The sequence below is a fragment of the Streptomyces sulphureus DSM 40104 genome (assembly GCF_000381025.1).
Classification (GTDB): domain Bacteria; phylum Actinomycetota; class Actinomycetes; order Streptomycetales; family Streptomycetaceae; genus Streptomyces; species Streptomyces sulphureus.
In genome coordinates this window covers 51,988-164,226 of sequence record NZ_KB905822.1, presented here as the reverse complement: position 1 = coordinate 164,226, position 112,239 = coordinate 51,988, and the positions used below count along the sequence as shown (strand labels likewise).

Genomic DNA, 112,239 nt, shown 5'->3' with positions numbered 1-112,239 from the left:
TCCCCGACCTCTTCCCCACCGCGCAGCGAGACGGAACCGGACGGCGCCCCGGTCCGCCTCCGCCCCGACCCCGCGGCGGCCGTCCCCGCCCCCGAGACGCCGACGGACCGCTTCGACCAGCTCTACACCCGTCACGCGGCCTTCCTCACACGCCAGGCGTACCTGCTCTGCGGGCACCGCAGAGTCGCCGAACGCGCCGTCTTCCACGCCTTCCACCGCGCGTGGGAGGAGTGGCCCGCCACGGCGAGCGATCCCGACCCGGCCGTCGTCGTCCGTGTCCACACCTACAAGTACGCGCTCTCCCCGTGGCACCGGCTCCTCCCCGGCCACCGGCTGCCCGAGGCGCACCCGGGTCCTCCCGCCGACCGGGACATCCTGGAGGCGCTGCTCAGCCTCCCCGGCGCGTACCGTGCCGCGCTGCTGCTCCATGACGGCATCGGGGTCGGACTGCGCGCAGCCGCGGAGGAGTTGGAGGCGAGCACCCCGGCGACAGCGGGACGCATCATGCACGCGCGGCAGGCGCTCGCGCAGCACTGGCCGGAGCTGCGGACCGCCTCGCAGAACCGGCGCAGCACCCTGATCGCCGCGCGGCTCGCGGAGTTGGCGGCCGCCCAGCCCGTTCACAGCCCGACGCCCGAGGCCGTACGCGCCGGCAGTGAGCGCACCACCCGGGGCTGGACACACGCGGCCTACGGCCTCACCGCCGCCGTCGCCGTCGCCATCGTGCTGGGTCTCGTCACGGCGAGCGACGGCGAAACGCCGCAGCGCTCGGACGAGCAGGTGACGGCGTCCCCCAAGTCATCGCGCGCGGACCCGGGTTCGGGGGACGCCGATCCGAAGCCCGCCGAGGGGCTGCCAGGGCCCGGGGACCCGGACGGGGCGCTCGGGGGCGAGCCCGTCCCCCAACCCTCGCCCCACGACGGCGTACCGCGCGGCCCGGGGAACACGCTGCCCGAGGTGGGGCCGACCGGAGAGGCGTACGTGCCCCAGCTCCGCTCCACCAACAGGCGGGTGCGGCTCGAGGAGTTCGCACCGTCGGAAGAGCCGTCCTCCCGTGCGGCAGGACGCAAGGCGTCGGACGCCCCGCGCCCCGATTCCACGCGGCAGGAGGACCGTTCGCGAGGGTGGACGCCGGGTCCGCCCCGGGACTGAACGGCCGCGCTCCCGGACAGCAGTCGGGCCCGCTCCCTCGCGGGGAGCGGGCCCGACTGCTGTGGACCGGTGTGCCGGACTCAGCCGCCGAGCACCTCGCGGGCGAGGCGGGCGGTCTCGGACGGGGTCTTGCCGACCTTGACACCGGCGGCCTCGAGGGCCTCCTTCTTCGCCTGGGCCGTACCGGAGGAGCCGGAGACGATCGCGCCTGCGTGGCCCATCGTCTTGCCCTCCGGCGCGGTGAAGCCCGCGACGTAGCCGACGACCGGCTTGCTGACGTTCTCCTTGATGAAGTCGGCAGCGCGCTCCTCGGCGTCGCCGCCGATCTCGCCGATCATCACGATGAGGTCGGTCTCCGGGTCCGCCTCGAACGCCTTGAGCGCGTCGATGTGCGTGGTGCCGATGACCGGGTCACCGCCGATGCCGACCGCGGTGGAGAAGCCGATGTCCCGCAGCTCGTACATCATCTGGTACGTCAGCGTGCCGGACTTGGAGACGAGACCGATGCGGCCGGGCTGGGTGATGTCGCCGGGGATGATGCCCACGTTCGACTGGCCCGGGGTGATGATGCCCGGGCAGTTGGGGCCGATGATCCGGGTCTTGTTGCCCTTCTCGCCGGCGTACGCCCAGAAGTAGGCGGAGTCGTGGACGGCGATGCCCTCGGTGATCACCACGGCGAGCGGGATCTCGGCGTCGATCGCCTCGACCACGGCGTCCTTGGTGAACTTCTCCGGGACGAAGATGACGGACACGTTGGCGCCCGTCTCCGCCATCGCCTCCTTGACGGAGCCGAAGACCGGGACCTCCGCGCCGTCGAAGTCGACCTGGGTGCCTGCCTTGCGCGGGTTGACACCGCCGACGATGTTGGTGCCGTCGCCGAGCATGAGCTTGGTGTGCTTCATGCCGGTCGCGCCGGTCATCCCCTGGACGATGACCTTGCTGTCCTTGTCGAGGAAGATAGCCATGGGTTGTCGGTTCCTCTTCCCTTACTTCGCAGCCAGCTCGGCGGCCTTGTCGGCTGCGCCGTCCATCGTGTCCACGCGCTGCACCAGCGGGTGGTTGGCGTCGCTGAGGATCTTCCGGCCCAGCTCCGCGTTGTTGCCGTCGAGACGCACCACGAGCGGCTTGTCGACGTCCTCGCCCTTGGACTTCAGCAACTCGAGGGCCTGCACGATGCCGTTGGCGACCTCGTCGCAGGCGGTGATGCCGCCGAAGACGTTGACGAAGACCGACTTGACGTCGGGGTCGCCGAGGATGATCTCCAGGCCGTTCGCCATGATCTCGGCCGAGGCGCCGCCGCCGATGTCGAGGAAGTTCGCCGGCTTGACGTTCTTGTGCGCCTCGCCCGCGTAGGCGACGACGTCGAGGGTGGACATGACCAGACCCGCGCCGTTGCCGATGATGCCGACCTCGCCGTCGAGCTTGACGTAGTTGAGGTCCTTCGCCTTGGCTGCCGCCTCCAGCGGGTTGGCGGCGGCCTTGTCCTCGAGCGCCGCGTGGTCGGGCTGGCGGAACTCGGCGTTGGCGTCGAGGGAGACCTTGCCGTCGAGCGCGATGATCTTGCCCTCGGCGGTCTTCACCAGCGGGTTTACCTCGACGAGGAGGGCGTCCTCCTTGACGAAGACGTCCCAGAGCTTCACCAGCGCCGCGGCAATCTGGTCGACAAGCTCGGCGGGGAACTTGGCAGCCTCGGCGATCTCGCGGGCCTTCTCCGGGGTGACGCCCTCGATGGCGCTCACCGGGATCTTGGCGAGGGCCTCGGGCTTGGTCGCCGCGACCTCCTCGATCTCCATGCCGCCCTCGACCGAAGCCATCGCCAGGAAAGTCCGGTTGGTGCGGTCGAGGAGGAAGGAGACGTAGTACTCGTCCTGAATGTCTGCGGTCTGGGCGAGCATCACCTTGTGGACCGTGTGGCCCTTGATGTCCATGCCCAGAATCTGGCCGGCCTTCTCGACGGCGTCCGCGGTGTCGGTGGCGAGCTTGACGCCACCGGCCTTGCCTCGACCGCCGGTCTTGACCTGCGCCTTGACGACCGCGCGGCCACCCAGGCGCTCGGTCACCTCGCGCGCCGCCTCAGGCGTGTCGATGACTTCACCGGCCAGCACCGGTACGTCATGCTTGGCGAAGAGATCCCTCGCCTGGTACTCGAACAGGTCCACGCGCGTCCGTCCCCTTAATCAGTGGTATCGCGGTCGTTGTCAGCGTGGGCGTGCCGCTGAGGGCAGCGTGACAGGCGTGACACCACCGTCACTGCGGTTCGGGAAGCGCACACGGTCCGTCTCGGCCGACCCTGTTACGCGGCATGTCCGCCTTGCAGGTTAGCTCCGAGGTTGAGCGCTTCATAAATCCCAGCTCACACCGGCGCGGTGACAACCATCACAACCGGCCATGAACTGGGGCTTTTACGGGACGCGAGCGCCGCGGCACAGAGGGTGCGGACTGCGAACCCCTGCACGACGGCGAACCGTTCGGCTACTCTTCGCGCTCCTCACTCCGGGACGGGGAGCGGACGCCGCTCCAGCGCCGCGGCCATCACCTCGGGAAAGAGGTCGGGGGTGCAGGCGAAGGCCGGGACGCCGAGCTCGGCCAGGGCCGCCGCGTGCTCCCTGTCGTAGGCGGGCGCGCCCTCGTCGGAGAGCGCGAGCAGGACGAGCACCTGGACGCCCTGCGCGAGCAACCGCGCGACGCGGGCGAGGAGTTCGCCCTTGATACCGCCTTCGTAGAGGTCGCTGACGAGGACGACGACCGTCTCCGAGGGGCGGGAGATCCGCGACTCGCAGTAGGCCATGGCGCGGTTGATGTCGGTGCCGCCGCCCAACTGGATGCCGAAGAGGACGTCGACGGGTTCTTCGAGCTCCTCGGTGAGGTCGACGACCTGCGTGTCGAAGGCGACGAGGCGCGTCGTGAGGCTTCGGAGGGAGGAGAGGACGGCGCCGAAGACCGACGCGTAGACGATCGACTCGGCCATCGAGCCGGACTGGTCGAGGCAGAGCAACACCTCCTTCTGCAGGCCCCGTTGGGCACGGGCGTACCCGACGAGGCGCTCGGGCACGAGCGTGCGGTGCTCCGGGAGGTAGTGGGCGAGGTTGGCGCGGATCGTGCGGTTCCAGTCGATGTCGGCGTGGCGGGGGCGGCGGGAGCGTGCAAAGCGGTCCAGAGCGCCCTTCAGCGTGGAGCGGGTGCGCTGTGCCAGTCGGCGCTCCAACTCGGCGACCACCGTGCGGACTACGGCGCGGGCCGCCTCGCGGCTCTGCTCGGGGAGCGCCTCGCGGAGGGACAGCAGAGTGCCGACCAGGTGCACGTCCGGCTCCACCGCCTCCAGCATCTCCGGCTCGGTGAGCAGCGCACCGAGGCCGAGTCGGCCTATCGCATCGCGCTGCATCAACTGCACCACGGAAGACGGAAAGTACCGGCGGACGTCGCCGAGCCAGCGGGCCACATCGGGCGCGGAGGCTCCGAGCCCGGCGGAGCGGCGGGAGCCTCGGCCGGTCGAGGCCCCCGCGCCGCTGCCGTACAGGGCCTCCAACGCGCCGTCGATCGCGGTGTCTTCACCACGGAGCGCCCAGCCTTCGGACGCCGCGTGAGCGCCGTCGTCGCCGAGAACGAGCCGCCAGCGCCGGAGGCGCTCCTGGTCTGCGAGGGCGTGCGGCGTCGCGGGGGTGGCGTTCAACTGCTGTCCCTTCGGTGGTGCGGCGTACGGTGCCGATGTCCCTTCCGCGGTGCGGGAATGGGCCGGCGGATCGGGGGGCGCGTAGTGGTAGTTGAGGGGTCGGGCACTTGGAGGATGAGCCTTCGGGTGACTGCCGTACTTCGGGCTCCGCGTCTGTCCCCTTGCTTGGTGGGGGTCTCGTCGAGGACGCGGGTACGGCGGCTCACCGGACGGCCCCTGGCCGAGGCCGCGCGACAGCGGTGCCCTCGGCGGCCGGGTCGGGTGCTCGCGAACCTTTGGGCGTGTTCAGCACGTCGGCGCTCCACCTGCCCACACCCAACTGGCGCCCATCGCCCCGGAAACGAGGGACGGCGGCCCAGCGGGCAGCCCCGGCCGCGTCCCCAGGAGCAGAACGGCTGCGTCTTCGGCGGCCGCCTCGGAGACTCGTGCACCCCCGGGCGTCTCCAACACGTCGGCGCCCCACACCCGCCCACGCCCAACTGGCACCCATTGCCCCGGAAATGAGGGACGCCAACTCGCCGGGCAGCCCTCTTGTCGCGGTCCCTGGGTGCGCAGAGGCAGCGCCTTCGATGGCCGCCTGCCGACCAGGCCGCCGGCGCCAGCAATGACGGCACCGCTCGGCGGGCGCCCGTCCTCAAAGCCGGACTCCTCGCCCTCCGCGGGCGGTAGGTGTGCGCCGTGTCCGCTCCCGATACAGGTGCGTACGGAAGGCATTGCGGTTTCGACGGGTCCTCTCCGTCGAAGCCGACGCGGCTCGCCGGTCCTCGGTCGGTGATCCGCAACCGGGCGCCGTACTGCGGCTGCCGACTCCCTGCCTCTCCTCCGACTTGCCCGTACGCAGCGTTCGTCGGCCCGTGGCTCATCGGTTCGCCTCCTCCGCCGGGACCGGCGCTGCGAGGAGGAGGCGGAGGGTGCCCAGCGCGGCATCGGCGCGCGTGGTGTCGAGGGTGTCCGCGAAGCCGGGGAGACCGTCTGAGGTGGTCGACTCCGGAGAGGAGGTGCCCGGGCCCCGGCGCACCAACTCGCCGAGGGTGCGCCGGACTCCCGGGTCGAACTCCGCGAAGGCGCGACGGAGCACGGGGAGTACGGCCGTGAACGCGTCGGGGCCGAGGGTCGTGAGCCAGTCGTCGAAGAGGGCGAGGAGGCGTTCGTCGTGGGCGAGCAGGAGGCCGCCGCCCGAGAGGAAGCCCTCGGCCCATGCCGCCGCCTCGGTCGGCTCCTCCGTCGGGGAGAGCCCGAGGCTCAGGTGCCGGGCCGCCCCCGCCGACGACAACTCGCCGTCGTCGAGGAGGAGTCGGGAGCAGCGGCCGCGCAGCAGACCCGGCACGGAGGGACGTTCGCTGAGCAGACGCAGCATCGATCGCCAGCGTGCCAGCAGCTCCCCGGCAGGGGTCTGCGGCTCGGCGGCCGGAGCCTGCGGCCGCTCGGCGCCGTGCCGGAGGGCGGTCGGTGGGGTCGGTGGGGTCGGTTCCGCGGAGGGCTGGTCCAGCAGGTGCACGGCCCGGTGCGCGGCGTCGAGATGGGTGCGGAGCTGGGCGGCACCCTCCGCGTCCAGGCCGGAGCAGGCGGAGGGGAGGCCCGTGCGGACGCGGTCGGCCACGGCGTACGCCACCGCGGCGAGGGAGGCGGGGTCGCTCCCGCGGACGTCGCCGTAGCGGACGGCTCGCACGAGCGCGGGCAGGGCGCTCGCCAGCCGTCCGACCTCCGACTCGAGCGCGGCGCGATCGGCGAGCGCGCGCGTGACCCGTGGGAGCGCCTCGGGAAGCGCGGCGCGGAGCACGCGCTCGGCCAGCTCCGTCAGTTCGGCGAGGTCGTCCGCCTCGGCGGCGCGTGCGGAGGCCCTGGCCTCCGCGGCCTCGCGCACGGTGGTGCCCCACATGCCCGCCTCCGCCGTCCGTACGGAGAGTTCGGGCTCCCACCGCAGCACCCAACTCTCGCGGAAGGTGCCCGTACCGGCGCGCGGGGTGCGCGGAGTGCCCCACTCGATGCCGAGGAGGCCCAGCCTGTGGAGCAGGCGGCTGCGTTCGGTGTCGATCTCACGGCGCAGGTCGAACTCGTGCTCCCGGCTCTCTGGGGACGGCTTGAGGCGCAGGGTGCGCTGACTGCGCTCCAGGTCTCGTTGGAGGGGGACGGCCGGTGCGTCCTGCGGGACCTCGCCCAGGACGTCGCCGACGGTGAGGCGGTCATGGACGAGTGCGAGCGGGACGTCGGAGCCGCCGCACAGCACCGAGCGGACCGCCTCCGTCGTCTCGTCGAGGCCGGCGAGCGGGCGGCCCCGCAGGGCGGCGAGTGCCTGCGCGAGCCGGACGGCCTCGATCACGTGCGCAGGGGAGACGGCTCCCACGTCCTCCTCGCGCAACAGGTCGGCGACCCGCGTGAGCCACCGCTCGACCGGGCGGTCGGGGACGGCATGGAGGTGCGCGTACCAACCGGGGGAGGAGATACCGGCGCCGTAGCCGCTGCGGCGGGTGAGGCGGCGGTGTGTCCAGGGCACCCAGGTGACCTCTGCCTTCACCTTGGGGAGCCCTTTGAGCAGGGAGCGGTCTGCGGTGGCCGTGGCGTGCTCGCGGAGCGCCGGGACGTGCCAGGCACCGCAGACGACCGCCGTCCTCTCCGGTGCGAACTCCCGGCAGGCTTCGCGGATTCTCAGCCGCATGTGCGCCTCGCGCAGCGCGTCCCGCCGCGCGACGCCTCCGGCGTCCGCTCTCAGGGCAGCCATCGCCTCTTCCAACTCGGCGAAGAGGCGCAGGGGTTGGTCGGTGTCCGGCCCGCCGAGGTGCTCGACGGCGTCCTCCCACCAGCGTTCCGCGTCCTCGTGGCCGGCGGCTTCGGCGAGGGCCGCCAAGGGGTCGGAGGTGAACTCCTCCGGCTCCGCCGCCGGCGAGGCTCCGGACGCCTGCTCGGCCGCCAGGGCGAGGGAGTGGGCGGCGGGCAGGTCGATGAAGCGGACGGGTACCCCTCGCGCGAGCGCCCAGCGGATCGCCACCCACTCAGGCGAGAACCCGGCCAGGGGCCAGAAGGCGGCGAGGCTCCGCTCCCCTCCGCTTCCCCGGCCTCCGGACCCTCCCGCGTGTGCGAGGAGCGCCACCGGCGGGCGCATCTCCTCGTGGGCCGCCAACCCCACGACCGCGTCCGCCTCCGGCGGGCCCTCCACGAGCAGCACTTGGGGCTCGGCTGCCTCCAGAGCACCCCGAACCGCGCGGGCCGAGCCCGGGCCGTGGTGTCGGACGCCGAGGAGCAGCGGCCCGGTCACTCGGTCTCCCTGCACGCACGGTAGAAGTCCTTCCAGCCGTCCCGCTCGCGCACGACGGACTCCAGGTACTCCCGCCAGACCTGCGCATCCGCCGACGGGTCCTTCACGACCGCGCCCCTGATGCCGGCGGCGACGTCGCCGGCGCGGAGGACGCCGTCGGAGAAGTGGGCGCACAGGGCCAGGCCACCGGTGACGACGGAGATCGCCTCGGCTGTGGAGAGCGTCGCCGAGGGGGACTTGAGCTTGGTGGAACCGTCGGCCGTGACGCCCTGGCGCAGCTCCCGGAAGACGCGGACGACGCGGTGGATCTCCTCCGCGCCCTTCGGTGCCGGCAGCCCGAGAGAGGAGCCGAGCTGCTGCACGCGCCTGCTGACGATCTCGACCTCGGCCTCTTCCGTCTCCGGGAGCGGGAGCACCACGGTGTTGAACCGCCGGCGGAGGGCGCTGGAGAGCTCGTTGACCCCGCGGTCCCTGTCGTTGGCGGTCGCGATGAGGTTGAAGCCGGGAGACGCCTGCACCTCCTCGCCCAACTCCGGTATCGGAAGGGCCTTTTCGGAGAGGACGGTGATCAGAGTGTCCTGGACGTCGGCAGGTATGCGGGTGAGCTCCTCGACGCGGGCGGTCATCCCCTCGCCCATCGCGCGCATCACCGGGCTCGGCACCATCGCGGCGCGGCTGGGGCCCTCGGACAGGAGTCTGGCGTAGTTCCAGCCGTACCTCATCGCCTCCTCCGCTGTGCCCGCCGTTCCCTGGACGAGGAGAGTGGAGTCCCCGCTGACGGCGGCGGCGAGGTGCTCGGAGAGCCAGGTCTTGGCGGTGCCGGGGACGCCCAGGAGGAGGAGCGCGCGGTCGGTCGCCAGGGTGGCGATCGCCACCTCGACGACGCGGCGCGGGCCCACGTACTTCGGTGTGATCACCCGTCGTGTGCCCGGCACTTCGCCACCGAGCAGGTAGGTGCTGACCGCCCTCGGCGAGAGGCGCCACCCGGTGGGGCGGGGGTGGTCGTCGGCCGCTGCGAGGGCTTCCAGCTCCTCGGCGAAGGCGTCCTCCGCGTGCGAGCGCAGAACGGGGTGCGCGGATGCAGCGGCATCCGGACGCTCGGTGTCGGTCACGGCTCTCCTCGGGGACGCGGGGGTCGAACGTCCACCACGATGGACCCCGCCACTGACAATCGCCCCTGACCTGCGCTTACTTGGGCGGGAGTGGCGAGCGGGGCCGATTGTCAGTGGTGCCGCATACCGTCTTGCACATGGATGGGAAGCAGGTCGCCGAAGCGGTCGACCGGGGCGAGGAGCGGGTCCGCGCACTCGCCCCCGACGCCGCGTCGTACACCGCAGCCGACCGGCTCGCGCAGCAGCCGACGTGGTCGGAGGAGGACGCGGGGCGGGACGCCGTGTGGGGTGCGTGCAAGGGCAGCGGGAGCCGCCCCTACCGCATCGTCGTCGACCTCCCCTCCGGCGCGGCCCACTGCACGTGCCCGAGCCGCAAGGTGCCGTGCAAGCACGCGCTCGCCCTTCTCCTGCGGCGCGTGCGCGAGCCCCTCGAGGGGGCCGAGCCGCCGGAGTGGGCGGGCACATGGCTCGCGGAGCGGCGCGAGCGCGCACGAGGAGCGGGCGGGGAGGCGGAGCGGCCGTCGCAGGGGAGCGGCCGCTCGGCCACCGCGCGCCGCGCACGCCGGGAGGCACGTATCGCCGCGGGGGCCGAGGAGTTGGAGCAACGGCTCGCGGATCTCGTCGGCGAAGGGCTCTCTTCGTCGGAACGGGGCGGTGCCTCCTGGGAGGAGACGGCGGCACGGATGGTCGACGCTCAGGCTCCCGGACTCGCCTCCCGCGTCCGTGAGGTGACGTCGATCCCCGGCTCGGGAGAGCGCTGGCCGGAACGGCTCCTCTCCGAGTGCGCCCTGCTCCACCTCCTCGACCGCGCCTTCCTCTCGGTGCACGCGGGCTCGGCAGCGATACCGCCCCCGCTCGCCGAGACGGTCCGCAGCAGAGTGGGTCTGACGGTGGAGACGGCACGGCTCCTCTCCGAAGGCACGGACCGACTGCACGACCGCTGGCTGGTCCTTGCCCAACGGGAAGCCGAGGAGGAGCGGTTGACGGCGCGGCGCACGTGGCTGCGGGGCTGCGCATCGGGGCGCACGGCGCTCCTGCTCTCCTACCGAGCGCCGGGGCGTCCGCCGGAGCCCCGCCTGCCGTGCGGCTGGCTCCTGGAGGAGGAGCTCGTCTTCCATCCGGGCGCGGCGCCGCTCCGTGCGGCACGGGGTGAGGGCTCCGCGCCACCGCGGCCCGCTGCAAGTGGAGCGGGGCCGCCTGGAACGTCGCCCCTCGGCGCTCTGCGTGCGTACGGCGAGGCGGTCCGCGCGGACCCGTGGCTGGAGCAGTGGCCCGTTGTTCTGGAGTCCGTGGTACCGGTGCCGCCGAGCCCCGGAAGCAGCGAGCGGTGGCAACTGGCGGCGGAGGCAGGCGAGTCGGCGCTCCCGGTCGCCTCCCGGACCGGCGGCCCGGAGCTCTGGCGGCTGGCCGCCGTCTCGGGCGGGCGACCGGTGAAGGTCTTCGGGGAGTGCGGCCACCAGGGCTTCGTGCCGTACACGGTATGGAGCGGCGGGGAGGTGGTCGCTCTCTAGCGCACGGATGCGGGCGCGCACGCCGCCGCGTTCCTGCGCGGTCGGGATGCGCTTGTTTCAACCCTCAGTATGCGTCGGTCCCCTCCCGGGCCGGCGGAACGCACAGCGCCGCGCACGCGGCAGGAGGACGCGCATGTCCGAGTCGACGACCACCAGCGGTCCGCGCTCCGCTCCGCACGCAGCGGCCGGACCGTCACCAGCCGACACACGCCCGTCGGCCGGTCCCGAACTCCCGCCGTGGCAGGAGCTGCTGGGTGCGGCTCTGCTCGGTGCCGCCCGACGCCGTCCCCCGGGCGGCAGCACCACCGCGCTCCTCGACGCGGCAGCCGCACAGACGGTACGTCAGCGCGCGGGCGCGCAACCGGCCAGCGCGCGCCCCGCACCGGCGCCGGCGCCGGAGGACCCGCGCCCCGAGATGCCCGAGGCCGCCGCCCGGCGGCTCGCCTGGCTCCTCGCCGGGCGCCACCGCCCCGGCGGCGGCGCGGAGCGCCGTACCGCAAGCCCCGACCTGGCCGAACTCCTGCCCCAGTGGTTGGCGGCAGCCGACGAGGCCGGGTACGCCGCCCCTGCCGAGCAGGTCCCGACGCTGCTGGAGGCCGCGCGCGGGCGCACCGACCTCCGCCGCCACGCCCTCTCACTCGCGGGCCCGCGCGGGCGCTGGCTCGCCGGGCTCAACCCGGAGTGGCGGTTCGTGCTCCGCAGCGCACCGCCGTCCACCGTCCGCAGGGCCGGCAGCACCACCGCGGCCGGTGCGGCACCGACGGGCGCGGAGCAACTCCTCTGGAATGAGGGCCTCTTCGCGGAACGGGTCGCGGTCCTCACGGAGGTACGCGCGCGCAACCCCCGGGCGGGGTTGGAGCTGCTGGCAGCCGAGTGGGGCTCCGAGCGCGCGGAGGACCGGTTGATCTTCCTCGACACCCTGCGCCACGGACTCTCCACGGCCGACGAGGGGTTCATCGAACAGGCCCTCGCCGACAGGAGCAAGAACGTACGCGCCACTGCCGCCGAACTCCTCGCCATGCTCCCCGAGTCGGCGTACGCCGCACGGATGGCGGAGCGTGCCCGCGCACACGTCGGCCTCGACCGATGCGGAGGTACGGCGCGGATCACGGTGGAGGCCCCGCACGAGGTCGACGCGGCGATGAGACGGGACGGCGTCGCCACCGCGCCGCCCCAGGGCCAGGGCCAACGCGCCTGGTGGCTTTCGCAGTTGGTCGATTCGGCTCCGCTCGGCGGCTGGCGCGACCGGCTGGGCGGACGCTCCCCCGCGGAGATCGTCGCACTGCCCGTCGCAGACGGCTGGGAGCGCGAACTCCACGCCGCCTGGTGCCGTGCGGCCGTACGCCAGCAGGCTCCGGAGTGGGCGCGGGCGCTCATCGGCCCGCCCACGGCACCCCTCGCCCACGGCCCCGGCGATCCGGCGAAGCTCCTCACCGTGCTCCCCGACGAGGAACGCGCGGACTGGGCGGCGAGGTTCATCGCCGTGCACGGTCTTTCGGAAGCGTTCCGCATACTCGGCGTCTGCGCGCTCCCCTGGTCGCCGAAGATCGGCACAGCCGTCATCGACGCACTGGAAATCGCCCGCGATCAGGGCAGTTACCCGTGGAGCTTCAGCGGTGTCCTGGGGCTCGCCGAACGCTGCCTGCGCCCCTCGGCGGCCGAGCGCCTCACCCCGCTCACAGCCGTTCCCGACGAGTCGGGGGACGGCGCGCCGGGCGCGGGCGCGTACTGGGCCGAGGCGTTCCAGCGCCTCGTGACGACCCTCCGCGTGCGCGCCGAGATGTACGCAGAGCTGGAGGTGGAACAGTGACGGGCGCACCGCCACGCCGCAACCCGCCCTGCCCGTGCGCACGTACCGCGGAGGCGGCGTGCACCTGCGCACACCGGGTCCTCGTCGGGCGGGCTCGACGTGGGACGACTCGTGCCCGCACGCCCGGCTCAGCCGCTCGACACACCAACCCGGCACCCTGCCGGGCGAGTTCGCGTCCCGCTCTGCTAGGGGCAGAGTTCGAGCCCCCGCTCGACGGCGTCGCGGACGTCGGCCTGTCTGACGCAGTCCGCGGATCTGCGCAACGGGTCGACCCTCGGGTACTCGACCTCGGCCGACGGGTTCACCGCGTACTCCGTCCGATCAGCCGTGAAGGTCACCTTCCCGCCCTCGTGGCAGCGGAGCGTTCCACTGGTGACGGTGAACGGCCATGGATGGAGATCGGACTCCGTCACGTCCATCCTGGCCTCGTCCGCGCTCGCAAAGGTAGCGGTTCCCCCAAAAACCCCGATCAGCACCAGCCCCGCCAGCGCGACGGGAACCAGCATGCGCCGCAAAGCGCCCTCCTCACGTGCTCCCCACAGAACCCCCACAGTACCGTCCTCACCTGCACGTCTTCCCACCCGGATGCGTTTTGCGAACGCGGCTGCGTTCCAGGGGGTTGACGGCGGACGGATCGGCGTCGCTCACCTCGGCAGCGGCAGGGACCGCCGGCGCCGCGCATACGTTGAGCCCAGCCCTCCTGGGGCAAGGGCCGAAAGACCCTTTTGCAGGGCGGGTTCGGCCGAGCCGCTTCCGATTGCGTCCGGTAAGAGGGCTTGGGCACCTGGCGTTACGGAAGGTGCCTCGCCGGAGGGCCCACCCGGTCGCGTACGTCGCGCTGGCTCCTTGTCCGGCCGGAGGACGGGCGCCGGTGGACAGGAGCGCAGCCTGGTGCAGCCGAACGCGGAGTCGTACGGGCGCCCTGCCTACCTACCTACCTACCTACCTACCTACCGGACAACCGAACTGCGGACATAGGCGTGACGGAGCTTCATGCGTTCCAGTCGGGACGCCGGGCTGCCGCTCAACAGCCCCCGGCTCAACGGGGCTTGACGGTCTCCGCCTGGCACCCCCGAAGGGACGGACTCGGCGCTCGGGTCAGCCGCCGATCGCTCAGTTCGGCCCTGCCGGCGAAGCCTGTGACGGGGAGGGGCGACGGTCGCCAGGCGGGGGCTCTGCCGAACCGCGGGCGCTTCTCGTGCGCCGTCGTGGGACGCCGATTCCGGTGACGGGGCAGTCGGAACTGTCGAGGGTGAAGTGGTGGGATCGGTCCTGGACCGGGTCCTCGCGGGTGAAGATCGCCTCGTCGGCCTTCGTCACGGGCGTGTTCTGCGTGCAGAGCAGTGCTGCGCCGCCGTCGGGTCACCGGCTCGCGTTCCGACGGACGAGGGGCGGAAGTCGCCGCCCTTCGTCGTCACCACTCTCGTCTGCCGTGCATGCGCCGCCGTCTCGCGCCCGGCCTTCGTCAGGAGCGGCCGGTGTCGATGACGCAGAAGCGGTTTCCCTCGGTGTCGGCGAGTACGACGAAGTCGGCGTCTTCCGGATACCGGTCCCAGTCGACGCGCTGGGCGCCCAGGGACAGCAGCCGCTCGACCTCGGCGGCCTGGTCGGCCGCGTCCCCGGCGTACAGGTCCAGGTGGATTCGCGGGTTCTCTTGGAGCGGTGTCTCACTGAGGCCGAGCGACAACCGCGTTCCGGCCCCTTGCGCTGGGATCAGCACCACCCAATCGTCTTCCGCCTCTTCTCGCGGAACGTATCCCAGCGCCTCCCCCCAGAAGGTGGCCGCGCGCGGCACGTCCGAGACACCCAGCACTACCGATCCGACTCTGAGCATGTGCCGATTCTGGCGGACGGAGGCGAGCGCACGACACCAGCGACTCCAACACCGCGGCCGGCGTTGGCTGTTGCGCACCAGCCGACCGCACCGGAAGCCCGACCTCCCGGCGTCCGACCGACCCGGCGCGCGGGCAACCCGACGTACGAGCTCCCGGCCACACACCGCGGAGCCCCGTGCCCGCCCCGACGCGGTACCCCGTTACCGGCCCCGCGTGCTCAGGCAGCGACGGGACCCACGTGCGTCCTGATCCACTCCACGACCTCGTTGGTCGTGGCCCCGGGCGTGAAGATCTCCGCAACGCCCTGGCTTTTGAGCGGGGCGATGTCCCCTTCGGGGATGATCCCCCCGCCGAACACCTTGATGTCGGCCGCGTCCCGCTCCTTGAGGAGTTCGATCACGCGCGCGAAGAGGGTGTTGTGCGCCCCCGAGAGCACCGAGAGGCCGACGGCGTCGGCGTCCTCCTGGATCGCCGTGTCGACGATCTGCTCCGGTGTCTGGTGCAGCCCGGTGTAGATGACCTCCATGCCGGCATCGCGCAACGCCCGCGCGATGACCTTGGCTCCGCGGTCATGACCGTCGAGCCCGGGCTTGGCGACGACCACGCGGATCGGTCCGGACACACCCATCTCTGCCTCCCTATTGCGACACGCGCCGACCGCGGCCCGGCGGTCCCGGCACCGACCGGTCGGACCTCCCGGCCGCGTCCGATGCTGCTTCCGCTGCTGTCTCCGCCCGGTCCTGGCGCCCTGCACCCGGCCGGTTCCGGCGGTGAACGAACGTTATCCACAGCATCCCCCAGGGGACCGGATCCCGCGCGCAACCGAGGGGGAAATCACATGAGCGACACCGGGCAGCGCCACTGCGGGCGGGCACCCCCTCCGCCCGCCGAGGTGGGCCCGTCACTCACACGCCTCCCGGCAGCACCGGCGATGCCTTGCCGCGGCCCTTGCGGTTTCACGCTGTGTCCCACACCAACTTCCGCCGCCCAGTGAGGGTTTGACGCACGTACGCGCCGGGGGGAAACCGCACGCCACGGGGCTGCGGACCCGGGCAACGCCGCGCGAGAAGCACTCATCTCGCCCGGCGCCTGCTACTTCGCCCGAGCGGCCTCTGCGACGAGCAACCCCCACAACGGCCGTCGCGCCCTGCGACCGCCGCGCCCCCCTGCCGGACAGCGCCCCCGCCGGTCTCCCCCGAACTCACCGACAACAAGCGCTCGTTCGACGTCCCCTCACCAGCGCCGCAACGCCAACTTGCCGACGCACGCACCGTCGCAACACGTCTCTCCGTACGGGCGAAGAGACGAGGCGCCGCAGCTTCGTCGCCCAGCACCCCGCGCCGTGCCCGGACGGCGGCGACGCGGACGCACCCGCGTCACGCGCGGTACGCCGCACCCCGCACCGACATGGCGGCTACCCGCACTCGCCCCGCGAGCACGACCGAACCGACACGACCGGCCGCAGGCGAATACCCGACACAATGAGCCAGTTTTCGAAGCGACTTCGACAAGGCGACGCTTTCCGCAGAGGCGGCACGCCCACCGGATTCGAGCAAAGCACGCCCCCGCAGATCCGGACATCTCTCCTTCCGACGGTCAGCACCGTACTCCGGCGCATCCAACCGGAGTTGGGAGCAGATGGCGCCACGGGCCGCCCTCCCGGAGCGGCCGCCGCGCGGCGCGCTCCGGCGCGCGAGCCGGAGGAATCTGCGACTGCGTCGCGGCGGACTTTCGGGCGGAACAGGCATTTCGCAAGGGCGACCTCCACGGAAAGGCGAGCGATTGCCCGTTTCCTGACCGGCTGAAACGGCCCGAAGATTGTCGGCGTCGCATACCGCCGGGTACAGTCACCGCACCTGCTCCGCCCCTGCTGTCGAGGCGAAAGTGAAGTTGGTGAACGACCGTCACCCGCCGGATCATCCGCACATTCCGGCAGATCCCGCTTCAGACTTCGCTCATGCTCCCTACGGCACGCCGTACGGAGGCGAGCAGTCGCCGTACGGAGTCGCTGCTCACGACCCGTACGCCTACGCGTCGTACGGCCACGCCGAGCAGAGCGGCTACGACGCATACAGCCGTCCCTACGAGCCGTACGCGCAGCAGTACGACCCGTACCAGCAGCCGGCCTACGAGCAGCAGAGCTACGCCTACGGCCACGGTTCCCAACCTCCGTCTCACGAAACCGACTTCGGCTACGGAGCGCCCGCGGGCAACGGCTTCGGCCACGAGTACGACTCGATGCAGTGGGGCCCGGAGACCGGAACCTTCTCGACGACCGGCTGGGACACCGGCACCTGGGACACCGGCACCTGGGGCTACGGCGAGGCCACGGACGGCCACGGCACCGCCTACACCACCGGCGCCTTCGACACCGCCGGCTACCCCGCGCAGCCGTCCCCACCGGACCACGCCCACGACACCGGCGCCTACGGAACCACAGCGGGCTACGGCCACTTCGACACCTGGAACCCCGGCGACACCGGCACCGAATGGCAGACGGCCGGCTGGACGACACAGGCGCACGAGACCGCACACGGCACCTTCGGCCAAGGCGTCGACCCGCTCACCGACACCGGAAGCGACTGGGGGCACGCCACCGACACCTGGTCGACCGCGACGTGGGACACCGGCAATTGGTCCACGGCGAGCTGGGGCACCGCCTCCCAATGGGAGACCGGCACCGAGTGGCCGACCCAGCACTGGGCACCTCCCGAGCAGCAGGCCTCCCCGCACCCCGCCGAGGGCCAGGGGAACGAGCAGGCCGACACCGCCCGGGAGTTCGCCGACGCGCCCACCGACACCGCGCACCTGACGACCGCGGACGTCGCCGCCTACTCCGCCGAGGAACACACGAACGACGCGCACGATCCGTACGCCGCCTCGGCACACGCAGGGGAAGCCCCGCCCGAAGACGAGCACCCCCCGGCCTCCCCGCAGGGCCGCGGGCGCCGCCGCTCCCCGAAGCCCCGGCGTTCGGCACTGCTCACCGTCGCGGTGCCGTCCGTCGCCGTGGTGGGCGTCGCCGGTGCGGCAGCCGCGACCGTCATGGGCGGCGACGACCCCGAGCCGACGACCCAGGCCGCCCCCGACCCGGCCAACGCGCAGGCGCCTACGGCGAACAAGAAGCTCGACACCCAGCTCGCGGACGTCTCGGCCGACGCGGACGCGTTCGCAGGCCGCGCCAGCCGCACCCAGGAGCGGATCGACCTGCGGGAGCGGCAGGAGGCCGAGCGGAAGCGGAAGGAGCGCGAGGCCGCGCGCAAGGAGGCGATGCGGCCGAAGTTCTTCATCCCTGTCGAGGACAACACGCTGAGCGCGTACTACGGGCAGGCCGGCGTCAACTGGATGTCGGTGCACACCGGAATCGACTTCCCCGTCAGCTACGGGACGCCGGTGATGGCGGCGACCGACGGCACGGTGACCACCAAGTACGACCTCTCCTACGGCAACATGGCGATCGTCACGGCCGCCGACGGCACCGAGACCTGGTACTGCCACCTGAGCAGCACCAAGATCCGCTCCGGCGAGGTCAAGGCGGGCGACACGATCGCGTACAGCGGCAGCTCGGGCAACTCCACGGGCCCGCACCTCCACTTCGAGGTCCGCCCCGGCGGCGGCTCGGCCGTCGATCCGCTGGGCTGGCTCCAGGCGAAGGGGCTCAACATCAGCTAATCGGCGCTCGGCCCGCAGTCGCGCTCCCCCGGAACGTCCGCCGATACGCACTCGGCGAGACCTGCAGCGCGGAGCGGAAGTGGACACGCAGCGAGGCGGCCGTCCCGAAGCCGCACTCCTCCGCGATCCGTTCGACGGGCAGGTCGCTCTCCTCCAGCAACCGCCGTGCCCGCTCGACGCGTTCATGCGTCAACCACCGCAGCGGCGTCTCCCCGACCTCCTCGCGGAATCTGCGGTTGAAGGTACGGACGCTCATCGCACCGCACTCGGCGAGCTCGGCGAGCGTGAGGGGCCGATGGAGCCGGTCGAGGGCCCAGCGGCGTACCGCGCCCGTGGAGGAGGTGCCCGGCTGCGGGACGGGCCGACGGACGAACTGCGCCTGACCGCCTTCCCGGTGGGGCGGCACGACCGAACCGCGGGCCACCTCGTTGGCGACGGCGGCGCCGTGGTCGCAGCGGATCATGTGGAGGCAGAGGTCGATCCCGGAGGCGACGCCCGCGGAGGTGAGGACCGTGCCCTCGTCGACGTAGAGGACGTCGGGGTCGACCTCGATCTGCGGGTGGCGGCTGCGGAGTTGGCCGGCCGAGCGCCAGTGCGTGGTCGCGCGGCGCCCGTCGAGGAGCCCGGCGGAGGCGAGGACGAATGCGCCCGAGCAGATGGAGGCGATCCGCCGCACTCCCGGTGGCAGCCCGCGGAGCGCCCCGGCGAGCCGGGCACCCTGCTCGTCGGCGGCGCGTGAGGACGGGTGGTAGTCCTGCCGCGAGGAGGGCACGATCACGGTGCGGGCGTGCGCCAACTCCGCAGTGTCCGACGGGACGTTGAGCGTGAAGTCGGCGTCGGTGCGGACCTCGCCGGGGTCAACGGCGCAGGTGGTGACCGAGTAGAGCGGGGCGCCGTCGGGGGCGCGTGCCTCGCCGAAGAGGCGGTGCACGAGGCCGAGTTCCATCGCCAGCACGCCGTCCCGCACGAGGACGGCGACGCGGTGCGGGCCGGCTGTCTCCGGAGAGCACGCGTCCGACCGTTCCTGAGAAAGTCCGGCATCCTGCGTGCCGACTGCCTGACCGTCCATGGCCAGATCCTTGCACAAGGTGTCACTCGGGCCACTGTCCCGGACTCCGCGCTCGGCCGATGCTCGACGCCATGACGCACCCCGCACGCCACCGGCAGCCGGGAGCCCGCCGCACGCACCGCGCCTGGTGGGTCGCCGCGGTCGGCTGCCTCACCCTGATCACCGCCGGTACCTTCGCCACGCTCCCCGGTCTGCTCACCACTCCGCTCCACGTCGAACTCGGCTTCCCCCGCGGCGCGATCGGCGCCGCCTCGGCCGTCAACATGGCGCTCGCCGGGCTCGCCGGGCCGTTCGCGGCGGCCCTGATGGAACGCTTCGGCATCCAGAAGGTCGCGGCGGCCGCCCTCCTCACCCTCGCCGCGGGCGGCGCCCTGACGGCGACACTCACCGCTCCCTGGCAGTTCGTCCTCTACTGGGGACTGCTCATCGGTACCGGCTCAGGGGCGCTCGCGCTCGCCTTCGCCGCGCTGCTGACGGAGCGGTGGTTCGTCGCCAGGCGCGGGCTCGTCAGCGGCGTCCTCAGTGCGGCGAGCGTCTTCGGGCAGATGGCGTTCCTGCCGGTCCTCGCCACGCTCACCGAAACGCACGGCTGGCGCCCCACCTCCGTCACGCTCGCGCTCGCCGCGTTCGCCGCGACACCGCCGGCGCTGCTGCTTCTCCGCAGCCACCCCGCCGACCTGGGCGAACGCCCCTACGGCGCACGGGCGTTCGTCCCGCGCCCACCGCCCGCTCCCGGCGCCGCCCGGAACGCCGTGCGCACCCTGGCCACGGCCGTCCGCACCCGCGGCTTCCGGCTGCCCGCCGCGGCCTTCGCCGTCTGCGGCGCCTCCACCAACGGCGTGCTGTGGACGCACTTCACGCCGGCCGCGCACGACCACGGCATGCCGGCGACCTCCGCCTCCGCGCTCCTCGCCGCCGTCGGCGTCTGCAACGTCGTCGGCTCGGCCGCCTCCGGCTGGCTCACCGACCGGATCGACCCGCGCCGGCTGCTCGCCGTCTGCTTCGCGCTCCGCGGGCTCCTGCTGCTCGCGCTGCCGTTCCTCCTCGGGCCGGCGGTGCACCCGCCGCTCGCCGCCTTCGCCGTCCTCTTCGGGCTGCTCGACATGGCGACGGTGCCGCCCGTACTCGCCCTGTGCCGCGCCCACTTCGGCGTCCACGCGCCCGTCGTCTTCGCCTGGGCCACCGCCGTGCACCAGATCGGCGCCGCCGTCACCGCAGCGCTCGGCGGCCTCGCGCGCGACGTCCTCGGCTCCTACGACCCGCTGTGGACCGCCGTCGGCGCCCTCTGCGCCGTCCTCGCGCTCTACGCCCTGCTCGACGGGGGCACGCAGGCGGGCACGGCGCCGGACTCCGCGGGCGAGCAACGCGCCGGGGCCGGATGCGCCCCGTGAACGCGCCTTCCGCGTCGCGGCGTTCGGCGCCGGCAACGCCGGGTCACTCCGCCGGTTCCGCGCTCTTCCGCACCCCGAACCCGCGGGTGACGGGCGCGAGGAAGGCCAGCAGCGCGGAGAAGACGAGCCCCGTCCAGCAGAAGACCGCCCACGGCAGGAAGTCGAAGTTCGCCACACCCAGCGTCGACGCGAAGAAGGCGCCGGAGACGGTCCACGGCATCAGGACCTCGGTGATGGTGATCGAGTCCTCCATACTCCGCGACAGGTTGACCGGGTGGAGCCTGCGCTCCTTGTACGCCTTGCCGTAGAGGTCGTTGACGAGGAAGTAGGTGACCAGCGCGTTCGACGTGCTGTTGATGATCGCGAAGCCGGAGAGCAGCGTCGTCAGCACCAGGCTGCCGGTCGAGCGCAGCCTGTCGATCAGCCCGCTGAGCAGGACCCGCAGCACGTTGGAGTTTTCCAACGCCGCCGCGAAGAGGAACGCGCAGAAGACGAAGAACGCCGGCTCGTACATCGAGTGGAGCCCGCCGCGGTCGACCAGTTCGGTGACGGTCGCCGAGACGTCGCCCGGCAGCAGGTCGGTGGTGAAGCCGGAGACGGCGGCCGTGAACGCGTCGCCGACGCTGAACCCCTGCACGAGCACCGCGAGCACGAGGGCGGAGACCGAGGAGAGGAGCAGCACGATCAGCGGCGGCTTGCGCAGGACGGAACCGACGAGGACGACGGCCGGCGGGATCAGCAGCACCGGGTTCAGCGTAAAGAGTCGCTGCACCTCCGCGACGGTCCCGTCGATGACGCCCAGGTCGACGGAGCTCGCGTCGAGGGAGTGCCCCGCGAGCAGGAAGACGACGAGCGCCACGAGCGACGACGGCACGGCCGTGTAGAGCATGTGCCGGATGTGCTCGTAGATGTTGGCGCCGACGGCCAGGGCGCTCATGTTGGTGGTGTCGGAGAGCGGCGAGAGCTTGTCTCCGAAGTAGGCCCCCGAGACGACTGCGCCCGCGGTGATCGCGAGCGAGACGTCCATCGTCGAGGCGACGCCGATCAGCGCGACGCCGATGGTCCCGGCGGCGCCCCACGACGTCCCGGTGAAGGTCGACACGATGGCCGTGACGACGAAGGAGAGGACGTACAGATAGGACGGGTTGATGAGTTCGAGCCCGTAGTCGACCATCAGCGGGATCGTGCCCGCGGCCATCCAGGTACCGATCAGCATCCCGATGCTCAGCAGGATGAGGATGCCGGGGAGGGCACGCTTGATCTTCTCGCCCATGTCCGTGAGGACCTGGTCGAGGCCGACGCCGTAGCAGGCACCGAAGAGCATGAAGACGATGGCCGCGCATATGAGCATGAGCTCGGCGGGGTACTCCAGCACCCCGATGCCGCCCGCGAGGATCGCGACGACGACCACCACCGGGATGAGCGCGACGGCGGGCCTGGGTTCGGGGACCGTGCGTCCCTCGGCCTCCTCGGCGGACGTCGTGTCCTGTCGGAACTTCATCGTTTCCTCTCGGGCAGGAGTGTGGTCAGGAAGCCGTACTGCGGCTGAGTGCCTCGAAGGCCCGGTCGAGGTCGTCGAGTTGGCTCCGCACGTCCTCCAGCCCGACGGAGAGCCGGACGAGGCCGGGACCGGCCGGTTCGTCCCAGGGGCGTACAGGGGAAGTCACGAGGCTCTCGTAACCGCCCCAACTCACGCCGATCCGGAAGACTTCGAGCGCGTCGACGAACCGGGAGATGCGTGCGAAGGTGCCCTCGCGCAGCTCGAAGCTGAGAAGTCCCGAGAGGCCGTTGAACTGGGAGCTGATCACGTCGGCTCCCGGGCCGTGGTCGGCGTGCGGATGGTGGACGGCAGCGACCTCGGGGTGCGCCAGCAGGTGGTCGACGACGGCGAGCGCGTTGCGCTGGTGCTGCTCCATGCGCACCGGCAGGGTGCGCAGTCCGCGGAGCACGAGCGCGGCCTCCATGGCGGACATGGCCGCGCCGAAGAGCTGGTGCCCCCGGTAGAAGATCTCCCGGATCGTCTCCGACGAGCCGACCACCGCACCGCCGACCACGTCGCTGTGGCCGCCGATGTACTTGGTCAGCGAGTGGATGACGAGGTCCACGCCGACCGTCAGGGGCTTCTGGAAGAGCGGCGTGGACCAGGTGTTGTCCATGACCGTGCGGACGCCGCGGCGTCGGGCGACCGCGGTCAGGGCCCGGAGGTCGAGGACCTTCATCAGCATGGTGCCCGGGCTCTCGACGTAGATCAGCGCCGTGTTTTCCCGGATGTGCTCCTCGACGTGCTCCCGGAAGTACCCCTCGACGTCCGCGTCCGGCGCGGTCAGGACCGAGTGCTCGACCCCGAACCGCTCCAGGTGCTCCGCCAGTTCGAGCGTCGGCCCGTAGACGGTGTTGACGAAGAGCACGTGGTCGCCGCTGCGGAGCAGGCCGCCGAGGACGGCGCCGATCGCCCCCATCCCCGAGGCGAAGCACTTCGCGGCCTCGCCGCGCTCCAGCAGCGCGAGGCGCTCCTCGAGGAAGGCGACCGTGGGGTTGGTTCCCCTGCTGTAGACGAAGTTCTCGTGTTCGGCGGCCTGTTGGCGGGCGAACTCCTCGAAGGACGCCTTGGTGAAGAGGCTGGTCTGGTAGATCGGGGGCGCCACGGCACCGGGCCCGGCGCCCGGACCGTCCCACGCGTCCGTACAGATCTGCCGGTCGGTGCTGTTCACCTGGCGCCTTTCCTCGTCCTTGCGTATGTCGGCGGCTGCGGCGTCTTCCTGCGCGCCGCCGGGTGGACGTAGCCTGTAATACAAGCTGGTAAGTGGTCAAGGGTTCTCGGAAAGCGAGGGCATCGGGCCCGTGCCGGACCGCGCGGGGTGCTCAGTAAGCTCGCGCGGGGACGGCCGATTCGACGGAGGGGCGGACGCGTTGGGAGAGACGACGGAGGGGGACTCGTCGGAGCGGCGGGGCACCATGCGCGCCCGGCCGCGGTCGCTCACCGCCCAGGTCGTCGAGTTCATCGAGGAGCTGTGCGTCGGCCCCGACGTCGCGCCGGGGGATCAACTGCCGCCGGAGGGGGAGTTGGCGGCGCGGTTCGGCGTCAGCCGGGTCGTGCTCCGGGAGGCGATGAAGGCCCTTGAGGCGCGCGGGCTCGTCCAGCGCCGGCAGGGCAAGCCGGCCGTCATCGCCTCGCCGAACGCGCTCCCCGTGGAGAATTTCGTCGCCCTCGCGGTGCTGCGGGACAAGCGCGCCCTCATGGAGTTCACCGAGATCCGCAAGGCACTGGAGGTGCACGGCGCCCGACTCGCCGCGCAGCGCATAGCGGGCCCGGAGGAGCCGGAGACCCGCGCGCACATCGCCAGGGCCAGAGAGGCGATCGCCGAACAGCGCGCCGCCCCGCTCGACATGCCCACCCGCATACGCACGGACGTCGCCTTCCACCAGGCACTCGTGGCGGCTGCGGGCAACACGAGCCTGACGCAGATCCTCGACGCCCTGGAGCACTCGCTCGCCGAGAGCCGCGAGGAGAGCCACCGGCGCTACCTCGCCACCGGCGCCGACCCCGCGGGGTCGGCCACCGAGCACGAGGAGCTACTCGACGCCGTCCTCACGGGCGACCCCGCGTGCGCGGTCGCGGCGATGGAGGACCACCTCCAGGTCACGCTCCAGGAGATAGAGACGCGTCCGGAGCAGGGCTGAGCCGCCCGCTCCCAACACCCCTTCGTGTCCAGGGGTTCCAGGAGGGACGCCGCTTCCACGACCGGTGAACCCGGCCCACGGACGCGACACCGCCGCCGGCGGCGTCAGAGCTTCTCCACGGGCGCGTACCGCAGCAGCAGCCGCTTCGGCTTCTCCCCGCCGAAGTCGACGCTCGCCTCCGCCTTGTCACCGCTTCCCTTGACCTCGACGACGGTGCCGAGACCGAAGCTGTCGTGCGTGACCCGGTCCCCCACGGCGAGCGAGACGACGGGGCGGTCCTGCGTCCGCCGCGTCGCGAAGCCGGAGGGGCCGCGCCGGGACGACGCGGCGGCCGAGGAGGAGAGCGAGGCGCCCGCGGCCGAGATCGGCGCCGCCGCACCGGCTGTTGCGCCCGTCCGCTTCCACTCGACGTACTCGTCGGGGATCTCTTCGAGGAAGCGCGAAGGCGGGTTGTAGGAGGGCTGGCCCCACACGCTCCGCAGGGTGGCGCGGGTGAGGTGGAGCCGCTCGCGGGCGCGGGTGATGCCGACGTAGGCGAGACGGCGCTCCTCCTCCAGCTCCTTGGTGTCCCCGAGGGCCCGCATGTGCGGGAAGACGCCGTCCTCCATGCCGGTGAGGAAGACGACGGGGAACTCCAGCCCCTTCGCGGTGTGGAGCGTCATGAGCGTGACCACGCCCTGCTCCGCGCCCTCCTCCTCGTCCGGGATCTGGTCGGAGTCGGCGACGAGCGCGACCTGTTCGAGGAAGTCGGCGAGGGTGCCGGGCTCCTCCTCACCCCGCTCCTGCTCGAACTCGAGGGCGACGGCGGCGAGTTCCTGGAGGTTCTCGACGCGGGTCTCGTCCTGCGGATCGGTGGAGGACTGGAGCTCGGCGAGGTAGCCCGTCTGCTCCAGGACCGCCTCCAGGACGGTCGCGGGGCCCGCCCCCGACTCCACGATGTTCCGCAGCTCCTCCATGAGCGCGTTGAACCGGCGGACGGCGTTCGCCGACCGCGCGGCCATGCCGTACGCCTCGTCGACGCGGACGAGCGCCTGCGGGAAGGTGATCCGCTCGCGCTGCGCGAGCGCGTCGATCATCGCCTCGGCGCGGTCGCCGATGCCGCGCTTGGGGACGTTGAGGATGCGGCGCAGCGGCACCGCGTCCTCCGGGTTGGCGAGGACGCGCAGGTACGCCAGGATGTCGCGGACCTCGCGGCGCTCGTAGAAGCGGACACCGCCGACGACCTTGTACGGGAGGCCCGTGCGGATGAAGACCTCTTCGAAGACGCGGGACTGCGCGTTGGTGCGGTAGAAGACGGCGACGTCGCCCGGCTTCGCCTCGCCGGCGTCGGTGAGGCGGTCGATCTCGTCGGCGACGAACTGCGCCTCGTCGTGCTCGGTGTCGGCGACGTAGCCGGTGATGGACGAGCCCGAACCGGCCTGCGTCCAGAGGTTCTTGGGTCGGCGGCTCTCGTTCCGCTCGATGACGGCGTTGGCCGCGTTGAGGATCGTCTGGGTGGAGCGGTAGTTCTGCTCCAGCAGGATCGTCGTGGCCTGCGGGTAGTCCTCCTCGAACTGGAGGATGTTGCGGATCGTGGCGCCGCGGAAGGCGTAGATCGACTGGTCGGCGTCGCCGACGACGCAGAGTTCGGCCTGCTCCGGGGCGTGCGGATCGGCGGCGAGGCGCTCCTCCGTCCGGCCGGGGCCGACGAGTTCGCGTACGAGGGTGTACTGCGCGTGGTTGGTGTCCTGGTACTCGTCGACGAGGACGTGGCGGAAGCGGCGGCGGTAGTGCTCGGCGACGTCGGGGAAGGCCTGGAGCAGGTGGACCGTCGTCATGATGATGTCGTCGAAGTCGAGCGCGTTCGCCTCGCGCAGGCGCGCCTGGTACATCGTGTACGCCTCGGAGAGGGACTTCTCGAAACCGCCGGCCTCGCCCGAGACCTGGGCCGCGTAGTCCTCCTCGTCGACGAGTTGGTTCTTGAGGTTGGAGACCTTGGCGCTGAAGGACTTCGGGGGGAAGCGCTTCGGGTCGAGTTCGAGGTCCTTGCAGACGAGCGCCATCAGCCGCTTGGAGTCGGCGGCGTCGTAGATGGAGAAGGACGAGGTGAACCCGAGCTTCTTGCTCTCCCTGCGCAGGATGCGCACGCAGGCGCTGTGGAAGGTGGAGACCCACATCGCCCCGGCGCGCGGCCCGACGAGCTCCTCCACGCGCTCCTTCATCTCGCCCGCCGCCTTGTTGGTGAAGGTGATGGCGAGGATCTGCCCCGGGTGCACGCCGCGGGCGCCGAGGAGGTGTGCGATCCGGTGCGTCAGGACGCGGGTCTTGCCCGAGCCGGCCCCCGCGACGATCAGCAGCGGGCCGCCCGAGTGCACGACGGCCGCGCGCTGCTGCTCGTTCATGCCCTCCAGCAGGGCCGCCGGATCGATCGCGGGGCGGGCCGCGCCGTCGCGGTAGTGGGTCTCACGGGCGGGGGCGGCGCCCGCGAAAGAGCCGCTGAAGAGGTCGTCGGGGATCTCCTCTTCGGGGTGCTCGACGCCGTACGCCGGTTCCGGAGGCTCCTCCTCCGGTGCGGGCAGGCCGGCGCGAGCCGGGGAGGTGGCCGGACCCGTCGCGGGCTCGGCGAGGCCGGCGAGGAAGCTGTCGTCGAAGAGGCTGCTCATCGTCGACCGAGTCTAGGACGCTCCGCCGACAACGCAGTACGCGATCACGAGCCGATTACGGAGAGATAGCGGACGAATCGCACACCAGCCTTCACAGGGGCACCACAAGTGGCTACGGTGCCCTGTCAGGCAGCCCGCACCGTCTGCCGACGAAAGCGTCGGCACGGGTCGCCTCCGCCGAGTCCGGTCCCATCGGAACCGGGGACCCGAACGCACCACCAGGGGTGAATCGGAGTCACGCACGCGCCAGTTGGGCATACGGCACGCTCCGTAGGGCGCCTTTCCGGCCCGAACCCGTCAGCTAACCCGGTAGGCGGTTCACGGAAGGAGTCGCCGGAGTTGGCGTCGCACCGCAAGCCGCGCACCCGAATACTCCAGTCTGCCGCCGGCCGGCGCGGGGCCGTCGGTGTCACCACCGCAGCGCTCGCCTCCGTCACGCTGCTCAGCCAGAGCGCGAGCGCGACGCCGTCGGACGACAGCGAGGAGAAGCCCTCGCTCGAAGAGGTCAAGAAGAAGGTCGACGGCCTGTACCAGCAGGCCGGCGCCGAGACGCAGAAGTACAACGCGGCCAAGGAACGCAGCGAGCAGCAGCGCGAGAAGGTCGACGGGCTCCTCGACCGGGTCGCCCAGCGCACCGACAAGCTCAACGACGCGCGCCGCGTCCTCGGCAACTACGCGGCCGCGCAGTACCGCACGGGCGGCATGTCGGAGACGGCCACGCTGCTCCTCACCAAGGACCCGCAGGGCTTCTTCAAGCAGTCGCACCTGATGGACCGGATGACCTCCCAGCAGAAGGACGCGGTCACCGAGTTCCAGCAGCGGCAGAAGTCGGCGAACACCCAGCGGGCCGAGGCCACCGAGCAGCTCAAGTCGCTCAACACCGCGCAGCGCTCGCTCAAGGAGCGCAAGCAGAACGTCCAGTCGAAGCTGAGCGAGGCCCGCGAGCTGCTCTCGAAGCTCACCGCGCAGGAGAAGGCGCGGCTCGCGCAGATCGAGCAGGAGAAGCGGGCCGAGGCGCAGCGCAAGGCGAAGGAGCGCGCCGAGGCGGAGCGCCGCAAGGCCGCACAGGAGCAGCGGGAGCAGCAGCAGAACGAGGGTTCGGGCGGCTCGGGCTCCTCGCAGGGCGACTCGGACTCGCCCTCCGGCGGCTACGCGGCGAAAGCGGAGAAGGTGCTCTCCTACGCCAAGCAGCAGTTGGGCAAGCCGTACGTCTGGGGTGCCACGGGCCCGAACTCCTTCGACTGCTCGGGGCTGACCCAGGAGGCGTGGAAGACCGCCGGCATCTCCCTCCCGCGCACCACCTACGACCAGGTCAAGGTCGGGACGCAGGTCGCGAAGTCGGAGATGCGGCCGGGCGACCTGATCTTCTTCTACGACGACGTCACCCACGTCGGGATCTACGTCGGCGACGGGCAGATGATCCACGCGTCGAAGCCGGGCGACGACGTCAAGTACGAGGCGATCGACTACATGCCGTTCCACTCCGCGGTGCGTCCGGCCTGACGCACACGACTGCGCCCGGCGTACGAAGCTTTGTACGCCGGGCGCCGGTTCGCCGTCCTGCGGGGCCGCGCGCTCGTGGGGTTCACACCCAGAGCACCGCGATGAAGATGTTGGCCATGGTCAGCGCGCCGACCGCGCCCAGCACCTTCGAGGAGACCGCCTCCTCGTCGCGCTTGACGTAGACGAGGCCGAGGATCACCACCAGGATCGCCAACTTCACCGCGATCTTGAGGTTGTTGACGCTTCCGCCGTCCATCTCGCGGAAGCCGACGAGGAGCACGCCGGTCACCAGCATCGTCAGGGCGCCGTGCAGCATGCCGGGCAGCATGCGCGCCGTGCCCTCGCCCATCGCCTTCATCTGGAAGAGGAAGCCGCCGAGCAGCGCGGCGATGCCGATGACGTGCAGGCCGACAAAGATATTGATCAGAACATCCATGCGGTGAGCCTAGCCGCGGGCTTAACACGCCGGGGCCGCGAGGGTGCGCATCTTCTCCACCTTGATCAGCACTTCGCGTATGCCGGACATGCCACCCGCATCACCCGTGTCGTGTGCGCACAGTAAGCGGTCGGTTGCGAAAAGTACCGGTCAACCAGCCCTGGCCGCCCGGACTCCGTCTACCGTCCTTGCTCGTGCGGACCCCGAACGGGTCCGCGACGAACGCCCGGCGGCGGGGAACGTTCCCCGTGCGAACTCGCCGCCGGGTGCCTCCGCTCGACGGACGCACCACGGCGATGGCGGCACGGCTGCCGGGCGGCGAGGGCCCGAAGCAGTACCGTCACATCGCCTTGCACCGATTTGTACGTATGTGTACGCACGACGTAAGGAGTGACGGCCGGCTCATGGCCTCGCATCGCAGACCAGGCAGCACGCTCAACTCCCTCCTCCCGCGCCGCTCTTCCGAAGCCCCGCGCTCCCCCGCACACCGCGCCGCCCCAGGCGCCCTTCCCCGTGGGACGACCGCCGCGACCCTCGCGCTCGCCTCGCTCACCGCGGTCACCGTCCTCCAGGGCACCGGCCACGCCGATCCGCAGCCGAGCACCGCCCAGGTCAAGTCACGCGTCGACGCGCTCCACCGGGAGGCCGAACGCGCCACCCAGGAGTACAACGGAGCCCGCGAGCGCGCCGATTCGGCCGAGCGCCGCCTCGACGACCTGCGCGACCAGGCGGCCCGCAGGACGCAGCAGCTCAACCGCACCAGGGACTCGCTCGGCGCCTTCGCCGCAGCCCAGTACCGGCGGGGTGCCATCGCCCCGGGGTTCCAACTCGCCCTCTCCTCGAAGCCGGACGAGTTCCTCGACCGCGCGGCACTCGCCGAGCGCGCCGGCGCGCAGCAGGCCAGCGCCGTCGACAGGATCGGGCGGCAGCTACGCGGCGTCCGCCAACTGCGTACGGAGGCGGCGCGGACGGCGAAGTCGCTCGACGCGTCGCGCGCCGAGGCGCACCGGCGCAAGCAGTCCGTCCAGCACAAGCTCGACTCGGCCCGCACGCTGCTCGACCGCCTCACCGCCGCGCAGCGCGCCCGCGTCCTCGACGAACAGCCGGACGAGCCGGCGGACTCCCCGTCGGCCGGCGCCGCACCGGCGCATGCCGCCCGCGCCACCGCCCGCGATACGGGCGCGCAGGCGGTACCCGCCGCCGCCTCGGGACCGCGTGCGACGCGCGCCGTCTCGTTCGCACGGGGCGCGCTCGGCAAACCGTACGCCTGGGGCGCGAGCGGCCCGTCCGGGTACGACTGTTCGGGGCTGACACAGGCGGCGTGGAAGTCCGCGGGCGTCTCGCTGCCCCGGACCACCTACGCGCAGATCAAGGCCGGACGCCGGGTGGAGCGCAGCCAACTCGCCCCGGGCGACCTGGTCTTCTTCTACCGGGGCGTCACCCACGTCGGGCTCTACGTCGGCGGCGGCAAGATGATCCACGCCCCGCGTCCCGGGACGTCGGTGAAGGTCGCCTCCATCAGCGAGATGCCGTACGCGGGGGCGGTGCGGCCCGGGTGAGCCGCCTGGCGCCGGGTCCCGGGGCCGGGCCCGTGAGGTGCGACGACGCCGGCGGGCGGCAGGGGCGCGCCGCGCGGGGCGCCCCTGCCGCCCGCGGCGGGCCGCGGATGAGGCACAATCCCCTTCCACTGCCCGGTAGTTGACTGCCGCCCCCGCGCGCCGGAACGCGCGGTGCGGGCGAGCCCCGGGCGTGGATCTTACTGCGAGAGGCGGGGTGGCACAGTGGCCGTCGGAACGGCGCGGGACGACGCGGACGCGGAGGGCGGCGGGAGCGGGGGCCCATGGGCCGAAGCGGAGCCGCGCGCGGCTGCGCAGGCCGGCACGTCGGAAGGTGTGCCGAGCCAGCGCACCACCCTGCTCGACAAGGTGCGCGGGGATGGGGGCGCGACCCCCGAGCACCCCACCGGGTGCCTGTGCGGCGGATGCCCGCACGGGGCGCGCAACGCACGGCAACGCGCCGTGTCCGCCTTCGTGCGCCGTCGTGACCAACTGGCCGCCGGTGAAGGCGTACCCGCGGGGCTCGCGCACTCCTCCAGCGCCTCCCGGCAGTGGATCTCCGACGAACTCACGGGCGCAGCACGGGAGATGGCCGACCGCAGCCGTCGCGAGGGCGACCTGGTGAGGACGCGCCTGTGGCGCCACACCCTCGTCGCGGTCTGGGCCGCCGTCGCCGCTCTCCTCCTCGGGCAGGCGCTCACCGCACTCGGCCCGGGCTGGACCCTCGGCAGGACCGCCGGGCTCGCGGCCGCGCTCGTCGGCGCGGCCGCGCTCTCCGCCGCCGCCTACTTCCACCGGGCGCGCGGCGGCGCCCTCGCCCCGCTCATCGGCGAGGACAACCGTCTCTCCACCTCCCGCGCCGTGGCGGCCGGCTGGCTGCTGCTCGTCTGCTTCGACATCCTCGTCCTCGCCTTCGTACTCGCGGGGACGACGGGCGCCGGCGCTCGTGAAGAGCTCCTCGCAGGACTGGAGTTGGCGCGCGGCGCCGGCATCCTCACCGTGCTCGCGCTCACCTGCGCCATCGCCGTCCTCGTACGCCGCACGGTCAGTGTGCGGACGCGGGCCCAGCGCCTCCAGAAGGTGCCGGCCGACCGTCCCCGCGGCGCCGACCTGCTCACCGACGACTCGGGGCACGGCACCTTCACCGACGTCCAGTACGTGCTCGTCAACACGGTGGCGCTCGTCTTCACCGCCGTGCGCCTCGCACGCCAGCCCGACCAACTCCCCGACCTGCCCTGGGGACTCGCCCTCCTCGTCGTCGTCTCCACCGCCACCTACCTCGCCGGCAAGTACACGGAGGGCGGCCGCCCCGTCGTCCTCTCCGTCGTACGGGCACGGGAGATCGGCGACCTCCACGCGCCGATCCGCACCGGCGACGACCTGGAGATCCGCGGCAGCGGCTTCGTACCGCCCGGCGCCAAGGAGGCCGACAGGCTCGCGCGGATGGTGGTGCGCATCGGCGCCGTCCACGTGCACGTGCCGATGATCCCCGAGGCGGGCGGGTTCCGGAGCCCGACGGACACGGCGCTCACGGTCCCCGTCCCGGTGGAGGTCGAACCGGGGCGCGTCGAGGTGCAGGTGGTCACGGCGGCCGGTGTGGAGACCAACAAGTACCCGATCGACGTGGTGGATTGAGCACGGCGTTGACGCCGCACGCGCACACGCCGGGCGGCCTCGACGCGCTGTCACGGGCCCGGCTTGCCACCGCCCGAGTCCGTGGGGGAAGAATCGCCCACGCACACCGAACTCTCATGCGGAAGGCGGTCAGCCCATGCCCCTGTCGGGACCTCGCGGCGGCGAAGGGGGAGCGTCGCAGTCGTTGAGCGGGTTCGAAGGGCCCGTCGGCGGAGCACCGCACGGCGCGCGCTCGACCGCCGCACGGTACGCGCTGCTGCCGCTGCGCCTCTTCCTCGGGATCACCTTCGTCTACGCCGGTTGCGACAAGCTCTTCGACTCGCACTTCCTCAGCGGCAGCGGACCCGGCTCCCTCGCGCACCTGCTCGACCCGGTGCACAGCAGCGCCGGCGCCCCCTGGCTCGTCTCGCTCGTCGAGCAGAGCCCGTACGGCTTCGGGCTCGCCCTGTGCATCGGCGAGATCGCCGTCGGGCTGGGCACCCTCCTCGGCCTCTGGGCCCGAGTCGCCGCCGCCGGAGGCGCGTTGATCTCGCTCTGCCTCTGGCTCACGGTGAGCTGGGCGGCCACGCCGTACTACTACGGCAACGACCTCGCCTACCTGATGGCCTGGCTTCCCCTCGTCCTGGCGGGCGCCCCGTACCTCTCCGCCGACGCCGCGCTGCACTTCCGACGCAGGCGCCGGGGCCGCATGATCTTCAGCTGACCACGCGCCGCCCAAGTCCGCTGGAGGCAACCGCAGTCGGGACGCCGTCTCACAACGGGGAGCGCTCAGTCCTGGTCGCCGCTCCCCCTCCGCGCACGCACCGCCCGCCGCACCAGCCGGGCGACGCCCCCGAGCACCCCGACCAGGAGCACGCCCGCCGGAACCATCGCGGCGGGCGCCCACGCCGGCACGTCCCAGCCGCCGTGCGCCTGGACGAGCGCCACCACCGCCGCCCCGAGCATCAACAGCCCGAGCAGCAGCCTGGCCGGCTCGAAGGGGTGCCTCATCCCCGCACCTCCGCCCGCTCCTCGCCCGCACCCTCCGGGCGCCCCGCGGGGAGCGCCCGTACCGTGCCGACCACCCGGCTCTCCGTCGCCTCGCTGTCCGAGGCGGCGTCCGTCGTATCACGCACCACCTCGACGTGGCCGAACCGCGCCGAGAGGTCGAGGCGGACGGTGCCGCGCGCGGCGGCGCCGTCGAAGGGATGGAGCGTGAGGCGCCGTTGCTGGTTGACGCCGCCCGAGTTCCCGTAGACGACTTCGCCCGCTTCGTCGGTCGACTCGGGCCAGCGCAGATCGCCGAGCTCCACCCCGAGTTCGGCGCGGACCGTCGCGTTCTCCGGCACGCGGACGCGGATCTCGCCCGCGCCCATCCGCACGCGCGTCGCGACCTTCTCGCTTTTCCGCAGACTCAACTCCCCCAGATCGAGTTGGGCTTGCCCGGTGCCCACGCGGTACTCGCCGCGCACGTGCGAGGCCGCCTGCGGACGCCAGCTCGCCTCCGTCCACTCGGTGGTGATCTCCTTCGGGATCACCGCGGCGCCCGCGAGCAGCGCCGCGGTGAGCAACAGCGCGGCGATCGTCCCGCCGCCGACCCGGCCGAGGAAGGAGCTGACCGCCAACCCGGTTCCGAGCACCGCGAGGGCGCAGCCGAGGCCGACGGCGAGCGCCGTGCCCAGCGGACGCTCCCCCCACTCCGCGAGTGCGCCCGCAACCGCGGCGCACACGGCGAGAAGCTGCACGAGGGCGCCGATCGACCTCGGCCTGCGGTCAACGCTGCGGCTGCTCGCCGGCTTCTGCCGTGGATGGGCGGCGGCCGGTGGCTCCGTGGTCTGCCCGTCGTCGGGACCCCACAGGTAGCCGGTGCCCGACTCGGTCGAGGTGCCCTCGCGCCACCAGGACGGCGTGGACGGCGTGGGCGGCGGCGCCGTCTCGGGCGGCGCCTCGGCGACCGCCTGCGCCAGCGCCGGATCGGCCGGCCGCTGCGCGCCGGCCTCCTGCTCCTCCCTGCGGTTGCGCGACCACAGCGCTGCGCCCACCACCACCCCGATGAGGACGAGCGAGGAGAGCGTCCCGCGGCTCCCGAGGGCGGCGAGGAAGAGGCCGCACCCGACGAGCGCGACGAGGATCGCCGAGAGCGAGGACGCCTCGACCCGTCCGGAGAGCAGCCGCCGCGCCTCGTTCTGCGTCTCGCCCTCCGCGGGGATCACCAGCCAGGCGAAGCCGTAGAAGACCAGCCCCAGCCCGCCGACCACCGAGACCACGGCGAGCGGCGCCCGGAAGACGATCGGGTCGACGTCGAAGTACCGGCCGAGCCCTGCGCAGACGCCGCCGACCACCTTGTGCTTCCGCCCGCGCCGGAGCCGCTCCCGCTGCTGCCCGCCCGGCGGTGCCTCGCCGCCGATCGTCCGCCGCCAGTCGTCGACCCACGGCCCGGGCTGCGTTCCCGTGCGCGGGGCGCGGGGGCCGGGGCCTTCGCTCGGACCGCCGTCGTGCGCCGGCTGCTGCTCCTCGGTCATGCACACATTCTTGGCCCGAGCGGCAGCCGCGACATCGGGGGCCCACCCCGAACCGACCCTGAGATCGCTCCCGCACCCCGAACCGCCGGTCGGCGCGCACACCGGAACGGTGGGGGACGTATCAGGGACCGACCCTGATGTACCACCGGCACATCCGTGTGACCATCTCCTCCATGACCGCCCCCTCCCCGCCCACGCAGGACCCGCCCGCCGGGCCCCGATTCCCCCCGGGGGACGGCGGGCGCGAGGAGCCGCCGCGCAAGCTGTACCGCAGCGCGGAAGGGCGGATGCTCGGCGGCGTCGCGCGGGGCCTCGCCGGGCATCTGGGGTTGCCCGTCTCCTGGGTGCGCATCGTCTTCCTCGCTCTGTGCGCGGCCAACTCGCTCGGCATCCTGCTCTACGCCGCCTACTGGTTCGTCGTCCCGCTCGGCGCGGGCGGGGTCGAGCCGGAGAAGGCGCACATCGAGGGGCGGCGGGGTCTCGGGCGGCTGCTGCGCAAGCCGGACAAGAACTTCCTCCTCACCGCGGTCGCGCTCTGCGTAGCCGTGGGCGTGGCGATCGACAACCTCCAGTTCGGGCGGGCCAACACCTATCTGTGGCCGGTCCTGCTGATCGGCGTCGGCGTCGCGCTGGTGTGGCGGCAGGCGGACGACACCCGGCGCGCCCACTGGGCGGCCGTCACGCGGCGCAAGAGGTTGCTGCCGCTGGCGCGGGGGGCCGTGGGTGTGGTGCTCGTCGCCGTCGGCGTCAGCGCCATCGTTGTGATGCAGGGCTCCGTGCGGCAGTTGGGCTCCGTCCTCCAGGCGGCGCTCGCGGTGCTCGTCGGCGTCGCGCTGATCGCGGGGCCCTATCTGGTGCGGATGGTCCGCGACCTCTCGGAGGAGCGGCTGATGCGCATCCGCGCCCAGGAACGCGCCGAAGTCGCCGCGCACGTCCACGACTCGGTGCTGCACACGCTCACCCTGATCCAGCGGAACGCCGACCGGCCGCGCGAGGTGGCGAGGCTCGCCCGTGCGCAGGAGCGCGAACTGCGGCAGTGGCTCTACAAGCCGCAGGCCGGGGGCGAGGAGGAGAAGGAGGAGCCGGGGACACTCGCGGAGGCGGTCCGCGCGACCGCGGCCGAGGTCGAGGACGCCCACGGGGTGCCGGTCGAGGTGGTGACCGTCGGGGACTGCCCGCTCGACGAGCGGCTGGGCGCGCAGGTCCAGGCGGCACGCGAGGCGATGGTGAACGCGGCCAAGTACGGTGGCGACAGCGGGACCGTGCAGGTCTTCGCCGAGGTCGAGGGACGGACGGTCTTCGTCTCGGTCCGGGACAGGGGGCCCGGCTTCGATCCCGAGGCCGTGCCGGAGGACCGCATGGGCGTCCGCGAGTCGATCGTCGGCCGTATGCGACGCAACGGCGGCACCGCGCGCATCAGGTCGGTGCCGGGCGAGGGGACCGAGGTGGAGCTGGAGATGGAGAGGGCGGCGGAGTCGTGACCGAGGCAGAGGCGCAGCCGGAGGACGGGCGCAGGGCGAGGGTCGTGCTCGTCGACGACCACCGCATGTTCCGCGCGGGCGTGCAGGCGGAGATCGGACGTACCGAGGAGACGGGCGTGGAGGTCGTCGGCGAGGCCGGCGACGTCGATCAGGCCGTCTCCGTGATCGCGGCGACCCGTCCGGGCGTCGTCCTCCTCGACGTGCACCTGCCGGGCGGCGGCGGGGTCGAGGTGCTGCGCAGGTGCGCGGCGCTCATGGGCGAGGCGGAGGAGCCGGTGCGGTTCCTCGCGCTCTCCGTGTCGGACGCGGCCGAGGACGTCATCGGCGTGATCCGCGGAGGCGCGCGCGGGTACGTCACCAAGACGATCACCGGGGCCGACCTCGTCGACGCCATCTTCCAGGTCGCCGAGGGGGACGCGGTCTTCTCGCCCCGCCTCGCCGGCTTCGTCCTCGACGCCTTCGCCTCCACCGACGCACCCCCGGTCGACGAGGACCTCGACCGCCTCACCCAGCGCGAGCGCGAGGTGCTGCGGCTCATAGCGCGGGGGTACGCGTACAAGGAGGTGGCGAAGCAGCTCTTCATCTCGGTGAAGACGGTGGAGTCGCACGTCTCGGCGGTCCTGCGGAAGCTCCAGCTCTCCAACCGGCACGAGCTGACGCGCTGGGCCGCCGCCCGCCGCCTGGTCTGAGGGGCCGCACCAACCACCGTACGTGCGGGTTGCGTCGGATGCGGCAGAGCGCACGGTCCTGTTCCCGCCGGGTCGCTGCTCAACTACCTTGCCGTGCATGGACGTCACGAGCGGGCGCGCGCCCGGCACCATGGAGCTGGTCGCCCTGGGCGACAGCCTCACCGAGGGCGTCGGCGACCCGCACGGCCGTCGACTCCACGGCTGGATACACCACTTGACGCAGCCGCCGGCACCGTGGCGGCTCAGCGCGAACCTCGCGCGTACGGGCGCCCGCGCCGCCCACGTCCGGCGCGAACAGCTCGCCACGGCCGTGGCGCTCGCCCCGGCCGTGGCCACTTGCGTCGTCGGCGTCAACGACGTCCTCGACCGCCGGTTCGACGCGGGACGCTTCGCCGTGGAGTACGAGGCGCTCGTCGGCGGCCTCCGCGAGGCGGCGCACGTCGGCGTGCTCGCCATGACGCTCCACGACCTGTCCGAAGGGCTCCCCCTCACCCGCCGCGCCCGCACCTCCCTGCGGAGCCGAACGGCGGCGGCGAACAAGGTGATCGAGGAGGTCGCCGGCGCCCACGGTGCCTGGCTCCTCGAAGCGCGGGAGGCCGTGGCGTTCCGCGGGGCCGGCATGCTGAGCGTCGACCGCCTCCACCCCAACCGGCGCGGCCACCGCTACCTCGCGGCCTGCGCCGCCGAGGTGCTGCGAGGCGAGGGACGCGTACAGCACACCGCGGGGCCGCCGGCCGCCGACCCGTTGGGGCTCAGGCTCCGGGCCACCGGCGGCCATCTGCGGTGGCTGGCGCGGCACTTGGCAGGATCGCCCCGCTAGCGGGGCGGCTCACGGGTGCATGCGGGCGCCCTTCAGCACCCGGTCGACGTCCCTGCGCGGCCCGTGGAACGCAAGCCCCACGAGGTCGAGCTCGGCCGCCGGCACCGCGCGGACGGCCGCCCTGTTCGCCTCGTCGTCGCCGGTGGCGAAGAGGTCGGAGGTGAAGACGCCGATCGCCAACCCTCGCCGCAGCGCCCGTCCGTGGGTGGCCGTGAGCACTTCCTTGCCGCCCTCCAGGACGAGGACGGGCTGCCCGAAGGTCGGCAGGTAGGCGTTGCCGTCCGCGTCCGCGTACGCCTCCCCCACCAACTCCGGTACCGCGGTACCGACTCCGCCGGCGAGGAAGGCGGTCACGTTCACCCGCTGCCAGCCGAGCAGGTCGTCCCTGAGCAGCACCGCGGTCTTGGTCTCGGCCCTGACGGGCCCGTTTCCGTTCTCCATGCGGACGATGCTCGACCGGGCGCCACCTGCGGGTCTTGTACGATCCGAACATGGCTGCTCGCGCGGACGACCGTCCCCGCATCAGGGCGTGGCGGCCCCGAGTCGGCGGCGTGGCCGAGGTGTTCCACGCCCGCTTCACCGACCACGTCTACCCGATGCACGCCCACGCCTGCTGGGCACTGCTCCTGGTGGACACCGGCGCCGTCAGGTACGAGCTCCACCGCCACGAGCACGGCGCCCTCGACGGCCTCGTCACGCTCCTCCCGCCACAGGTCCCGCACAACGGCCGCGCGGCCACGGGGGACGGCTTCCGCAAGCGCGTCCTCTACCTGGAGCCGGGGCAGCTCGACCCCTCCCTCATCGGCCGGGCCGTCGACCGTCCGGTCTTCCGGGACCCCGGTCTGCGGCGCGGGGTCGACCGCCTGCACACGGCGCTCTCCTCGCCCGGCTCCGAGGACGCTGCCGAGTGCGCCCTCGCGCTCGTCACCGACCGGCTCGAGGGCCACCTGCGCGCCCGGCGCACGCGCCCGCACGATCCCTCCCTCGCGCATCGCCTCCGCGAGCTCCTCGACTCCCGGATCGTCGAGGGCTGCCCGCTCCACGAGGCCGGCGACGTGCTCCATGCGCACCCCGCCCACCTGATCCGCGTCTTCCGGCGGGAGTTCGGGATGCCGCCGCACGAGTACCTCACCTCCCGCCGCGTCGACCTCGCCCGCCGGCTCCTCGTCGCCGGCGCACCGGCTAGCACGGCCGCCGCCTCGGCCGGCTTCCACGACCAGTCCCATCTGCACCGCCACTTCACCCGGCTCCTCGGCACCACACCGGGCCGGTTCGCACGCAGCGGCCTCCGGGCGAACCTCGTCTCCGAAGAGGAGGGGAAGCAACCCTCCGGCGGGCCGAGGCGCTAGCGTGACGCACCATGGCAGTACAGGTGGTCCTCCTCAACGGCGGCTCGAGCTCCGGGAAGTCCCGGATCGTGCGGTGCCTCCAGGACGAACTGCCCACGCCCTGGCTGGCGTTCGGCATCGACTCGCTCATCGAGGCGATGCCCGCTGCGATGCAGCACTCGGAGGCGGGCATCGGTTTCGCGCCGGGCGGCGGGGTGCACGTCGGCGGTGACTTCCGGGCGCTGGAGGCCGCGTGGCAGCAGGGCGTCGGCGAGATGGCCCGGGCGGGCGCCAGGCTCCTCGTCGACGACGTCTTCCTCGGCGGCGGTGAGTCCCAGTTGCGCTGGCGGAGGCCGCTCGACGGGCTCGCCGTGCTCTGGGTCGGCGTCCGGTGCGAGGCCCGGGTCGCCGCCGCTCGCGAGGCCGGGCGGGGCGACCGGCTCCACGGGATGGCCGCCACGCAGGCGTACACGGTGCACGAGGGCGTCGCCTACGACATGGAGGTGGACACGACGCACACCGAGGCCCCGGTGTGCGCCCGCGCGATCGCCGCGCACCTCGACTGAACGCACGGGTCAACGCCCCTGCTTCGATGGCGAGTTGGCCGCGCCACACGCAGCGCATGCGCCCCTGCACCCTCGGCGACCACCCAAAAGGCCGCTCCCGGCAACGCACCCCCGGCCCGCCCGGCGCACGGTGAAGGGCATGCGGCTCTCGAAACTCGCGCTCGCCGCCGCGCTGCCCCCGGTGCTGTTGCTCACCTGTGAGGCATCCGTCCGCAGCGCCACCCCCCAGCCCCCGCAGCGCGCCGTCGAACACCACCGCCCCGTGACCGCGGCGCGGCCGACGATCACGACGAGGCACGCCTGGGGCGCGGACGAGCATGCGGTCCGCGAGCGGCCCACGTACACCCACGCGGTACGGGCCGTCTTCCTCCACCACACCGACCACGACAACGACTACGACTGCGCCGACGTACCCCGCCTGCTGCGCACCCTCCAGGCGTCCCACGTGCAGCAGGGGTGGGACGACGTGGGCTACAACTTCGTGATCGACCGCTGCGGCACCATCTACGAAGGCCGCGCGGGCGGGGTGTCCCGCGCCGTGAAGGGCTCGCACACGGGCGGCTTCAACGACGACACCGCGGGCATCGCCTTCCTCGGCACCTTCGACGAGGGCCAGAAGGTCCCGGACAAGGCGCTCGCCGCCGCAGCCCGCCTCATCGCCTGGAAGCTCAAGCCGGGCTCCGACCCGGAGGGCTGGGCGAAGCTCCGCTCGGAGAGCGACAGCAGCCGCGTCGAGAAGGGCGACGCAGCGAGGTTCCACACCATCGCGGGCCACCGGGACGCGTACGAGACGGACTGCCCCGGCAAGGAGCTCTACGACCGCCTCCCCGAACTCCGCTCCAAGGTCGCCGAGTTGCGCGCCGACGCCGCCCGACGGCAACGGCACTGAACCTCCCTCCCCGTACCGGGATACCGTGCACGCGGCATCGCCGCCCTCGCCCCGCTCCGTCCGGCACACGGGCGCCTACGCGCGGCGCACCGCCCAGGCCGTCGGCGAGAGAAGAGTGGGGCACGCATGAGACTTCAGCGGAAGAGCGCCGTCGTCACCGGCGGCATCGGCCGCGGCATCACGGCGGCGTTCCTCCGCGAGGGCGCCTCTGTCCTCGCCGTCGACCGCGACGAGGAGGCGCTGTGCACCGCCGAGTCGGAGTTGGACGCCGGCGACGCGCTCCGCACCCTGCAATGCGACCTCGCGGCCCGGTCGGCCGCCGAGGAGATCCGCGCGGCCGCCGCCGGCCACTCCGGCGGCATCGACGTCCTGGTGAACAACGCGCACACCTCCCGCCAGGCGCCCTTCGTCGAGCACACTCGGGAGATGTTCGCCCTCTCCCTCGGCACGGACTTCTACGCCACCGCCCGCCTGACGCGGTCCTGCTACCCGCACCTGCGCGAGCGCCGCGGCTCGGTGATCGACTTCGCCTCGGGCGCCGGGCTCGACGGCCAGTCCCACCAGGCGTCGTACGCCGCGGCGAAGGAAGTCGTCGCCAACGAGTGGGCGGCCGACGGGATCAACGTCAACCTCATCTCCCCGCTCGCGCCCACCGCAGGCGTCGACGCGTGGGCGAAGCAGCGCCCCGAGCAGTACGAGCAGGTCGTCCGGAAGCTCCCGCTCGGGCACATGGGCGGCCCGGAGACGGAGATCGCCCCCGTCGCCGTCTTCCTCGCCAGCGAGGACAGCGCCTACATGACAGGCCAGACGCTGCTGGCCGACGGCGGCACCCTCGTGCTCCGCTGACCCACGAGCCGACGCACCGCAGGAGAAGCATGCCCCCGCCGACCGAGTACCGCGCGCCCCCTACCGGCGTCCGCCTCCGCGCCATGCATCCCGACGACGGCCCCGAGGTGCGCGCCCTCCATCAGGCGGGCATCGAGGAGGGCGACGCCACCTTCGAGACAGCGGCGCCGAGTTGGTCCGAGTTCGACGCGGCGAAGCTCGCCGGCCACCGCCACGTCGCCGTCGACGAGGAGTGCGGGCGGCTCCTCGGCTGGGTCGCGGCCGGGCCGGTCTCGCAGCGCGCCGTGTACGCGGGCGTCGTCGAGCACTCGGTCTACGTCCACGACGGAGCCCGGCGCCGCGGCGTCGCGAGCGCGCTGCTGCGCGCGCTCGTCACCTCGACGGAGGCGGCCGGCATCTGGACGGTGCAGTCCGGCATCTTCCCGGAGAACACCGCGAGCCTCGCCTGCCACGAGCGCGCCGGCTTCCGCGTGGTCGGGCGCCGCGAGCGGATGGGCAGGCTCCGCGGGCACTGGCGCGACGTGCTCCTGGTCGAGCGCCGCAGCCCCCTCGTCCGCTGACCCGGCCACCAACGGACAGGGCGGACGGACCGGTTGGAACCGACCGGGCAGCGGCAGGAGAGGAGCACACGCACCGCGGTAACCTGGAGACGCGGCACCGACGTGTGCCGCGCGGCGGTGGGGCCCGCCGCCCCCAACCGCGGCACCGCCGCCAACGGTCCCTGCTTGCAGCAGTCCCCGCCCGCCAGGGCGCCGTGCGAGTAGGAGAGCCCGTGCCGGAACCGCCCCCCGCCGAAGACCCGGACGTCGATCTCCATCTGCCGGCGCACCGCGCGGAGCTGCGCAGCGGCCGCGCCTCCCTGCTCGGCGCCGTCGCGCTGGGCGGAGCGCTCGGCGCGGGCGCGCGGTACGGCGTCACGCTGCTGTGGCCGACCCCGCACGACGGCTTTCCCTGGGCCGTCGCCTGCGTCAATACGGCGGGGTGCGCGCTGATCGGCGTCTTCATGGTGCTCCACGAGGAGTTGGGCTCCCCGCACCGGCTGCTGCGCCCGTTCATCGGGGTCGGCGTTCTCGGCGGGTTCACCACCTTCTCCACCTACGCCGCCGACACCCACACCCTGCTCAGCGCAGGACGCCCCCTCGTCGCGCTGGCGGACCTCGCGGCGGTACCGCTCCTGGCGCTCGCCGCCGTCGCGGTGTCGGCGCGGGCGACGCGGGCGTGCGTCGCGCGTGTACGGAACGCAGAGGGGGCGCGGTGAACTGGCTCCTCGTCCTCGTCGGGGGCGCGCTCGGCGCCCCGCTGCGGTACCTCACCGACCGCGCCGTGCAGTCGCGGCACGAGAGCGCGTTCCCCTGGGGCACGCTCACGGTCAACGTGCTCGGCTGCCTCGGCATCGGCCTTTTCACCGGCGCCGTTCTCGCCGGCGCGGCCCCGTCGGAGCTCCAACTCCTCCTCGGTACCGGCCTGTGCGGCGCCCTCACGACCTACTCGACGTTCTCCTACGAGACGCTCCGTCTCGCCGAGAGCGGCGCCGCCCTCCAGGCCGCCGCCAACGTCGGCGCGAGTGTCCTCGCGGGGTTCGGCGCGGTGCTCCTCGGCGACGCGGCGGCCTCGGCGGCGTGGGGGTGAAGCAGTCGCCGACTCCCCCGGCCCGCGGACGAGTTGACGGCGGCCGCGGTACCGCCCGGCGCCGCGGCGGGCCGCGTGCTAGCTTCTGTATACAGTACGTATGCAGAGGCGTCGGCGGGAGAACTGGCTGTGCAGTCCGGTAGGCAGAAGGCGTACACGTACCTCAAGGAGACGGTGCTCACCGACCCGGCGATGCAGGGCGAGTTCCTCTCCGAGCAGGCGATCGCCGACAGCATCGGCGTTTCGCGGACCCCGATCCGCGAGGCGCTCCTGCTCCTCGCCGCCGAGGAACTCGTCAGCCTCGTCCCCAAGCGCGGCGCCTACATCGCGCCCCTCTCCGGCCGCGAGATCGCAGAACTCATGGAGATGCGCGCCGTGTTGGAGCGGCATGCGGCGCGGTGCACGGTCGAGCGCGACACCGCACCTGTGGAGGGGATGGAGCGCGTCCTGAGCGAGCAGAAGTCGCTGCGGGGCGAGCAGAGCGCCCGCGAGTTCATCGCCGCCGACCACCGCTTCCACGCCACGCTCATCGCCGCCGTGGGCAACGAGCTGATGGCGAAGCAGTACGACGCGCTCCGCAGCCGGCAGATCCGCGCCGGCGTCGACGCGCTCTACCGCTCCGGCGGACGGCAGGACGAGGTCCTCACCGAGCACCGACGCATCGTCGAGGCACTCGGCGAGGGAGACGCGGCGAAGGCGTGCACCGCCATCGACGAGCACATCGCCGCCACCCGCCGCATCCTCACCGACGGCTGAACCGTACGACCGACGCCGCGCGCCGGCCGTACGGCACGGCACTCGTCACAGCCTCCGATTGTCGAGCACCGCGACCGCCCGGCGCACCCGCTCCACCTCGTCGACGTCCACGTCGGCGACGAGCAGTTCGGGTGCCGTCCCCGCTTCCTGCCGCACGCTCCCGTCGGGGGCGACGAGCAGGCTGTGGCCGATGCCCGTCGGCGCCCCGGTGCGCTCCTCGATATCGGCCTCCGGGTCCGGCGGGGCCTGGTCGACGGCGGCGACCCAGACCGTCGCGTCGAGCGCGCGGGCCCTCGCCAGGAGCGACCAGTGGTCGAGCTTCCCGGGACCGGCGCCCCAGGAGGCGGGGACCACGCTGAGTTGGGCGCCCGCGTCGGCGTGTGCGCGGAAAAGCTCGGGGAAGCGCACGTCATAGCAGGTGGCGAGGCCCGTCCGGACGCCTGCGACGTCGAGCGTCACCACTCGCTGACCCGGCGCCACGGTGTCGGACTCCCGGAAGCCGAAGGCGTCGTAGAGGTGGATCTTGTCGTAGAAGACCTCGCCGTCGGGCCCGGTGGCGAGCAGCGTGTTGGCCACCCGGTCGTCCTCGGCGGGCGTGAACATCCCTGCGACGACGGTGAGTCCGTGGCGCCGGGCGAGTTCTCTGAGGCCCTCGGCCCACGGCCCGTCGAGCGGCTCGGCGACGGGGCCGAGCGGAATACCGAAACAGGCCATGGTGGCCTCGGGGAAGACGGCGAGCTGCGCCCCTTCAGCCGCGGCGCGGCCCGCCAACTCGTCCACGGCCCGCAGGTTCTCCTGCGGGTCGCCTCCCGCCGTGAACTGGCACAGCGCGATACGCAACGTGGTCACTGCGACTCCTTTCGCTCGTGCGGCCGGGTTCCTGCCCCGCCCGCGGAGAAGGCCCTACGGCCGGCCGGCGCCCGCGCGGTCCTCGGGTTCGGTGCCCGCTCCCTCGACGAGGCGACGGTAGCTGTCGTCCTCCCCGTGGTCGGGGTCCCTGCCCACGAGCACGCCGACCACCGTCAGCACCGCGGTGACGAGGATGTACCCGGCGAGCGGCAGCCACAGCCCGAACGACCCGAGCAGCGCAGTGAAGACGAGCGGCGCCACGGCGCCGCCGATCACGCCGGCGAGCGTGTAGGCGAGCGAGGACCCGGTGTACCGCAGCCGCGGCGTGAACTGCTCGGCGACGAACGCCGCCTGCGGCCCGTACATCGCGGAGTGGATCACCAGCGCCACGATCACACCGAGCACGAGCAGCCCCCACGAGCCGGTGTCCGCCATCGGGAAGAAGACGAACGGCCAGATGCCCGCGGCCACCGCCGCACCGAGGTAGAGCCGGCGCCGGTTGACGCGGTCGGAGAGCGCACCGGCGAGCGGAATGAGGAAGATCTGGAGCGCGGAGCCGATGAGCACGGCGGCGAGCGCCTTGCTGCGCTCCATCCCCAACTCCTCGGTCGCGTAGGTGAGGACGAAGACGGTGAACATCGCGTAGAGCACGTCGGGCGCGACCCGGGAGAACACGGCGGCGGCGAGCGGACGGCGCTGCGTCGTGAAGACCTCGCGGATCGGCGCCTCGGGACGTTCCCCGACGGCCTCCATCCCCTTGAAGACGGGCGTCTCCTCCAGCCGCAGGCGTATCCACAGTCCGAAGGCGACGAGCACGCCGGAGAGGAGGAAGGCGATCCGCCACCCGAAGGAGAGGAACTGGTCCTCGGTGAGCAGGGCACCGAGCGCTGCGAGCGCACCGTTGGCCATCAGGTTGCCCGCGGGCGGGCCGACTTGCGCCGCCGAGGCCCAGAAGCCCCGTTGCCGCGCGTTCCCGAACTCGCTCGTGAGCAGGACGGCACCGCCCCACTCGCCGCCGACGCCGACGCCCTGCGCGAACCGCAGCAGCACCAGCAGGATCGGTGCGACCGGCCCGGCGACCGCGTGCGTCGGCAGGCAGCCGATGAGGAAGGTCGCGGCACCGACGAGCACGAGCGTCGCGACGAGTACCCGCTTGCGCCCGATGACGTCGCCGAGTCGCCCGAAGACGAAGCCGCCGAGCGGGCGCGAGACGTAGCCGACCGCGTACGTCGAGAAGGCGAGGAGGGTCCCGGTGAGCGGGTCCTCGGACGGGAAGAAGAGCTTGCCGAAGACGAGCGCCGAGGCGGCCGAGTAGACCGCGAAGTCGTACCACTCCAGCGAGGTGCCGGTGAGGCTGGCGGTGAAGGCGCGCACAAGGGTTTTGCGGTCCGGTTCGGCCGGTCCAGGCGAGCCGCCCGCGGCTGCCCGGACTGGCTGGTTCTGCTCCACGGGAAGTTCCCCTAACGGTCACGAACCTGCTGTCGTACGGCAGCATACTTGCTGTATACAGGTCGTATGCGCAACCGGAGGGGCGTGAAATTTACCCCTCCGAAACCCGGCCTGATCTGGAGGAACCCATGCCGAGCCTGACCTTCACGCTCCCCGACGGCAGCCGCCGCACCGCCACGGCGGTCAGGCTCCTCAACGCCGGGTACGCGGGCCGCAGCCAGGAGGACGTCGCGGCCCACGTCGCCGAGCTCGCCGAGATCGGCGTCCCCGCGCCGACGACGACGCCCGCGCTCTACCCCGTCTCCCCCTACCTCGCGCAGCAGACCGGCACCGTGCGCGTCCAGCACGCGCGCACCTCGGGCGAGGCCGAGTGGGCGCTCGTCGTCGACGACACCGGCGACCTCCTCCTCACGGCGGCCTGCGACCACACCGACCGCGAGCTGGAGGCCCACGGGGTGGCCTGGAGCAAGAACGCGGGGCCCGACGTCCTCGCGGAGCGGGCCTGGCGCCTCGCCGACGTCGCCGAACGCATCGACGACCTCCGCCTCAGCGCGTGGGTCACCGACGCCGAAGGCGCCGAGCGGCTGCTCCAGGACGGCACGGCGGGGGAACTCCTCACGCCCGAGTACTGGTCCGAAGTGCTGCGTGACCGGGGCGAGTTGGAGCCCGGGACCGTCCTGATCTCCGGGACGATCCCGATGCTTGCCGACGTCGACCAGTTCGCCGCCGCCTGGCGCGTGCGCCTCTCGGACCCGGCGACGGGCGAGGCCATCGAACTCGCCTACGACGTCGTCACGATGCCCGAGCCCATCGGCTGACACCGGCGCACCACGGCGCGTTCGGCAGGCTTGGCCCGCGGGCGGCTGGGTAACAGCACCTCCTGCACGTGGGCCGCGCCAGGCCGTACGCCACGGAGGGAGCCGAAGTGGAGCTGCTGGGACCGCAGGGGTTCACCGCGTCGACGGGGCGCTCGCGCGGGAGAGCGCTGCGCAGGGCCGCGCGCGGGGCCGAGCGGGCGCTGGGCGACGCGCTGCTGCGCGGGGCCGCGCAGGCACGCGGACTCGGTGCGAACAGGCACGGGAGAGCCCGGCGTTGGACGCTCCCCGAGGTCGACCGGCGGCTCTTCCGCGCCGTCGCCGACCGGGACTGGCCGGGCGCCGAGGGCACGCTGCCGCGTCTCAGCCGCGCCGCCGACCGCAGCAGGCTGTGGCTGGGCGTGGCCGCCGGGATCGCCGCGAGCCGTTCGCCGCGCGGAGCGCGGAGCGCCGTGCGCGGGCTGGCCTCGATCGGGTTCGCCTCAGCCGTCGTCACCCCGCTCGGCAAGCGGTACGTGGGCAGGGCCCGGCCGGTGCTCGAAACCGTGCCGCTCGTGAGGCAGTTGAAGCGGCAGCCGTTCACCAGCTCCTTCCCCTCGGGGCATGCGGCCTCGGCCGCAGCCTTCGCCACCGGAGTGGCCCTGGAGTCTCCGCGGTGGGGCGCCGCAGTCGCGCCGCTCGCGGCGGCCGTCGCCTTCTCGCGCGTGTACACGGGCGTGCACTACCCGAGCGACGTGCTCGCCGGGGCGGCGATCGGCGTCTGCGCGGCGCTCGCCGTCCGGGGCATAGCGCCCACCCGCTCCCAACTCCCCGCGCCGGGGCGGCCGTTGGCGCAGGCCCCGGCGCTGCCCTCGGGGGCGGGGCTGGTGCTCGTGGGCAACGTCGGCTCCGGTGGACGCGCCGGAGGGCAGTCAGGGGAGCCGACCGAGCTCGGGGCCGTGCGGCAGTTGCTGCCCGAGGCGGAGATCGTCGTCTGCGACCCGTCGGAGGAGGACCTCGGCGAGGTGCTGGAGCAGGCGGCGCAACGGGCTGCCGCGCACGGCGGCGCGCTCGGTGTCCACGGCGGGGACGGCACCCTCAACGCCGCGGCCGGTGCCGCGCTGCGTGCCGGCGTTCCGCTCGCCGTCGTGCCCGGCGGTACGCGCAACCACTTCACCCAGGACCTCGGCGTCGAGACGCCGGTCGACACCTGCCGGGCCGTGCAGGCGGGCGAGGCGGTCAGCGTCGACCTCGGGCGCTTCCGGGACCTGGGGGCGGCGGGCGGCGAAGTCCCCGCGCGGGACGGGTACTTCCTCAACACCTTCAGCCTCGGCACCTACCCCGAGCTCGTCAGGGTCAGGGAGCGGTGGGCGCCCCGGCTCGGCGCGTGGCCCGCGGGGGTGCTCGCCGCCGTCCACGTCCTGCGGACCGGCAGCCCCGTCCACGCCGGGCTCGGCGGCGAATACCGCACCCTGTGGCTGCTCTTCGCCGGCAACTGCGCCTACCGCGCCGGCCTCGCACCCGTCCGCCGCCGGGACCTCACCGACGGGCAGCTCGACGTGCGCCTCGTCGACGCGGGGAACTGGCCGCGGCTGCGGCTCCTCGTCGCCGCGCTCACCAGCGCCGTCGACCGCTCCCCCGTCCACACGACGGCGCGGCTGCGGCAGTTGGTGATCAGCGACATACCCGAGGGCTCCCACCTCGCCTACGACGGCGAGGTGGCACCGGCGCCCGCGCGGCTGCTCCTCGACAAGCGCCACGAGGCCCTCACCGTCTACCGCTCGGTGCTCGACTGACGGAGTCGGGTACGGCGAGTTCGGTGCCGGGTTGGAGGCGATCCCGGCGGTCCGCAGGCAGAAGCCCCCACGGTGCGGCACCGCCCGCCCGGCCCCGCGCCGACGGCGGGCCCTCCGAACGAGCGTCCCTCCGCAACGGGCGCCAGAGCACGCGGAGTTCGGGGACGTTCCGGCGACTGGGTAAGTCACTTGCTTGACCGGTGTTGACGGAAGGGCGTTCACTGACCGCGAGCCCCGCGCCGCAACCGGTGCGTACGCCGGGCCGGCTGCGCCGTCGCTCGCCGCCTGCGAGAGAATGCCGACGTCGACTCCGCCCGCCGCGAGCGGCACGGCGGCCCCGCGCCGGAGAGGCGCAGCCCGCACCGGCCGAGCTGCCGCTTGGAACCCGCCGTAACGGAGGAAGAGTTGGAGCCCACCGAGGGACCCGTCGCCCGCGGCCCGCGCGCCGCGCACGAGGGGTGCTGACCGTGCCCGGCAGGACACACGACGCACGCGGAAGCGGCACGAGGGAGACCATCCTCACCGTCGCCGAGCGCCTCTTCGCCGAGCACGGCGTCTACGCCGTCTCCAACCGCCACATCAGCATGGCGGCCGGGCAGGGCAACAACGCAGCCGTCGGCTACCACTTCGGCACCAAGTCCGACCTCGTACGTGCCATCGTCGCCAGACACGCGAAGCCCATCGACAGCCGTCGGGACGCGATGCTCGCCGAGATCGGCGACACCTGCGAGATCCGTGACTGGGTCGCCTGCCTCGTCCGGCCGGGCGTCGACCACCTCGCCTCGCTCGGCTGCCCGACGTGGTACGGACGGTTCGCCGCGCAGGTGATGACCGACCCGCGGCTGCGCGAGATCGTGATCGACGAGACCTTCGGACCGTCCGTCCAGCACACCGTCGACGGCCTCAACCGCTGCCTGCCCGACCTTCCGCTGCCGGTGAGCATGCAGCGCAGCAGCATGGCACGCCTGCTGCTCACCCACTCGCTCGCGGAGCGCGAACGCGAACTCGCCGAGGACAGCCACGCCTCCGGGTCGAGCTGGGACGAGTACGCGACCTGGCTCACCGACGCACTCGTCGGCCTCTGGCTCGCGCCCCACACGCCGGGGGGCTGAGCGGAAAACCGGGCCGCACCGGAGGGCTCCCGCGGATACGCTCCCGTCTCCGCACCGTCGCCGCCGGGAGACCCGACCATGCCCGAACCGTCCTTCGTCCGCCTGCGCGGACGCCGCTTCGCCTACGTCGACCACGGCGGCCCGGGCCCCGTACTCCTCGCGCTCCACGGGCACTTCGGCCGGGCGACGCTCTTCGGCCCGCTCGCCGAGGCGCTACGCGGCCGCTACCGGGTCGTCGCGCTCGACCAGCGGGGGCACGGCCTCTCGGAGAACGGCGGCGACTTCGCGCCCGAGGAGTACGCGGACGACGCCGCTGCCTTCCTGTGCAGTCTGGAGAGCGCCCCGGCCGCGGTCGTCGGCCACTCCATGGGAGGCGCGGTCGCCTACTTCCTCGCAGCCCGCCACCCCGCCCTCGTCTCGGCGCTCGTCGTCGCCGACATGACGACGCGCAACCATGAGCCCGAGACCCGTCCCGTCCTCGACGTCTCAGCCTGGCCGCACCGGACCGGCTCGCGTGCCCAACTCCGCTCGGCGATCGAGGCGGACGTACCGGACGCCTCGTACTTCCTCGACAGCGCGGCCGAGTTCGACGACGGCTGGGGGCTGCTCTTCGACACCGCGGACATGATGGCCTCGCAGCGCGCCCTCGTCGGGGACTTCGGAAAGGTGTGGGCCGCCTCCCGCCAGCCGGCGCTCCTGCTGCGGGCGGGCAAGAGCTTCGTCCTCACCGGGGAGACGGCCCGCCTGATGGCCCGCGCCCGCCCGCACACCGAACTCGTCGAACTCCCCGGCTGCGGGCACTGGCTCTACGCCGACGCACCGCGGACGTTCGCGGACACCGTCGACTCCTTCCTCGATCGGGCTCTCCGCACCGGGGCTCACGAGTAGACCGATCTGCATACTCAAGCGAGCGGGCGGACCGGTCCGCCAGCCGAGAGCAGCCGCCCGAAGGAGACCATCGTGACCGGTCGGCCACGCGGAACGGCTCAGCCGCGAACATCCCCGGCTCCGAACTCGTCGTCGTCCCCGGCGCGGGGCACTTCGTCATGGAGGACGCGCCGCAGCGGGTCGCCCGCGAGATCCTCGACTTCCTGGCCGTCCCGGTGTGCTGCCGGCGCCGACTCGTGTCGACGCGTGGCCGGTTGACGCGCCTCAGAGGGCCTCGGCTGCCGCTCGGGCGACGCTCTGGTCCTGGTCGCCGGAGCCGCCGCTGACACCGACGCCGCCGACGACCGCGCCGTCGCGGTAGAGCGGCACCCCTCCGGCGAACGTCATCACGCGTCCCCGGTTGGAGACGTTGATCCCGTAGAACTGCTCGCCGGGCAGCGCGTTCCCGCCGAGTTCCCAGGTGGAGGTGTCGAAGGCCCGGGCGGTGAACGCCTTGTCGATGGCGATGTCGATGCTGCCGATCCACGCCCCGTCCATCCGCACGTGCGCGACGAGGTTGCCGCCGTGGTCGACCACGGCGATGTTGCTCGGCTGCCCGTTCTCCGACGCCTGCTTCTCGCCCGCGGCGATCACCCTGCGGGCGTCCTCCAGGGAGACGGTCTCGATACTCGTCATGGTTCTCCCTTCTGCGGGTGCCCGACCATCGTCCCCCGCCCCACGCGCTTCGGCCACGCGGAGAGGGGGCGGCCCCGGAGTGCGGCGCGACCACGGAGAAGTACCGGTCGGCTGCGGTGGGTGACACCTCGCCGGCTGTCGACCGTCCCGACGCGGACGCGAGAGCGGCCTGCGCCGGGCGGATTCGACGCGGTGAACTCTCCCGCGTAAACGTGCAGTTGACCCGACAGGCGGCGCCTTGAAAAGTCGAACCGGATTCTCCGCGCATACGAGCTGTACGAGTTCTGCTTGACGTCCGGTAAAGGGAAAGGACGGCGGCGCACTTTCAGGTGATTCCCTCCTGGCGCTCTTGCCCGGGGGACCCGCCCCGCACAATGCTTGTTCGGCACCGCGGGGCCCACGGTTGGCGAAGTGGGTCCCGAGGAGTGCGTGGATTCTCGTTCCACATTCGACTCTAGGGGAACCGTGATCTCACCACCGAAGAATGTCGCGCGCACCATGGCGATGGCGCTCGCGGCAGCGGCCGCTTTCACCATGACGGGGCCGGCCACGACCGCGTCCGCAATCAACAAGGTCACCTGCAACCCCGGCGCAGGGTACTTGAAGATCTGGTCGCACATGAACGGTCGTGACAGCGTGGACTGCTACGCGAACCGAGGAAAGACCAACTTCGGAAACTGGTGGGTCGACAAGATCTCCACCGGAAACAACGATGTGAAGTACTACGACGCCAACGGCGACGTGGTGAAGATCAACCGAGGCAAGACCATCAGCTACCCGAACCGCCCACCGAAGGTCAAGGCGATCGAAATCCTCTAGGGAATTCACGACGGTACGCGAGCGTATTCCGCTCCCCGTACCGCGAGGGATTGCCGACGGCCGCTCACTCGCCTTTCTCGCGGGTGAGCGGCCATCGACGTGCACCCGAGCAACCACCGCGGAGCCGCCCGAAATTGCGGCTCGGAACATGCACGTCGGGCGCAGACGCCGGCAGACCGCTCAGCCCCGTTCGCAACCCGTCACGCCGGTTCGACGGGGACCGGAGAGCGCACATCGCTGGTCACGATGGCTGAACCGGGGCGGCTCGCCCCGCAGTGCGCGGACGATCTCCCGCGCGTCGTCCGGACGTCCTTGGTGGAGGGCGAGTCGAGCCTGCAGGGGCGGCCGGCTCCTGCCGGGTCACCTCGATGCCGACCAGCACGACCGCGGGCTCCGCCTCCGCGAGGCGCGCTCTGCGGCCCCGGGTGACCATCGGAGGGCGTGACCGGAGGGAGAGGGAGGCGGCGGCGAGGCGCAACCGCAGCCACAACAGGAGGGGCGCCGACGAGCCGAGCAGTTCATCGGCGTGTGCGCGCTTCCGGCAGTCGGCCGGTCTCGGCCTCGCCGGAGACGAGGGTGAGCAGCGCCGTGCCGGTTTCGGACGCGGACAGTCCTGTGCCGCGTGCCACCTGGTACGCCTGCCGGGCGACGGTCAGTGCGTCGTCGGGCTCGCCCAACGAGCGCAGACCCCGGGCGAGTTGGGTGCGCACCCGGCAGCGCAGTGTGCCGTCGTTGGCGGAGGCCGGCAGCTACCCACCTGTCGGCCCGTGGCGGCAGACGCGCCCGGTGGCCGAGGGGCGTGACGGCCGATGCCGTTCGGCTTCCCGGTGGCCCGAGCGTCGCGTGTGTCCGAACTCACCGCAGCAGCAAGCGAGTTGCTCGTCGGCGCAGGCGAGAGCCACGCACGCCGTACCCGCGCGCGGCTGCGGTCCTCACGTCTCGATGAGGCTGCGGCGGGGGTGAAGTCCAGCCTTCTAAGCGACGATCGCGGATGGCTGACCCTGACGGGTTCCGAACTCGTCGGCCGAGCGGGCGGCTTCCTGAGAGGCGAGGAAGCAGTCGTCCCCCGACCGGGCTCACCGGCGGCCTGTTTTCGCAGGTCGCAGAGGGAGCCGGTAGGTGCCCGGAGCCGGACTCGAACCGGGTCCCGCTACTGCTCGAAAACCGCCTTCGACCTGCACTGATGCGCTCACCTCAGGGAATGTCGGTTCGCGCGATCCACTTATTAACCCCCGCTAGCTCACTTCGCCCCTTACAGGTCCTCGCATGGTGCGCCCTGGGCGCACCATGCGCCCGCGATGGGCGCGCAGCCGTGAGCGGGGCTGTTGGGGACAGAGACAGCACCGCGTGGCCGACGCTTCATGCGACCGCGGTTCGCTGCCGAGCGGCTGGAACCCGTCGACGCGGAACGGCCACGACGTCGGTGAGCGGGGTGATGAAGCATGCGGAGCAACCTCCCCCGTGTGACGCGCAGTGGGCACGGGCGGGAGGTCGGTCACGCTTAGCGGAGCTTGCAGTACTCGTCGTATCGGACGCTCATCGTGTCGTCGGCCCCTGGAAAGCTGCGTTGAATGAAGGTCAGGCCCGGCACCGAAGATGCCGGGCCTGATCGCGGTCTGTCAGCTTGCGGAGCATGACGACCGGCCCAGCCGGTATGGCCGAACCGTTGTCACTCTACCCATTCCGGCAGATAATCGGAATCAGTCATTCCGGTTCGAGCGTAGCGAGGGCCTCTCTCACTCCACCCCGACGCGTTCCACAAGGTGTTCGAGTCGCTCATTGAGCAGCTTCTCCGCATCCGGCGCAAGGGTAGAGAGAGCCACCATGCTGGTCACGATGACGTCGCACAGTTCCTTCTCCACGTCTGCCCACGTGTGGCTGGAGCCCTTCCTCGGGTTCGCGGCGAGCGCGCCGTGTACGGCCTCTGCGACTTCTCCGTACTCTTCGCCGATCTTGAGGACTCGGAGGAGTCGCCGGTCCTGCTCGGCTGCCGGGGCGGCCTCGTCATCGAGCCACTGGCGGAGCTTGTCGATCAAGATCCAGGTGTTCGCGTCCACGAGTCTCCTTCGGGTGTCGGGTCAGAACAGTGTGGGGGGTCGGCTCGGCCACCTCTGGCTCGGCCGCCTGCGGCTCGGTCACCGGACGTGGCACGGTCGGTGCGACGGTGAAGGTCGTGGTGAGGGCCGAGTGGTCGGTGAGCCGGTCAGAGCCGGAGCGCGGCTCATGGACGTAGGCGCATGCGGTCAGCTCCTCGGCGAGTGCCGCGGAGGCGTGCGCGTGGTCGTACCGGTAGCCGTCCCCGGTGCGACCGACCCACGAGTACTCGATGGAAGCCGGGTTCGTCAGGCGGAATGCGTCCCCGTATCCGGCCTCCGCGAACCAGCGGTAGAAGTCGTACTCGAACGGCTTGAAGAACCGGTACGCCGGAACGTGGTCGGGCTCCAGGATGTTGAAGTCGCCGATGACCAGGCGCAGCCCGTCACGGCCTTCCGGGAGGCGTTCCCGGCACTCTTCGAGGAACTGCGTCTTGCGAGCGGTCTTCTTCGGCCCGGCGTCCCGCGACGGTACGTACAGGCCGATGATCCCCAGAGGGCCACGGTCCGTCTCGACCGTCACGGCGACGGCCCGGTGTGGCAGGTACGAGACGATCGGCCAACTGTCCAACGTGGAGAGGCGGCTGACGATCATCACGCCGCGCTCGCCCCGCCGCTCCGGTCGCGGGAAGGTCACGCTGTACCCGGCTGCGGTGAACCGTTCCTCGAGGAGAGCGCACCCCGCGCTGTCCGCCGTCTCCGTCAGGACGAGGACCGCCTCCGGGCGGGCCGCGAGGTAGGCGAGTTGCCGCTCGGCTCGTTGCTGGCTCGGGTTGTTGAGGTTGAACGTCAGCACGCCGAGCGTGCGCTGGGTGGTCACAAGCTGCCCCTCACCGACGGGTCTCGGATCGCCGCGACGACTGTGCGGGCGATCTCCTCCGGTACGGCGGTGCTCGCGTCGAGCTGGAGGACCCGCACGCCGGCGGCCATGAGGAACCTAGCGGCTTCGCGGAAGTGCGCGCACTCGCGCTCCGTTCCACCGGGATCTCGTTCGTACCGGCTGTGTGCTCCACGGCTGATGAGACGCTTCTCGATCACCTCGGCCCGGGCGTTGACGATGACGGCGAGATCCGGCATGTCAGCGTGGCGGTTCAGCTCCCAAACGACGTCACGCCCGACTCCGTCGAGGACCTGGAGCACAAGGGAAGAGGCGATGTACCGGTCACAGACCACGGTCTTCCCCTGGGCGACTGCGGGCCGGACCTCGTGCTCGACATGCTGGTACCGGTCTGCGGCGATCAGGCAGGCGTACGCCATGCCGCGGTAGTCGTCGGTGCCGTGCCGGGCAAGGGTGCCGAGCTCGGTGCCGCTCGGCTCACAGGTCGCGTGTACCGGGACGCCGGCGGCGTTGAGCTCCGCGACGACGGCCGCGGCGACGGTCGACTTCCCGACACCGCCGGGACCGTCGAGCGTCACGAACATGCCCGTCACGAGACACCGACCACGGGAAGCACACGGGTCTGCTCCGGGACCACAGGGCACTGCTCAGTGTCGACGGCGCCGATCCGCTCTCCGGCGGCGACGACGGCCGCCGGGCAGCCCTTCCCGCACCGGGACGACATCGAGCACCCGCCGCAGGTGTCGTTGGCGCCGAGGTCCCAGCGGTCGCTGAAGCGTCCGTACGCGTCGAGCCGTGCCGCGACGTCGGAGCGCTCCCAGACGTTGCCGACGAGGAAGTCCGTGTCGGGATGCTGGGACACGCGAGTGCGGGCGGCGAAGACGAGGTAGGGGCAGATCGCCACGCCGCCGTCGGTGAACACGTAGATGATGGTCCCGGCCTCACAGCCCGCGAGGGGCTTGTCCTCGTTCGGGAACCTGATCAGGGCGAGGTCCAGGTCCTCGTCCGCGAACGGCATCGTCAGGTCCCGGATGTGGTTCATGTGCTCGTCGGTCTGCCGGAGCTTCTGCGAGCCGCGGGAAGCTCCCCGCCCCATCGAGCCGAGCGGGTTCATCAGCACGTACTTCGCGCCCTGTTCCTTGGCGAAGGCGCAGAGTTCGGCGTATTCCTCGTTCTCCGCCAGGTTGTTGGGCGTGCACAGCAGCCCCTGGAGGATGCCGGCCGTCGCGAACGCCTTCACGGTGTCCACGGTCTCCTGGAAGCCCTCCCGTCGGCCGCGGAAGACGCCGTGCGAGTCCGGCGAGAACCCGTCCAGGCTGACGTTCATGTGGGCGTCGAGTTCGGCAAGCCGCTCGATCTGGTGCGGCGTCGGCATCGTCGCGTTCGTGCACACGCCGACCCCCATCCCGGCTTCCCGGAAGAGGCTGACGATCTGGATCAAGTCGGCGTGCATGAAGGGCTCGCCGCCAGTGAGGGTGACCCGGGTGACGCGGGCCTCGGCGAGCTGCGGGATGAGCCGGTCACGGACCGCGTCGAGCGGCATGTACGCGCCGCGTTTCGTCGCCGAGACGAAGCAGTGCTTGCACGTCTCGTTACACGGCTCGCAGATCTGGATGAGCGCCTTCCTGTACGGGTGGTCCACCGTCGTACGGAAGTAACAGGAGGCGGCCTGTTCCTCGGTGATGATCGGACGTGCGGTCATAGCGACCTCCACGAATCGGGTTGGTCCAGCCGGCCGTTGTCGGGGCGGGGCTCAGTGAGCTGGTGCGGTGTCCTGTGCGGCGAGTTCCTCCTGGACGCGCGCCTCGATGCGTCTGACGCAGGGATCGCAGGCGTAGAACGGGGCGGTCCCGGCATCGGTCTGCACCGGCCCGAGCCACAGCACGGGAACGCCGGCTCGATCGCACCGCCAGCACTCGCCGCCCTCGATCCATTGCCGCTGCATGCGTCCTCCGCTTCGGGGCTCGGTGTCCGCCCGTCCGGGGCGAGCGGTGGTTCTACGCCTTGCCTTCTCTGCGGAGGCGGGCGAGGTGAGCAGCGGCCAACTCAGCGGCAAGCTGCGCCTTCTCATCGGTGGGGTCGTCCTTGGCCGCGGCGGTGGCGCGGCCGAGAGCGCCCACGGTGTCCACGGCCTCGTCGCTGGGGTCGGGTGGCGACTCGTTGCTCATGCGGTCTCCTGTGTGTGCATGGTGGTGGGCTACTGCGGCAGGGTGATGCCGGCGCCGGTGAGCTGGTCGCGGTCCTGCGGCGTCATCGCCTCCGGCACGGCGGCGTACCGGCGGGCTGCCTCCTCGAACTCCCCGCGGGCGATCTCGTGTTGGCCGGCTTCCAGAGCGGTTCGTCCGCGCAGCAGGCGCACCCGGGCCCACCACGCCGTGCTGCCGGCCGCGGTGAACTCCCGCTCGGCATGGTCGTAGAGCTCGGCGGCTTCGCGGAGGCGTCCGCCGCCGCGTGCGGCCGTCGCCGCGGCGAGGTAGGCGAGCGCGCGCCCGTGATCGTGTGTGTCGCCTGCCTCCTCCAGGGCGTCGGCGGCCTCCCGCAGGTACCGCACCGCCGCGGCAGGGTTGCCGAGCGCCTCCTCGACGCGGCCAAGGTTGACGAGGGTCAGCCCCACCTGCCTGCGGAAGGTTCGCACTTCGCCAGCGCCGGCACCCTGGTGCCGCTCGACGTGCGCGCGAGCCTGCTCGACCAGATCGGTACGCAGCGCGAGGGCCTGCTCAAGATGGGGCCGCGCCTCAAGCGGCCTGCCGGAGTCGAGCAGAATGCTGCCGTGTTGGTTGGTTGCCTGCGCCTCCGCACGCGGATCTTCGTCCTTGCGGGCGGACGCCAGCGCCCGCCCGGAGGCGGTAAGGGCCTGCTCGTAGTCGCCCTGGTTGCGCAGGATCACGGCGAGGCTGGTGAGCATCTCCCGTTCCCCGACGCGTGCACCGTCGCGCTGAGCCGCGAGCACGGCGTCCTCGTGCGCCTGGCGGGCGAGGGTGAGGGGGCGGGCGAGGTGCCAGTGCGGCCAGAACGCGTGCGTGGCCTGCCAGACCCAATGCCACCAGCCGCGATGGTCCGCGTGCTCGATGAGGACTTGGAGGTCACCGGTCGAGGCGGCGAGCCACTTTCTCGCCTGGGCCGCGGTATCGAAGTCGGCGGTGTCCGCGGCGGGCCAGTGCTCGATGGTGCGGGCGGTGCGGCGGTGCCACGGGGAGAGCACCTGCTCGGCCGCCGACGCTCGCAGCAGGAAGTGGTCGGCGATGCGCCGGATAACCTCTTCGTGTTGCGCGGCGGGCAGGTCGGTGCTGATGCGTGCGGCCTGGTCGCGGTCGGCGACCTCGACGTACGTGCCGACCTCGTCCACGGCGAGCACGAGGTGTCCCTCGGCGGCAGCTTGGCCGAGTGCACCATGGGTGCGGGCGCGGTCCCAGCCGCCGGCTCCGGCCGCGATGCTCTCCAGCCTCGGACGCGGCATCGGACAGGCGGCGACGGTGCGGTAGACGTGTGCCGCGTCGTCGCCCGGATCGGTATCGGTATCGGACATAGGTCCCCCCTCGTCAGGTGTGGTGTGGTGCTCCGCCGCGTCGATGTCTCCGAGGCCGACGCGGCGGAGCCATCCCGGAAGCGCGGGCTGCCGGGAGTTCAGGGGTGATGGAGCAGCCCCCCGCTGGGCCCCATCGTCCTTACTGCGTCTCTGGGTCCTCCACCGCGCGCAGGCCCGACCTCACCACCCGCTCGGGCGGCTTGACGCGCCGCGTGAGGTCCTCGGTGTCCGCCTGGACGCGCAGGTAGTGGGTGTGTCCGGTCTCCCGGTGGTGACGGTCGCGCCAAGCATCCGCCCGTGCCTTCGAGGGCAGGGCGTTGGCCTCCGCCTCACACTCGCGGCCGCCGGTCCGGGTGGTGCAGACGACGTCCCACAGCGTCCGGGTGATCACCGGGCCTCCCGCCGACGAGGGCGAAGAGCGGTCAGGACCTCGCGGTCTTCAGCACGGCGTACCGATGCCGGAGTGGTGCTCCACGCCGGCCCGGCGCCTTCCGGCAAGGGGCGCAGTCGAATCTCGTGCGGCCGCACCTCCTCCACCACACCGAGACGCCCGGTGAGACCGTCGACCACCGAATCACCCCGCCTCACCGGGCAGCCCTCGTCGTCATCCGGCGTACCAAGTAGGCGACTTCGCGGTGCAGCGCGTCGACGCCCTGCTCGAACGTCGCGCGCTCGGCGCCGGTCGCGGGCCGTAGACGATCGGGACGGGTCGGCCACTCGTAGCCGATCGCCGTGATCAGCGCGTACCGGCCGTCGTCCGCGACGCGCTGCATGCGTCCGACCCACGGCGGCCCGGGCGGCGACACCACCGCCGTGGACCCGTCCACGTGCAGGTCCCCCACGGCCGGGGGCCGCGCGCTCACGAGACCGCTCCGCCCGAGAGGGGCAGGCGCGTACGGACCAGGAGTGCGCCCGTCACCGCATCAACCCCGGCTGCCGCGAAGCCTTGCTCAACCCGAATATGCGCCGCTGTAAATGGAGTTTGCGCGTCCATGCTCCGCAACGTAGATGTGCGCAAACTGCGTCCGCTATGAATGTGCAGACTTGTGCAAAGCATTCGTCCTTACCAGCATCGGGCGATGAGGGGCTCTTGACCACACATCCGAGGCATAGCGAGGGTGATGCAAACACCTGCACACGCAGACCACAGGAGACGACCATGGCCCTACTGTTCATTGGTATCGACCCCGATACCGAGCAGGGCGACAGCCCCACCGTCTGGGCAGACACCGACCGGGGAGAACTACTCATCCAAGGGTGGACAGCAACGCCGGAGGACGAGGAGCGGTGCTACCAGGCCGGCACCGCCCCCGGACACGAGTCCGGCGTCCCCGCCCACGAGACGCTCGTCCGTATCCCCGCCCGTATGTCGACAATCCTCAGGGAGGCATGTGATGCCCTCGAACGTCCCGCCGATCACTGATCTTTTGGACGCTGCGCAGGCCACCGCCGTCCACCTGGAGATGCGGGACGTCTACGCTGTATCGAAAGAGAACCCGCACGTCGCACTTTGGCGGGAAACTGGCGAGCGGCCGAACGATCCGGACTCCGAGTACTGGAAGCCCTGGTCCGAGATCATGCGCCGCACGACTGCGCGCGGAGTCCAGGTGCGTAGGGCTCGGATCGTCTCCCTCCCCGCGAGCCAGTACATCCGGTACGAGCACGCGGGTACACCGGTCAACCTAGCCGTAGGTGAAGACGTTCGGTGGCTGGCGCGTGACACCGCGGACGGGATCGCTCTGCCAGCGAACGACTTCTGGCTCTTCGACGGCCAGTTGGTGCGCTACGGCTACTTCGACGGGGACGGCGAACTCGTCGGGCACAGCCTGTCCGAGGAGCATGAGGAGGCGGAGCTTTGCGCACATGCCTTTGAGAAGGTATGGGAGAGGGCTTCCCCTCACAACGAGTTCGCCATCTCCTGACGACCTGACCTGGCCAGCCCATGCCCATCTCTCGTACGTCCGCCGCTCACGAGGCGCGGATGGCCATCGGCCAGCGGCTCCGAGCTCTCCGGAAGAACGCCGGGCTTACGGTCATTGAGCTGGCCAGGCAGTGCGGATGGCACCACGCCAAGACCTCCCGCATCGAGAACGCCCACACCTCCCCCACCCCCCGGGACATCCGGTCGTGGTGCACGGCGTGCGGCGCCGATGACCAGATCGAAGACTTGATCGAGGCGTCGCACAACGCAGAAACGATGTACACGGAGTGGCGTCGGAAGATGCGCACCGGCCTGCGCCAACTCCAAGTCAGCTACGGACAGCTCTTCCACAACACCGCGCTGTTCCGCGTGTACTCCTCCCGGATCGTCCCCGGCATGCTTCAGACCGAGGGCTACGCGGCGGCCTTGCTCCGCGGAATCGCGGCCTTCCACGGAATCCCGGACGATGCCGACGACGCTGCCGTTGCTCGCGTCAACCGCTCTCGGATCATCCACGAGCCGGGGCGTCGCTTCGTGCTGTTGGTAGAAGAGGCGGCACTGCACTACCGGGTCGGCACCGCCGACGACATGGCAGCCCAGCTCGGCGGCCTGCTCACTGCGGGAGCCCTGCCAGCGGTGTCTCTCGGCGTCATCCCAGCGAATCTCCCCGACCGGGGCATCCGGCCCTTGGAGGCGTTCCACGTCTACGACGACACGCTAGTGGCCGTGGAGCTGCTGACTGCGCGCGTCACCGTCACGCAGCCGTCCGAAGTGGCGCAGTACCTCAAGGCGTTCGAATGGCTGCGGGAGCAAGCGGTGTACGGGGTGGATGCGAGAACGTTGATCGTCAAAGCCATTGAGGCACTTAGGTGATTGGGCTTCCCCTCTCTGGGGGCCGTTGAACAGCAGCATTTGCGCGCCCACCAGGACAGCGGGGCGGAAGGGCGGCCCTCCAGAGGCGGATCAACGCAGCAGAGCGAGCACTCCTGTGACCGCCCCAGCAACTCCGGTGAGAGCACCGACCGTTGGCAGCGGCCACCGCGCCCCTTCTAGCGCTCGTAGCCGCTCCTCGTGATCAGACAGAGTCGCCGCCGCCCCGGCGCCCTGCTCCCGCAGCGAATCGAGCTTCGCGTCGATACGAGCGACGGCTTCGCCCAGGCGGCGCAACTCGGAGTACATCTGCCCCGATGAGATGTAGACGCCACCCTCGTCCTCACCCACCGCTGGCGCCCTCAGCCCACGCGCGCAGCGCAGCGCGGTCGGCGAACAGCCCGAGATTCGTGTCGACGGGGGTGTCGGTGTACTGGTGGAACCGCCATGGCGCCTCAATGTTGGGGCGGCCGGGGGTGATGCCGTACTCCGCGATCCACAGGCCGTCTCCTGCGAACGAGGTGGTGTCCCGGTTCAGCCAGTAGTCCCGGTTGCAGTAGAGCAGCACTCGATGTGCTGGAGCGCGGCCCTGCACGTACGTGATCCACGCGTCCTTCTCCGCATTGGACACCTCAGAGTCTTCCCAGTCGAGGATCAGGATGTCCCCGGCGACGAGGTTGATCTTCGAGAGGAAGTAGTCAGCCTGCCCGTTCATCCGGCCGGGCCGTACGAAGTGGTAGAAGCCGGTGACGAGTCCGGCGCTGCGAGCGGTCTTCCGCTGCCCGACCCACTTCGGATTGGTATATGACACCCCCTCCGTGATCTTAATGAAGCTGAAGTCGAGACCCGTCGTGTCGTACCGTTCCGCCTGATAGGAGGAGACGTCAATTCCTTTCACCGGCACCGGCGTTACTCCCTTACGTCAGGTGTGGATGGCCAACTTGAACTGCGCGTGCACGAGGTTCACTGGTCCTGGGGCATCGTGTGCGACGCGCAGCGCGAGCGGCACCTCCGGATGCACGAAAAGCTCGTGATGCGAGGTGAAGCACTGCATTCCCGGCGACGGCGGTCGGTGCGAAGTCGCGGTCGTGTCAACCGGATTGTCGGTGAAGCCGAGTGGGTCGCGCACGAGCTGATCCCGCAGTTCCCGGTACCCGCCAGCCTCCCAGTGGATCATGGCGGTGAGGACGCCCCACCCGTCGGCAGCGGGCCAGATCAGCCCGGAGCGGTCGTCGAAGTCCCACGCGTCGACGCGCACGCCGTCCGGCTGCGACTGCTGATGCATCGCCTGCCCGTCGTAGGACTCCGCCGCGCCGAACGGAAATCGCACCACGTGGTACTGGCCGTCGCTTGGGACAAGTTGAGGCGCGGAGCGGATGAGGGAGCAAACCGGCAGCGTCATGACGCTGCCTCGTCTTCCGGGTCGCCACGCCACCCGGAGATGCGTCGGGCGGGCCCTTCGGGCAACCCGGCGGCAATCAACGCCTCGTACGCCTCGCGCTGTTCGGTGGTCGCGGCCTCTGCTGCATCTTCCGCTCGTCGGGCCGCGGCTGCGGCGCGACGAGCGGCTTCCTGCGTGTACTCCTCGGCGCTGAGCTCGCTCGCGCCGTCGGGCAGGGGGATCGACACCTTGTCGCCGTGGGACTGTTCGATGGTGCGGGTGCCAAGCGCGCCGTCGGACCGCCTGTAGTAGATCGTCTTCTTCATCATGTTCTTCCTGGTCAGAGCACGAATACGAAGGCGCGCATGAACGACTGGACGCGGTTGTAGGTGGCGCCGCCCGTGCCGCGGCCCATGACGATCTGGAGCGGCTCTTCCAAAGTTTCGCCAGCCGGGATGGTGCGGTTGTAGGTCTTCGTTACCTGCCCGTGTACGTCGTTCGCCGCGCCGCTGCCGGTGTTGGCGAAGTACTGCATCTCGTCGGTGAGGATGCCGCCGGCCGCTCCCGAGCCGGCCGGCAGGTTGAAGTCAATGTCGACTTCGACCTCACACACGACGAACGCCTCCCGGCACGGGTCGGGGTTTTCGATCGTGAGCGTGCGGGTCTCGATCGGCTCGTTGTAGTCCCCTGGGACGTCCACGTCGTCGTACGTGACGTTCTGCGAATCCTGCACGTACGTCGCCAACGACCGTGGCTCACCGCGCAGTTGACCCGTAGCGTCGACGTAGACCTGTCCACCGGCCTCATCGACGGTGCACCCCTCATAGGGCCACGAGGACACGTTCGCCTCGATCGGCGCGCCGTCTCGACCGTCGCCGGTCAGTCCGGCGCCGGTCTCGACTGCGCCCGCATCCTCTCCCGCTGAGATCACATAGGGACTGGACGGGGAGCCGTTGCCCTCCACCGTCACGCGGTCGCCGGCGACGACGGCACATGAGCAGCGGTCACTGCCACCGCATCCGCACCGAGCCATCACTTCTCCCTGCCATGGGGTGATAGCCCGGCCCACAACCAGCGGCGGTCACGAGTCTACCGACCGGTCAGCCATACAGCTGGATGATGACGACCCCGCCGCCGCCCTCATGCCCAGGCTGTGAATCGGCAGCGCTGAACGATCCGCCTGCCCCAGCGCCGAAGCCGCGCGGTGCAGACCCGGGGCCGTCTGTGGTGCGGGGATATCCGCCGTGACCGAGCATCGATTCCCCGCCAGCACCGGATAGTCCCTGGGTAGCCGTCAACCGAATCGAGCCGTGGCCGGCTCCGCCGCCGGAGACGAAGTCGCCTGAGCCCGCGAACGGCGCGGCGACGCCTTGAGCAGTGACCGCTGACGTGCCGGAGGTCTGGTTCGCAGTGCCGCCGGAACCGCCCTCGGCGATCACTAGACCGCCGAAGCTGCTGTTCCCGCCAGCGCCTCCGGGGGCGTTTCCGCCTCCGGGCGAGCCGCCGACGCCGACGACCACGGACTCGACAGTGCCCAGATCAGCGGCGTCGATGACAGATTCGGAGTAGCCGCCGCCGGCCCCGCCGGGTCGGGTGATGCATTCGTTGTTCGCGGCGTTCGCACCTGCGGAACCGCCGCCGCCAGCCTGTACGCGCACGCGAATGCGGGCAAGCCAGGGATAGTCGCCCTTGCGGAACTGGAACGTGCCGGGCTCCTTGAAGTACAGGATCTCGCGCATCCCTTGGACGCCGGGCTTGATCGTGAGTTCGCCGTCGTCGGTGACCTCGAAGTAGTTGCCGTCGGCGCAGACGCTCGCCATGGGTTGGGGTCCTCCACTTGGACAGGGAGCGTTCGGCCCACAACCAGCAACGCGACCGGCTCAGGCTACCGAGTTGGGCATGTGTCAGGCGGGGCTTCGGGTGAAAGCCAGGCGACCAGGTGCACGCCGACGCCTGCCCCGGCCGCCTTCCCGCCAGGCCGCCACACACGAACCGTCACGCGGTCGCTCGCGGCCTCCTCGACCGTGACGATCCGCGGCCCGCCGGCGGCTGGCGTCCCCATGACCACCGGCACGGCCGGGAGCGGAGGGGTCAAGAGCCACGTAGCTCGGCCCGTGTTGTCGGTGACCACCAATCCCACCCTCGGCTTCTCGGCCGCCGACAACGTCGCCGAGGTGCCAGCCGGGCCGGCCGGCCCGGCCGGACCCGCCGGCCCGCGACGCGGCCGGTGCCGCCGGCCCTCCAGCGCCCGCGACCGGCGGTTCAGATCGCGCAGCACCCCCGTCAGGGGGCTCTCGGCACTCCGACGGCCTGGGCTCCCTCGTAGGCTCACACGACCGTCCCCATTCCGCTGCTCGTACTGGTGTCGATGCCGACGGGGGCGAGTTGCACACTGACCCGCTCCCCGCCTCCTTGCTCGCCAGAACTCGCCGACTCCGACACCTTCATCCCCGTGATCTTCAGCGATTGGGAGATGTCGCGGCAGGTCGTGGTCGTGGTGACGTCGACGCACCAGCCCGGCACCAGGCTGGGAACATCCACGGCAGCGTCGGGGGCGAGGGTCGTTTGCTGGCTGGTGTCGATGTATAGCGGTGCCGGTTGCGAGCCGCGAAGTCGGGAGCGTGCCGCCGCCGTCGCCGACCTTTCGTCGAGGATCGACTGCTCGTCCGCCGCCTGCTCGAGGAGACCGTAGTACGGGTGGGTACCGCCGGCGGTGCCGGTGATGCCGGGCTCGTCGTCCTGCGCGTCTTCGTCCTTGCCATGGATGATCCAGCGGGTAGCGAGGGCAGCGCCGTCTTCCGCGATGACCAGACCGTCCGGGAAGTCCTCGTCGGTCAGGGCACCGACGCGTTCGGTGTAGTCCTCGGGCAGGAGGATGATTCGGGAGCCGACGGCCGTGTAGTCGAGGCCGGTCTTGGCCAGATCGTTCAAGTGGTCGCCGGTCTGCCCCACGTCATGCTGGTAAGCGCGGTCGCCGCGGATGCGGGTGTCGCCGAGGATCTGCACCTCGTGGCCGGGGTCGTCCGGAGCGAATGCGTCACGGATCAGTGCGGCAGCGATTTGCGTGAGGTCGACCGTGGTGAACTCCATGTCGCGGTGCGGCACTCGGCGGTCGAGCCAGCCGAGGACGTCGACGGCTTGCACGGTGACCTCGCCGAGCGTCCACTCGACGGTGACGATCGGCCCTTCCCATACCGGCTGGCCGTCGCGGAAGATGAGGAGCTTGTGCCGCCACGACCGGACGTTCCGCAAGGAGGCGCAGCAGTCTGCCTCGGGCTGCACCACGATTGTCGCCTGACTCGTGTCGTCGAGCGCCCGCGCCCACTCCACCGACACCAGGGTGGAGCAGGTGGAGACGAGCGGCCCGTCGCGGTCCACGATCCACGCTTCGTGGCGGCCACACCCAACTGCCATACCACGGCCTCCAGTTCATTTCAGTATTCGCGGCCCGATAGGGCCAGGGTGATCCAGGCGTCGGCGGCCGGTGTCGCGACCGCATCGGCGGTGATCTCCACGCAGTACCGGTCGCAGTCCAACTCGGACCAGCGCGGCGGCATGCCCTCCGCGCCGTACACGTCTGTCGACGTCTCGCACACGCCAGCGCACTCGACGGTGGCGCGGCGCACCTGACCATCAACGGTGACGACACCCTGCGGCGGCACGTAGGCGATCTCGTACACGCTGTGCGGATTGCAGCGCTCCATCTCCGCAACCTGTTCGCACGTGAGGTCTTGGTGCGCAGGGGTGCGCTCGTACAGACGGACCGATACGTGCCGCAGGGCGGTAGCGCCGGCCTCGGCGGTGATGATCGGCACCGCGCCGAACCAGCCGGGCCAGCTCGACAAGTCCACGTCGTAGTACTCGGCTTCGACGGCCAGGGCGTGGCAGAAGCACGTCTCCGGCGGTGGCGGAACCGGCGGTGTGGGTGTGCGGCAGCCGGGGTCCTGGCACACCTCGCGCTCGTCGGGACAGCGGGCGAGGCGGCAGGTGCCGGCGCAAGGCCGCTCGAGGCTCTCGTCATCCGGCCACCGCACACAGTCGTCCGGCGACTCGCCGGATGGCGGCAGTTCCGAGGTGTCGAACTCAACCCGAATTGCACTTGGTTGGCACTCGGCGTCGTCCGTCAGCTCAAGGCACGCGGGAGCGGGTGGGTCGGGTGCGAGCGGGTCGTGTAGGCACCAGGTGATGCACTCCTCGCCGTCGTCGCCCGCGCCGGGTGGGGGCGCAGCGAGTACGGGGACCGCGTCAGTCCACAACCACGGCGTTCCGGCCGTGAGGACGAACTCGACGGTGAGCATGTCGGCGCCGTTCTGGCACGCCCCGGAGCCCGTACAGCCGTTCCCGACCCGGTCAGTGACAGTCGGCCCTCCGGTGAGGGCGACGCGGCGCAGCGTGCGGCGGTGCTTGGCGGCGAACTCCTCCGGCCCCATTCGCTCGTCGGCGCCGGGTGAGGCGTCGCCCGGCGACTCGTCGTCAGCGAGTTCGTCTTCGCTGGGGCAGCAGTTGAACACGTGCAGGCAGTCTCCACCGCAGGCGTTGCCGGTGCAGCCAGCCAGAGCTTCGGCGAGCCACTTCAGGCCGTAGGTGACGCCGCAGCAGGTGGAGCCGAGCAGAACCGCGGTGACGGTGATGGTGCGCGGCTGGACTCGTGCTGGGCCGAGCGCCGCCCCGCCGGTGACTGCCGACGTTGCGGTGCGAGTGACCGGATGGTCGTCCATCCCTGCCACCTTCAGGACCATCAGACCCGCGAAGTCACGGGAAGCTGGCACGTCCGGGTCATACCAGGGCGCGTCGTCCCCTTCAGGGATGGTGTACGGGGCGTCGCCGACGAGGTCCGCGTCGAAGGTCGGGCAGCCACACGGTGAGACGGAATCGAGCGGCGAGCCGACGGTGTCCAGGTATGCCGCAAGACGCGCTGAGTTGGCGATCTCAACGCCGCCAAGGGACAGGTAGTGCTCCAACACGTCAGACTCCAGCGGTCGCTGCGATGCGGGACAGGATGCGGTGTGCAGTCACGTGCGCGTCGCCCACCTCGGTGATGTGGAACGTATTGGTCACGGTGCGGTGGGGCGCCGGTCGCACCGTCGGCCCGCTACTCGACTGGCCGCCCGAATCGGAGCCGAGCAGCCCCATCAGGCCGGACTGTTCAGCGAGTTGACGGGCGCGGGCGGGCTTGCTGAGCGGAATGATCACCTCGGGGCCGGCCTCGCCGACCAGCCCGAGAACTGGACGGTTGACGATGCCGCCCTCGGCGAACGGCAACGCGCTTCGGATCGGTCCAGGCAAGCTGGACTTGACCTTGCCGACGATCGCGGAGCCAATGTTGCCGATCGCCGACAGGATCGCCGACGGCAAGCCCCGGAATACCCCGACTACGCTGGAAACGAGGGAGCGTGCGGCGGAGATCGCCGACCCGATCGCACCCCGGATGGCGCCGCCGATCGCTCCCGCAATGCCGGACAGGACGCTCCTGGCGCGTGCCGGCAACGCCCGCAGTGCCCCGGCAACGGACGAGACGATCGACCGCGCGGCAGAGACAGCGGCCCCGATCGCCCCCCGGATGGCGCCCGCGATGGCACCGACGATGCTGGAGACCGCGGAGCGAGCCATGCCCGGCAGTGCGCGAAGCGAGCCAGCAACCATCGTCACCAACGACCGCGCCGCGCTCACCGCGAGGCTGGCCGCCTGCCGGATGACGCCCATGATCAAACCCGGCAGGGCGGAGAGGGCCGACGCCGCCATGCTTGGCAGCCGCCCCAGCCAGGAGGCCACGGAGGTCACGAAGGACACGACTGCGCCGACGACGGTGGTCAGCACCCCCGCGAGCCTCGTCAAGACCGCCACGAACAACTGGATGACGGGAACGATCCCGTTGATCACAATCCACGAGCCGATCGCCGCCGCGATCTGCACCAGCGGCGCCGCGAGCTGGATCGTCAAAGTCAAGAGCGGCGCCAGGGTGGTGATCAGTTGCGTCACCGGAGGAATCAGCGGCACCAACGCTGCAACCAACTCGCGGAAAGCCTCGATGATCGGCGGGAGGATCGGCGCGAGCGCGGTGAGGACCTCCCCCACCAGCGGAACCAGGGCAGCCACGAGCTCCACCACAGCCTCGCTCACCGCTGACAGCAGTGGGGCGAGCGCGGTCGTCGCCTGCGCCAACTGATCCCCCAGCTGGGTAGCGAACTCGGTGAGTGTCGGGATGAGCGGCTGGAGCGCTTCCAGCATCCCCATGAAGTGCTCGGCAAGCGGTTCCAGCAGCGGCGCGAGGATCTGGAGCGCCTGGGCGAGAACTACGCCGAGGAGTTCGCCGAGCTGGGCGATGACCGGGCCGAGCGCCCCCGAAAGCTGCGCGATGATCGGGCCCAGCATCGTGGCGAGCTGGCCGAGCGCGGGAGCAAGCGCGCTGAGGACCGTGGAGGCGATCTGCCCGACAAGCGGCAGCAACGGGGCGAGCGCGGTGACGACCTGGCCGAGCGCCGTACCTACGGGAGCCAGAGCGGGCTCCAGCGCGCCGAATGCGGCAGCGAGCCCCGCCGCGAGCGGCGTCAGCGCGGCAGCGATCGGCTGGATCGCTGCGCCCAGCGTCGTCACCAGCGACGCCAGCGCCGGCCCGATCGTCTCGAAAACAGGAACGAACGCCGGAGCGATCTGCCCGATCACGCCGAGCAGCCCGGTGAAGATCGGCCCGAGCGCGCTGCCGACGGCGCCGAGCGCCTCGAAGACGCCGACAAGGGCTTGCGAGCCTTCGGCGCTCTTGAGGAAGGTCGCAAGTTGGCCGGTCAGTTGGCCAACGACGCCCAGGACGTCTCCGCCCGCGGACAGCGCGGCGGAGAAGACCGAGGTGAGGATCGAGCCGACGTTCGCGAGGATCGCCCCGAGCTGCCGAAACACGGCCACGGCCTCGCTCACCCACGCGACGGCTTGACCGGAGTCGGCGACCTGCGTCATCCAAGTGCCAAGCCGCGCGCCGGCGTTGCCGATCGCCGCGCCGAGCTTCGGGCCGAAAGCCTCGGCGACGGCGGCCGACATGCGGAAGAACCCCTCGGTGACGGGCCCGACGGCGAGCCGCAGCCGAGAGGTCGCCGCTTCTACCCCCTTGACGATCTCCTGCACCGACTCGACACCGCGGGATGAGGTGACGAACTGCAAAGCAGCCGAGGCCGCCTCACCGAAGTTCGCCGCAATCGCCCGGGTGCTCTTGGCCAGCGATCCAGTCAGGAGCTCCGAGACGTCGGCGATTTGATCGGCGAACTGGGCGAAGAACCGCTGCTGCAAGCTTTCTTGCAGGTCGGAAAGGGGGCTACGGAGCTCCCGTACTGCCTGCGCGGCGGTCTGCGCGGCCGGCGCGAGCCCCTCGATCGCCTCGCCGAACTCCTCGGCGTCGCCGGTCAGCGCAGCGCCGAACGCCTCGCCGACCCCGGAGAGAGCCGCGGCGAGGACACCGACTGCGGCGGCGCTCGTCGTGACGGCGGCAGGGAGGGCAGCAAGGATACCGACCGACGGGGTAAGCGCAGCAGTGAACTGGATCAGCGCGCCAGCGGCGGCGGCTGCCTGTCCGGCCAGCACCGCCAGGCCCAGACCCTTGGTGAGAATGCCGCCCGCGCGTCCGGCAGTACCCGCGAGACCGCCCAGGGACGAGGCGAGCCGCCCGATACTCGCCGTCGCTCGGGAGGTGTCCGCATGCACCGGGACCTGCACCGGCCGCAAGCCACGGGCAGCAGCGGCGACCTGCGCGCGGAAGAACTGGGTGTCGGGCGCGACAGGTACCTGGATCGCGCGGAGGCCGCGTGCCGCGGCAGCGATCTGCTGGTGCAGCCCGGTGGTGTCCGCGGTGACGTCGACGCGGACGTCGATGTCCCGCAACTGCCGTTGCAGGTCGTCTCCGACCCCACGGTTGCTGCGCTCGATCGCCTGCGCGATGCGGCGCCCCAGGACCCGGGCCTCGGCAACCGCTCCACCCTCGTCTAGCTCGATCCGGATGCGGGCGGAGCCTTCCAGGTCGGCCACGGGCACCCCTTATGCGATCGGGTGCCCGGCCCACAACCAGCGGCAATACAGGTGAGTCTATCGACGCCGTCCCCCGGCGCTCCGTCTTGCAGCCGTCGAAGGCGTGACACGGTCGGAGGCGCGTCGAGTACGAGCGGGCTCGTATGCGGCGTCCTCACGCGCCATCCGCGCTGTCAGCGACTCGGCCTGGCCCCGCGTCATCCCGTCGCCTCCAGCGCCCGCCGCAACGCGGCGACGGGCTACACGGTCACGAGCGATTCCGACTGGCGGCGCGTACAGCCGGTTCCGCATCCGCTCGCGCTCGGCATCATCTTCCGCCGATGCGTACATGGCGGCCTCGGCCGCATTGAGCATGGTCCTCAGCGTCCACGCGTGCGCGTCGCACCCTTGGAGCGCGAGGCTCCCCTCCCACTCGTTCCAGCCGGCGGCGATGGACGCGCAGAGTCGTTCGGTGACGTAGGAGGGCGGTTGCCGCCGTAGACCTCCGTCACCCACTGCACGAGCTCTCCGAGCACGCGGTCCGGCAGCTCCATGTCCGCGAACTCCTCGGCGGATTCCTCGAGCATCAGCCGAGTGAGGAACCGGCGCGCGGCAACCCTCGACTCCCGCGCCCCGGCGATCGTCGCTCCGTCAGCAGGGTGGCCGTCGTCGGTGAGCACTCCCGCAGCCCGGTTGGCGTCCTGCATTTCCTCGAATGCGTCGAGGTATTCGTCGCCCATCACTTCCGGGCGGAACCGGAGCTCGGTGTCGCCGACCTCAGCGACATGCGGGTCGGTGTTCAGCGTGAACTGTGCGCGGGCCATGACGGGTCCTCTCGTCCGTGCGGCAGAGATGCGCTCGGCCCACAACCAGCAACGCGATTCCAGAGTAGCGGGGAAGATCGGCTCGGAGGCCCAGAGGTCAGAACGCCTCGTACAGCGCCTCCATCAGGAAGTTGTTGGCCCTGGTGCCGGGGTGGTGGACGACGGCGGCGAACACGGTGCGCGCCCCGTAGGGGAATCGCAGGGCTCGCCTCCGGCGGGGACGGATGGTGTGCGGACGGGTTCCGTGCAGCACGTAGAGAGTTGCTGGGTGCGTGGAGATGATGTCGGCGTGCAATCCGCCAGCGCCGGCGGCGATGTCGTAGTCGATGCGGCGGGCCATGCTGCCCGGCGCCAACTGCCGTGCACGAGCGGCTACGCGGTCGGAACGGGTCCGGAGCAGCCGCTCTCCCAGACCGCCACGTCGATGTAGCTCCTCACGCCAATCTGTCCCGCCGACGTGTGGCGTGACGTGGAGCTTCACTCTCACGGCGAGTCCCCGCCGGGGCAGGGCGCGCACCCGGGCAGGGCCGCGGTCAGCCGCTGCTCAACGCCGACGCAGCCACCCTGGGGGCCGATGGTGCGCTGCTGTCCCATCACGAACCGCCGGCCCCGGCGCCCCGGAGCGGTGCCCGGCAGGCAACAGGTCACGGCGTTCAGCACCGTAACGGCGTCAACGTGGACGATGCGCGCCGCCTCGGCGAGCTGGTCGCAGTCGGGCGGACATCCATCCGCGGTCGGGAGCGGCGCGCACCGCAGCACCGTGACGACGAGCTCGACTGCTGTCGTCGCGGCGGGGACGCAGCCGCGCAGCCCGCGCACCTCGTTGTCGGGTTCGGGGAACCGCGAAGTGGGCCACATGCGGGCGATGTTGACGGTCAACTGCCCGCCGGCCTCACCGGTGCACGGGTCCGCGCACGAGTCCCATGCGGACTCGCCCGGCACGACACATACCCGGCAGGGGCAGCCGGGGTGTCCGGGAACGTCGTCGGGGACGGCGTCGAGCGCGACGCACACGCAGCCGAGAACGGCCTCGGCGAGCTGGTGCGCGGCGAGCGGGGCTAGGGCCATCGTGTCCTCCGCGGCCAACGCCAATCCACCGAGTACGCCCGTGAAGCGCTCCCCAGCCTGCCGGGGTTGACGGCGACGAGCCACTGGTCGACGAGGGGCAGCCCGACACGGCCCTCGGCGTACACCACTGACGGGTCGGCGCGTTCGATCTCCACGCCCTGCCGCTGGATGCGAGTCAGGTTGGGGTTCGGGCGGCATCCGCACGAGCCGCCAGCGGTGCCACAGCCCTTCGCGAGGTGGCAGGCGTACTCCGACACTGCCGCGACAGCGGCCTCATCCAGCGGGAGGCCGGTGCGGTAAGTGACGCAGAACGTGCCCTCGGCGTCGCACGCGGCGGCCATGTCCTGGCAGTCGGGCCAGCAGCCGTCGTCGGTGCGCACCAGCAGCCCCGGCTCGTCGACGCGGTATGCCTCGGGGACGAGTTCGGCACCGTCGATCATCACGGACAGCACGTCGTACACCGGCCCTTGGAGCTGTACCTCGCACAACTCCGTGCAGGAGCAGTCCGAGCGGCAGCCGCAGACCGACGCGTTGCGCCACAGGCCGTCGACGCCGATGTACGGCACCCATGGGCCGACGACGCCGTAGCCGATGCCTGACGGGGTCAGCGACTCGGTGCAGGAGCGGCGGCACGGCCGCACCGTGATCGGGCACGACGGCCCGAAGCGGCGTCCTGACAACGCCCACAGGATGCGAGTTGCGACCATGCGCCACCGTTCCCACTGGGCAGGGTCGATGTCGTCGATCCCGTCACAGCACGCGGTGTCGACGGGCCACGGTTCACACGGCCCATCCGGCGCCGGCGGCGGCGGTGAGCTGGTCATCGTCGGCCCTTCGCCGGGGGTGACGTAGCGCGTTGACGTGTCGACGCCCCCGCCACCTTGGGAGCGCCGACACGCGCGCGGGCGGTGGTCGAGGGCGTGGGCCGTGGCCATCCTGCCGCGAGGGGCCGTCCCCGTCCGGACGGCGCCTCGAACCGTGAACGCTGAGGGAACGCGCCGCGGATGAACGTGCCGACCCTGCCGCGGGTGAACGTGTCCGGCATCGTGGAAAGGAACTGCCCGCCTCCGGGGAATGCCCCGCGGGTCATCACCTTCGGGTCGCGGACCTGCCGACCGCCCAACTGCCAGTAGTTGCCGTACACGGTGCGAGAGTGCGGGTACTTGATGCGGTTGCACACCTCCCATACCTCCACGTACCGGTCGCGGTTGAGAGCGATCGGCACGTGCAGCTCGTAGCACAACGGGCTCTCCACGCCGAGCTCGTCGAGGAGTCCCATGGTTTGCCGCATGCCGAGCAGGTACCGGCCCGGCTTCACCCGGGTCGCGAAGTGCCGGTAGACCTCGCTCAGCGGGCCGCGGTGCAGTGCCGGCATGACTCCGCGCAGCGGCTTCATCACGAAGAAGTCGTCGTTGAACAGTAGGAAGTCGTCGGCGACCTCCTCGTGGTCGACGGCCGCCTTCCAATTACCTCTGCTGTTCTGGTACTTGGTCGCGGCCTGTCGGGTGGGGACGTGGCCGACGTCGCGCACCCACGACGGCATATACCCGGCGATCCACACCTGTCGGTGCGGCACGTTGGCGGCAATCGCCCGCAGTGTGTACCGCAGTTCTTCGTTGCGGTCACGCTCGCGGACGGGGATGACGATGTCTGGCAGCACCGGCTCGACTCCCAACTCGACGATGACAGCAGGGGTTAGGGAGACACCTCGCACAGCTCGCCCTCGACCGGCACATACGTGGTGTCGGGCTCCGGCGGTTCAATCGTCGTGATCATGGTGCGGCGATGGCAGGAACCATCCAGCGGGGCGAGCATCGGCCCGGGAGTGCCGGCGGCATCCTGGGACACGACGTCGTACGGGCCCACTCCCCACCGGCCACCGGCGCGGGTTGCACCAGTCAGTTCCAAGTTGACTGCTTCGTTGGCGAGTTCGAGGTCGCCGATGATGCCGTTGGTGACCCACGGGAGCAGGAAGTACACCCAGGCGCCGTCGCCGGTGTCCTCCTCGGGGCATACATCCTCGCCCAGGACATCGGTCCAGACCTCCAGAGCGAATCCAGCGCGGCAGGAGATCGAGCAGGAGTCGAAGCCGATGGGGTTGCCGTCATAGTCGAACACGACTGGGGACCCGGTCATGATCTCGATCAGCTCGGGTGACGCCTGGAAGAACGTGAACGTCAAGTCGTAGCCGTTCAGCGACGGGCAGCCCTTCTTGAACCCGCACTGCCGTCCGTTCGCCGCCGTGAAGCTGATGTCTTCGCCGTCCTCGATGTTCGCCTCCATCTCCAGGCTGGCGAAGCAGTCGGTGACGAAACCGGATTCGGGCCCGCACACGGGACGGCCGCAGCCATCAACGCGGGTGACGCGGACAGTTGCGGCGTTGGAGATGAGCGGTGCCGGCATCGTGGGCCCCTCCACTACGTGAGTAGATGGCCCGGCCCACAACCAGCAGCGCTCTGCTAAGCCAGTCTAGACGCATACGCACAGGCTGGCGGAAGTCGCTTCAAAGCCGGTCGCAGGTGGCAGAGGGGGTGCCGGTCACGCGCACCGAACACCGGCACCCCCGATCGAGTTGGGGCCGCCCCGCCCTACCAGTTCCGGACGAGAGGGGGACGGAACCAGCAGACGACGAGCACGTCGAACACCCAACCCGAAGGGGCAAGCAGCGCGGACCACCCAACAACTGCCGCTTGCCCCTGGCCTGTTACGTGGCGACGGTGTAAGACACCGGCCCCCCTGCGGTGTGGGCCCGGCGGTGGTGAGTGTCCCGGCCGCGCGCAGTTGCGAAGTCCCGCGAGCAGACCGTGCAGGCGTACGGGCCGCCGCCAGTGTCGCCTTGGCCGCCTTGCTGCTTGATGGCCGGTGTCGGCGCTGGGCCAACTGTGTCCGGGGAAGCAGGGTGCGGCTCGCCCAGCTTGGACGGCGCTGTCCCAGCCCGACTCCCGCCTGAGGCAGTGACGGACTCCGGGAACGCGTCGAGTTCAGTGAGCGTGGGGTCTGTCTGGCGGGGAATCACAGCAGGCTCTTGTCGGTCTTCCTCGGGAGAGAGGTATCGGTGCCCGTCGACGAGCGCGCCGATGAGCACCCGCTCCGGTACCCGTGTGAACAGCGCAGGCGGTACCGAGAAGGTATGGGGGCCGACGGTGCGCACCTTCGGCTTCTGGGTAACTGCCCACATGGCAAACGACTGGCGCTGCTCGACCGCGGGTTGGACGTGGATCACGACAGCCCCTCAGTGGATCTGCACGTTCACGGCGCACACGGTGCACGTCGTGCCGACGACGTACGTCCGCTCGACCAACACCCTGCGGTCGTTGTTCTGGGTGTTGACGGACGCTCCGGGGTGGTCAGGGGTCGTCACAGACGGTCCACGACGGACCACCAGCGGGCCGGTGGCATACAACCAGGCAGTTCCGGGCTCGCCCGGGGCGCCGCCCGGGCCGGTGTTTTCCGCACCGTATCCGGCGCCGATGATCACGCAGTTTCCGGCAAGGGTAGATAGGCCGCCCGTGCTCGGCTGCTGGGCGAGGTCGCAGCAGCCGAGCAGGGCGGCTGCCCCGGCGGGGACGTGGACGACACCGGCGCCGCCGTACGACTCGGCGAGGCAGCCTTCCAGCGCGGCAATGCCCGCAGCGATGCTCAGCGGGCCCTCCGGCGGAGTCAGGTCGACAGCGTCGCGTGCGAGCTTCTGCTGCCAGAAGGCGTTTTCGAGGCCCTGCTGTTCGCCGAGTAGAAGCGTAGCCTCAGCGTGCTCGCGGGCCTCCGCGTACGACCATCCCATCGCCGAGCACTCCGCGCCGGCGTACAGGGTGATCGGCTCGGCGACCTCCGTTTCCGGGCGGCAGAACTCCTTCCCACCTGGTGACGTGTCCCCGGGGGACTCGTCCAGGCACGGGTCGGTCCACGACTGGACAGGGCAGCAGCCGAGTGCGAGCCATTCGACGCCCAGCAACTCGTGCTCGTCAGCTACGTCTCGTACGTCGGTACACGGGGTGCTGAGGATGCCGTGCGGCAACGGGATTCCGTCGATCGCTTCGACGTACTTGCGGAGTCCTGCGGCCATGCTGCTTCACCTCCTTGGTTCGAGGCGGTGGGCCGATACCACCCGAAGCGCCGGCCCACCGTGTTCGCGGGGCGGGTCAGTTCAAATCGCCGGAGACTCGCTGGCGCAGGCCATCTCAAGCTGCGCTCCGGACGCGCCGTCGGGGCAGATGGGCACCGTCACAGCACGCGTGTCCACGCTGCGGTCGACGAGGGCGACGCATTCCTCTGCAAAGAGAGCCGTGTAATCGTTCGTGGAGAACTTCGCACTGTCGTGGATGACTCCGAGGTTGACTTCTTCGCCACGACCGATCTGGAGCTGGCCAGCCGGGTACATGAGGAACGTCAACTCCGAGGGCCATTCGACGGCAGGCGTCTGACCGCCGATGTCGCTGGGGACTGCCGGGCCCAGACCGCGCGCCCACTGGATGCTCACGCCAAGCGGGGTGAACATCTGCTGCACCATTTCGGGATTGACCTGGTCGTTGGAGACGCCGTTGCGGCGCGCAAGGTCGGCGAGGAAGGCGTTCCGCGACCACCATGGGAACACGACCTCGATTGCCGTGGACTCACAGAGGGAGTGCCGCTCGATGAGGTCGGCGGCCTGGAGCGCGACAGCCGCGTATACCGAGGAAAGGGCGGCCATCGTGACGGGCATGGTGACCGGCGTCGCATTGTCCAGGGCCTGCTGGAACAGGACCTGCCTAATCCTGATCTCGTGAGCCACCATGCTGTTGCGGAGGTACCAGGCGACGAGTTCCGGGAAGTGTCGCTGTGTCAGGATGCCGGCTTCGAGGCAGACACCGACCGCGTCACAGCGGACCTCTTCCGGGTCCGGGCACGGGATTTGGAAGCACGGCTTGGTGGCGCCACTGATGTCGTCGGCCTCGGTGTGGACCCACGTCATGGCCGAGACGTCGAGCGACGGCGTTCTGTAGTAGCGCAGGCCCCCGCGGGCGAGCTGGATCTCGGGGGCGTCCCACAGCATGTCCGGGCACGCCACGTCGACCAAGTCGTACACCGTTTCGCTGGGAGCGCACCAGCCGCCGGACGCAATGAGGTCACCCTTCGGCAGGCGCCGCTGATTCGACGCCTGGATAGCCACAGTGGTGCCCTCTGGAGCCGACGAGGAGTCGGTGACGATGAGATCTTGGCTGTACGGGTGCCGGTAGGAGATGACCTGTCCGACGCCGCCCCCGGCCGTCTTCAGCGCGTTCGCTCGGGAGATGATCCCGGCGGTGATGTCGCTGAAGTCGAGCGGGGCGCCCGGGGTATAGCCCGGGACGTCGACGGCCGCGGTGATGGACGTCCCGGGGGCTGGCGCCTCGGGGAGAACGCGCGGCTGACGGCGACGGACACCGGCCAAGTTGAGAGCGGGCCTCTGCACCACGGCCGCGCTCGCAGTCTGCGACTCGGGCTCCTGCTGCGCCTCGGCGGCGGGCTCCGGGTCGGGCTCGACTGCGGCAGCGGTCTGCCTGCCCCCGGCGTCATTGCTCTCGCCAGAAGAGTCGTCGGTGTCAGCTTGAGCTTCGCCGCCGCGGACCTGCGCGGCGAGAGCGTCGATCTCGGCGGCGGCCTGCTGAGCCGCCTCATGGCGCGTGACCTGCTCATTACGGATCGAGTCGACCGCAGTTGCGAGAGACCGCAACGACTCCAGGTCCTTGCTGGTGACGCTGGTCGACTGGGACTTGGCGTCGAACGCCTCGACGGCGCCGGCGAGGGCTTCCGCGAGCTCGTCGTCGGTCAGCGCGCTGATGTCTTCCGGTACTTCGAAATCGGACATGGAAGTCGGGCCTCCGGTGTCGCATATGGAGTGCCCGGCCCAGAACCAGCGGCGCGCGGGACGACTCTGCGGCCGTCCCGCGCGCCAGTCTAGCCGGATTCGTTGGTGTCCCTCGGGACGGTGTCAAGCCACGTCAGGCGCGGTCGATGGTCTTCGCCGAGACGCTGTTGTTCTTGCCGGAGTTATCGCCCGGCTTCGGGCTCCGCCGTACGGTGCTCCCGGTGTAGCGGCCGGACACGGCCTTAGCGGTGGCTTCGGATGCGGAGGTGAAGAGGACCTTCCCCGCCCTGACGACCTCGAACTGTTGCCGCTTCCCCTGGCACGAGCAAGCCATCAGGCATCTCCTTCGGTGGTGGGCCCGGCGGCGATCTCCTCGCGGGCCGGGGCGATGACGGACGCGGCGAGGCGGCGCGCCTCATCGCGTGCTTCGGTGTCGCGCTGTTCTTGGCGACGGTCCATTACGGCGAGGAGCCCGTCGATGAACGGGACGCTGGTGAGGAGCGATGCCGCGACGGAGTCGATGTCGCCGCTCCCCCCGCGCTGTGCCGGTCCGAACGCGCGACGTGCGTTGTTCGAAACCGTGTCCGTGCGGTGCCCGACCTGGTCAAGGTCACCGCGCGCGGCGGTGTCTGACGCACTGCCCGGACCGGTACGGACGGCGGCTGATGCGGCGAGAGCGAGGTTCGACCGCTCGGCAACTGCGGTGGCTCGCAGCGGCGAGCTGTGGCCGGGGACGGGCACGGACAGGACAGCGCGGAGCTGCCAGTCTTCGTTGCTGCCCTGCTTCATGTGGTAGCTCGGCTGGCACGCGGAGAACACGTTCCGGTCCCACTCACTGAGCCAGGGCGCCGCCGCGCCGGAGAACCACATGCCGCGGGAGTTCATGCCGACGGTGACGATCCCGGCGACCGTCCTCGTGTCGTCGAACTGGCAGGCCGCGGACTCGCATTCGGCGCCGTCACGGTGGTGCGGCGCGTTCATCGTGAAGGCGCCCGCCTTCACCATCGACCCGTCGTCGAGCTTGAACTTTGCGCGCAGGAAGTGTGTCAGGTCGATCCGGCCCAGGCTCTCGATCGTCAAGTTCCTCCCCGGGAACCCTGCGTGGGGCTCGCCGACCTGTGCAACCCATCCGTAGATCCGGCCGTCGGCGTAGTGCACGCCGCCGCTGCCGGGCGGAAGTTCGGCCTCCGTGGGCTCGCGGAACCACGCGGCGGGCATGGGGTCGGCCTCACGCATCGCCGTCCACGCGGACGCCTCCAGGTCTCGCCAACCCGCTGCCGCCGCCTCCCCTTCGTCGTCGGTGTCGTCATCGACCCACGGAGGGACGATGCTCGGATCGTCGAAGGCATCCGCGAGGCGCCCGTACAGGGTCTCCACACGGCCCCGGATGGTGTCCGCCTCGTCTTCAGAGATGTCGACGCCGCCGCGCCCGCCTTGCAGAACGGCGGCGATGGTGTAGACGGCGGCAGCGACAATTTCCAACCGGTCGTTGATGACGTCGGCGAAGGGCAACTTATACGCCCCGACGGTGGCAGGGTCAGTGTCCGCGTCGCGGTAGAGGAACGCGGCGCCGAGCTTGTCGGCGTCGACATCGTCGCCGTCGGTGGCCCACTCGAGGATGCGGGAGCGGGCGGCGTCACCGTCCCAAGTCCGATCCCGGTCGTCGTGGACCGGAAGGTCGAGATCTCCTGACGCAGAGGCGGCAAGGTCAGCGCCCTCGGTGGCGGGGCCGACATACAGGCCGGGCGCGAGGCGGACCAGGCGGCCGACCTTCGCCGCGCGGGCGAGGTGACCGCGCACCGAGGTCATCTTCATGCCCAACGCGCGGGCGACTTCGCGAGCGCCGACGGCGACGGGGGCAGCCTTCACGTACCGCACGACGCGCATGTGTGTCTCGGATGGCCCGGAGGCGGCCGTCGTCTCCTCCTCGGCGGCGGGCGGGCCGGCCGGGAGCTCGTCGAGGACGATCCGCGCCCGGTCGTAGGCGGGCATCGCTACGAGGGTGGCGCCGCGCAGCCGGGCGCGGGTGACGCGCATCAGCAGGTCGCCGGCCGACTCGGAGTGCACGACGGTGCCGGTGTCCGTGTCACGGTCGCCGGCCGCCGCAGTGAGCGTGCCGGTCGGGCCGAGCGCAGCCTGTACGGCGGCAGCGGACACGTGCCCGTTCGGCTCGGTGAAGAGCTGGGTGCCGGACGTGGTGCGGGAGAGGGAGCCGCCGGTGGAGGCCGTCCACTCGGTGATGCTGGTGGCGGTGAGCGCCCACGAGCCGTCGTCGAGGCGGAGCAGGGACGCGGACGGCAGCGACGCGACGAGTGCCACCTCGTTCTGGTCGATGGTGCGGTCGACGAACTCGACGGTGACATCGTCCAGGTCGACGGACACGCCTAGCGGTGCGTTTTCTTCGAGGAGCATCACGGCGTCGGCGCCGGCGGGGCGGCCGGGATAGAGCACGCCGGCGGCGGTGATCCGCTCGCCGTCTCGGGCCATCGACTGGATAGACCCGGCCAGCTCGGCTCCCTCGTGGCCCATCAGCATCTCGTCGGCGTACTGGAGCGGCCACGGGCCGGGCCCGGCCCAGTACAGGGACCCCGGCCGGAACACGCGACCGTCGCCGGTCTCCTCATCCTCGAACGCCAGGGCAGTATCGCCCGGTGTGGACCAGGCGCGGGCGGCCAGAGCGGGGCCGTCGGTGTCTTCTCCCACCAGGGGTTGCTCCTCTTCCGGGCCGAGGGGGATGTCGGTGTACTCCCCGGCGAACGCGACCCGGAGTCGGTCGAAGCGGACGGGGCCGAGGCGTTCGGTCATCGCCGCAAGCAGGGCGGGGCTGCGGGAGTAGGCGGCGCAGACGTGACCGGCCCACGGAGTGTGCTGCGCGGGAAGATCTGGCTGCCAGCGCATCGAGGCCAGGGCGTCGATTGCGGTGTTGCGGGCGTTGTCGAGCCGCGGGTTGTCGTCGGGGGCGTCGCGGTCGTCGCCGATGGCCCATACCCAGCATGGTTCGTCGCCGTCGGCGTTCCACTGGTTCGCGCCGAAGGCGCGGCCGTGAACGTGACCTTCCAAGTGCGGGGCGCGACGCTGGAGTTGATCGATGAGTTCTGCGCGGTGGCCCTCGGCCCAGTCGGCGCCGTCGCCGAGGTAGAACAGTGTCAGGTGCAGCTCGTGCGCGGGCTCGCCGCCGGGGTGGGTGAGGGCTAGGCGCTCGGCGTCCTCGGCTGTGGGCACAAGGGCGATCATCGCGCCGGTGTGCCGACTGTCGGCAGCGGTCACGTTCATGTTCTCCTCTGTTTCGTAGACGCCAGCCCGCGGAGGCGCCTTCATTTCCGAAGCGGCGGCGTGTAGTTCGGGAGCGATTCCGAGGCGACAGCGGCAGTTGATGACCAGTCGAGCTGGGGCAGAGGGATCACCCGGGGCGTCCATCGAGACGCCGCCGACGGTGAACGGCTCGCCGAGGTGCCGGATCTGCCCGTCAGCATCCGCGTGGGCGTGTCGTACTTGAGTGTCGTGGCGGGTGATCCACTGCTTCACCAGCGGCTTGTCCGGGCCGGAGGCGTCGCGCGCGGCGGCCAGCGTCGCCGTGTTCCACGCGCGGCTTGCCTCGGTCCGGGCGATGCGCACTTCACGTCCAGGACCGAGCTTCGCGCCGTCGCGGGTGAACGCGGCGCGCAGTCGGTCGCGGAGCTGGTCGACGTCTTCGCCGGCGTCGAGTCCTGCTGCCAGCTCGCCGCGGGTGGCTTCGGCGAGACGGTCGCCGACAGCGTTCAGTAGGTCCTCGGTCATGGTGGCGTACCAGCCGATGCTGTCGGGCAAGCTGCGGTCGTCGTAGCGGCCGGGGAGGTCGTCCCAGCCATCTGGCAGCTCGGTGTCGCCGTCGTCCGCCGATGCCCGAGCGGCGGTCTCGGAAATACGGAGGAGGCTGCGTACGAGCCCGGTGACGCGGGCCTTCCACATGCGGGCGATGCGGCCGACGGAGAACCGGGCGGCGACCAGCTCGGTCGCGTCGGTGAGGGCGTCGGCGAACTCGTTCGCCGTGCCGGTGAGCGCGGCGGCCACGTCTTGGGCGAACCGCGCCTCGGCGGCGTCGAGTTGGGCGTCACGATCCGGCACGGTCGATCCTCCTCAGTGGGGGCGGGTCGTCGAGGTCGTCGCAGATCTCGCACCAGCACAGCTCGCCGACGGTGGCGACGCCCTGTTCGGTGAGGAGCAGCAGGCCACAGGTCAGGTACGTGTACGCCTTGCACGTGGGGCACCAGCCGGACCGAAGGCGCCCAGCGTGCAGCGACATGCCGCAGCTCGGGGTGTGCGTCGGCGTGCGGGGGCCGCGAGGCCGGTTCACTGGTCGCCGTCCACGCAGGGGGTGAGGATGCTTGGCACGAGCCGGTACTCGTGCTCGACCCCAGCGGCGATCAGCTCGCGGGCGTACCCATCGAGGGACGCGGTCAGGCAGTCGGCGTCGAGGTCGTAACGGGCGGCGATCTCGGGCACGCGGTGCCAGGCGCCGTCGAGGAGCCGCCACTGGTCGACCTGGTCTACTTGTACGGGCAGCAGGGTGTGCAGGCGGGCCGGTTCGACACCGCGGGCCTTGGCTCGTTCGGAGCGGGGGCAGGCGGGGGTCTTGCGTAGCTTCTCCCCGGCCGCGGTGAGCGCGCACCAGATCAGGCCGTCGGCGGCGGCGAGGAGCCCTGGGCCGGGGCCGGCCGCGGTGGAGGCGGGCAGGGTGTCCGGTTCGGCTTCGGACTCATCGACCGGCAGGGTCGGGTTCGGACCGCGGGTAGTGGTATCCGCCTCCTGGTCGTCATCGTTGTTGCGGCCGTTGCGGTGTGGTGTGTCCGTTGTGGTGGGGGCGTCGGAGTCGTCGAACCCGGTCTCCCTGCGGAGAGCGTCGGCAGAGATGACTCCTCGGTCGAACGCCTGCAACGCCGTCTCCGATCGGTTGGTGCGTACGCGGAGGGGGCTGGTGTCGTACCAGACGAGCCAGCGGTGCCAGTCCTGCACGCCTTCGGCTTCGAGGATGGGGCGCAGCCACTGCTGTGTGAGGGCGTGCGCGAGCGTCGCGAGCTTCGGCTCGATGCCGAGACGGATCGCCTCCGAGGTGAGTGCCCAGGCGCCCCAGTGGTTCACGTCGCCAAGGCCGAGGAGGATCTCGGCGGGGATCTCCAGACCGGTCGCGAACCGGCGGATGGCCTCTTCCCTCAACTTCAACGCCAGATCGTCGAACTCAGACTCAAACGTGAGGTGCTTGAAGTCGGAGATCGTGTCGGCCGGCAGCTCCAAGATGATCGGGACAGTCGCCGCTGCGCTCTCGGGATCGCGGATCGCGGTCTCGGCGATGGTCATGAAGACCTCGATCAGGTCGTCGTCCCCGTTTCCCTGGGTGGCCGATGACGGAAACCTGGTGCCCTTTGGGACGAGGATGATCCCGCGGCCCGTGATCCGGGAGCGAGCGATGGCCTTCACTGCCGCGTTGAGGAGCATCAGCTCTTCCAACAGATCCAGCGAGGAGCGGACAGGGCTGTCGGCCTCGATGGCACGCTCGGGGTCGGGCTCCCACACGCGGATGGCGATCGGCGCGTTGGAGTCCATCGACTCGGGGTCGCCCTCGGAGATCGGAACGTCTTCGCCGTCGATCTCAGCGGTGAGCTTCCCTGATTGCTGGCGGACTTCGCGTACGGACAGGACTCGCCAGTCGTGGCCATGCTCCGGCGAATAGGGACTCAATACCTGGTCGTTGGGGCGGACGATGATCCATCCCTCGCCCGGGATGGTCAGGTGCTTCCCGAACGCGCCGAGCATCTTCGCCTGGCCGTCGGCGCCGCCAGCGACCTGGTCAACGATCTCGGCGGCGCGGTGTCCGGGCGGCGCGGGGTCGATCGAGCCGTCGTCGTCACGGCATCCGGCGAACAGGCGGGCGCCGGCCATGGCATTGCCGATCCACGAGGCGGCGAACCTCACTTCGGGCACCTGGTGGTACATGTCGTAGGCGCGGTGCTGCCACGACTGGTCCCCGGTACCCTTCCCGCGGATTCTTCGGGAGGTGTAGCGGGACGCGGCTGCGGTGATCTCCTGACTGCCCATCAGACGATGGCCTTGCGCTCGTCGTCCCACCGGTTGAGGAGCACGGCTGCCCCGGCGACTGCGAGCCATTCGACGCCGTGCGCGAGGAGCGGCGCGTCCGACCAGGTGCCGGTCACCAGCAGCCACGTCAGGAGCAGGGCGCCGGCGACCCACCAGCCGGTGCAGTAGACGCAGGAGATCAGCGTCACCACCGCGGTGCGCACCGTCGACTCGGGCTTGTTCTGGTGCCAGGCGTCGATGCGGTCCCGCACGGGGTCGAGGATCGAATCGTGCACGGCGAGTTGTGTGCCGCGGTACCCGGCCAGGGCCAGGAGGGCGAGTTCTGGGAGGTTGAGCACTGCCGCCCCCTATGCGGAGATCATCCGGCCAACGTCAGCGGTGGATGATAGACCACTCCGCGCACCCTGCTCCGGCAAGGTTTCCGCAGCTCAGGCCCCGTTTTCAGATCAAAAACTGTGCGGGGTCAGAACAGGGCGGTGATCAGCTCGGCGTGGGTCTGGTCATGCTCGTCGACGGCTTCGCCCAACGTGAGCTGGTGGGCGGGCATCGGCAGGTCCAGGATCTCCAGGGAGCCACGGCAGGAGACGAGGGAGCCGTCAGCGTTCTTCCGGCGCTCTCCGGGGGCGTCGTGGCGCCATACGCGGCCCCGGCCGAGGCTCCCGGCGACAGGGCCGGCCGGGCATTCCACGCGAGGCATTTGCACACGGACAGTGTGGCGGAAGGCGCCGCTTCGCGTACGACCCGTCAGTCAACTGGCGCGAACCCGGCGGGCTGGGTGAGGAGCTGTTGCGCGCGCCGGGCCTGGTCCCTCATCCGCACGTTCGCTTCGTCGGTGCCGAGGCAGTCGGCGACGAGGCGGGCGCCGACCCGATGCCGCGCCTCGGCGGGCATCTTCTCGGCGCTCAATGCGGCGTGGAGGCTGTCGAGGACCATGCGCAGGCGGTGCACTTCGGCGGCGTACTCGGGGTCGTGCAGGGCCGCGTGCTGGGCTTTCGGGTTGCGCGCCAGGTACTCAAGGAGCGCCGCGTCAGTGCTGGAGTGGTCCATCCCGTCAGTGTTCCATGGGCAGCCGGCGCGCTCCGGTGCTCACTTCCCGATGCGGCGGCCGTACGGCGACGCGGCCCGCGGTGGCTGCTGCCCCTGGGGACTGGTCGGGGCCTGGGGCAACGGGGCGTGGACGATGGCGCCGGCGTTCGCATCGGGGATGAGGCCGTACACCAGGACCGTTGAGGCGTCGATCCGACCGGGGCTGTCGGGGTCGGTGGGCATCCACGTCGCCCACTCGCGCTCGAGGTCGGTGAACACGCCGCGCAGCCGCACCTTGTCCTGCACCATCTGCTGCGCCACCGGCTCCGCGCGGAGCAGCTTGCCCTGCTTGGCTCGGACGGGGGCGATCTGCGGCATGAGGACGTCGTCGGGGATCTCGCCCTCGCGTTGCAGCGTCTCCCACGACGTTCGGATCGCCAGCTCGCACATGTCGCGGCCGTAGTTCCACTCGACGTAGATGATCGCCGCATCCGTGCGGTGTGCCAGCATGCACGCGGCGCGGGACCAGTCCGTCGACGACATGGCGGCCGACACGTCGTCGGTGATCCACACGCGGCCGTCGTCGCCGAGGAACCCCCCGACGACGCCGGCGACGTCCCGGCCGCCGCCCGAGGGGTCGATCGCCACGGCGATCTTCTGCGGCTCCACCCGGCTGCTGGTGTCACGGATGAGGCGCAGCAGCTCCTCGGACACCAGCGCGCCCTCGGCGGGCTGCGGGTCGCCCTGAGCGAGCGCGTGCCAGTCCCGCACGATGCTCGTGCGCTTCATGTCCGCCCACCACGCCAGCAGCGCCCGCCGGTCCCGGGTGGGGATCTTCGGGTGCGGCAGCGGGTCACCGTGCTCACGGCCGAGCGGGTCCGGGCCGAACTTCGGGTCGGCGATGGCCGGGAGGTGGATGACCTTCCACCGGCCGCCGTCCTCCAGCCGACCCTCCTCGGCGAGGCGGCGGCCAGCGAAGTCGTCGGGGTGCCAGCGAGTCATGATGGACACGACCGCGTTCCGGTCCGGCTGGAGCCGCTTCAACGCGGTCGAGGAGTACCAGTCGTGCAGCGCCCGCCGGCTGGCCTCGGACTCAGCGTCAGCGCGGTCCTTGTGCGGGTCGTCGACGATCAGCACGTTCAGCGAGTGCCCCGTCAGGCCCTTCCCGACGGACACGGAGCGGACGCCGCCGCCCGCGGTGACGGCCCAGTCCTGCATCGCGCCGGACCCGGCCTTCATCCGCAGCTCGTACTCGTCGCCGTACTCCTCCACGTAGCCGCGGATCGTCTTGCCCCGCTTGAGCGCCAGGTCATCCGAGTACGAGGTGACGCCGATCCGGTCGCCGGAGTGCACCGCCAGCCACCAGAACGGGAACCACTCCGCCACCGTGGTCGACTTGCCCACCTGCGGCGGGGTCAGGATCAGCAGCCGGTCGTACTCCCCACGCTCGACACCCGCCAGCGCGTCGCCGATCAGCCGCAGGTGCGGGCGCATCCGGAACGTCGGATCGAGCCCACGGGCGAGGGTGACCGGGTCGCGCAGCAGGTCCCGGCTCACGGCCTGCTCGGCAGCGGTGAGCTGCTGGTACACCGCGACGTCGTCGAGGTGGGCCAGCTCGTCGGCGAGGGGAAGGGCGCTCACTCGCCGCCCGTGCCCTCACCGTCGCCGCCACTGCCCTGGCCGGCCGGGTACGCCTCTTCGTCGTCATCGTTGGCGCCCTCGACGGCGCGGACGCGACGGGTGACGGTCGCGGCCAGCTCCGCCAGACGCGCGTTGCGCTGGTCGACGGGCAGCCCGGCGAACTCCTCCAACTTCCCGGCGAGCGGCGACGCGGCTTCGCTGGTGACGACGATCGTCTCCGTAGGGTCGCCGAACAAGGCGCGCCGGTGCCGCATGGCCACGTCCATCAGCCGGATCACGTCGCCCGCGCTCATCTCCTGCGCGTTCAGCGACGGGAGGCGCTGCGCCACCTTGCCGATCGCCGCGCCCAAGATCCGGGCGTCTGCTTCGGCGGCCTTGCGGCGCTCCTCCAGCCACGTCGCCTCGTACAGCTTGTCCAGGTGCCGGTCGTACGCCTCGGCGCGCTCCAGCCACCGGAACTCGGCGCTGGCTTTGCGGACGGTCACGGGGTGGCGCTGTAGCAGTTCCGCAGCCCTCGGTAGGGTGCGGGCGCGTCCGAGGTCCCGGTAGGTGATGAACTGTCCGTATTTCTTCGGGGTCTCGCCGGGTTGCTGTTCCCAGGGCGGTAGTGCGGGGTCGAGCTTGATGGGGGTGGGGGTGGGGCTCATGACGTCTGTGCGGGCTCAGAGGGGGCGTGGTTGGGGCCGGACAGGTACTCACCTGCCAGGCGCTCCAGGAGGCGCCAGCCCTGTCCTTGCTCGATCTCTCCGCGTCCTTCTGCGGCGGCGATGGCCTTGTTGAGAGTGACGGCCGCGGGGGCGGGGAGGTGTCGGGCGCCGAGGACGGTCTCCAGCCCGACGAGTCCGGAGTGCAGGGGTTCGCCCTGAGGGGACTGGTAGCCGGCCTGGAGATCGGTCAGGTGGGCCTCGACGATGCCGAGGATGGCGTGGAGGGCGGTCGCGACGTTGCCGACCTTGTGCGCGGCGTGCGTGGACGCGAGCGTGTCGAGGGTCTGGTCGTAGTCGGCGCGTGCGGCGAGCCAGCTCTCGGTCTGGCCCATGCGGGCGTCGTTGAACGCGGTGCGGGCCGCTTCCAGCTCGTTCGGCAGGAAGATCAGGCTGACTGTGGCGAAGTCGAGGTTCGCTTCCGACAAGCCTTCGGGGGCGACTTCGGCGAGGAGGTTCAGCGATTCGTCGTCGAGGCCGGAGTAGGCGCGCCAGTCGACGTCTTCGATCTGGTCGTACAACGCCTTGAGCGTGGCCGGGTCGTCCTGGCCGGCGATGCTGTTGTGTGAGAGCTGCCGGGCCAGCAGCTCGTCCTTCTGCTGGGGGTCGTCGATCAGCATGCAGTCGATCTCGTCTAGGCCGACCTCGACCGCGGCGGCGGTGCGGTGGTTCCCGGACAGGATCAGCTCGCGGCCTTCCTCGTACTCGCCGGCGCCGTAGATCAGCGGGACGGAGGTGAGGCAGCCGTCCGCGGCGACGTTCTCGACGAGCCGGTCCCACTCCTCCTTGCGCATGTAGCGGGCGTTCATGTCGAGGGGGGTGAGTGCGCGCGGGTCGCGGCGGACGAGGCGCGGGCGGATCGTCTGCGCGGGCGGGGCCGGGGTGCTGTCGCTCATCGGGTGTCCTCGTTCTTCTTCATGTCGCTGCCGTGCTTGCGCTTCCACAGGGCCAGGGCTTCGGCGAGGTCGTACCGTCCGAGGGGGCCGCCGTACTGGAGCTGGTAGCGGTGGATACCGTCGCCCTTGTCGCCGGGCTCGGAGCGCTTCTGGAGCTTCACGCCGGGGATGCCGCGCCCGTACTTCGCCGAGTTGGGCCGGTCGGTGAACGCCGTGGTGGCCCAGCCGGTCAGCCGCTTGGACAGGGAGCGCTGGAGCAGCAGTTGCGCCTCGCTGGTGGAGGCGGCCATGACGATGAGCTTCGCGAGGCGCCGGTACTTCGTCCACGACACGGGGAAGTCGGACATGAGGTAGGCGGTCGCCGGGTCGAACTTCGGCGGGAGGTAGGCGAACGCGCCGATGAGCTTTCCGTCGACGGCGACGCCGCACGCGAGCAGGGGACTGCCGGGCTTGATCGTCTTGGACATGAACTGGGAGCGGACGCCGGCGAACTGCCCGCCCGTCAGGACGTGCAGCGTCATCTTGTCGCCCAGCTCCTCCCCCACGCCGATCTTCTGCATGGGAATCGGCTCGACGGGCTGCCGGGGGCGGACGATGCGGCGCGGCCCGGCGGCGGCGTACACGTAGATCGGCAGGCCGCGGTTCGCGGTCTGGACGACGCCGGCGAGCCGGTGCCGCAGCTCCGGGCGTTCGATGTGCAGGCCCAGCACCCAGTGCGGCCGGTCCTGCACCAGGCGGATGATCTCTTCCTTGCCGTCCTCGGTCAGCTCGTTGAACGACGGCTCGGGCCAGGAGAACGCGGCGTCGATGCTCGCGAACTGCGCCTGGTAGTCCTTGGCGTAGAACGGGGGGAACATAACGACGGGGGCCTCGTCGGGCACCTCGTCGCGGAGGTAGTCCAGGACGTCGCCGACGAAGAAGCTCCCGAGGCGGGTCTCCAGCGCGCGGAGCTTCGTCGCGGTCTTCTCGTGCATGCGCGGCCACTGGTCGCGGGTGGCGTCGAGCATCCGCCGGTAGTACGTGCCTTCCTTCCCGACGTACTGGAGGAAGCGGGTGCCGAGCATGAGGGTGGCGAGGCGGTCGGTGCGGTCCTCGCAGTACGGGCGGACCCACCCCAGCTCGTCTTCGTACTCGTCGCGCAGCTCGTACGGCAGCTCCTCACCGGCGAGGAACCAGCCGAGGGCGCACGAGTACGCGGTGATGTCGTTGCCGTGGACCGGCCGCGTGTTCCCGAATCGGGAGTGCAGTACGCGTTCGATGGTGAAGTTGCCGGAGCAGCCGATGTAGATGTCGGTCTCGGGCCACGCCCCGGCGTGCTCGTAGATGATCGAGCGGAGGGGCGCCGGAATCGAACCATGGAACATCGGAGCCCCCGCGTGGTGAGGAAGTGGGGTAGAGCGCCGACCAGGACTTGAACCTGGACCTCCCGCCCGGAAGGCGGGTGTGCTGCATTGTCACTACCGGCGCAGTGCGTTCGGCCGCGCCGCTGTCAGAACGGCCAAACGCGGAGAGGGATGATACACACACTCCAGGTGCTCACCCCGTCCAGCAAGGGATGGCTGTGACCTCGGACGATGCCGTGGCTGCCTCCGCGATGATCTCCTTCATCGACACGTCGTTCTTGAAGCGGTGCCCGATCTTCTCCTCGATGGCGGCGTACTCGGCGGCCAGCTCGGGGCGGAGCTGGGCCGCGCGGACGAGGGCTGGCCGCGAGGCGAGGACGCAGAACGAGCAGGAGAGGCGCGGCATCCCGTCGGCGTAGGCGGGGTGCGGGCGGAGCCCGGACCGCTCAGCGGCCGCCCACACGTCGGCGGTCGACCAGGCGTGCACCGGGTGCCAGGTGTCGACGTGCCGCAGGGTGTTCGACGCCCCGTGGCCGGGCTTCTTGTCCTTCGGGCAGGGCACGCCGCGCCGCTCAGCGCTCTCCAGCGCGGCGCGGCGCGGCAGGCAGTCCCGGCACGGGCAGGTCAGTGCCCCGTCGTGGGAGAAGGCGCGAAGGCGGCGCCGGGCCGGGGACTCGTCAGCGCGCAGACCCATGACGTTGAGGATGCGGACCCGGCCGAGGTGCCCGGCGGCCTCGGCTTCGCGGACCAGGGCGGTCATCAGGCGCCGCACCGGGCCGCGCTTGAAATCCGACGTGCACCAGCGGTTCGAGGCGTCGGGGAACATGCCGCGCTCGGCGATGCGGTCGACCAGGTCGGCGCCGATGCGGGCCACGACCTCGAAGCGCAGGCCGTAGGCGGCGGCGTGCTCGGCGGCCAACTCGCGCGTGCCGGCCCATTCGGCGCGGCCGAGGTCGGCGTGCACGCACACGATGCGGTCGCGGGGGACGCCGGCGGCGTCGGCCTGGCGCACCAGCTCGTAGAGCATCGCCATCGAGTCCTTGCCGCCGCTGATGTTCGCCAGCAGCCAGCGGTACGAGGCGAGGTCAGGGCCGTCGTCGAGGCCGGGAAGGTTGAGGCTGATCTGTCCGGCGCTGGTCATCCGGGAGCCTTTCGGGTCGGTGCGGTTCGGGGGTGGGGCGGCCGGTGGCGGGGCCTGTGTCGGCCGCGTTGCCGCCGCGTGGAGGAGGGGGAGCCTGGCCGGGTGGGGGGCTTAGACGGCCGTGTGGGGCCGTGGCCGGTGGCCACGGCCCCACGGGCGTGCCGGTCAGGCCGCGGGGCCGGTGCACGGCCACCAGGTGTCGTACTCCTCGGTCAGGTACGCGGTGGCGTCCTCGCGGTTCTCGTGGAAGCCGACCAGGTCCGGTGCGGGGCACGCGCACCTGGTGTGCAACAGTCAGGCCGCGACCGTCTGGAGGGTGACCGGTCCGTCGGCGGCGACGGTGCGCTCCTTGCCGGTGGCCAGCTCGCTGTACCGGTACGTCGCCGCCTGGCCGATGCCGTTGGGTTCAATGCGGGTGAGACGTCCGACTCCGGCGGGGCTGAGGACGAGTTCCACAGCGCCGCTGGTCTCGACGCGGTACGGCGGTTCGGGCTCCAGGGCCGAGGAGGTTGACGCGGCGGTCGCGGATCTCGTCGGCGTTCTCGCGGCGCTTGCGGGCGATCTCGGCGAGGGCCAGGCCGACGGCGCCGCGTCGGGTGGTGTCCTCTCCCCACACGCGGCGGTTGCCGTTCGCGTCGCGGACTTCCCACATCTGGGTGCCCGAGGCGCGGGTGCGGTAGACGGCCATCTCCGAGTTGGTGACGTGGAGGAAGTCGGGGAGGCCGACCGGGTAGTCGCCCGGCACGGTGAACAGGTAGCCGCGGGTGGCGAACGGCGTCCAGGCCGGGAAGCGGTCGGGGCCGTAGCGGGTGAAGCGGACGGTGCTGAGGTCGAAGCCCATCGCGGAGTCCTCTCGGGTCATGGCGGTGAGGAACGGCCGGGGCGGCACGGGGTGCTCGCCCGTGCCGCCCCGGAGGGTGAGCGCGTCAGACGCCGACGGGCTCGATGCCGTCTTCCCGGCAGTCGGTGCAGGGCTGCCGGTAGGTGCACGGCCGGTGCGGACCGCGGTGGTCCGTGCAGTGCACGCACTCCTGCGGGTGGTGGGCGTGGCCGGTCAGCAGGCTCAGCACCTCGCTGAGGGTCGAGGCGCCGAGCACGCGGACGTCGGCCGCGGTGCGCACCTCGTCGAGGACCACGTCCGGCACCAGGACCGCGGGGGCTCCGGCCTGGGCGACGGCCTGCACCTGGTCGCGCAGGCCGGGTGTTGCCCGCAGCTTGCCGTCGAGGCCGAGTTCGGCGAGCAGCGCGATCCCGTCGAGGGAGGAGGCGGGGAGCTGGCTGGTCGCGGCGACGGCCGCGCAGGCGATGGCCAGGTCCAGGCTGCTGCTGCGCCGCTCGGCCGGTCCGCCAGTGGTGCGGTCGACCCGGATGGCCAGGTTGGACTGGGGCCAGGTCAGGCCGCTGTTGACGACTCCCGCGCGTACGCGGTCGCGGGTCTCGGCGTCGTGGTGTGCGGGCAGGCCGAACACGTTGAAGAGGGGCAGGCCGGGGGTGCTCGATGCGGCCACTCGGTAGGCGGTGGTCCCGGCGGCGGCCAGGGTCTCGGCGTTGCCGTACGGCTCGTTGGGCGGGGCGATGTCGCCAGCCGGGCCGTACGCTTCCATCTGGCTGGCTGGGCTGAGCGTGTAGTCGTCGAGGCCGGACTGTTCGCGCAGGTCCGCGACGAGCTGGTCGACGGCCGCGCGGGCGTCGGTGGCCCAGACGGTGGTGACCTCGCCGAGGGCGTCCATCGCTTCGACGCCGATCTCTTCGAGTGCGATCGCGCGCTTCGTGTCGTTGGTCGGGGCGGGGGCGACGTCCCACAGGGTGTAGCTGGTGCCCTGGTCCTGGCCGACGATGATGAACTCGCGGGTCGCGGTGGTCTCGGTGGTGGTGTTGGTGCTCACGCGTTCCTCCAGTGATCTGAATGGGGGGTACGGTGGGCCTCACGCGCCTATTCGGGTCGCAAGGCCCTGTCGGTGGGCTGCGTTTGGCGGCCGGTGGGATTCCCTCGCTCACGCGCCCCGCCGGCCGCCGCCAGCTAGCAGACCCTCGTGTAGGTGCTGGTCCGGCGCCCGCCGTTGCCCATCGCGTACGGGCTGGTGCGGCGGATGGTGACCTCGTCCGGGCCGTGCTGCTCGATCTCTTCCATGTCCAGGACGAGTTGGTGGCTGATGTGCGACCTGGTCTGGTAGCCGCTCAGGATCTCCTCGGTGATCGCAGGGGTCTGGCCCGGCCGGTCGACCTCGGTGAGCCGGTAGTACGTGGCGGTGTCGTCGATCTCCAGCCCGGCCATCGCGGCGGTGACGTCGGTGACGATGTCCGCGTACTTGGCCCTTCGGATGGTGGCGCGCATGGGGGTCTCCCTGTGGGGTGGTTGGTGGATGAGTGGATCTACAAACATTCTTCCCAAGTGAGCTTTGGGTAACCCGCTTGGGGGGATGTTTTTCAGGGAAACTCGCAGATCAGACGGCCAGCGCCAGCCGGTTCGGGTCGGCGTAGCGGTCGATGTCCTCGCCGGTGACGCACTCGACGAGCGCGCACAGCAGCACCTCTGCGACGGGCGGGGTGACGGCATTGCCGTACTGCTTCACGCGCTCCCTCTTCGACCCGAGCACGCGGTAGTCGTCCGCGAAGGCCATCGCCCGGCCGATCTCGTGCGGCTGGAGCATCCTGAACAGGACCTTCGAGATGTCGTACTCGCCGCTCTCCAGGAGCGCGTACCGGTCGCGGGTCGGCAGGGCGCCGATCGGGTCGCTCACGGGGCGGGCCTGCCCGGTGCCGTAGTAGGGGACGAGCAAGTGATCCCAGGTGACGAGCGACTGGTGGCCCGCGGTGGTCATCGTGCGCAGGTGCTCGGTGACCGGCGTGCAGTGCTCGCCCCCGTCTCCGCGTGAGCCGTTGTTCCGCATCACCATCGCACCCGGCCAGGTCACCAGCCCGTGGTGGTTGCCGCCGGCCGACACGGTGTGCAGGGGCTCGCTGATGTGGCGGGCCTTCTCCTTGTCGCCGCCGCCGCGCATCGGGATGGAGAACGGGACGTACGCGAGCGCGGTCTCCGCTCGCGCGGTCTGAGTGCGCAGCGGGTCGTCCAGGCGCATCGCCTTCTTGCCGTCGCGGCCCTCGCAGGGGACCAGCAGCGGCGGCGGGATCAGCAGTCCGTCGCCCTCGGTCGTGGTCCGCGTCGGCATCGGAACGTCGGTCGTGCTCGCGCCCGTGCGCCACGTCCCGCCGGTCGGGACGAGGAGCGGCGCGGCGCGGCCGGGGTCGGGCTGCCGGTCGCTGAACAGGGCGCCCTGCTCGCCGCTGCCATCGACGGGGCTGCCAGGCTGCGGCCAGAAGCGGCCGATCCCGGCGCGGATGCGGGCCATGGTCGCGGGGGCCAGGCCCTCGGGCGCGTCCTTGGACTTCGGGCGCGATCCGATCGGCGTGCCCTTGATGGACCAGTCGATCGCGGCGGCGGCCGGGAGGACGGCCGGGTCGACGAGCGCGCGACACGTCTTGCGCGGGCACCGGTAGTCGTACGCCGCGCGGTATCGGCCCATGTCGCGGCCGGGCTGGCGGAAGACCTGGAGAGCGGCCACGGTCTCGCCGCAGTCGGGGCACCAGGCGCTCGGGCGCAGCCACTTGTCCCAGTTGGGGTGCCGACCGAGGCTCTTGTGCCAATAGGCGACGTACAGCCGGTCGCGGCTCTGCGGCGCCCGGTGCACGGACCGGGGGTCGACGTGCATGCTGTTGAGGGCGATCACGCGCGTGTGGTAGCCGAGCTTGTGAAACTCGGCGAGCCAGCGGTCCCACTCGGCCCACTGGCGGACGTCGATGACGTTTTCGACCACGCCTGCCTTGACCAACTGCCCGCGCTCCTGGACGCCGCGCAGGTAGAGGGGCACCTCTTCCATCAGCGCCCGACTCTCTTCCTCCTCCTTCGTGGGGCCGTCGGGGTCGCCGTCACCGGCGGTGCGGAACTTGTCGGCCTCCTCATCCGCGTAGAGGTCGAGGAGGTCGCCCTGCACGGCCTTCGCGAAGGAGCGCTTCTGCCCCTTGGCGATGGACCAGTTGGTGCACTCCGGCGACCCCCAGTGGATGTCGGCGACCGGCCAGGCCCACACCGGGGCGCGGCGGATGTCGCCGGTGTAGTGCGCGACGCCGGGGAAGTTGAACATGTGGCTCTTGATGGCCTGCTTCCAGTGGTTCGCCGCGAAGGACACCCGCAGGTGGGGCACCTTCTCGGCGGCCTGGCTGGAGCCGCCTGCGCCACAGAACCAGTCCTGGATGGTCAGGTCGGTGCTGTCGTGTCGATAGGCCATCTGGAGTTCTCCTGGGAGGTCAGACTGTCGGTGGGCGGCCGGGCGAGCGGGGATTCCCCGTCCCCGCTCGCGCGGCCGGTGTGGTGCTTTGTGGTGCTACTTCCATTCTTTCCCATGCTGGCTTTGGGTATCCGTGTTTCCCAAGTTTGGTTGGTAAAAGAACGGGCAAGAATTGCAGGTCAGGCCGGTCAGTCGAGGGGCATGGCTGCCGTCTTGGCCAGGTCGATGCGGAACACGCGGCTGCCGTCGCGGTCCTCCTAGCGCTTGTTGAACGCCTCCCACACGTCCTCGGTGGTCCGGTCGAGATACGGCGTCCACTCGTTCATGTCGAAGACGCCGTTCCCGCCGTCGACCTCGCCGAGGTCGCCGACGAAGGTTCGGCGCTCGCCGGCCGTCGTCCAGTACGCGCCGGACGCGAACAGCGTCCCGTCGGGCGACTCGGTGACCTCGACCCACGCGGCGTCGGGCAGGAGGTAGGCGCGGCGCTGGGAGCCGTGATTGGTCATGTGACGTCCTCGATTCGCTCGGGTGGGGTGAAGTGGTCGGAGCCGGGGCGGGCGCGTGGCCCGCCCCGGCGGTGAGGCCGGCTGCTACTCGGCCGGGAAGGTGATGACGTGCGCGCCGTCCATGTGGGGCTGTGCGGCCTCCGCCCAGCCGCAGGCGGTCAAGTCGGCGCCGGTCGGCCGGTAGACGAACATCTCGGTGAGCCGGTCGTGGACCTTCTTCGCGAGGGCATTGGGGACGGGGATGCTCGGGACCCCCTTGGGGTCGTCGACGAGGAACATCACGAACGGCTGTTCAGCGGTCGGGTCGACGAGGACACCGGCCACGTCGGGGCAGGCCGCGCGGCAGTCCGCGGCGAGGTACGGCACGGTCTCGGTGAGCAGCTTGCGCCGGGCCTCGGTCGCCTTGGTGCGGGCCTCGTCGAGCGGACCGTCGCCGGCCGCCTCTTGGCCGAGCGGGGCGAACACGACGCGGTGCAGCTCGGGCTCGCCGATGTCGCGAGCCGGCCGCCACCCGCTGACGTCCAGGTTGATCGGGTCGCGGCCGTGGTCGAGGGCCTTGCGCAGCACCTCGTCGGCCTCGCCCAGCGTCTCGGTGTCGAACGGGCCGTACCCGTCCTCGGCGTCGGCGTCGGTGCCCGTCGGCCAGTCGTCGCCGTCCCGACTCTCGACCCGCACGATGTGCCCGAGGCTGGTCAGGTCGATCAGGCACGACGTCGCGTCGGGCATCTGGGTGCGCATGATCTCGCCCATGCGCCGCGCGCTCTCGGTGAGGACCTGCTTCCGCGCCTCGTAGGCCGCCTTCTTGGTGTAGAACAGCGGGCCGTCCTCGACCTCGTACCAGGTCCACTCCCAGCCGCCGATCCAGTACCGGCCGTCGGCGTCGGGCTTGACGACGTTCGCGGCGGTGGTCGGCTCGTCGCTGAGGTACTGCCAGCGGATGTGCAGGACGACCGGCTCGGGGGCGCCGTCGAGCACCTTGATCTGGTCGACGCAGTCGTAGCCGTACTCCTCGGCGGCCTCTTCGGTGTGGGCGGCGAGCTGGCGTACGGCGTCGAGGGTGAAGCCGGGCGACACCCAGCCGTTCCAGCGGTTCGAGCGGTCGAGGCTGGCCGGGTAGATGTGCTCGTCATCCACGCACACCCATGTGTCGATCATGGTCATTGCGGTGCTCCTTGGGTCGTGAGTCTGTTGTCGGTGGACTCCGGAGCGGGCGGGGATTCCCGCCCGCCGCCCGCTCCGGGGTGGCGTCGGCTACTTCTCAGCGCGGAGGATCAGCGGGTTCAGGTGGTCGTCGAGCGCGTACCAGCACCAGGGGAAGCCGCCGATGGCGTACCGGCCGGTCTCGCGGTCGGGCACGACGATCTCCGTGGCCTGGTCGACGCCCTTGGAGCCGATATCCATCCAGGTGACGACCACGACCAGGACGCGGGGCTCGCCGTTCTCCTCGCCGCCGTCGACGACGTGCACGGTGTCGACGGAGCCGTGGCCGACCTCGGTGGCGTCCGCCTGGGTCTTCTCGGCGATGCGGCGGACGGTCTCCAGGTCGAACCAGGGCTTCACGTAGCCCTCGTCGTTGGTCTCGGCGGGGTCGACCACGGCCGGGTAGCGGTCGCGGTCGTTGTTGCTGACCAAGGTGTCGATCACGGTTGGTCCCTTCGGGTGTGCCCGTGCGGGCATGGATCGGGGCGGACGGGTGTCGTGCGCCCGTCCGCCCCGGGGCGGTGTTGGGTTGGCTCAGCGGAGGTCGAACAGCGTCGGCGGAGGGGTCGGTGCGGCGACGGACTGGGCGCCCAGCTCGGGCACGAGGTCGCCGGTCTGCTCGGTCCACCAGGTGGCGAGCATCGAGCGGTGGCACCAGGCGTCCGCCGGGGGCAGCTTGTTCAGCCGGTCGAAGCACAGCAGGACCAGCGGGGCGTCCAGGTCGTGGGCGCCCGCGATGGCGACCAGCTCGTCGCGGATGGCGTCGATGCCGCGCTCGTTGAGCAGTCGGCGGTAGCCCCACTCGTACGCGTCACGCGCGTTGATCTTGAGCAGGTCCCGCGTAGGGGTCACGAGACGCGCGTGGCCCGCCAGCTTGTAGGAGAGGTGGAACCGCGGGTGTCCGGCCGTGGAACGGACGGGAGTGCCCATGTGCGGGGCGAATTCCTGGTAGGTGCAGGTCGCCAGGCGGACCATCTCGTTCGTCTCGGTCGCTTCGGTCACTGGGACCGCCTTTCTGTTCTGGTGGAGGAATCCCAAGATCGGCTCTAGTGGGTACCCACTAGATCAACCAGTGGGACGTGGTGTGTTGTAGAGGGAAAACGGGTGATGCTACGCCGCCGCGAACAGGTCGAGCTGGCGCGGCTGCTTCACCCACCACTCGTGGGTGCGCAGCGAACTGCCCGGCCAGGAAGGCAGGTACACCAGGCACGTGCGGATGCTCGTGCCGCACTCGCGAAACGAGTCGTCGGGCAGCTCCTCGATCTCGCCTTCGGCGTCCTCGACCATCTGCCGGAACTCGACCGTCTTCCGGTCCGACCACCACATAAGGCCCTGGGTCATCACGGAGACGAGCACCGCGTCGTCGCTCATGAACCCGATCGCGTGCCGGATGTGGTCGATGCCGTTGGCGAAGGGCGGGTTCATGACGACCCGGTCGTACCCCTCGTCGAGGTCGAGCGGGTCGAGGCTCAGGAAGTCGGCGTGCTTCACGCTGCGGGCGTCGCCCTGTTCGCGGAGCAGCCCGGCCCGCCGCTCGTCATACTCGACGGCGTCGACCACGCCGCCGCGCTGCGCGGCCTGGCTGACGATCGCGCCGGAGCCGGCCGACGGCTCCAGGACCGTCGCCCTGGGGCCGATCCCGGCGAGGTCGAGGAGCCGGGTCACCAGCCGCGGCGGCGTCGGGAACCACCCCTGGTCGTACTTCGAGGGGTACTCACCGGCCGCGAGGCACTGCCGCATGAACTCCTCGATCCGGTATGGGAACTGGTGGGCGCGCACGTGCTTGCGGCCGTCCCAGCGGCCGCCCATCTCCTTGAGCACCTTGTTCATCCGCTCGTAGACCGCTCGGTCGATCTCGAACGGAACCTGCACGCGGTCGTTGTGGATTACAGTGCGCTCGTCCGTCAGGACTCGGAGCACGTCGTTCGGGAACTGCACGGATACCTCCTGGTGAAGGGGGACGGGGAGGGACGCGCCGCGCTCGCCAGCACTGGGCGCGTCCCTCACCGGGTCAGTTGGCGGTGGCCTCGGGGTTGATCTCGATGGCGCCCGCGCGGACAGCGGCGACGGCCTGGGCGTCGCGCAGGTTCTTGATGGCCTTGGTGGTCAGGTCCCGCAGGTGCTCGATGCGCTGCCGGTAGCCGCCCACTCCGCCGCCGGTTCCGGCGAGCAGCAGGGCGAGCTGGTCGGCGTCCATGGCGACGATCTCGGACAGGATCTCGCCGGCCGTGGAGAGCTTGTCGACCTTCTTCACGAGCTTCTGCCGGTCGGCCGCGATGGCTTCGCGCTCCTCGTCGGGGACGTCGTGCGCGCCCGGGAGGGCGTCCTGCTCGCCGCCCGGCTTCGGGGTGGTGGTCTCGTCCGCGAGGACGAAGAACGAGCCCTGGGAGGCGCGGCGCTCCTCCTCGGCGCGGCAGGCGTTGACGAACGCCTCGGCGTCGCGGGTGCTGGAGAAGCCGCCGCGCATGTACTTCGCCAGGAACCGCGTCTGGTTGTCGGTGGACAGCTTGGACACGTACCAGGCGAGGGCGGGCGGCAGGTGGCCCTTGCTCATGGCCTCCTGGGCGTTCGGGCAGAGCTTGAGGAGATCAAGACGCCACCCGACGTACGCGGTGGACTTGCCGACGCCTTCGGCGACCTCTTCGAGGGTGTACCCGTCGTCGACGAGGCCCTGGAATCCCTGGGCTTCCTCCATCGGGGTCATGTCCGCGCGGCCGACGTTCTCGGCGACGGCCTTCATGCGGATGGTGCGGTCGCCGTCCTGGATGCCGTGCTGCACGACGGCGTCCAACTCGGTGAGGCCCGCGATCTTCGCTGCGCGCCACCGGCGTTCGCCCATGATGAGCGTGTACCGGCGGGTGGCTGCGTTGTAGCGGACGCTGACCGGCTGCTGCTGGCCGATCCGCGCCATGGAGCCGGCCAGCTCGTTTAGCTTGGCCTCGTCGAAGTGCTTGCGGGGCTGGTTCGGGTCGGCGTCGACGCGGTCGACGGGCACCCGCTTGAGGACCGTCTTCACGGCCTCGGCGGTGGCCGCCGCGTTCTCGGCGATGGCCTCGCGCCGCTTGCTGACCTTGGTGGGCTCCGCCGTCTTCTTCGCGGGGGCCGCGCTCTTGCGGGTGGTGGTCTTCGTGGTGGCAGCCATTGCCTTACCTCTCGGGTGGGAGGGGGGTTTAACAAGATCAACTTTAGTGGGTACCCACTTGCCCGTACAGTGGGTACCCACTAGATCGGGGGTGAATTTTGACGAGTTTTCGCAGTTCACAGCGCTGCCCGGCTCGGGCGCCCCCTGCTCGCCCTGGTCTTCCTCTGCCGAGCCGTTCGGTGTCGCCGGGACTGCCGGGGTGGTCAGGACAGGCTCGATGGCGGCGGCCTCACCCCATCCCGCACTCCGGCACCTCTTCCACTCGCCACTCACCCCATAGCCGCGCTCGGCCAGCAACTCGGCCAACTGCTTCTGGAGATTCCGCGACCAGGTCGCCTGGTGGTACTTCTCGCCGTCGGGGGCGGTGAGCGTCACCGGCTCGTGATCCTTGTGCGGCTGGCTGTTGCCGTTCAGGAACGTCACCGTCGCCTCGGTGGCGCCCAGCCTGCACTCGAGCCTCACCCGCTTCGGGATCTTCGGGTCGGTGCGCCGCTTCTTCGGCTTCGACCTCGCCTTCTTCGCTTCCGCCTGGGCTGCGCGGACGACGTCGGCCGGGGTCGCCTCGCTGGCTTCGCGGGCCGACTTCGTGCCGGGCACCTTCCCGTCGGCGAGGAAGGCCCGCATCGCCTCACCCGGGCAACGGGCCTGCACCTGGGTGTAGTCGGCGCTGTGCGTGCTGACCCGCCCGTTGAAGGTGGCGTCCTCGGCCGTCATCACCGCCATGGGCGCCAGCCGCAAGTTCCACGCGATGCTGAGCGTCTTCGGGTTGACCCGGGCCACCTCGTACCAGGAGCGTCGGGCAAGCACGAAGTCGCCGGGGGCGAAGTCGTCCGGCCCCCACACCTTCACGCCGTCGGCCTTGGCCTTCTCGATCAGCTCCTCCCAGTACGTGATCTCCTCCCGGAGATCCTGGATGGCCCGCGCGTGCCGGCCCTCGGTCGCGTCGCCGTTGTGACGCTCGTGTGCCCGCAGGTCGGCCCTAAGCCTCTCCAGGCGCCGGAGGGTGCGCATGGGGTCGTTGCGGTGCTTCTCGTAGTTCTCGGCCGCCTCGGCCCGGTTCGCCAAGTACCCCGCGCGGTCGCGTTCCTCGAACGACTTCCGCATGTTCGTGTGGATACGCTCTTGGTCCCGGCGGGCGCGGCGCTCGCTGTGGTGCCCGACGAGGATCGGCTGGCCGAACTCGAACCGCTTCGAGATGTGGTCCGCCTTGGCACGTCGGGCGTCGGCCGAGGCGGCTGCCCGGCCCGCGCGGTCGCTGAACCGTTCGGCGCGGTCCTCGGCGCGCTCGACGCGGTCGGCCTCGGCCTCCGCGAAGGTTCGGCGCACCTCCTCCTTGATCTCGACGGTCACCTCGTGGCCGGCCGCCTCCAGTGCTTGCTTCGCGCGGTTGATCCTCCAGGTGTCCGCTTCCTTGTCGCGGGAGCGTGGGATGCCGAGCGCCCCGATGGAGCGGAACGGGCGGAACCCGTGGCTACGGACGATCTCCCAGACACCGTCTCCCTTCACGGAGTCGGTGATGAGCGTTCCGTCCGCCCGGGTGTGGGTGATGCTGATGGCCGCCATGTGGCGGGTCTCCTTCTGGGGGTGGGTGGGCGGGGCCGGTTGGCCCCGCCTCGGGGGTGGTCAGAGTGCGCGGCGGGCCGCCATGACCGCGTCGACGATGGCGGCCGTCTCGCACCACGTGGCGTCGATGCTCAGGACTTCGGTGGCTCCTTGGGGCTGTGTGGTGTGGTTTGTTGATCTACATACATCATTCCACAAGTTGCCTTGGGAAAACACATTTGGGGGCTGTGTATTCACGGAATTTCGGTGAGTTGACCTGCGAAAACGCCGATCGCGCGACCTTGATCCACTCGCGCAGTGGGTACCCACTAGGCTGCGGCTATGGATCACAGCCTCCCCGAGCCGTTCGCCGCTCTCGCCGACCTCGCCAACGGCGAACCGACCATGCAGCAGGCCCGCGCTCTCGGCCAGGCGCTCAAGGCCGTGCCCGACCTCCAACGCTGGCTGCGCCAAGAGCGTCAGCGCACCACCCGCACCCTTCTGGACCGGCACAGCGCGAAGGAACTCGCCCCTCACCTGGAGGTCTCCGAGCAGCGCGTCTACGACATCGCCAGCGGCCACAACCGCAGCAAGGCGCCCCGCCGCGCCGCACCGGCCGAGTAGCCGCCGCGCACAGCGAGGCGCCCCGCACGGGAGCGTGCGGGGCGCCTTGTCGTGCTGGCAGCGGTCAGCTCGCTGTGAGCCTCCACAGGTCGGCGAGGATCGGGCCGACGTCCTCGTACGCGAACTCCATGTGGACGATCTCGGCTCCCAACTCGCCGTACCGGTGCGAGGCCGGGGCGGTCACCAGAAGGCGGCCGTCGCGCAGCTCCGCGCCCGCCCCGCCCGCGTGACTCCCGCCGGACCGCCACGCCTGGTAGCGGCTGTGCCCGGCGATCTGCTCCAGAGCGGCGGCCAGCGCCGGCGGCTCCCCGGGCGCGGCCACCGTCGTATCGTCGACCGGCTGCCAGACGACGGCCCGCTCGTCGTCGGTCGTCTCGCCCTGGTGGAAGTGCTCACGCAGATAGCCCGCCATGAACTTCTTCGCGGACACGTACGCCGACTCGCGGCGCACCTCCACCTCGTACCAGGGGCTCATCTGCTCTGTCGGTTCGAGGACTACGCCCATCTCGGGTCTCGCTTTCGTGTGTCGGGGGAGCCCGGGGCCGGTCGGCCCCGGGCGGGTGTTGCGGGTCAGACCTCGTCGACGAAGACGCCAGCGCGGCCCTCGTCGACCTCCTCGACCGAGCCCCAGGCGTAGCGGACGCGGACGCGGCCGGGCATGGACTCCCCGGTCTCCTCGTCCTCCCACGGGGGGCAGTCGACGCCCACGAACGTCACGTGGTGGTCGTAGTCGACCAGCAGCTCGTCGCCCTCGCAGACCTCTTCGCCGCTGGTCTTGGTGACCCTGTGCTTCTGCGTGCTCATCGTCGTGTTCCTCTCTCAGTCGCGTCCGTCGTTCGCGGCCAGTTCCAGCACCAGCGGCCAGGCGTCGTATGCCGCGTCGCCGAGTGCCGTGTCGTAGGCGGTCTGTTGGCCGGGGAGCACGTCGCCGTCGCGGACCATGCTCGCGGTCGCCGAGTGGAACGCGTCGGCCGCCTCGGTGGCCTGGTCGGCGAGGTCGTTGAGCGCTTCCCGCCGCGTGAACTCCGAGCGCAGGTCGGTCCAGAAGTAGCCGCACCCCGGCTCGGGCTCGCCTTCGAAGGACTCGCCGGCGACCACGTGCGCGTCGACGGTCTCCTGGTCGACCATGACCCAGGCGAGTACCTTCGCCCACGCCTTCTTGGTGCTGCACTCGCTCACCACGTAGGTGTACGGCTTCTCGCCGTCGTGCCGCTCGGTTCCCGCGACGGTGATGGTGAACGTCCGCTCGCGCTGGCTGTAGTCGTCGGGGACGTCGTACAGCGGGCCGTGCTCGGCGACCGCCTCGATGGGCTGCGCGGCGGGCGGCTTCGGCTTCTCGATGGCTGGGCCGTGCTTGGCCGTCAGCTCGTCCATCTCGGCCTGGCCGCTCATCTCGTTCAAGCGCTGGAGCTGCTTGCCGATGCCGAGCCCGGCCAGCGGCGCCTTCGCGTGCGGCCACACCTTGTGGGCGGCCTGCACGTAGGCGGCGCCCGCGAGGACGGTCACTTCGCGGGCGTGCTCGATGCCGAGCTTCCGGGCCTGCGCGGTGAGCAGCCGGTCCGACACCGCGTCGCGTTCGCCGAACCGGGTGTCGTAGGGCTCCAGTACTTCGTCCAGGGTCACGAGGCCGTGGCGGGCGCTGAGGACGAGGACCAGGCCGTCGTCCCCGGCGAGGACAGCCGCGGCCCTCCAGCAGCTCAGGAAGTACGAGCCGACGTATAGCTCGCGGGCCGGTGCGGCGTGGTCGAGCTTCTTCCCCGAGCAGGGGATCACGTAGACGTGGCCGCGGCGGGCGGTGGGCGGGGCGGTGACCATCTGGGGTCCTTCCTTGGGATGTCGGGTGTGTTCGGACGCTGTCCGGGCAGGTGGCGCGGGGTGTCCGGCCGACTGTCCGCACAGCGCCCGGACACGTCCCAGGGGTGTCCGGGGCGTGTCCGGGTGGCGGGTCAGGCCGTGGCGAGGGCGCCGACGAGGGACCGGGCGAAGTCGCTGCACACGTCGTGGCGGTGGCCGGCGATATGGCGCCTGGCCTCGGTGCGGTCACCGCAGTGGCGGGCGAACCCGCACTCGCAGATCGCGACGCTCGCCGCCGAGTAGCGCCTGGCGCCCTCTCCTGGCGGGTAGTAGTGGCCCTCAGGATCGGTGGTGCGGGTGCGGTGGCTGCGGGCGAACAGCCCGATCCGCGCGGTGAGGCTCTGCCGCACCTGGTGGTCGTCGTCGACGACGACCAGGCCGCGCGCCCGGAGGCGGGCGGTCGCCGCCGGGGGGATGCGCCAGGCCCCGCCGGTCACGACCCGCTGGACCGAGCTGTACCGGGCGTCGCGTGCGGAGTCGATGAGCAGCAGGTCGTAGCACGTTGCGTCGGTCAGGGCCTTCGCGACGGGCAGGTGCGGCCGGAGCCGGATCGAGCGCGGGTAGCTGGTGACGCTCTCGCCGACCTGCCGGTGCGCGGTCCAGGAGATGAGCATCCCGCCGTCGGTGGTCAGGTCGATGTCGAACCTGCGGCGCACGGCCCGGCGGAGGAGCCACAGGGCGTGCCCCTCGTTCGCGTTGCCCTCGGTGGTGCCGCCGGGGTGGGTGACGGTCTCGTAGAACACGCGGGTCCTCTCGTTGGTCGGGGTGGTCAGGCGGCTGCGGGGGCGGCCTGGTTGATGAGCTGCCAGACCTCGCCGGGGGCGGTGTGGTCGGGGACGTCGAGTGAGGCGATGACGCTCGTGCCGTCGAGGACCGTCAGGTGGCCGCGCAGGTGCTCGGCGGAGCGGCGGCCGTCTGCGGTGCGGTAGACGACGGGCCGGGTGCGGTCGACGCGCAGCTCGTCGCGGGCGTCGTCGGTGAGCTGGTCCCATTCGCGGTGCAGGTCAGCGAGGGCGCTGTACGCGGCGAGGGCCACGTCTTCGTCGTGGCTGTCGAGGTGACCCATCTCGATCACGTACAGGTGGCGGGCTCGGAGGTCGCGTGCCCGGTAGCGGAACGTCGGGTGGATCAGGTCCAGCTCGGGCAGGGTGGGCGCGTGGCCGGTGACCGGCGCGGTGACGTACTGGAGAAGGGCGGGCGCCAGACCGGTGGCACGGTTAATGAGCGCGCGGTGCGCGGCCCAGATGGAGGTGTCGGCGTCGTCGGGGAGGCCGTCGGTGTCGGCGTGGTCGAGGAGGGCGCCCGAGGTGTCGTGCAGGTGCCGGGCGGCGGTGAGGAGCGCGCGGCGCCGGGGGTGTCCGGTGGCGCGGCCTCGGATCAGCTTGCCGAGGAGGCGGGCGCGGGTGGCTGCTTTCGCGTGGGCGTTCATGCTGCTGTCCTCCAGGGGGATGTCGGGTCAGGCGGCTGCGGCGTAGGCGGCTGCGGCGTGGTAGCAGCGGGCGCCGCGCAGGCCGGCCGGGCAGTTGCACTGGCCGGTCGCGGCGGTGCGGTAGATCTCGCTGCCGTCGTCGCTGACGACGAGGAACACGCGGTTCTTGCTGGTCTTGCGGAGCGGGACGATCGCGCCCAGTTCCAGCAGCTCGACCGCCTTGTTGACCTGCCAGCCGTGGAAGCCGGCCGGGTTGGTGCGGGCGGTGCGGCGGACCTTGCGCCTGCACTTCGGGCCGTAGCCGTCGGGGCTGGGCTGGCGGAGGGGGCGGCGGCACTTGAGGCACCGGGCGGGGTGGGTGGTGGTGTCCGTAGCGCTCATGCCGTGCCCTTTCGCCTGTCTTGCTGTGCTTTGTGAGGTGGTGTGACATTCACCATCATACCCAAGGACCCTTGGGAAAACCTTTTTGGGAAACCTTGGTTGGCAAAAGGTCGGCAAAGGAAGCCGTGTCCGGGCACGGCTGGACACCGTCCGGGAACGCAGAACGCCCCGCCCTCCCCCCTGGGAAGACGGGGCGTCCGGACGTGCCCGGCTACCTGTCCGCGCGGCCTACTCGGCGGCGTCGGCCGACGGCCTCACGCACACGTCGTGCCGCTCGCAGTTGCACTTCCGGCACGCTGCGCACATCTGGCCGGCCTCCAGACCGCACCCGCCGCAGCCACCCGTGGCATCCAGCTCGGCGTCATCGAGCGCGACCGACAGATCCACCAGCGCAGCCCGGTCGAAGCGTCGCCGGGGCCCGCACGTCCCGTCGCACCGCACAGTCTCGCCGAGCCCGACGTACAGCGACTCGTGGCCGTCGCACGAGAACTCCGTCCAGTCCTCGACCTCCGCGACGGCGACCGTGCAGTCGCCCGCGCCGACCGACCCGACGCCGCCGAGGTCGGCGGCGGAGCGGGCACCGCCGATCTCCGCGATCAGCTCACTGTCGTTCTTCACCGGCTCGCCCTGGACGCGGAACACCCCGTAGACGAGCGTCCGCAGCTCGGCACCGTCCTTGCAGTGGTAGCCGCGGTCCTCGATGCCCTGAGCCTTGATCGTGACGTCGTACATGCTGCTGCTCCTCAAATCTCGTGTCGGATCGGTGCTGTTCAGAAGGGGTAGGCGGGCGCGATGCGCTCGACGGTCACCAGGTCCCACGCGGCGTATCCGGCGCCCATGCCGACGTTCCACGGCGCGCGGTAGGTCGCGCGGCGGTCGGACTCGTCGACGCCGTGGACCCGCGCCCACCACTGCGGTTCCGTAGCGGTCGAGACTCCGACGTCCAAGACGTCGAGCCGCACCCCGAAGGCGCGGAGGACGTCGCCGGGGACCACGGCCAGACGCGGCACCTCGACGACTAGGCGGCGCGTGGACTCGGCTGCCATCGCGGCCAGTTCTTCGGGGGCCGCCTGCGCGAGGTATCGCAGAGCCTCGCCCAGTTCGCGGACGGCCGCCGCGGCGGCGTCCTCGCCGGCCACCTGGGCGTCGCGCAGGACGAGGGCGGCGCTTCGGGCGGTCGCGCTGGCCTCGTCGACGCGCGAGGTGTCGACGCGCTCGCAGCGGTCGGCTCGGTGGGCGGCGCCGTCTCCAACGAGGAGCCAGAGCTTCCCGCCGTTGCGCATGGTGCCGGTCACAGTCTTCGCGGAGCCGTCGGGGAGAGTGACGCGGTCTCCGGTCGCGGCCTCCGCCGGCGTGTGCATCAGTTCCAGCGCCAGGCCGAGCTGGCGAGCGGCCTCGGCGGCGGTGGCCACGCTGGCGGCGTACTTGGCGTCGTCGATCTCGGCGGCCGGTGCGGTCAGCGTGTGCAGCTCGCCGTGCTGCTCGGTGAGCGCGGCGGGCCAGGCGCGGCGGAGGATGCCCACGACGCCCTCCGACTCGATCACGAGCACGTCGCCGTCGCGGATCTCGCCGTTCCACTGGGTCTCGCCGTAGGCGTCTCCGGTGCTGTCGAACCGGTGCACCTGCGGGTCCGTGACCGGGGCCTTGTCCTTGGCCGCTTGTGCCTCGCGGGATGCGGCGATGTCCTGGGCGGCCGTCTCGCACGCCTTGCAGAGTACGGAGACTCGGGCGGCCTGCTCGGAGGTCAGCCAGCGGTCGATGCCCAGGCCGCACAGGGTGGTGTTGGCCAGGAGCGCGTAGTGCGGCCGGAACTCCTCCGGGGCGTGAACGAGTTGGGCTTCGGCTCGTTGCGCGAGGTCGGCGATCTCGGCGTGCCGCTCGCCGGGCTCGGCTGCGGTGCCGACCGCGAAGGCTGCGGCGGCCGGCGGGGAGGCCGCGGCCAGCTTCTCGGCGTAGGACTGTGCGGTGGTCTCGGTCATGGCGCCCGCTCTCGGCTTGTGATGGTGGGTGGTTCAATCACCATCATACCCAAGCGAACTTGGGAAAACCCATTTGGGCGCGGATATTTTCGGGAAAATCGCACGTCACGGCACGACCAGCGCGTTTGCCAAAGAAGCCTTGTGGAATACTCGCGGCATGACCGCGCACCCGAAAGACCCCAAGCCGGCCTACGAGCCGAGCGACGACCTCAAGCAGGCCGAGCAGGAGATGAACGACGCCTGGGACGCGTACGAGCGGAAGCGGCACGCCTACAGGAAGGTGATCGCCGAGGAGCTGCGGGCGTCCGGCCTCTCGCAGGGCAAGATGGCCGCGCACCTGCCCTACACCGAGGAGACCGTGCGCGACATCGCCCGCGAGTACGGCGTCGCCCCGAAGCGGAAGCCGACCGTGAAGTCCATCAAGGACTGAGCCTCGAACGCCCCGCCGGGGCTACGCATCATCCCTCGCCTGCCGCGCACACCGACAGCGAGGGAGAACGCAGAGGGGCCGCGCGCCGATTCGGTGCGCGGCCCCTCTGCGTTCCGGGCGGCAGGTAAGCCCTCGTCCCCGCAAGCACCCCGGGCCCTGAAAGCATTTCCCCTACGGGTAACTCAACCACCCGTACAACTGGGCGTCGCATTTGCCACGAGAAGCTGAAAGGGTCGCGCACCGATTCGGTGCGCGACCCTTTTCGTCGACCGAGCGGGAGACGGGGTCTCCCGGCCTACAAGGCGCGAACCAAAATTCCGATCACGATGGCCGCGACCAGTAGCGTGCCGAATACCTGCTGCTCGCGCGGCAGGTCGAAGAAGCTGAATCGACCGGGCTCGACGACCTGCTCACCGTCAGGGACGTGGCCGCCGTGCTTGAGGACGCGGTGGCTCTGCCGCTCCTGCGCGAGCGCGCTGCGAGTAAGCACCGGTGGTGAAGTGGTGCGGCACTGCACGCAGCGGTAGCGGTACATCGCAACCCCCTCCATTTCAGATCACCCCCTATGATGCTCGATTTTCCACGCGGACGGACCCCGCTCGGGGTGCCGCACCGTCCGGTAGCCCTTCGCGATCTCCTCGGCCGTCCACTCGTTGCTGTCTGCACGCATCCCCTCTTCTGGGGCGTTGGCAGCGTTGTTGGCGTTGGCGTTGGCAGTCTGACCTGCGACAACACCGGGCCCCTGGGGGGAGCCCTGGGGAGAGGGCAGCGGCGGCACGTCGTCGCGGTGCACGCCCGGCCCGTTCCCGGCCTCTGCCCGCACCCCCGTACGGATGGTGATGGAGCACTCACCGAGCACCCTCCGGACGGCCCGTGTGTCGGGCAGGGAGAGGTGCTGTCGGAGGGTGGTGAGGAGCACCCCCCGACCTTCTCCGACGAGCTGGTGGAGAGCGCGGATCACGTCGTCCCGGGAGGGGTCGGCGGGTGCTTGATCGGCCGGCTCGGGGGACTCCTCGGCGGGGGCTACGGCGGGCTTGGCCGGGGAGCCGGCCGGGGTCTTGGTGAGGTCGACCGCGGGGGCCTTCTCGCGCTCTTTCCCGAGGCGCTGGAGGCGAGCGAGGGGTCCACTGCGGGGAGCGTCCTTCGGCTTCTCCTTCTCGACCTTCTTCTCCTGAGCGTTGGCCTCTTCGGGGGTGTCGTTCTTCTTGGTTTTCTCCCCCGACTTCCCGGCATTCTGGCCCTTCTCCCCCGTCGACTTCCGGTCCTTCTCTCCCCCCTTCTTGCTCTTCTTCTTGCTGCCGGGCTCCGGGATTCGGCCGGTTCCGGCGGCGACGAGGAGCAGCAGGAACGCGACGGCCATGGCGTACGGGGCCGCGGGGTGCTGGGCGGGCGCGGTGGCCAGGACGTAGCCGAGGCCGGCCGTGATGCCGAGGCGTGCGGGGAAGCTGCCGCCCTTGCCGATGGCTCCCGTCATCCAGGCGTAGAGGAGGACGAGGAGCAGCCGCACGCCGCGCAGCAGGCACAGCACGCCAATGATGGCGCCGTGCCCCACCCTGGCGAGGCAGCGCAGCAGCGGGGGGCCGCCTCGGCGACCGGCGGCAACGGCGAGCGGCCCCAACTCCTTGAGCGGACGCACGTCGTAGTACGGGCTGAGGTCAGGCAGGGACAGCGCGCGGCGCCGATGCTCGGGCTCGTCGACGTCGTCCTGGTCGTTGCCGGCGTCGTCGTCCAGCTCGGGCTCGGGCTCGGGCTCGGTGGGCAACGGCGGCACCGGCACGGCCACAGGCGCGGGCATGGCCCGCTCCCCCGCCGTCTCGTCGTCGGGCTCGGGCTCGGGGTCGGGGACCGGGTACAGGTGGGCGGCGTGGCTCATCACGCCGCCAACTGCTGGGAGACCAGAGCGATCTTGTTGGCGAGAACGCCAAGGCCACCGTCCGCGCTCGCGGCGATGTAGAAGAACGGGATGCCCATCATGACCACGCCGCGCAGGCTGAGCTTCTTCCACGCGATGATCGCCAGCATGCACAGGCCGATCGCGGAGAGCGTCAGTCCGGGGAACACGCCGTCGGCCAGGGCTAGCAGGTCGTTGACGACTCCCTTCACCAGAGAGAAGGGCCAGCCGGTCGCCGCGTAGGACGCGCCGGCGAGGACGGAGAGGATCAGCGCCGATCCCCAGCTCAGAGATTTGATCTTTCCGCCGCCGCTGGTGCCGACGATGAGGACGACGGTGAGAACGGAGGCGAGTCCGAAGGGACCGAGCGTGCCGAGCAGGCTGTTCATGCGGGGTCCTTGTGGGAGGTGGCGGGGCGGGCTACAGCACTAGGTCGGTCGAGCCGTACAGGAGGCTGCCGACGACCATGGAGATCAGGGGGATGCGCCCGGCGAGGGCGAACGGCGGAAACCAGCTCCGGGTGCGCGCGTCGAGCGCCCAGATCGCGACGGCGACGCCGTACCAGAGGCAGACGTGCCAGTCGGTCCACGAGCCGTAGGTGTGCACCAGGTAGGCGGTCTCGGCCGTGAAGAACTGCGGGACGCCGAAGTAGAAGCCGATGCCCAGCGCGGTCCCGTTGTAGAGCAGCCAGCGCGTCGGGGCGTCCATGCCGACCCACCACTGGATGAGGGACTGCTTCGGGGCCGGCCTGCTGTCGAGGTAGGCGGGGCGCCGGTAGATCCGGGAGCCGGGGCCCTTGCGGCGCCAGTGCTTGCGGAACTTCGACGGCACGTGGTCGCCGTCTTCGGTTTCCTCGTCCTCGCCGTCTTCGGAGTCGGGGACTTCGAGCTGCGTCTCGCACTCGGCGCACCAGTAGGCGACGAGTTCGCCCGTCAGCTGGGCGTGGACCGCGTGTGGGTTGGGGTGCTCGCAGTCCTCCTTGGATGCGGCCTCTCCCTCGCCGTCTTCCTTGGCCGCGGGGAACGCGCGGGGCGTCGCGGGGTCCGGCTCGTCCAGGCTGAGCGGCTTCTTCTCCGCCCACCAGTCCGGGAGCCGCGAGGCGCCCGGACGGCGGTCCGGGACGGTGTCCGCGCTGGCCGGGGCATCCGTGTCCGCCATGTCCGGGGCCGTGTCCGTCTGTCCGTCATCGTCCTTGGGCTTGTGGTCGGGGTCGATGCGGTCGGCGAGGTCGCCGAGGCGGCCGAGGAGGGAGCGGGGCCGCAGGTCCATCGGTCAGTTCCTTCCGTACGGCTTGAGTGCGCGGGCGGCGCGGCGGCCGAGGTCGCGGCCGTGGCCGCGGTGGCGTCGGGCGATGCCGCGCAGCACGGGCACGGCGCTGTCGGCTGGCACGATGCGGATGCCGTCGAAGATCAGGGCGCCGCCGTCGACGGGGGCGCCGTGCATGACGACGGTGGAGATCACGGGGGCATCGAGGACGCGGGCGACGGTCGCGGTCTCGTGGCGGAGGCCGCGCAGCCGGTCGGTGACGTCGACGTCGCCGTGGAGAAGCCGGCCGCCGACTGCCCGGACGCGGTAGCGGGCGTTCCACCTCTTGGAGTCGACGACGATGGCCACGCCCCGGGGTGAGACCACGAGGTGATCGACGTTCGCGCGGCCGGTGGGCAGCGCGAGGTCGTGGAGGACGGTCCAGCCGAGCGGGCGCAGGACGGCCAGTAGGCGGCCGGTGCGTCGCTCCCCCTCGGCGCCGGCGGCGAACTGGGCGGCCTGACGGCCGCGCACGGTCGATACGCCGGCCAGCTCGGCGAGCCGTACGAGCGGCGTGCGGAGCTGGCGGGCGCGGGCCGCCGCCGACCGTCCGGCGCGGCCGGGGCGCAGGCCCCGGCCCCAGACGAGCCAGACGAGTACGGCGGCCAGCAGGATCGTTCCGATGCTCATGACGCGGTCTTCTTCCGCCGTTGGATTTCGCGGTGGACGGTGCGGCGGACGGTGTCGGCCGCCGCCTT

General features: G+C 71.3%; 114 protein-coding genes, 1 tRNA gene and 1 riboswitch (2 of these 116 cut by a window edge). Of the genes, 31 read left to right on the top strand and 84 right to left on the bottom strand.

Going from position 1 to position 112,239, the window contains the following annotated elements; translation table 11 throughout:
• Positions 1–1,152 carry the 3' portion of an RNA polymerase sigma factor gene (locus F603_RS0125095; RefSeq protein WP_019548698.1) on the top strand. The gene continues 27 nt to the left of window position 1, outside the view, so only the last 1,152 of its 1,179 coding nucleotides appear in the window; its start codon lies off the left edge, out of view; its stop codon occupies positions 1,150–1,152.
• A gap of 80 nt (positions 1,153–1,232) precedes the next feature.
• On the opposite strand, the gene sucD is transcribed toward F603_RS0125095, so the two are convergent.
• The 5 genes from sucD to F603_RS0125070 form a co-directional block, all read right to left on the bottom strand.
• Positions 1,233–2,117, bottom strand: coding sequence for a succinate--CoA ligase subunit alpha (gene sucD, locus F603_RS0125090; protein WP_019548697.1), 885 nt, complete (start codon positions 2,115–2,117; stop codon positions 1,233–1,235).
• Between the two features lie 21 nt (positions 2,118–2,138).
• Positions 2,139–3,311, bottom strand: a complete 1,173-nt coding sequence (gene sucC / locus F603_RS0125085; protein WP_019548696.1) for an ADP-forming succinate--CoA ligase subunit beta — start codon at positions 3,309–3,311, stop codon at positions 2,139–2,141.
• A gap of 329 nt (positions 3,312–3,640) precedes the next feature.
• On the bottom strand, positions 3,641–4,822 hold the full coding sequence (locus tag F603_RS0125080; RefSeq protein ID WP_019548695.1) for a VWA domain-containing protein: 1,182 nt from the start codon (positions 4,820–4,822) through the stop codon (positions 3,641–3,643).
• Between the two features lie 859 nt (positions 4,823–5,681).
• Positions 5,682–8,075, bottom strand: coding sequence for a DUF5682 family protein (locus F603_RS32865; RefSeq protein WP_019548694.1), 2,394 nt, complete (start codon positions 8,073–8,075; stop codon positions 5,682–5,684).
• Positions 8,072–9,187: an ATP-binding protein gene (locus F603_RS0125070; RefSeq protein ID WP_019548693.1), complete on the bottom strand. Its 1,116-nt coding sequence runs from the start codon at positions 9,185–9,187 to the stop codon at positions 8,072–8,074. Before F603_RS0125070 ends, F603_RS32865 begins: the two co-directional genes overlap by 4 nt.
• A 137-nt stretch (positions 9,188–9,324) precedes the next feature.
• Between F603_RS0125070 and F603_RS0125065 the strand changes: the two genes are divergently transcribed.
• Both F603_RS0125065 and F603_RS0125060 read left to right on the top strand, forming a co-directional pair.
• Positions 9,325–10,698, top strand: a complete 1,374-nt coding sequence (locus F603_RS0125065; RefSeq protein ID WP_037956984.1) for an SWIM zinc finger family protein — start codon at positions 9,325–9,327, stop codon at positions 10,696–10,698.
• A 133-nt stretch (positions 10,699–10,831) separates the two neighbouring features.
• Positions 10,832–12,508, top strand: coding sequence for a DUF5691 domain-containing protein (locus F603_RS0125060; RefSeq protein WP_019548691.1), 1,677 nt, complete (start codon positions 10,832–10,834; stop codon positions 12,506–12,508).
• Between the two features lie 185 nt (positions 12,509–12,693).
• Here F603_RS0125060 and F603_RS0125055 read toward each other — a convergent pair whose 3' ends face one another.
• The 3 genes from F603_RS0125055 to icmB form a co-directional block, all read right to left on the bottom strand.
• On the bottom strand, positions 12,694–13,014 hold the full coding sequence (locus tag F603_RS0125055) for a hypothetical protein (RefSeq protein WP_019548690.1): 321 nt from the start codon (positions 13,012–13,014) through the stop codon (positions 12,694–12,696).
• A gap of 959 nt (positions 13,015–13,973) precedes the next feature.
• Positions 13,974–14,342: a VOC family protein gene (locus F603_RS0125050; RefSeq protein ID WP_026328696.1), complete on the bottom strand. Its 369-nt coding sequence runs from the start codon at positions 14,340–14,342 to the stop codon at positions 13,974–13,976.
• 218 nt (positions 14,343–14,560) lie between these two features.
• A complete protein-coding gene (gene icmB / locus F603_RS0125045) occupies positions 14,561–14,971 on the bottom strand; it encodes a coenzyme B12-dependent isobutyryl CoA mutase small subunit (RefSeq protein ID WP_019548688.1) in 411 nt (136 codons plus the stop codon).
• A 1,256-nt stretch (positions 14,972–16,227) separates the two neighbouring features.
• On the opposite strand from icmB, the gene F603_RS0125040 reads away from it, so the two are divergent.
• Complete coding sequence (locus F603_RS0125040; RefSeq protein WP_019548687.1) at positions 16,228–18,015, top strand: M23 family metallopeptidase; 1,788 nt, start codon at positions 16,228–16,230, stop codon at positions 18,013–18,015.
• Here the strand turns inward: F603_RS0125040 and F603_RS0125035 are convergent.
• Positions 18,008–19,084: a GlxA family transcriptional regulator gene (locus tag F603_RS0125035; RefSeq protein ID WP_019548686.1), complete on the bottom strand. Its 1,077-nt coding sequence runs from the start codon at positions 19,082–19,084 to the stop codon at positions 18,008–18,010. The two genes, F603_RS0125040 and F603_RS0125035, sit on opposite strands and share 8 nt — an antisense overlap.
• Positions 19,085–19,155: 71 nt before the next feature.
• On the opposite strand from F603_RS0125035, the gene F603_RS0125030 reads away from it, so the two are divergent.
• Positions 19,156–20,475, top strand: a complete 1,320-nt coding sequence (locus tag F603_RS0125030; RefSeq protein ID WP_245600893.1) for an MFS transporter — start codon at positions 19,156–19,158, stop codon at positions 20,473–20,475.
• 43 nt (positions 20,476–20,518) lie between these two features.
• Here F603_RS0125030 and nhaC read toward each other — a convergent pair whose 3' ends face one another.
• Together nhaC and F603_RS0125020 are read right to left on the bottom strand one after the other, a co-directional pair.
• Entirely contained in the window at positions 20,519–21,976 is a 1,458-nt protein-coding gene (gene nhaC / locus F603_RS0125025) for a Na+/H+ antiporter NhaC (protein WP_019548684.1), read from the bottom strand.
• A gap of 25 nt (positions 21,977–22,001) precedes the next feature.
• Positions 22,002–23,186: a trans-sulfuration enzyme family protein gene (locus F603_RS0125020; RefSeq protein ID WP_019548683.1), complete on the bottom strand. Its 1,185-nt coding sequence runs from the start codon at positions 23,184–23,186 to the stop codon at positions 22,002–22,004.
• Positions 23,187–23,385: 199 nt separating this feature from the next.
• On the opposite strand from F603_RS0125020, the gene F603_RS0125015 reads away from it, so the two are divergent.
• On the top strand, positions 23,386–24,156 hold the full coding sequence (locus tag F603_RS0125015; protein ID WP_019548682.1) for a FadR/GntR family transcriptional regulator: 771 nt from the start codon (positions 23,386–23,388) through the stop codon (positions 24,154–24,156).
• A gap of 104 nt (positions 24,157–24,260) precedes the next feature.
• Here F603_RS0125015 and pcrA read toward each other — a convergent pair whose 3' ends face one another.
• The gene (pcrA, locus tag F603_RS0125010; RefSeq protein WP_019548681.1) at positions 24,261–26,798 is read right to left on the bottom strand and encodes a DNA helicase PcrA; all 2,538 of its coding nucleotides are present in this window, start codon (positions 26,796–26,798) and stop codon (positions 24,261–24,263) included.
• Positions 26,799–26,963: 165 nt separating this feature from the next.
• A riboswitch (cyclic di-AMP (ydaO/yuaA leader) is annotated at positions 26,964–27,129 on the top strand.
• Positions 27,130–27,137: 8 nt separating this feature from the next.
• On the opposite strand from pcrA, the gene F603_RS0125005 reads away from it, so the two are divergent.
• On the top strand, positions 27,138–28,301 hold the full coding sequence (locus F603_RS0125005) for a C40 family peptidase (protein ID WP_019548680.1): 1,164 nt from the start codon (positions 27,138–27,140) through the stop codon (positions 28,299–28,301).
• An 82-nt stretch (positions 28,302–28,383) separates the two neighbouring features.
• On the opposite strand, the gene F603_RS0125000 is transcribed toward F603_RS0125005, so the two are convergent.
• Complete coding sequence (locus tag F603_RS0125000) at positions 28,384–28,737, bottom strand: hypothetical protein (RefSeq protein ID WP_019548679.1); 354 nt, start codon at positions 28,735–28,737, stop codon at positions 28,384–28,386.
• A 404-nt stretch (positions 28,738–29,141) separates the two neighbouring features.
• On the opposite strand from F603_RS0125000, the gene F603_RS0124995 reads away from it, so the two are divergent.
• From F603_RS0124995 to F603_RS0124985, 3 genes are all read left to right on the top strand, one after another.
• A complete protein-coding gene (locus F603_RS0124995; RefSeq protein ID WP_019548678.1) occupies positions 29,142–30,296 on the top strand; it encodes a C40 family peptidase in 1,155 nt (384 codons plus the stop codon).
• A gap of 366 nt (positions 30,297–30,662) precedes the next feature.
• Positions 30,663–31,928 (top strand): hypothetical protein, encoded by a 1,266-nt coding sequence (locus tag F603_RS0124990; RefSeq protein WP_211231123.1) that lies wholly within the window; start codon positions 30,663–30,665, stop codon positions 31,926–31,928.
• A 136-nt stretch (positions 31,929–32,064) separates the two neighbouring features.
• Positions 32,065–32,631, top strand: coding sequence for a DoxX family protein (locus tag F603_RS0124985; RefSeq protein ID WP_425427015.1), 567 nt, complete (start codon positions 32,065–32,067; stop codon positions 32,629–32,631).
• Positions 32,632–32,696: 65 nt separating this feature from the next.
• Here F603_RS0124985 and F603_RS0124980 read toward each other — a convergent pair whose 3' ends face one another.
• Positions 32,697–32,918 carry a hypothetical protein gene (locus F603_RS0124980; RefSeq protein WP_019548675.1) on the bottom strand — a complete coding sequence of 74 codons (222 nt, stop codon included), beginning with the start codon at positions 32,916–32,918 and terminating at the stop codon, positions 32,697–32,699.
• Entirely contained in the window at positions 32,915–34,429 is a 1,515-nt protein-coding gene (locus F603_RS0124975; protein ID WP_019548674.1) for a PspC domain-containing protein, read from the bottom strand. The genes F603_RS0124980 and F603_RS0124975 overlap by 4 nt, the downstream gene beginning before the upstream one ends.
• Before the next feature lie 173 nt (positions 34,430–34,602).
• Between F603_RS0124975 and F603_RS0124970 the strand changes: the two genes are divergently transcribed.
• The 3 genes from F603_RS0124970 (at position 34,603) to F603_RS0124960 (ending at position 37,419) form a co-directional block, all read left to right on the top strand.
• Positions 34,603–35,910, top strand: a complete 1,308-nt coding sequence (locus F603_RS0124970; RefSeq protein ID WP_026328695.1) for an ATP-binding protein — start codon at positions 34,603–34,605, stop codon at positions 35,908–35,910.
• The gene (locus F603_RS0124965; protein ID WP_019548672.1) at positions 35,907–36,599 is read left to right on the top strand and encodes a LuxR C-terminal-related transcriptional regulator; all 693 of its coding nucleotides are present in this window, start codon (positions 35,907–35,909) and stop codon (positions 36,597–36,599) included. The genes F603_RS0124970 and F603_RS0124965 overlap by 4 nt, the downstream gene beginning before the upstream one ends.
• Positions 36,600–36,696: 97 nt before the next feature.
• Positions 36,697–37,419 (top strand): SGNH/GDSL hydrolase family protein, encoded by a 723-nt coding sequence (locus F603_RS0124960; protein ID WP_019548671.1) that lies wholly within the window; start codon positions 36,697–36,699, stop codon positions 37,417–37,419.
• A 9-nt stretch (positions 37,420–37,428) separates the two neighbouring features.
• Here F603_RS0124960 and F603_RS0124955 read toward each other — a convergent pair whose 3' ends face one another.
• Entirely contained in the window at positions 37,429–37,860 is a 432-nt protein-coding gene (locus F603_RS0124955; RefSeq protein WP_019548670.1) for a DUF2000 domain-containing protein, read from the bottom strand.
• 50 nt (positions 37,861–37,910) lie between these two features.
• On the opposite strand from F603_RS0124955, the gene F603_RS0124950 reads away from it, so the two are divergent.
• From F603_RS0124950 to F603_RS0124915, 8 genes are all read left to right on the top strand, one after another.
• On the top strand, positions 37,911–38,768 hold the full coding sequence (locus tag F603_RS0124950) for an AraC family transcriptional regulator (protein ID WP_051096355.1): 858 nt from the start codon (positions 37,911–37,913) through the stop codon (positions 38,766–38,768).
• A gap of 11 nt (positions 38,769–38,779) precedes the next feature.
• Positions 38,780–39,313, top strand: coding sequence for a chloramphenicol phosphotransferase CPT (gene cpt / locus F603_RS0124945; protein WP_019548668.1), 534 nt, complete (start codon positions 38,780–38,782; stop codon positions 39,311–39,313).
• Between the two features lie 139 nt (positions 39,314–39,452).
• Positions 39,453–40,202 carry an N-acetylmuramoyl-L-alanine amidase gene (locus F603_RS0124940; RefSeq protein ID WP_019548667.1) on the top strand — a complete coding sequence of 250 codons (750 nt, stop codon included), beginning with the start codon at positions 39,453–39,455 and terminating at the stop codon, positions 40,200–40,202.
• A 126-nt stretch (positions 40,203–40,328) separates the two neighbouring features.
• Positions 40,329–41,048: an SDR family NAD(P)-dependent oxidoreductase gene (locus F603_RS0124935; protein WP_019548666.1), complete on the top strand. Its 720-nt coding sequence runs from the start codon at positions 40,329–40,331 to the stop codon at positions 41,046–41,048.
• A gap of 29 nt (positions 41,049–41,077) precedes the next feature.
• A complete protein-coding gene (locus tag F603_RS0124930) occupies positions 41,078–41,608 on the top strand; it encodes a GNAT family N-acetyltransferase (protein WP_019548665.1) in 531 nt (176 codons plus the stop codon).
• A 212-nt stretch (positions 41,609–41,820) separates the two neighbouring features.
• The gene (locus tag F603_RS0124925) at positions 41,821–42,306 is read left to right on the top strand and encodes a fluoride efflux transporter FluC (RefSeq protein ID WP_019548664.1); all 486 of its coding nucleotides are present in this window, start codon (positions 41,821–41,823) and stop codon (positions 42,304–42,306) included.
• Positions 42,303–42,677 (top strand): fluoride efflux transporter CrcB, encoded by a 375-nt coding sequence (gene crcB / locus F603_RS0124920; RefSeq protein ID WP_019548663.1) that lies wholly within the window; start codon positions 42,303–42,305, stop codon positions 42,675–42,677. Before F603_RS0124925 ends, crcB begins: the two co-directional genes overlap by 4 nt.
• Positions 42,678–42,806: 129 nt before the next feature.
• On the top strand, positions 42,807–43,433 hold the full coding sequence (locus F603_RS0124915) for a GntR family transcriptional regulator (protein ID WP_019548662.1): 627 nt from the start codon (positions 42,807–42,809) through the stop codon (positions 43,431–43,433).
• Positions 43,434–43,478: 45 nt separating this feature from the next.
• Here the strand turns inward: F603_RS0124915 and F603_RS0124910 are convergent, their stop codons facing one another.
• Both F603_RS0124910 and F603_RS0124905 read right to left on the bottom strand, forming a co-directional pair.
• The gene (locus tag F603_RS0124910) at positions 43,479–44,273 is read right to left on the bottom strand and encodes a carbon-nitrogen hydrolase family protein (RefSeq protein WP_026328694.1); all 795 of its coding nucleotides are present in this window, start codon (positions 44,271–44,273) and stop codon (positions 43,479–43,481) included.
• Positions 44,274–44,336: 63 nt separating this feature from the next.
• Positions 44,337–45,656, bottom strand: a complete 1,320-nt coding sequence (locus tag F603_RS0124905) for an MFS transporter (protein ID WP_019548660.1) — start codon at positions 45,654–45,656, stop codon at positions 44,337–44,339.
• 203 nt (positions 45,657–45,859) lie between these two features.
• Between F603_RS0124905 and F603_RS0124900 the strand changes: the two genes are divergently transcribed.
• The 4 genes from F603_RS0124900 (at position 45,860) to F603_RS0124885 (ending at position 50,321) form a co-directional block, all read left to right on the top strand.
• Positions 45,860–46,549 (top strand): DUF2848 domain-containing protein, encoded by a 690-nt coding sequence (locus F603_RS0124900; protein ID WP_019548659.1) that lies wholly within the window; start codon positions 45,860–45,862, stop codon positions 46,547–46,549.
• 107 nt (positions 46,550–46,656) lie between these two features.
• Positions 46,657–48,321, top strand: a complete 1,665-nt coding sequence (locus tag F603_RS0124895) for a bifunctional phosphatase PAP2/diacylglycerol kinase family protein (RefSeq protein WP_019548658.1) — start codon at positions 46,657–46,659, stop codon at positions 48,319–48,321.
• A 458-nt stretch (positions 48,322–48,779) separates the two neighbouring features.
• Positions 48,780–49,433 carry a TetR/AcrR family transcriptional regulator gene (locus tag F603_RS0124890; protein WP_019548657.1) on the top strand — a complete coding sequence of 218 codons (654 nt, stop codon included), beginning with the start codon at positions 48,780–48,782 and terminating at the stop codon, positions 49,431–49,433.
• A 78-nt stretch (positions 49,434–49,511) separates the two neighbouring features.
• Positions 49,512–50,321 carry an alpha/beta fold hydrolase gene (locus F603_RS0124885; RefSeq protein WP_019548656.1) on the top strand — a complete coding sequence of 270 codons (810 nt, stop codon included), beginning with the start codon at positions 49,512–49,514 and terminating at the stop codon, positions 50,319–50,321.
• Between the two features lie 264 nt (positions 50,322–50,585).
• Here F603_RS0124885 and F603_RS0124880 read toward each other — a convergent pair whose 3' ends face one another.
• Complete coding sequence (locus F603_RS0124880) at positions 50,586–50,996, bottom strand: GlcG/HbpS family heme-binding protein (RefSeq protein WP_019548655.1); 411 nt, start codon at positions 50,994–50,996, stop codon at positions 50,586–50,588.
• A gap of 504 nt (positions 50,997–51,500) precedes the next feature.
• On the opposite strand from F603_RS0124880, the gene F603_RS0124875 reads away from it, so the two are divergent.
• Positions 51,501–51,815 (top strand): beta/gamma crystallin domain-containing protein, encoded by a 315-nt coding sequence (locus F603_RS0124875; RefSeq protein WP_211231122.1) that lies wholly within the window; start codon positions 51,501–51,503, stop codon positions 51,813–51,815.
• Positions 51,816–52,333: 518 nt separating this feature from the next.
• Here F603_RS0124875 and F603_RS0124870 read toward each other — a convergent pair.
• The 10 genes from F603_RS0124870 to F603_RS0124825 all read right to left on the bottom strand — a co-directional run bounded on the left by F603_RS0124870 (position 52,334) and on the right by F603_RS0124825 (position 59,135).
• Positions 52,334–52,525 carry a hypothetical protein gene (locus tag F603_RS0124870; RefSeq protein ID WP_019548653.1) on the bottom strand — a complete coding sequence of 64 codons (192 nt, stop codon included), beginning with the start codon at positions 52,523–52,525 and terminating at the stop codon, positions 52,334–52,336.
• 1,026 nt (positions 52,526–53,551) lie between these two features.
• Complete coding sequence (locus tag F603_RS0124865; protein WP_019548652.1) at positions 53,552–53,872, bottom strand: MazG-like family protein; 321 nt, start codon at positions 53,870–53,872, stop codon at positions 53,552–53,554.
• Positions 53,820–54,728, bottom strand: coding sequence for an exonuclease/endonuclease/phosphatase family protein (locus F603_RS0124860; RefSeq protein WP_019548651.1), 909 nt, complete (start codon positions 54,726–54,728; stop codon positions 53,820–53,822). The genes F603_RS0124865 and F603_RS0124860 overlap by 53 nt, the downstream gene beginning before the upstream one ends.
• Positions 54,725–55,330 carry a dTMP kinase gene (tmk, locus tag F603_RS0124855; RefSeq protein WP_037956975.1) on the bottom strand — a complete coding sequence of 202 codons (606 nt, stop codon included), beginning with the start codon at positions 55,328–55,330 and terminating at the stop codon, positions 54,725–54,727. Before tmk ends, F603_RS0124860 begins: the two co-directional genes overlap by 4 nt.
• Before the next feature lie 5 nt (positions 55,331–55,335).
• On the bottom strand, positions 55,336–56,448 hold the full coding sequence (locus tag F603_RS0124850) for a radical SAM protein (protein ID WP_019548649.1): 1,113 nt from the start codon (positions 56,446–56,448) through the stop codon (positions 55,336–55,338).
• Between the two features lie 51 nt (positions 56,449–56,499).
• Positions 56,500–56,691: a hypothetical protein gene (locus tag F603_RS0124845; protein ID WP_019548648.1), complete on the bottom strand. Its 192-nt coding sequence runs from the start codon at positions 56,689–56,691 to the stop codon at positions 56,500–56,502.
• Positions 56,692–56,743: 52 nt separating this feature from the next.
• Complete coding sequence (locus tag F603_RS35230) at positions 56,744–56,914, bottom strand: hypothetical protein (RefSeq protein WP_019548647.1); 171 nt, start codon at positions 56,912–56,914, stop codon at positions 56,744–56,746.
• A 29-nt stretch (positions 56,915–56,943) separates the two neighbouring features.
• A complete protein-coding gene (locus F603_RS0124835; RefSeq protein ID WP_019548646.1) occupies positions 56,944–58,272 on the bottom strand; it encodes a tetratricopeptide repeat protein in 1,329 nt (442 codons plus the stop codon).
• Between the two features lie 139 nt (positions 58,273–58,411).
• A complete protein-coding gene (locus F603_RS0124830; protein ID WP_019548645.1) occupies positions 58,412–58,663 on the bottom strand; it encodes a hypothetical protein in 252 nt (83 codons plus the stop codon).
• A gap of 193 nt (positions 58,664–58,856) precedes the next feature.
• Positions 58,857–59,135, bottom strand: a complete 279-nt coding sequence (locus F603_RS0124825; RefSeq protein WP_019548644.1) for a hypothetical protein — start codon at positions 59,133–59,135, stop codon at positions 58,857–58,859.
• Between the two features lie 296 nt (positions 59,136–59,431).
• Between F603_RS0124825 and F603_RS0124820 the strand changes: the two genes are divergently transcribed.
• Genes F603_RS0124820 through F603_RS0124810 form a run of 3 tightly spaced genes read left to right on the top strand, consistent with a single transcriptional unit; the run spans position 59,432 to position 61,066 of the window.
• The gene (locus tag F603_RS0124820; protein ID WP_019548643.1) at positions 59,432–59,695 is read left to right on the top strand and encodes a hypothetical protein; all 264 of its coding nucleotides are present in this window, start codon (positions 59,432–59,434) and stop codon (positions 59,693–59,695) included.
• Positions 59,667–60,194 carry a DUF6879 family protein gene (locus F603_RS0124815; protein WP_019548642.1) on the top strand — a complete coding sequence of 176 codons (528 nt, stop codon included), beginning with the start codon at positions 59,667–59,669 and terminating at the stop codon, positions 60,192–60,194. The genes F603_RS0124820 and F603_RS0124815 overlap by 29 nt, the downstream gene beginning before the upstream one ends.
• A gap of 20 nt (positions 60,195–60,214) precedes the next feature.
• Positions 60,215–61,066 carry a helix-turn-helix domain-containing protein gene (locus tag F603_RS0124810; RefSeq protein WP_026328693.1) on the top strand — a complete coding sequence of 284 codons (852 nt, stop codon included), beginning with the start codon at positions 60,215–60,217 and terminating at the stop codon, positions 61,064–61,066.
• A 340-nt stretch (positions 61,067–61,406) separates the two neighbouring features.
• Here F603_RS0124810 and F603_RS0124800 read toward each other — a convergent pair whose 3' ends face one another.
• The 41 genes from F603_RS0124800 to F603_RS36080 form a co-directional block, all read right to left on the bottom strand.
• On the bottom strand, positions 61,407–61,961 hold the full coding sequence (locus F603_RS0124800) for a GH25 family lysozyme (protein ID WP_037956970.1): 555 nt from the start codon (positions 61,959–61,961) through the stop codon (positions 61,407–61,409).
• 24 nt (positions 61,962–61,985) lie between these two features.
• A complete protein-coding gene (locus F603_RS0124795) occupies positions 61,986–62,465 on the bottom strand; it encodes a hypothetical protein (RefSeq protein ID WP_019548638.1) in 480 nt (159 codons plus the stop codon).
• The gene (locus F603_RS0124790) at positions 62,462–62,773 is read right to left on the bottom strand and encodes a hypothetical protein (protein ID WP_019548637.1); all 312 of its coding nucleotides are present in this window, start codon (positions 62,771–62,773) and stop codon (positions 62,462–62,464) included. Before F603_RS0124790 ends, F603_RS0124795 begins: the two co-directional genes overlap by 4 nt.
• A gap of 11 nt (positions 62,774–62,784) precedes the next feature.
• On the bottom strand, positions 62,785–63,375 hold the full coding sequence (locus F603_RS0124785) for a hypothetical protein (protein WP_019548636.1): 591 nt from the start codon (positions 63,373–63,375) through the stop codon (positions 62,785–62,787).
• Between the two features lie 169 nt (positions 63,376–63,544).
• On the bottom strand, positions 63,545–64,264 hold the full coding sequence (locus F603_RS0124780; protein ID WP_019548635.1) for a hypothetical protein: 720 nt from the start codon (positions 64,262–64,264) through the stop codon (positions 63,545–63,547).
• A 508-nt stretch (positions 64,265–64,772) separates the two neighbouring features.
• Positions 64,773–65,858, bottom strand: a complete 1,086-nt coding sequence (locus tag F603_RS32860) for a hypothetical protein (RefSeq protein WP_037956904.1) — start codon at positions 65,856–65,858, stop codon at positions 64,773–64,775.
• Between the two features lie 20 nt (positions 65,859–65,878).
• A complete protein-coding gene (locus tag F603_RS0124770; protein WP_019548633.1) occupies positions 65,879–67,408 on the bottom strand; it encodes a hypothetical protein in 1,530 nt (509 codons plus the stop codon).
• 1 nt (position 67,409) lies between these two features.
• Entirely contained in the window at positions 67,410–70,454 is a 3,045-nt protein-coding gene (locus F603_RS0124765) for a phage tail protein (RefSeq protein WP_019548632.1), read from the bottom strand.
• Between the two features lie 359 nt (positions 70,455–70,813).
• Complete coding sequence (locus F603_RS0124760; RefSeq protein ID WP_019548631.1) at positions 70,814–71,257, bottom strand: hypothetical protein; 444 nt, start codon at positions 71,255–71,257, stop codon at positions 70,814–70,816.
• A gap of 97 nt (positions 71,258–71,354) precedes the next feature.
• Positions 71,355–71,597 (bottom strand): hypothetical protein, encoded by a 243-nt coding sequence (locus tag F603_RS36085; RefSeq protein WP_245600892.1) that lies wholly within the window; start codon positions 71,595–71,597, stop codon positions 71,355–71,357.
• A gap of 143 nt (positions 71,598–71,740) precedes the next feature.
• Positions 71,741–72,325, bottom strand: coding sequence for a hypothetical protein (locus tag F603_RS0124750; protein WP_019548629.1), 585 nt, complete (start codon positions 72,323–72,325; stop codon positions 71,741–71,743).
• Positions 72,316–73,032 (bottom strand): hypothetical protein, encoded by a 717-nt coding sequence (locus F603_RS0124745; RefSeq protein ID WP_245600891.1) that lies wholly within the window; start codon positions 73,030–73,032, stop codon positions 72,316–72,318. The genes F603_RS0124750 and F603_RS0124745 overlap by 10 nt, the downstream gene beginning before the upstream one ends.
• A gap of 113 nt (positions 73,033–73,145) precedes the next feature.
• Positions 73,146–73,985 carry a hypothetical protein gene (locus F603_RS32850; protein ID WP_019548627.1) on the bottom strand — a complete coding sequence of 280 codons (840 nt, stop codon included), beginning with the start codon at positions 73,983–73,985 and terminating at the stop codon, positions 73,146–73,148.
• Between the two features lie 35 nt (positions 73,986–74,020).
• Entirely contained in the window at positions 74,021–74,728 is a 708-nt protein-coding gene (locus F603_RS0124735) for a hypothetical protein (RefSeq protein ID WP_019548626.1), read from the bottom strand.
• A gap of 829 nt (positions 74,729–75,557) precedes the next feature.
• Positions 75,558–76,388, bottom strand: a complete 831-nt coding sequence (locus F603_RS0124730; RefSeq protein ID WP_019548625.1) for a hypothetical protein — start codon at positions 76,386–76,388, stop codon at positions 75,558–75,560.
• 81 nt (positions 76,389–76,469) lie between these two features.
• The gene (locus F603_RS0124725) at positions 76,470–78,149 is read right to left on the bottom strand and encodes a major capsid protein (RefSeq protein ID WP_019548624.1); all 1,680 of its coding nucleotides are present in this window, start codon (positions 78,147–78,149) and stop codon (positions 76,470–76,472) included.
• Positions 78,150–78,282: 133 nt separating this feature from the next.
• Complete coding sequence (locus tag F603_RS0124720) at positions 78,283–78,483, bottom strand: hypothetical protein (RefSeq protein ID WP_019548623.1); 201 nt, start codon at positions 78,481–78,483, stop codon at positions 78,283–78,285.
• Positions 78,483–82,253: a phage minor head protein gene (locus F603_RS0124715; RefSeq protein WP_019548622.1), complete on the bottom strand. Its 3,771-nt coding sequence runs from the start codon at positions 82,251–82,253 to the stop codon at positions 78,483–78,485. The genes F603_RS0124720 and F603_RS0124715 overlap by 1 nt, the downstream gene beginning before the upstream one ends.
• A complete protein-coding gene (locus F603_RS0124710; protein ID WP_019548621.1) occupies positions 82,240–82,431 on the bottom strand; it encodes a hypothetical protein in 192 nt (63 codons plus the stop codon). Before F603_RS0124710 ends, F603_RS0124715 begins: the two co-directional genes overlap by 14 nt.
• A 47-nt stretch (positions 82,432–82,478) precedes the next feature.
• Positions 82,479–84,221: a hypothetical protein gene (locus tag F603_RS0124705; RefSeq protein ID WP_019548620.1), complete on the bottom strand. Its 1,743-nt coding sequence runs from the start codon at positions 84,219–84,221 to the stop codon at positions 82,479–82,481.
• Positions 84,221–84,559 (bottom strand): DUF1360 domain-containing protein, encoded by a 339-nt coding sequence (locus tag F603_RS0124700; protein WP_019548619.1) that lies wholly within the window; start codon positions 84,557–84,559, stop codon positions 84,221–84,223. Before F603_RS0124700 ends, F603_RS0124705 begins: the two co-directional genes overlap by 1 nt.
• Before the next feature lie 125 nt (positions 84,560–84,684).
• Positions 84,685–84,924 carry a hypothetical protein gene (locus F603_RS0124695; RefSeq protein WP_158678687.1) on the bottom strand — a complete coding sequence of 80 codons (240 nt, stop codon included), beginning with the start codon at positions 84,922–84,924 and terminating at the stop codon, positions 84,685–84,687.
• A gap of 41 nt (positions 84,925–84,965) precedes the next feature.
• The gene (locus tag F603_RS0124690) at positions 84,966–85,268 is read right to left on the bottom strand and encodes a hypothetical protein (protein WP_019548617.1); all 303 of its coding nucleotides are present in this window, start codon (positions 85,266–85,268) and stop codon (positions 84,966–84,968) included.
• A 39-nt stretch (positions 85,269–85,307) separates the two neighbouring features.
• A complete protein-coding gene (locus tag F603_RS0124685) occupies positions 85,308–86,888 on the bottom strand; it encodes a terminase large subunit domain-containing protein (protein WP_019548616.1) in 1,581 nt (526 codons plus the stop codon).
• Entirely contained in the window at positions 86,885–87,535 is a 651-nt protein-coding gene (locus tag F603_RS0124680; protein ID WP_019548615.1) for a hypothetical protein, read from the bottom strand. Before F603_RS0124680 ends, F603_RS0124685 begins: the two co-directional genes overlap by 4 nt.
• Positions 87,532–88,488, bottom strand: a complete 957-nt coding sequence (locus tag F603_RS0124675) for a ParB N-terminal domain-containing protein (RefSeq protein WP_019548614.1) — start codon at positions 88,486–88,488, stop codon at positions 87,532–87,534. Before F603_RS0124675 ends, F603_RS0124680 begins: the two co-directional genes overlap by 4 nt.
• Positions 88,485–89,852, bottom strand: coding sequence for a putative antirestriction adenine methyltransferase (locus tag F603_RS0124670; protein ID WP_019548613.1), 1,368 nt, complete (start codon positions 89,850–89,852; stop codon positions 88,485–88,487). Before F603_RS0124670 ends, F603_RS0124675 begins: the two co-directional genes overlap by 4 nt.
• 32 nt (positions 89,853–89,884) lie before the next feature.
• Positions 89,885–89,955, bottom strand: a tRNA-Gly gene (locus F603_RS0124665).
• 69 nt (positions 89,956–90,024) lie between these two features.
• On the bottom strand, positions 90,025–90,972 hold the full coding sequence (locus F603_RS33620; protein WP_019548612.1) for a phosphoadenosine phosphosulfate reductase family protein: 948 nt from the start codon (positions 90,970–90,972) through the stop codon (positions 90,025–90,027).
• A 165-nt stretch (positions 90,973–91,137) separates the two neighbouring features.
• On the bottom strand, positions 91,138–91,263 hold the full coding sequence (locus F603_RS36315) for a hypothetical protein (protein ID WP_019548611.1): 126 nt from the start codon (positions 91,261–91,263) through the stop codon (positions 91,138–91,140).
• Between the two features lie 3 nt (positions 91,264–91,266).
• Positions 91,267–91,428 carry a hypothetical protein gene (locus F603_RS35225; protein WP_019548610.1) on the bottom strand — a complete coding sequence of 54 codons (162 nt, stop codon included), beginning with the start codon at positions 91,426–91,428 and terminating at the stop codon, positions 91,267–91,269.
• Complete coding sequence (locus F603_RS0124645) at positions 91,379–91,834, bottom strand: hypothetical protein (RefSeq protein WP_158678686.1); 456 nt, start codon at positions 91,832–91,834, stop codon at positions 91,379–91,381. Before F603_RS0124645 ends, F603_RS35225 begins: the two co-directional genes overlap by 50 nt.
• 64 nt (positions 91,835–91,898) lie before the next feature.
• Positions 91,899–92,858 carry a magnesium chelatase domain-containing protein gene (locus tag F603_RS0124640; RefSeq protein ID WP_019548608.1) on the bottom strand — a complete coding sequence of 320 codons (960 nt, stop codon included), beginning with the start codon at positions 92,856–92,858 and terminating at the stop codon, positions 91,899–91,901.
• Between the two features lie 134 nt (positions 92,859–92,992).
• Positions 92,993–93,307 carry a hypothetical protein gene (locus tag F603_RS0124635; protein ID WP_019548607.1) on the bottom strand — a complete coding sequence of 105 codons (315 nt, stop codon included), beginning with the start codon at positions 93,305–93,307 and terminating at the stop codon, positions 92,993–92,995.
• Positions 93,308–93,416: 109 nt separating this feature from the next.
• Positions 93,417–95,258 (bottom strand): DNA cytosine methyltransferase, encoded by a 1,842-nt coding sequence (locus tag F603_RS0124630; protein ID WP_019548606.1) that lies wholly within the window; start codon positions 95,256–95,258, stop codon positions 93,417–93,419.
• 257 nt (positions 95,259–95,515) lie between these two features.
• Positions 95,516–95,764 (bottom strand): hypothetical protein, encoded by a 249-nt coding sequence (locus tag F603_RS0124625; protein WP_019548605.1) that lies wholly within the window; start codon positions 95,762–95,764, stop codon positions 95,516–95,518.
• Positions 95,765–95,848: 84 nt separating this feature from the next.
• On the bottom strand, positions 95,849–96,925 hold the full coding sequence (locus F603_RS0124620; protein WP_019548604.1) for a hypothetical protein: 1,077 nt from the start codon (positions 96,923–96,925) through the stop codon (positions 95,849–95,851).
• Positions 96,926–97,015: 90 nt separating this feature from the next.
• Positions 97,016–97,408, bottom strand: a complete 393-nt coding sequence (locus tag F603_RS0124615; protein ID WP_019548603.1) for a hypothetical protein — start codon at positions 97,406–97,408, stop codon at positions 97,016–97,018.
• Between the two features lie 90 nt (positions 97,409–97,498).
• Complete coding sequence (locus F603_RS0124610; RefSeq protein ID WP_019548602.1) at positions 97,499–97,966, bottom strand: hypothetical protein; 468 nt, start codon at positions 97,964–97,966, stop codon at positions 97,499–97,501.
• Between the two features lie 108 nt (positions 97,967–98,074).
• Positions 98,075–98,902, bottom strand: coding sequence for a class I SAM-dependent methyltransferase (locus tag F603_RS0124605; RefSeq protein WP_019548601.1), 828 nt, complete (start codon positions 98,900–98,902; stop codon positions 98,075–98,077).
• A gap of 73 nt (positions 98,903–98,975) precedes the next feature.
• Positions 98,976–101,669 carry a ParB/RepB/Spo0J family partition protein gene (locus F603_RS36080; RefSeq protein ID WP_019548600.1) on the bottom strand — a complete coding sequence of 898 codons (2,694 nt, stop codon included), beginning with the start codon at positions 101,667–101,669 and terminating at the stop codon, positions 98,976–98,978.
• A gap of 321 nt (positions 101,670–101,990) precedes the next feature.
• Here F603_RS36080 and F603_RS0124590 point away from each other — a divergent pair, with 321 nt between their 5' ends.
• The gene (locus F603_RS0124590) at positions 101,991–102,272 is read left to right on the top strand and encodes a hypothetical protein (protein WP_019548599.1); all 282 of its coding nucleotides are present in this window, start codon (positions 101,991–101,993) and stop codon (positions 102,270–102,272) included.
• Positions 102,273–102,336: 64 nt separating this feature from the next.
• Here F603_RS0124590 and F603_RS34810 read toward each other — a convergent pair whose 3' ends face one another.
• From F603_RS34810 to F603_RS33610, 8 genes are all read right to left on the bottom strand, one after another.
• Positions 102,337–102,777, bottom strand: coding sequence for a hypothetical protein (locus F603_RS34810; protein ID WP_019548598.1), 441 nt, complete (start codon positions 102,775–102,777; stop codon positions 102,337–102,339).
• A gap of 65 nt (positions 102,778–102,842) precedes the next feature.
• The gene (locus tag F603_RS0124580; protein WP_019548597.1) at positions 102,843–103,076 is read right to left on the bottom strand and encodes a hypothetical protein; all 234 of its coding nucleotides are present in this window, start codon (positions 103,074–103,076) and stop codon (positions 102,843–102,845) included.
• Between the two features lie 15 nt (positions 103,077–103,091).
• On the bottom strand, positions 103,092–104,087 hold the full coding sequence (locus F603_RS33615; protein ID WP_019548596.1) for a DUF6884 domain-containing protein: 996 nt from the start codon (positions 104,085–104,087) through the stop codon (positions 103,092–103,094).
• A 131-nt stretch (positions 104,088–104,218) separates the two neighbouring features.
• Positions 104,219–104,869, bottom strand: a complete 651-nt coding sequence (locus F603_RS0124570; protein ID WP_019548595.1) for a hypothetical protein — start codon at positions 104,867–104,869, stop codon at positions 104,219–104,221.
• 26 nt (positions 104,870–104,895) lie between these two features.
• Positions 104,896–105,555 (bottom strand): hypothetical protein, encoded by a 660-nt coding sequence (locus tag F603_RS0124565; protein ID WP_019548594.1) that lies wholly within the window; start codon positions 105,553–105,555, stop codon positions 104,896–104,898.
• 27 nt (positions 105,556–105,582) lie between these two features.
• Positions 105,583–105,936: a hypothetical protein gene (locus tag F603_RS0124560; RefSeq protein ID WP_019548593.1), complete on the bottom strand. Its 354-nt coding sequence runs from the start codon at positions 105,934–105,936 to the stop codon at positions 105,583–105,585.
• Between the two features lie 228 nt (positions 105,937–106,164).
• The gene (locus F603_RS0124555) at positions 106,165–106,668 is read right to left on the bottom strand and encodes a hypothetical protein (RefSeq protein WP_019548592.1); all 504 of its coding nucleotides are present in this window, start codon (positions 106,666–106,668) and stop codon (positions 106,165–106,167) included.
• Between the two features lie 38 nt (positions 106,669–106,706).
• On the bottom strand, positions 106,707–107,915 hold the full coding sequence (locus tag F603_RS33610) for a hypothetical protein (RefSeq protein ID WP_019548591.1): 1,209 nt from the start codon (positions 107,913–107,915) through the stop codon (positions 106,707–106,709).
• A gap of 157 nt (positions 107,916–108,072) precedes the next feature.
• Between F603_RS33610 and F603_RS0124545 the strand changes: the two genes are divergently transcribed.
• Complete coding sequence (locus F603_RS0124545; RefSeq protein ID WP_019548590.1) at positions 108,073–108,345, top strand: hypothetical protein; 273 nt, start codon at positions 108,073–108,075, stop codon at positions 108,343–108,345.
• A gap of 295 nt (positions 108,346–108,640) precedes the next feature.
• Here the strand turns inward: F603_RS0124545 and F603_RS0124540 are convergent, their stop codons facing one another.
• The 6 genes in view from F603_RS0124540 to F603_RS33605 are tightly spaced (at most 31 nt apart) and all read right to left on the bottom strand, a layout consistent with a single transcriptional unit that may run on beyond the window.
• Complete coding sequence (locus F603_RS0124540; protein ID WP_037956944.1) at positions 108,641–108,880, bottom strand: hypothetical protein; 240 nt, start codon at positions 108,878–108,880, stop codon at positions 108,641–108,643.
• 21 nt (positions 108,881–108,901) lie between these two features.
• Positions 108,902–110,218, bottom strand: a complete 1,317-nt coding sequence (locus F603_RS0124535) for a hypothetical protein (protein WP_019548588.1) — start codon at positions 110,216–110,218, stop codon at positions 108,902–108,904.
• A complete protein-coding gene (locus tag F603_RS0124530) occupies positions 110,218–110,625 on the bottom strand; it encodes a hypothetical protein (protein ID WP_019548587.1) in 408 nt (135 codons plus the stop codon). The genes F603_RS0124535 and F603_RS0124530 overlap by 1 nt, the downstream gene beginning before the upstream one ends.
• Before the next feature lie 31 nt (positions 110,626–110,656).
• A complete protein-coding gene (locus tag F603_RS0124525; protein ID WP_019548586.1) occupies positions 110,657–111,505 on the bottom strand; it encodes a hypothetical protein in 849 nt (282 codons plus the stop codon).
• Between the two features lie 3 nt (positions 111,506–111,508).
• Positions 111,509–112,171 carry a nuclease-related domain-containing protein gene (locus F603_RS32825; protein ID WP_019548585.1) on the bottom strand — a complete coding sequence of 221 codons (663 nt, stop codon included), beginning with the start codon at positions 112,169–112,171 and terminating at the stop codon, positions 111,509–111,511.
• Positions 112,168–112,239, bottom strand: the end of a protein-coding gene (locus tag F603_RS33605; RefSeq protein WP_051096351.1) for a hypothetical protein. Its footprint extends 1,077 nt past the window's final position; the window shows 72 of its 1,149 coding nt (coding positions 1,078–1,149); its start codon lies beyond the right edge, outside the window — the gene reads right to left on this strand; its stop codon occupies positions 112,168–112,170. Before F603_RS33605 ends, F603_RS32825 begins: the two co-directional genes overlap by 4 nt.

What these genes read in the sequence shown, in the direction of transcription:
- sucD (WP_019548697.1), bottom strand. Translation starts at nt 2,117, where the DNA reads ATGGCTATCTTCCTCGACAAGGACAGCAAGGTCATCGTCCAGGGGATG.
- F603_RS0125065 (WP_037956984.1), top strand. Translation starts at nt 9,325, where the DNA reads ATGGATGGGAAGCAGGTCGCCGAAGCGGTCGACCGGGGCGAGGAGCGG.
- F603_RS0125060 (WP_019548691.1), top strand. Translation starts at nt 10,832, where the DNA reads ATGTCCGAGTCGACGACCACCAGCGGTCCGCGCTCCGCTCCGCACGCA.
- F603_RS0125055 (WP_019548690.1), bottom strand. Translation starts at nt 13,014, where the DNA reads ATGCTGGTTCCCGTCGCGCTGGCGGGGCTGGTGCTGATCGGGGTTTTT.
- F603_RS0125050 (WP_026328696.1), bottom strand. Translation starts at nt 14,342, where the DNA reads ATGCTCAGAGTCGGATCGGTAGTGCTGGGTGTCTCGGACGTGCCGCGC.
- icmB (WP_019548688.1), bottom strand. Translation starts at nt 14,971, where the DNA reads ATGGGTGTGTCCGGACCGATCCGCGTGGTCGTCGCCAAGCCCGGGCTC.
- F603_RS0125035 (WP_019548686.1), bottom strand. Translation starts at nt 19,084, where the DNA reads ATGGACGGTCAGGCAGTCGGCACGCAGGATGCCGGACTTTCTCAGGAA.
- F603_RS0125030 (WP_245600893.1), top strand. Translation starts at nt 19,156, where the DNA reads ATGACGCACCCCGCACGCCACCGGCAGCCGGGAGCCCGCCGCACGCAC.
- nhaC (WP_019548684.1), bottom strand. Translation starts at nt 21,976, where the DNA reads ATGAAGTTCCGACAGGACACGACGTCCGCCGAGGAGGCCGAGGGACGC.
- pcrA (WP_019548681.1), bottom strand. Translation starts at nt 26,798, where the DNA reads ATGAGCAGCCTCTTCGACGACAGCTTCCTCGCCGGCCTCGCCGAGCCC.
- F603_RS0125000 (WP_019548679.1), bottom strand. Translation starts at nt 28,737, where the DNA reads ATGGATGTTCTGATCAATATCTTTGTCGGCCTGCACGTCATCGGCATC.
- F603_RS0124995 (WP_019548678.1), top strand. Translation starts at nt 29,142, where the DNA reads ATGGCCTCGCATCGCAGACCAGGCAGCACGCTCAACTCCCTCCTCCCG.
- F603_RS0124985 (WP_425427015.1), top strand. Translation starts at nt 32,065, where the DNA reads ATGCCCCTGTCGGGACCTCGCGGCGGCGAAGGGGGAGCGTCGCAGTCG.
- F603_RS0124980 (WP_019548675.1), bottom strand. Translation starts at nt 32,918, where the DNA reads ATGAGGCACCCCTTCGAGCCGGCCAGGCTGCTGCTCGGGCTGTTGATG.
- F603_RS0124975 (WP_019548674.1), bottom strand. Translation starts at nt 34,429, where the DNA reads ATGACCGAGGAGCAGCAGCCGGCGCACGACGGCGGTCCGAGCGAAGGC.
- F603_RS0124970 (WP_026328695.1), top strand. Translation starts at nt 34,603, where the DNA reads ATGACCGCCCCCTCCCCGCCCACGCAGGACCCGCCCGCCGGGCCCCGA.
- F603_RS0124960 (WP_019548671.1), top strand. Translation starts at nt 36,697, where the DNA reads ATGGACGTCACGAGCGGGCGCGCGCCCGGCACCATGGAGCTGGTCGCC.
- F603_RS0124955 (WP_019548670.1), bottom strand. Translation starts at nt 37,860, where the DNA reads ATGGAGAACGGAAACGGGCCCGTCAGGGCCGAGACCAAGACCGCGGTG.
- F603_RS0124950 (WP_051096355.1), top strand. Translation starts at nt 37,911, where the DNA reads ATGGCTGCTCGCGCGGACGACCGTCCCCGCATCAGGGCGTGGCGGCCC.
- cpt (WP_019548668.1), top strand. Translation starts at nt 38,780, where the DNA reads ATGGCAGTACAGGTGGTCCTCCTCAACGGCGGCTCGAGCTCCGGGAAG.
- F603_RS0124940 (WP_019548667.1), top strand. Translation starts at nt 39,453, where the DNA reads ATGCGGCTCTCGAAACTCGCGCTCGCCGCCGCGCTGCCCCCGGTGCTG.
- F603_RS0124935 (WP_019548666.1), top strand. Translation starts at nt 40,329, where the DNA reads ATGAGACTTCAGCGGAAGAGCGCCGTCGTCACCGGCGGCATCGGCCGC.
- F603_RS0124930 (WP_019548665.1), top strand. Translation starts at nt 41,078, where the DNA reads ATGCCCCCGCCGACCGAGTACCGCGCGCCCCCTACCGGCGTCCGCCTC.
- F603_RS0124900 (WP_019548659.1), top strand. Translation starts at nt 45,860, where the DNA reads ATGCCGAGCCTGACCTTCACGCTCCCCGACGGCAGCCGCCGCACCGCC.
- F603_RS0124885 (WP_019548656.1), top strand. Translation starts at nt 49,512, where the DNA reads ATGCCCGAACCGTCCTTCGTCCGCCTGCGCGGACGCCGCTTCGCCTAC.
- F603_RS0124880 (WP_019548655.1), bottom strand. Translation starts at nt 50,996, where the DNA reads ATGACGAGTATCGAGACCGTCTCCCTGGAGGACGCCCGCAGGGTGATC.
- F603_RS0124875 (WP_211231122.1), top strand. Translation starts at nt 51,501, where the DNA reads ATGGCGCTCGCGGCAGCGGCCGCTTTCACCATGACGGGGCCGGCCACG.
- tmk (WP_037956975.1), bottom strand. Translation starts at nt 55,330, where the DNA reads ATGTTCGTGACGCTCGACGGTCCCGGCGGTGTCGGGAAGTCGACCGTC.
- F603_RS0124850 (WP_019548649.1), bottom strand. Translation starts at nt 56,448, where the DNA reads ATGACCGCACGTCCGATCATCACCGAGGAACAGGCCGCCTCCTGTTAC.
- F603_RS0124845 (WP_019548648.1), bottom strand. Translation starts at nt 56,691, where the DNA reads ATGCAGCGGCAATGGATCGAGGGCGGCGAGTGCTGGCGGTGCGATCGA.
- F603_RS35230 (WP_019548647.1), bottom strand. Translation starts at nt 56,914, where the DNA reads ATGAGCAACGAGTCGCCACCCGACCCCAGCGACGAGGCCGTGGACACC.
- F603_RS0124835 (WP_019548646.1), bottom strand. Translation starts at nt 58,272, where the DNA reads ATGTCCGATACCGATACCGATCCGGGCGACGACGCGGCACACGTCTAC.
- F603_RS0124820 (WP_019548643.1), top strand. Translation starts at nt 59,432, where the DNA reads ATGGCCCTACTGTTCATTGGTATCGACCCCGATACCGAGCAGGGCGAC.
- F603_RS0124815 (WP_019548642.1), top strand. Translation starts at nt 59,667, where the DNA reads ATGCCCTCGAACGTCCCGCCGATCACTGATCTTTTGGACGCTGCGCAG.
- F603_RS0124810 (WP_026328693.1), top strand. Translation starts at nt 60,215, where the DNA reads ATGCCCATCTCTCGTACGTCCGCCGCTCACGAGGCGCGGATGGCCATC.
- F603_RS0124795 (WP_019548638.1), bottom strand. Translation starts at nt 62,465, where the DNA reads ATGACGCTGCCGGTTTGCTCCCTCATCCGCTCCGCGCCTCAACTTGTC.
- F603_RS0124790 (WP_019548637.1), bottom strand. Translation starts at nt 62,773, where the DNA reads ATGATGAAGAAGACGATCTACTACAGGCGGTCCGACGGCGCGCTTGGC.
- F603_RS0124780 (WP_019548635.1), bottom strand. Translation starts at nt 64,264, where the DNA reads ATGGCGAGCGTCTGCGCCGACGGCAACTACTTCGAGGTCACCGACGAC.
- F603_RS32860 (WP_037956904.1), bottom strand. Translation starts at nt 65,858, where the DNA reads ATGGCAGTTGGGTGTGGCCGCCACGAAGCGTGGATCGTGGACCGCGAC.
- F603_RS0124760 (WP_019548631.1), bottom strand. Translation starts at nt 71,257, where the DNA reads ATGGCCCGCGCACAGTTCACGCTGAACACCGACCCGCATGTCGCTGAG.
- F603_RS36085 (WP_245600892.1), bottom strand. Translation starts at nt 71,597, where the DNA reads ATGGCCCGCCGCATCGACTACGACATCGCCGCCGGCGCTGGCGGATTG.
- F603_RS0124750 (WP_019548629.1), bottom strand. Translation starts at nt 72,325, where the DNA reads ATGGCCCTAGCCCCGCTCGCCGCGCACCAGCTCGCCGAGGCCGTTCTC.
- F603_RS0124745 (WP_245600891.1), bottom strand. Translation starts at nt 73,032, where the DNA reads ATGGTCGCAACTCGCATCCTGTGGGCGTTGTCAGGACGCCGCTTCGGG.
- F603_RS0124735 (WP_019548626.1), bottom strand. Translation starts at nt 74,728, where the DNA reads ATGCCGGCACCGCTCATCTCCAACGCCGCAACTGTCCGCGTCACCCGC.
- F603_RS0124730 (WP_019548625.1), bottom strand. Translation starts at nt 76,388, where the DNA reads ATGGCCGCAGGACTCCGCAAGTACGTCGAAGCGATCGACGGAATCCCG.
- F603_RS0124725 (WP_019548624.1), bottom strand. Translation starts at nt 78,149, where the DNA reads ATGTCCGATTTCGAAGTACCGGAAGACATCAGCGCGCTGACCGACGAC.
- F603_RS0124720 (WP_019548623.1), bottom strand. Translation starts at nt 78,483, where the DNA reads ATGGCTTGCTCGTGCCAGGGGAAGCGGCAACAGTTCGAGGTCGTCAGG.
- F603_RS0124710 (WP_019548621.1), bottom strand. Translation starts at nt 82,431, where the DNA reads ATGTCGCTGCACGCTGGGCGCCTTCGGTCCGGCTGGTGCCCCACGTGC.
- F603_RS0124705 (WP_019548620.1), bottom strand. Translation starts at nt 84,221, where the DNA reads ATGGGCAGTCAGGAGATCACCGCAGCCGCGTCCCGCTACACCTCCCGA.
- F603_RS0124690 (WP_019548617.1), bottom strand. Translation starts at nt 85,268, where the DNA reads ATGGACCACTCCAGCACTGACGCGGCGCTCCTTGAGTACCTGGCGCGC.
- F603_RS0124680 (WP_019548615.1), bottom strand. Translation starts at nt 87,535, where the DNA reads ATGAGCCCCACCCCCACCCCCATCAAGCTCGACCCCGCACTACCGCCC.
- F603_RS0124675 (WP_019548614.1), bottom strand. Translation starts at nt 88,488, where the DNA reads ATGAGCGACAGCACCCCGGCCCCGCCCGCGCAGACGATCCGCCCGCGC.
- F603_RS0124670 (WP_019548613.1), bottom strand. Translation starts at nt 89,852, where the DNA reads ATGTTCCATGGTTCGATTCCGGCGCCCCTCCGCTCGATCATCTACGAG.
- F603_RS33620 (WP_019548612.1), bottom strand. Translation starts at nt 90,972, where the DNA reads ATGACCAGCGCCGGACAGATCAGCCTCAACCTTCCCGGCCTCGACGAC.
- F603_RS0124645 (WP_158678686.1), bottom strand. Translation starts at nt 91,834, where the DNA reads ATGACCCGAGAGGACTCCGCGATGGGCTTCGACCTCAGCACCGTCCGC.
- F603_RS0124635 (WP_019548607.1), bottom strand. Translation starts at nt 93,307, where the DNA reads ATGCGCGCCACCATCCGAAGGGCCAAGTACGCGGACATCGTCACCGAC.
- F603_RS0124630 (WP_019548606.1), bottom strand. Translation starts at nt 95,258, where the DNA reads ATGGCCTATCGACACGACAGCACCGACCTGACCATCCAGGACTGGTTC.
- F603_RS0124625 (WP_019548605.1), bottom strand. Translation starts at nt 95,764, where the DNA reads ATGACCAATCACGGCTCCCAGCGCCGCGCCTACCTCCTGCCCGACGCC.
- F603_RS0124620 (WP_019548604.1), bottom strand. Translation starts at nt 96,925, where the DNA reads ATGACCATGATCGACACATGGGTGTGCGTGGATGACGAGCACATCTAC.
- F603_RS36080 (WP_019548600.1), bottom strand. Translation starts at nt 101,669, where the DNA reads ATGGCGGCCATCAGCATCACCCACACCCGGGCGGACGGAACGCTCATC.
- F603_RS0124590 (WP_019548599.1), top strand. Translation starts at nt 101,991, where the DNA reads ATGGATCACAGCCTCCCCGAGCCGTTCGCCGCTCTCGCCGACCTCGCC.
- F603_RS34810 (WP_019548598.1), bottom strand. Translation starts at nt 102,777, where the DNA reads ATGGGCGTAGTCCTCGAACCGACAGAGCAGATGAGCCCCTGGTACGAG.
- F603_RS0124580 (WP_019548597.1), bottom strand. Translation starts at nt 103,076, where the DNA reads ATGAGCACGCAGAAGCACAGGGTCACCAAGACCAGCGGCGAAGAGGTC.
- F603_RS33615 (WP_019548596.1), bottom strand. Translation starts at nt 104,087, where the DNA reads ATGGTCACCGCCCCGCCCACCGCCCGCCGCGGCCACGTCTACGTGATC.
- F603_RS0124565 (WP_019548594.1), bottom strand. Translation starts at nt 105,555, where the DNA reads ATGAACGCCCACGCGAAAGCAGCCACCCGCGCCCGCCTCCTCGGCAAG.
- F603_RS0124560 (WP_019548593.1), bottom strand. Translation starts at nt 105,936, where the DNA reads ATGAGCGCTACGGACACCACCACCCACCCCGCCCGGTGCCTCAAGTGC.
- F603_RS0124555 (WP_019548592.1), bottom strand. Translation starts at nt 106,668, where the DNA reads ATGTACGACGTCACGATCAAGGCTCAGGGCATCGAGGACCGCGGCTAC.
- F603_RS33610 (WP_019548591.1), bottom strand. Translation starts at nt 107,915, where the DNA reads ATGACCGAGACCACCGCACAGTCCTACGCCGAGAAGCTGGCCGCGGCC.
- F603_RS0124545 (WP_019548590.1), top strand. Translation starts at nt 108,073, where the DNA reads ATGACCGCGCACCCGAAAGACCCCAAGCCGGCCTACGAGCCGAGCGAC.
- F603_RS0124540 (WP_037956944.1), bottom strand. Translation starts at nt 108,880, where the DNA reads ATGTACCGCTACCGCTGCGTGCAGTGCCGCACCACTTCACCACCGGTG.
- F603_RS0124535 (WP_019548588.1), bottom strand. Translation starts at nt 110,218, where the DNA reads ATGAGCCACGCCGCCCACCTGTACCCGGTCCCCGACCCCGAGCCCGAG.
- F603_RS0124530 (WP_019548587.1), bottom strand. Translation starts at nt 110,625, where the DNA reads ATGAACAGCCTGCTCGGCACGCTCGGTCCCTTCGGACTCGCCTCCGTT.
- F603_RS0124525 (WP_019548586.1), bottom strand. Translation starts at nt 111,505, where the DNA reads ATGGACCTGCGGCCCCGCTCCCTCCTCGGCCGCCTCGGCGACCTCGCC.
- F603_RS32825 (WP_019548585.1), bottom strand. Translation starts at nt 112,171, where the DNA reads ATGAGCATCGGAACGATCCTGCTGGCCGCCGTACTCGTCTGGCTCGTC.